104 protein-coding genes and 2 pseudogenes (2 of these 106 cut by a window edge) are annotated in these 114800 nt (G+C 71.9%); 64 read left to right on the top strand and 42 right to left on the bottom strand.

The features are described 5' to 3' along the window. A protein-coding gene (locus ACQP04_RS26090) for an ATP-binding protein (protein ID WP_433503207.1) crosses the window boundary here: on the bottom strand, positions 1 to 76 show its start. Its footprint begins 338 nt before the window's first position; only the first 76 of its 414 coding nucleotides appear in the window; it begins with the start codon at positions 74 to 76; its stop codon lies beyond the left edge, outside the window. Between the two features lie 299 nt (positions 77 to 375). Between ACQP04_RS26090 and ACQP04_RS26085 the strand changes: the two genes are divergently transcribed. The 3 genes and pseudogenes from ACQP04_RS26085 (at position 376) to ACQP04_RS26075 (ending at position 3970) form a co-directional block, all read left to right on the top strand. Continuing rightward, the gene (locus ACQP04_RS26085; protein ID WP_433503206.1) at positions 376 to 963 is read left to right on the top strand and encodes a bifunctional DNA primase/polymerase; all 588 of its coding nucleotides are present in this window, start codon (positions 376 to 378) and stop codon (positions 961 to 963) included. Next, entirely contained in the window at positions 960 to 2561 is a 1602-nt protein-coding gene (locus tag ACQP04_RS26080; RefSeq protein ID WP_433503205.1) for a YfjI family protein, read from the top strand. Before ACQP04_RS26085 ends, ACQP04_RS26080 begins: the two co-directional genes overlap by 4 nt. Before the next feature lie 108 nt (positions 2562 to 2669). Then, positions 2670 to 3970 (top strand): annotated as a pseudogene (locus ACQP04_RS26075) (DDE-type integrase/transposase/recombinase). A gap of 432 nt (positions 3971 to 4402) precedes the next feature. Here ACQP04_RS26075 and ACQP04_RS26070 read toward each other — a convergent pair. The 11 genes from ACQP04_RS26070 to ACQP04_RS26020 all read right to left on the bottom strand — a co-directional run bounded on the left by ACQP04_RS26070 (position 4403) and on the right by ACQP04_RS26020 (position 16274). Continuing rightward, complete coding sequence (locus ACQP04_RS26070) at positions 4403 to 5383, bottom strand: oxidoreductase family protein (RefSeq protein ID WP_433503204.1); 981 nt, start codon at positions 5381 to 5383, stop codon at positions 4403 to 4405. 101 nt (positions 5384 to 5484) lie between these two features. Then, on the bottom strand, positions 5485 to 6012 hold the full coding sequence (locus ACQP04_RS26065) for a hypothetical protein (RefSeq protein ID WP_433503203.1): 528 nt from the start codon (positions 6010 to 6012) through the stop codon (positions 5485 to 5487). Next, complete coding sequence (locus ACQP04_RS26060; protein ID WP_433503202.1) at positions 6009 to 7208, bottom strand: phosphotransferase family protein; 1200 nt, start codon at positions 7206 to 7208, stop codon at positions 6009 to 6011. The genes ACQP04_RS26065 and ACQP04_RS26060 overlap by 4 nt, the downstream gene beginning before the upstream one ends. Further along, positions 7205 to 8212, bottom strand: a complete 1008-nt coding sequence (locus ACQP04_RS26055; protein ID WP_433503201.1) for a DUF7065 domain-containing protein — start codon at positions 8210 to 8212, stop codon at positions 7205 to 7207. Before ACQP04_RS26055 ends, ACQP04_RS26060 begins: the two co-directional genes overlap by 4 nt. A 240-nt stretch (positions 8213 to 8452) precedes the next feature. Further along, positions 8453 to 9535 carry a LuxR C-terminal-related transcriptional regulator gene (locus ACQP04_RS26050; protein WP_433503200.1) on the bottom strand — a complete coding sequence of 361 codons (1083 nt, stop codon included), beginning with the start codon at positions 9533 to 9535 and terminating at the stop codon, positions 8453 to 8455. A 1156-nt stretch (positions 9536 to 10691) separates the two neighbouring features. Continuing rightward, positions 10692 to 11882 carry an NAD(P)/FAD-dependent oxidoreductase gene (locus ACQP04_RS26045; protein ID WP_433503199.1) on the bottom strand — a complete coding sequence of 397 codons (1191 nt, stop codon included), beginning with the start codon at positions 11880 to 11882 and terminating at the stop codon, positions 10692 to 10694. A 29-nt stretch (positions 11883 to 11911) separates the two neighbouring features. Next, positions 11912 to 12700: an SDR family oxidoreductase gene (locus tag ACQP04_RS26040; protein WP_433503198.1), complete on the bottom strand. Its 789-nt coding sequence runs from the start codon at positions 12698 to 12700 to the stop codon at positions 11912 to 11914. Further along, positions 12697 to 13041 carry a non-heme iron oxygenase ferredoxin subunit gene (locus ACQP04_RS26035; RefSeq protein ID WP_433503197.1) on the bottom strand — a complete coding sequence of 115 codons (345 nt, stop codon included), beginning with the start codon at positions 13039 to 13041 and terminating at the stop codon, positions 12697 to 12699. The genes ACQP04_RS26040 and ACQP04_RS26035 overlap by 4 nt, the downstream gene beginning before the upstream one ends. Positions 13042 to 13057: 16 nt before the next feature. Continuing rightward, on the bottom strand, positions 13058 to 13564 hold the full coding sequence (locus ACQP04_RS26030) for an aromatic-ring-hydroxylating dioxygenase subunit beta (RefSeq protein WP_433503196.1): 507 nt from the start codon (positions 13562 to 13564) through the stop codon (positions 13058 to 13060). Then, complete coding sequence (locus tag ACQP04_RS26025; protein WP_433503195.1) at positions 13561 to 14874, bottom strand: aromatic ring-hydroxylating oxygenase subunit alpha; 1314 nt, start codon at positions 14872 to 14874, stop codon at positions 13561 to 13563. Before ACQP04_RS26025 ends, ACQP04_RS26030 begins: the two co-directional genes overlap by 4 nt. 29 nt (positions 14875 to 14903) lie before the next feature. Beyond that, a complete protein-coding gene (locus ACQP04_RS26020) occupies positions 14904 to 16274 on the bottom strand; it encodes an MFS transporter (RefSeq protein ID WP_433503194.1) in 1371 nt (456 codons plus the stop codon). 257 nt (positions 16275 to 16531) lie between these two features. Between ACQP04_RS26020 and ACQP04_RS26015 the strand changes: the two genes are divergently transcribed. Together ACQP04_RS26015 and ACQP04_RS26010 are read left to right on the top strand one after the other, a co-directional pair. Continuing rightward, complete coding sequence (locus ACQP04_RS26015; RefSeq protein WP_433503193.1) at positions 16532 to 16813, top strand: hypothetical protein; 282 nt, start codon at positions 16532 to 16534, stop codon at positions 16811 to 16813. Next, positions 16810 to 17874 (top strand): extradiol ring-cleavage dioxygenase, encoded by a 1065-nt coding sequence (locus ACQP04_RS26010; protein ID WP_433503192.1) that lies wholly within the window; start codon positions 16810 to 16812, stop codon positions 17872 to 17874. Before ACQP04_RS26015 ends, ACQP04_RS26010 begins: the two co-directional genes overlap by 4 nt. Positions 17875 to 17886: 12 nt before the next feature. Here ACQP04_RS26010 and ACQP04_RS26005 read toward each other — a convergent pair whose 3' ends face one another. Next, complete coding sequence (locus ACQP04_RS26005; protein WP_433503191.1) at positions 17887 to 18696, bottom strand: IclR family transcriptional regulator; 810 nt, start codon at positions 18694 to 18696, stop codon at positions 17887 to 17889. A gap of 140 nt (positions 18697 to 18836) precedes the next feature. Between ACQP04_RS26005 and ACQP04_RS26000 the strand changes: the two genes are divergently transcribed. The 15 genes from ACQP04_RS26000 (at position 18837) to ACQP04_RS25930 (ending at position 36954) form a co-directional block, all read left to right on the top strand. Then, entirely contained in the window at positions 18837 to 19847 is a 1011-nt protein-coding gene (locus tag ACQP04_RS26000; RefSeq protein WP_433503190.1) for an amidohydrolase family protein, read from the top strand. A 19-nt stretch (positions 19848 to 19866) separates the two neighbouring features. After that, positions 19867 to 20838, top strand: a complete 972-nt coding sequence (locus tag ACQP04_RS25995; protein ID WP_433503189.1) for an alpha/beta fold hydrolase — start codon at positions 19867 to 19869, stop codon at positions 20836 to 20838. A 33-nt stretch (positions 20839 to 20871) separates the two neighbouring features. Then, positions 20872 to 21711 (top strand): 2-keto-4-pentenoate hydratase, encoded by an 840-nt coding sequence (locus ACQP04_RS25990; protein WP_433503188.1) that lies wholly within the window; start codon positions 20872 to 20874, stop codon positions 21709 to 21711. Between the two features lie 13 nt (positions 21712 to 21724). Next, entirely contained in the window at positions 21725 to 22669 is a 945-nt protein-coding gene (locus ACQP04_RS25985; RefSeq protein WP_433503187.1) for an acetaldehyde dehydrogenase (acetylating), read from the top strand. Continuing rightward, on the top strand, positions 22669 to 23691 hold the full coding sequence (dmpG, locus tag ACQP04_RS25980; protein WP_433503186.1) for a 4-hydroxy-2-oxovalerate aldolase: 1023 nt from the start codon (positions 22669 to 22671) through the stop codon (positions 23689 to 23691). Before ACQP04_RS25985 ends, dmpG begins: the two co-directional genes overlap by 1 nt. 220 nt (positions 23692 to 23911) lie before the next feature. Then, positions 23912 to 24679, top strand: a complete 768-nt coding sequence (locus ACQP04_RS25975) for an ABC transporter ATP-binding protein (RefSeq protein WP_433503185.1) — start codon at positions 23912 to 23914, stop codon at positions 24677 to 24679. 166 nt (positions 24680 to 24845) lie between these two features. Further along, entirely contained in the window at positions 24846 to 26054 is a 1209-nt protein-coding gene (locus ACQP04_RS25970) for an MlaD family protein (protein WP_433503184.1), read from the top strand. Further along, positions 26051 to 27433, top strand: a complete 1383-nt coding sequence (locus ACQP04_RS25965; RefSeq protein WP_433503183.1) for an MlaD family protein — start codon at positions 26051 to 26053, stop codon at positions 27431 to 27433. The genes ACQP04_RS25970 and ACQP04_RS25965 overlap by 4 nt, the downstream gene beginning before the upstream one ends. Next, positions 27430 to 28716 carry an MlaD family protein gene (locus ACQP04_RS25960; protein ID WP_433503182.1) on the top strand — a complete coding sequence of 429 codons (1287 nt, stop codon included), beginning with the start codon at positions 27430 to 27432 and terminating at the stop codon, positions 28714 to 28716. The genes ACQP04_RS25965 and ACQP04_RS25960 overlap by 4 nt, the downstream gene beginning before the upstream one ends. Then, entirely contained in the window at positions 28713 to 30092 is a 1380-nt protein-coding gene (locus ACQP04_RS25955) for an MlaD family protein (protein WP_433503181.1), read from the top strand. The genes ACQP04_RS25960 and ACQP04_RS25955 overlap by 4 nt, the downstream gene beginning before the upstream one ends. 1 nt (position 30093) lies before the next feature. Then, complete coding sequence (locus ACQP04_RS25950; protein WP_433503180.1) at positions 30094 to 31461, top strand: MlaD family protein; 1368 nt, start codon at positions 30094 to 30096, stop codon at positions 31459 to 31461. Between the two features lie 5 nt (positions 31462 to 31466). Continuing rightward, the gene (locus ACQP04_RS25945; RefSeq protein ID WP_433503179.1) at positions 31467 to 32777 is read left to right on the top strand and encodes an MlaD family protein; all 1311 of its coding nucleotides are present in this window, start codon (positions 31467 to 31469) and stop codon (positions 32775 to 32777) included. After that, positions 32774 to 35305 (top strand): RND transporter, encoded by a 2532-nt coding sequence (locus ACQP04_RS25940; protein WP_433503178.1) that lies wholly within the window; start codon positions 32774 to 32776, stop codon positions 35303 to 35305. Before ACQP04_RS25945 ends, ACQP04_RS25940 begins: the two co-directional genes overlap by 4 nt. Positions 35306 to 35308: 3 nt before the next feature. After that, entirely contained in the window at positions 35309 to 36742 is a 1434-nt protein-coding gene (locus ACQP04_RS25935; RefSeq protein ID WP_433503177.1) for a peptidyl-prolyl cis-trans isomerase, read from the top strand. Then, positions 36739 to 36954 carry a hypothetical protein gene (locus ACQP04_RS25930; protein ID WP_433503176.1) on the top strand — a complete coding sequence of 72 codons (216 nt, stop codon included), beginning with the start codon at positions 36739 to 36741 and terminating at the stop codon, positions 36952 to 36954. The genes ACQP04_RS25935 and ACQP04_RS25930 overlap by 4 nt, the downstream gene beginning before the upstream one ends. Before the next feature lie 10 nt (positions 36955 to 36964). Here ACQP04_RS25930 and ACQP04_RS25925 read toward each other — a convergent pair whose 3' ends face one another. Then, positions 36965 to 38155, bottom strand: coding sequence for a LuxR C-terminal-related transcriptional regulator (locus tag ACQP04_RS25925; protein ID WP_433503175.1), 1191 nt, complete (start codon positions 38153 to 38155; stop codon positions 36965 to 36967). 346 nt (positions 38156 to 38501) lie between these two features. Between ACQP04_RS25925 and ACQP04_RS25920 the strand changes: the two genes are divergently transcribed. From ACQP04_RS25920 to ACQP04_RS25900, 5 genes are all read left to right on the top strand, one after another. Then, entirely contained in the window at positions 38502 to 39833 is a 1332-nt protein-coding gene (locus tag ACQP04_RS25920; RefSeq protein WP_433503174.1) for a cytochrome P450, read from the top strand. Further along, positions 39830 to 41065, top strand: a complete 1236-nt coding sequence (locus ACQP04_RS25915) for an NAD(P)/FAD-dependent oxidoreductase (protein WP_433503173.1) — start codon at positions 39830 to 39832, stop codon at positions 41063 to 41065. Before ACQP04_RS25920 ends, ACQP04_RS25915 begins: the two co-directional genes overlap by 4 nt. 92 nt (positions 41066 to 41157) lie before the next feature. Then, complete coding sequence (locus ACQP04_RS25910; RefSeq protein ID WP_433503172.1) at positions 41158 to 41478, top strand: 2Fe-2S iron-sulfur cluster-binding protein; 321 nt, start codon at positions 41158 to 41160, stop codon at positions 41476 to 41478. 37 nt (positions 41479 to 41515) lie between these two features. Then, on the top strand, positions 41516 to 42973 hold the full coding sequence (locus ACQP04_RS25905; protein WP_433503171.1) for an aldehyde dehydrogenase: 1458 nt from the start codon (positions 41516 to 41518) through the stop codon (positions 42971 to 42973). A gap of 26 nt (positions 42974 to 42999) precedes the next feature. Continuing rightward, entirely contained in the window at positions 43000 to 44124 is a 1125-nt protein-coding gene (locus tag ACQP04_RS25900; RefSeq protein WP_433503170.1) for an NDMA-dependent alcohol dehydrogenase, read from the top strand. Between the two features lie 92 nt (positions 44125 to 44216). Here the strand turns inward: ACQP04_RS25900 and ACQP04_RS25895 are convergent, their stop codons facing one another. After that, on the bottom strand, positions 44217 to 45056 hold the full coding sequence (locus ACQP04_RS25895) for an alpha/beta fold hydrolase (RefSeq protein WP_433503169.1): 840 nt from the start codon (positions 45054 to 45056) through the stop codon (positions 44217 to 44219). Between the two features lie 123 nt (positions 45057 to 45179). Continuing rightward, entirely contained in the window at positions 45180 to 45908 is a 729-nt protein-coding gene (locus ACQP04_RS25890; protein WP_433508436.1) for a FadR/GntR family transcriptional regulator, read from the bottom strand. 293 nt (positions 45909 to 46201) lie between these two features. Here ACQP04_RS25890 and ACQP04_RS25885 point away from each other — a divergent pair, with 293 nt between their 5' ends. Genes ACQP04_RS25885 through ACQP04_RS25870 form a run of 4 tightly spaced genes read left to right on the top strand, consistent with a single transcriptional unit; the run spans position 46202 to position 50509 of the window. Next, positions 46202 to 47479 (top strand): aromatic ring-hydroxylating oxygenase subunit alpha, encoded by a 1278-nt coding sequence (locus tag ACQP04_RS25885; protein ID WP_433503168.1) that lies wholly within the window; start codon positions 46202 to 46204, stop codon positions 47477 to 47479. Then, on the top strand, positions 47476 to 48009 hold the full coding sequence (locus tag ACQP04_RS25880) for an aromatic-ring-hydroxylating dioxygenase subunit beta (protein ID WP_433503167.1): 534 nt from the start codon (positions 47476 to 47478) through the stop codon (positions 48007 to 48009). The genes ACQP04_RS25885 and ACQP04_RS25880 overlap by 4 nt, the downstream gene beginning before the upstream one ends. A gap of 5 nt (positions 48010 to 48014) precedes the next feature. Further along, complete coding sequence (locus tag ACQP04_RS25875; RefSeq protein WP_433503166.1) at positions 48015 to 48773, top strand: SDR family NAD(P)-dependent oxidoreductase; 759 nt, start codon at positions 48015 to 48017, stop codon at positions 48771 to 48773. Positions 48774 to 48802: 29 nt separating this feature from the next. Next, positions 48803 to 50509, top strand: coding sequence for an AMP-binding protein (locus ACQP04_RS25870; protein ID WP_433503165.1), 1707 nt, complete (start codon positions 48803 to 48805; stop codon positions 50507 to 50509). A gap of 352 nt (positions 50510 to 50861) precedes the next feature. Here ACQP04_RS25870 and ACQP04_RS25865 read toward each other — a convergent pair whose 3' ends face one another. Further along, positions 50862 to 52055, bottom strand: coding sequence for a TetR/AcrR family transcriptional regulator (locus ACQP04_RS25865; protein ID WP_433503164.1), 1194 nt, complete (start codon positions 52053 to 52055; stop codon positions 50862 to 50864). Positions 52056 to 52252: 197 nt separating this feature from the next. Here ACQP04_RS25865 and ACQP04_RS25860 point away from each other — a divergent pair, with 197 nt between their 5' ends. Genes ACQP04_RS25860 through ACQP04_RS25840 form a run of 5 tightly spaced genes read left to right on the top strand, consistent with a single transcriptional unit; the run spans position 52253 to position 58127 of the window. Beyond that, positions 52253 to 53005: an SDR family NAD(P)-dependent oxidoreductase gene (locus tag ACQP04_RS25860; RefSeq protein ID WP_433503163.1), complete on the top strand. Its 753-nt coding sequence runs from the start codon at positions 52253 to 52255 to the stop codon at positions 53003 to 53005. Between the two features lie 16 nt (positions 53006 to 53021). Next, positions 53022 to 53291 carry a hypothetical protein gene (locus ACQP04_RS25855; RefSeq protein WP_433503162.1) on the top strand — a complete coding sequence of 90 codons (270 nt, stop codon included), beginning with the start codon at positions 53022 to 53024 and terminating at the stop codon, positions 53289 to 53291. Between the two features lie 14 nt (positions 53292 to 53305). Next, positions 53306 to 55369: a hydantoinase/oxoprolinase family protein gene (locus ACQP04_RS25850; protein WP_433503161.1), complete on the top strand. Its 2064-nt coding sequence runs from the start codon at positions 53306 to 53308 to the stop codon at positions 55367 to 55369. Continuing rightward, entirely contained in the window at positions 55366 to 57291 is a 1926-nt protein-coding gene (locus ACQP04_RS25845; RefSeq protein ID WP_433503160.1) for a hydantoinase B/oxoprolinase family protein, read from the top strand. Before ACQP04_RS25850 ends, ACQP04_RS25845 begins: the two co-directional genes overlap by 4 nt. Next, entirely contained in the window at positions 57288 to 58127 is an 840-nt protein-coding gene (locus ACQP04_RS25840; RefSeq protein ID WP_433503159.1) for a mycofactocin-coupled SDR family oxidoreductase, read from the top strand. Before ACQP04_RS25845 ends, ACQP04_RS25840 begins: the two co-directional genes overlap by 4 nt. 48 nt (positions 58128 to 58175) lie before the next feature. Here the strand turns inward: ACQP04_RS25840 and ACQP04_RS25835 are convergent, their stop codons facing one another. The 13 genes from ACQP04_RS25835 to ACQP04_RS25775 form a co-directional block, all read right to left on the bottom strand. After that, a complete protein-coding gene (locus ACQP04_RS25835) occupies positions 58176 to 59333 on the bottom strand; it encodes an ABC transporter substrate-binding protein (protein WP_433503158.1) in 1158 nt (385 codons plus the stop codon). Positions 59334 to 59350: 17 nt separating this feature from the next. Beyond that, positions 59351 to 60109: an ABC transporter ATP-binding protein gene (locus ACQP04_RS25830; protein WP_433503157.1), complete on the bottom strand. Its 759-nt coding sequence runs from the start codon at positions 60107 to 60109 to the stop codon at positions 59351 to 59353. Beyond that, the gene (locus ACQP04_RS25825; RefSeq protein ID WP_433503156.1) at positions 60096 to 60887 is read right to left on the bottom strand and encodes an ABC transporter ATP-binding protein; all 792 of its coding nucleotides are present in this window, start codon (positions 60885 to 60887) and stop codon (positions 60096 to 60098) included. Before ACQP04_RS25825 ends, ACQP04_RS25830 begins: the two co-directional genes overlap by 14 nt. Next, complete coding sequence (locus tag ACQP04_RS25820) at positions 60884 to 61777, bottom strand: branched-chain amino acid ABC transporter permease (RefSeq protein WP_433503155.1); 894 nt, start codon at positions 61775 to 61777, stop codon at positions 60884 to 60886. Before ACQP04_RS25820 ends, ACQP04_RS25825 begins: the two co-directional genes overlap by 4 nt. Further along, positions 61774 to 62661 (bottom strand): branched-chain amino acid ABC transporter permease, encoded by an 888-nt coding sequence (locus ACQP04_RS25815; protein WP_433503154.1) that lies wholly within the window; start codon positions 62659 to 62661, stop codon positions 61774 to 61776. The genes ACQP04_RS25820 and ACQP04_RS25815 overlap by 4 nt, the downstream gene beginning before the upstream one ends. Before the next feature lie 24 nt (positions 62662 to 62685). Then, complete coding sequence (locus tag ACQP04_RS25810; protein ID WP_433503153.1) at positions 62686 to 63549, bottom strand: mycofactocin-coupled SDR family oxidoreductase; 864 nt, start codon at positions 63547 to 63549, stop codon at positions 62686 to 62688. Then, positions 63546 to 63920 carry a metal-sulfur cluster assembly factor gene (locus tag ACQP04_RS25805; RefSeq protein WP_433503152.1) on the bottom strand — a complete coding sequence of 125 codons (375 nt, stop codon included), beginning with the start codon at positions 63918 to 63920 and terminating at the stop codon, positions 63546 to 63548. Before ACQP04_RS25805 ends, ACQP04_RS25810 begins: the two co-directional genes overlap by 4 nt. Position 63921: 1 nt before the next feature. Next, complete coding sequence (locus ACQP04_RS25800) at positions 63922 to 65031, bottom strand: amidohydrolase family protein (RefSeq protein ID WP_433503151.1); 1110 nt, start codon at positions 65029 to 65031, stop codon at positions 63922 to 63924. Between the two features lie 24 nt (positions 65032 to 65055). Beyond that, entirely contained in the window at positions 65056 to 65835 is a 780-nt protein-coding gene (locus ACQP04_RS25795; RefSeq protein WP_433503150.1) for an enoyl-CoA hydratase/isomerase family protein, read from the bottom strand. Further along, entirely contained in the window at positions 65832 to 67520 is a 1689-nt protein-coding gene (locus tag ACQP04_RS25790; protein ID WP_433503149.1) for an AMP-binding protein, read from the bottom strand. Before ACQP04_RS25790 ends, ACQP04_RS25795 begins: the two co-directional genes overlap by 4 nt. Positions 67521 to 67552: 32 nt before the next feature. Further along, positions 67553 to 67807, bottom strand: a complete 255-nt coding sequence (locus ACQP04_RS25785; RefSeq protein ID WP_433503148.1) for a hypothetical protein — start codon at positions 67805 to 67807, stop codon at positions 67553 to 67555. Next, entirely contained in the window at positions 67804 to 69366 is a 1563-nt protein-coding gene (locus tag ACQP04_RS25780) for an AMP-binding protein (protein ID WP_433503147.1), read from the bottom strand. Before ACQP04_RS25780 ends, ACQP04_RS25785 begins: the two co-directional genes overlap by 4 nt. Positions 69367 to 69722: 356 nt before the next feature. Then, on the bottom strand, positions 69723 to 70361 hold the full coding sequence (locus ACQP04_RS25775; RefSeq protein ID WP_433503146.1) for a TetR/AcrR family transcriptional regulator: 639 nt from the start codon (positions 70359 to 70361) through the stop codon (positions 69723 to 69725). 305 nt (positions 70362 to 70666) lie between these two features. On the opposite strand from ACQP04_RS25775, the gene ACQP04_RS25770 reads away from it, so the two are divergent. The 13 genes and pseudogenes from ACQP04_RS25770 to ACQP04_RS25710 form a co-directional block, all read left to right on the top strand. Beyond that, a complete protein-coding gene (locus ACQP04_RS25770; protein ID WP_433503145.1) occupies positions 70667 to 71851 on the top strand; it encodes an LLM class flavin-dependent oxidoreductase in 1185 nt (394 codons plus the stop codon). A gap of 74 nt (positions 71852 to 71925) precedes the next feature. Continuing rightward, entirely contained in the window at positions 71926 to 72687 is a 762-nt protein-coding gene (locus ACQP04_RS25765; protein ID WP_433503144.1) for an SDR family NAD(P)-dependent oxidoreductase, read from the top strand. Positions 72688 to 72737: 50 nt separating this feature from the next. Next, on the top strand, positions 72738 to 74504 hold the full coding sequence (locus tag ACQP04_RS25760) for an acyclic terpene utilization AtuA family protein (protein WP_433503143.1): 1767 nt from the start codon (positions 72738 to 72740) through the stop codon (positions 74502 to 74504). Continuing rightward, positions 74501 to 75982, top strand: coding sequence for an acetyl-CoA carboxylase biotin carboxylase subunit (locus ACQP04_RS25755; protein WP_433503142.1), 1482 nt, complete (start codon positions 74501 to 74503; stop codon positions 75980 to 75982). Before ACQP04_RS25760 ends, ACQP04_RS25755 begins: the two co-directional genes overlap by 4 nt. Then, positions 75979 to 76470, top strand: a complete 492-nt coding sequence (locus ACQP04_RS25750; RefSeq protein WP_433503141.1) for an acetyl-CoA carboxylase biotin carboxyl carrier protein subunit — start codon at positions 75979 to 75981, stop codon at positions 76468 to 76470. The genes ACQP04_RS25755 and ACQP04_RS25750 overlap by 4 nt, the downstream gene beginning before the upstream one ends. After that, positions 76467 to 78065 (top strand): acyl-CoA carboxylase subunit beta, encoded by a 1599-nt coding sequence (locus ACQP04_RS25745; protein WP_433503140.1) that lies wholly within the window; start codon positions 76467 to 76469, stop codon positions 78063 to 78065. The genes ACQP04_RS25750 and ACQP04_RS25745 overlap by 4 nt, the downstream gene beginning before the upstream one ends. 14 nt (positions 78066 to 78079) lie before the next feature. Next, on the top strand, positions 78080 to 78844 hold the full coding sequence (locus ACQP04_RS25740; RefSeq protein ID WP_433503139.1) for an enoyl-CoA hydratase/isomerase family protein: 765 nt from the start codon (positions 78080 to 78082) through the stop codon (positions 78842 to 78844). A 42-nt stretch (positions 78845 to 78886) separates the two neighbouring features. Then, a complete protein-coding gene (locus ACQP04_RS25735; protein WP_433503138.1) occupies positions 78887 to 80464 on the top strand; it encodes a class I adenylate-forming enzyme family protein in 1578 nt (525 codons plus the stop codon). Next, the gene (locus ACQP04_RS25730; RefSeq protein ID WP_433503137.1) at positions 80461 to 81474 is read left to right on the top strand and encodes an NAD(P)H-dependent flavin oxidoreductase; all 1014 of its coding nucleotides are present in this window, start codon (positions 80461 to 80463) and stop codon (positions 81472 to 81474) included. Before ACQP04_RS25735 ends, ACQP04_RS25730 begins: the two co-directional genes overlap by 4 nt. A gap of 8 nt (positions 81475 to 81482) precedes the next feature. Continuing rightward, positions 81483 to 82649 carry an acyl-CoA dehydrogenase family protein gene (locus tag ACQP04_RS25725; protein WP_433503136.1) on the top strand — a complete coding sequence of 389 codons (1167 nt, stop codon included), beginning with the start codon at positions 81483 to 81485 and terminating at the stop codon, positions 82647 to 82649. A gap of 151 nt (positions 82650 to 82800) precedes the next feature. Next, positions 82801 to 83067 carry an SDR family oxidoreductase gene (locus ACQP04_RS25720; protein WP_433503135.1) on the top strand — a complete coding sequence of 89 codons (267 nt, stop codon included), beginning with the start codon at positions 82801 to 82803 and terminating at the stop codon, positions 83065 to 83067. Beyond that, complete coding sequence (locus ACQP04_RS25715) at positions 83048 to 84082, top strand: TIGR03617 family F420-dependent LLM class oxidoreductase (RefSeq protein WP_433503134.1); 1035 nt, start codon at positions 83048 to 83050, stop codon at positions 84080 to 84082. Before ACQP04_RS25720 ends, ACQP04_RS25715 begins: the two co-directional genes overlap by 20 nt. Further along, positions 84079 to 84207: pseudogene (locus tag ACQP04_RS25710) on the top strand (nuclear transport factor 2 family protein); the annotation flags it as partial. The gene ACQP04_RS25715 and the pseudogene ACQP04_RS25710, both read left to right, overlap by 4 nt. A gap of 120 nt (positions 84208 to 84327) precedes the next feature. On the opposite strand, the gene ACQP04_RS25705 reads toward ACQP04_RS25710, so the two are convergent. The 4 genes from ACQP04_RS25705 to ACQP04_RS25690 form a co-directional block, all read right to left on the bottom strand. Continuing rightward, positions 84328 to 84759: a MaoC/PaaZ C-terminal domain-containing protein gene (locus ACQP04_RS25705; RefSeq protein ID WP_433503133.1), complete on the bottom strand. Its 432-nt coding sequence runs from the start codon at positions 84757 to 84759 to the stop codon at positions 84328 to 84330. Then, on the bottom strand, positions 84756 to 85364 hold the full coding sequence (locus ACQP04_RS25700; RefSeq protein WP_433503132.1) for a TetR/AcrR family transcriptional regulator: 609 nt from the start codon (positions 85362 to 85364) through the stop codon (positions 84756 to 84758). Before ACQP04_RS25700 ends, ACQP04_RS25705 begins: the two co-directional genes overlap by 4 nt. A gap of 90 nt (positions 85365 to 85454) precedes the next feature. Beyond that, positions 85455 to 85919, bottom strand: coding sequence for a MaoC family dehydratase (locus ACQP04_RS25695; protein ID WP_433503131.1), 465 nt, complete (start codon positions 85917 to 85919; stop codon positions 85455 to 85457). Then, positions 85916 to 86809: an HpcH/HpaI aldolase/citrate lyase family protein gene (locus tag ACQP04_RS25690; RefSeq protein ID WP_433503130.1), complete on the bottom strand. Its 894-nt coding sequence runs from the start codon at positions 86807 to 86809 to the stop codon at positions 85916 to 85918. The genes ACQP04_RS25695 and ACQP04_RS25690 overlap by 4 nt, the downstream gene beginning before the upstream one ends. Before the next feature lie 267 nt (positions 86810 to 87076). Between ACQP04_RS25690 and ACQP04_RS25685 the strand changes: the two genes are divergently transcribed. The 17 genes from ACQP04_RS25685 (at position 87077) to ACQP04_RS25605 (ending at position 106720) form a co-directional block, all read left to right on the top strand. After that, positions 87077 to 88840, top strand: coding sequence for a biotin carboxylase N-terminal domain-containing protein (locus ACQP04_RS25685; RefSeq protein WP_433503129.1), 1764 nt, complete (start codon positions 87077 to 87079; stop codon positions 88838 to 88840). Between the two features lie 61 nt (positions 88841 to 88901). Then, entirely contained in the window at positions 88902 to 90491 is a 1590-nt protein-coding gene (locus ACQP04_RS25680; RefSeq protein WP_433503128.1) for an acyl-CoA carboxylase subunit beta, read from the top strand. 64 nt (positions 90492 to 90555) lie between these two features. Next, positions 90556 to 91461: a fumarylacetoacetate hydrolase family protein gene (locus ACQP04_RS25675; protein ID WP_433503127.1), complete on the top strand. Its 906-nt coding sequence runs from the start codon at positions 90556 to 90558 to the stop codon at positions 91459 to 91461. Beyond that, positions 91434 to 91859 (top strand): cupin domain-containing protein, encoded by a 426-nt coding sequence (locus tag ACQP04_RS25670; protein WP_433503126.1) that lies wholly within the window; start codon positions 91434 to 91436, stop codon positions 91857 to 91859. Before ACQP04_RS25675 ends, ACQP04_RS25670 begins: the two co-directional genes overlap by 28 nt. 41 nt (positions 91860 to 91900) lie before the next feature. Then, a complete protein-coding gene (locus ACQP04_RS25665) occupies positions 91901 to 93223 on the top strand; it encodes an MFS transporter (RefSeq protein WP_433503125.1) in 1323 nt (440 codons plus the stop codon). Between the two features lie 68 nt (positions 93224 to 93291). Continuing rightward, on the top strand, positions 93292 to 94917 hold the full coding sequence (locus ACQP04_RS25660) for a thiamine pyrophosphate-binding protein (protein ID WP_433503124.1): 1626 nt from the start codon (positions 93292 to 93294) through the stop codon (positions 94915 to 94917). Positions 94918 to 94946: 29 nt separating this feature from the next. Next, on the top strand, positions 94947 to 96080 hold the full coding sequence (locus ACQP04_RS25655; RefSeq protein WP_433503123.1) for an ABC transporter substrate-binding protein: 1134 nt from the start codon (positions 94947 to 94949) through the stop codon (positions 96078 to 96080). 14 nt (positions 96081 to 96094) lie between these two features. Further along, positions 96095 to 96949 carry an ABC transporter ATP-binding protein gene (locus ACQP04_RS25650; RefSeq protein WP_433503122.1) on the top strand — a complete coding sequence of 285 codons (855 nt, stop codon included), beginning with the start codon at positions 96095 to 96097 and terminating at the stop codon, positions 96947 to 96949. Between the two features lie 68 nt (positions 96950 to 97017). Then, positions 97018 to 97794, top strand: a complete 777-nt coding sequence (locus tag ACQP04_RS25645; protein ID WP_433503121.1) for an ABC transporter permease — start codon at positions 97018 to 97020, stop codon at positions 97792 to 97794. Positions 97795 to 97834: 40 nt separating this feature from the next. Then, a complete protein-coding gene (locus tag ACQP04_RS25640; protein WP_433503120.1) occupies positions 97835 to 99139 on the top strand; it encodes an MFS transporter in 1305 nt (434 codons plus the stop codon). Further along, positions 99136 to 100575, top strand: coding sequence for an aldehyde dehydrogenase family protein (locus tag ACQP04_RS25635; RefSeq protein WP_433503119.1), 1440 nt, complete (start codon positions 99136 to 99138; stop codon positions 100573 to 100575). Before ACQP04_RS25640 ends, ACQP04_RS25635 begins: the two co-directional genes overlap by 4 nt. Before the next feature lie 25 nt (positions 100576 to 100600). Further along, positions 100601 to 101434: a mycofactocin-coupled SDR family oxidoreductase gene (locus ACQP04_RS25630; protein WP_433503118.1), complete on the top strand. Its 834-nt coding sequence runs from the start codon at positions 100601 to 100603 to the stop codon at positions 101432 to 101434. Next, complete coding sequence (locus tag ACQP04_RS25625) at positions 101431 to 101847, top strand: thioesterase family protein (protein ID WP_433503117.1); 417 nt, start codon at positions 101431 to 101433, stop codon at positions 101845 to 101847. The genes ACQP04_RS25630 and ACQP04_RS25625 overlap by 4 nt, the downstream gene beginning before the upstream one ends. A gap of 96 nt (positions 101848 to 101943) precedes the next feature. Continuing rightward, positions 101944 to 103176 carry a CaiB/BaiF CoA transferase family protein gene (locus tag ACQP04_RS25620; RefSeq protein WP_433503116.1) on the top strand — a complete coding sequence of 411 codons (1233 nt, stop codon included), beginning with the start codon at positions 101944 to 101946 and terminating at the stop codon, positions 103174 to 103176. Continuing rightward, the gene (locus ACQP04_RS25615; RefSeq protein ID WP_433503115.1) at positions 103173 to 104396 is read left to right on the top strand and encodes an acyl-CoA dehydrogenase family protein; all 1224 of its coding nucleotides are present in this window, start codon (positions 103173 to 103175) and stop codon (positions 104394 to 104396) included. The genes ACQP04_RS25620 and ACQP04_RS25615 overlap by 4 nt, the downstream gene beginning before the upstream one ends. Before the next feature lie 26 nt (positions 104397 to 104422). Beyond that, positions 104423 to 105979 (top strand): class I adenylate-forming enzyme family protein, encoded by a 1557-nt coding sequence (locus ACQP04_RS25610; protein WP_433503114.1) that lies wholly within the window; start codon positions 104423 to 104425, stop codon positions 105977 to 105979. 258 nt (positions 105980 to 106237) lie between these two features. Then, on the top strand, positions 106238 to 106720 hold the full coding sequence (locus ACQP04_RS25605) for an SDR family oxidoreductase (protein WP_433508435.1): 483 nt from the start codon (positions 106238 to 106240) through the stop codon (positions 106718 to 106720). 45 nt (positions 106721 to 106765) lie between these two features. On the opposite strand, the gene ACQP04_RS25600 is transcribed toward ACQP04_RS25605, so the two are convergent. The 8 genes in view from ACQP04_RS25600 to ACQP04_RS25565 are tightly spaced (at most 32 nt apart) and all read right to left on the bottom strand, a layout consistent with a single transcriptional unit that may run on beyond the window. After that, positions 106766 to 107959 (bottom strand): CaiB/BaiF CoA transferase family protein, encoded by a 1194-nt coding sequence (locus tag ACQP04_RS25600; protein ID WP_433503113.1) that lies wholly within the window; start codon positions 107957 to 107959, stop codon positions 106766 to 106768. Positions 107960 to 107991: 32 nt separating this feature from the next. Next, the gene (locus ACQP04_RS25595; RefSeq protein WP_433503112.1) at positions 107992 to 109464 is read right to left on the bottom strand and encodes an aldehyde dehydrogenase family protein; all 1473 of its coding nucleotides are present in this window, start codon (positions 109462 to 109464) and stop codon (positions 107992 to 107994) included. Between the two features lie 15 nt (positions 109465 to 109479). Beyond that, positions 109480 to 110289 (bottom strand): enoyl-CoA hydratase/isomerase family protein, encoded by an 810-nt coding sequence (locus tag ACQP04_RS25590; RefSeq protein WP_433503111.1) that lies wholly within the window; start codon positions 110287 to 110289, stop codon positions 109480 to 109482. Further along, positions 110286 to 110690, bottom strand: a complete 405-nt coding sequence (locus tag ACQP04_RS25585; protein ID WP_433503110.1) for a Zn-ribbon domain-containing OB-fold protein — start codon at positions 110688 to 110690, stop codon at positions 110286 to 110288. The genes ACQP04_RS25590 and ACQP04_RS25585 overlap by 4 nt, the downstream gene beginning before the upstream one ends. Further along, the gene (locus ACQP04_RS25580; RefSeq protein WP_433503109.1) at positions 110687 to 111856 is read right to left on the bottom strand and encodes a thiolase family protein; all 1170 of its coding nucleotides are present in this window, start codon (positions 111854 to 111856) and stop codon (positions 110687 to 110689) included. The genes ACQP04_RS25585 and ACQP04_RS25580 overlap by 4 nt, the downstream gene beginning before the upstream one ends. Further along, complete coding sequence (locus tag ACQP04_RS25575; protein WP_433503108.1) at positions 111853 to 112689, bottom strand: enoyl-CoA hydratase-related protein; 837 nt, start codon at positions 112687 to 112689, stop codon at positions 111853 to 111855. Before ACQP04_RS25575 ends, ACQP04_RS25580 begins: the two co-directional genes overlap by 4 nt. Next, entirely contained in the window at positions 112682 to 113875 is a 1194-nt protein-coding gene (locus ACQP04_RS25570) for a CaiB/BaiF CoA transferase family protein (RefSeq protein WP_433503107.1), read from the bottom strand. The genes ACQP04_RS25575 and ACQP04_RS25570 overlap by 8 nt, the downstream gene beginning before the upstream one ends. Then, a protein-coding gene (locus ACQP04_RS25565) for a CaiB/BaiF CoA transferase family protein (RefSeq protein WP_433503106.1) crosses the window boundary here: on the bottom strand, positions 113872 to 114800 show its 3' portion. Its footprint extends 211 nt past the window's final position; the window shows 929 of its 1140 coding nt (coding positions 212–1140); its start codon lies beyond the right edge, outside the window; the stop codon is at positions 113872 to 113874. Before ACQP04_RS25565 ends, ACQP04_RS25570 begins: the two co-directional genes overlap by 4 nt.

The raw sequence follows: 114800 nt of genomic DNA, 5'->3' as shown, positions 1-114800 counted from the left end.
ACTGCAGCTCCCACAACCAGCGGCCCAGCTCCGCACGCACCCGCCCCGGTGTCTCCAACACCGGCGCGAACGACACCTGCCAACTCAGCTTGACTGCCCCCATCGCACAGCTCCGCCGCCGTTTCAGCCTCGACGCCACCGCTCAACGACGCCAGAGCCCCTCACCGCCGGCGTCGCGCCTTCACTACCCCGCCCTGAGCACTTCAAGCCGAACCAAGCCAAACCAAGCCAAACCAGACGCCGTTCCCACCACCTCCCACCCCACCACCGGAGCTGCCTCGAGCCCAGTCAGCGAGATGAAGGCTCGCCACCTCGATCGAGGTCTCGGCCGACGCGGATGCGATCACAGGCACGTCCGAGCAGCAGACACTCCGCATGAGCGGAAGCGACCCGTCGATAACCTCGGGCGGCGAGCATCTCTACTTCACCGCGCCCGATGGGGCCGAGCTGCGAAACTCTGCCGGTCGGCTGGGGTGGTTGATCGACGTTCGCGCTGCCGGCGGCTACGTCGTGGCGGCAGGCTCGATCGTTCGTGGCCGCCGCTACCGCAGCAAACACGCCGCCGCAATGGCGCCGCTGCCGGACTGGATCGTCGACCGTCTCCGCGAGGACAGCACACCCCGCGCGGTGCCGGTGCCCGCCCGACAAGACTTCACGCCGCTGCTCGACGTGGTCGGCCGCCGCTCCCGCTACGCAGCCGCAGCCCTGCGCGGCGAGCTGGACAACGTCCTGGCTGCTCGTCCGGGAAGCCATCAGCGCAACGACACCCTCAACCGCGCTGCCTTCGCCCTCGGCCAACTCGTCGGCGCCGACCTGCTCACCGAAGGACTCGCCACCGCTGCCCTCGCCGAGGCCTCCGCAGCGATCGGTCTACCGCCGGCTGAAGCACACGCCACGATCCGCTCCGGCCTGACTGCCGGAGCTCGCACTCCACGCCAGCTACCGACGGGAGGTCCACGGTGAGCTCGCGGTCCCGCCGGCACACCTCCGCCCACGACATCCTCACCGGCCTCGACGCTGACCGCCGCCTCGCCGTTCTGCACGGCGAGGACCAGCCTGAACCGCAGGGCTGGGACGCCGACCCCACCCCGCTCACCCCACGCCGGATCGTCCCGCCGTTCCCGGTCGACGCCCTGCCGCCGTGGGTGGCCGACATGGTCCTCGCCGTCGCCGAGTTCACCCAGACCCCGCTCGACCTACCCGGCTGCCTCGCCCTCGCCGCCCTCTCGGCCGCGGCAGGTGGCCGCGCCGAACTCGAGGTCCGACCCGGCTGGCGGGAGCCACTGAACCTCTACACCGTGGTCGCGATGCCACCGGGCTCTCGCAAGAGCGCCGTCTTCGCCGCCATGACGGCCCCGCTACTCGAGGCCGAGCAGACGCTGGTCGAGCAGGCGCGGCCACGCATCGTCGAAGCCGAGCTGGCCAAGAAGGTCGCGAACACCGAGGCCGAACGCCGCGCCAAGGACGCCACCCAAGCCCGCGACCGGCTCACCCGCGAAGAAGCGCTCGCGTCCGCCCAGGACGCCGCACTCGCCGCCGAGGAGATCGTGGTCCCGCCCCTGCCACGGCTGATCGCCGACGACGTCACTACCGAAGCCGCCGCCTCACTCCTGGCCGAGCAGGGCGGCCGCCTCGCGGTGCTCTCGGCCGAGGGCGGCATCTTCTCCACCCTGGCTGGCCGCTACTCCGGCGGCGTCCCCTCCCTCGAGGTCTTCCTGAAAGGCCACGCCGGCGATCTGCTCCGCGTGGACCGCAAGGGCCGCCCCGCCGAACACGTCGCCAAACCCGCACTCACGCTGGGGCTGGCGCTACAGCCCGAGGTGCTCAGAGACATTGCCCGCATGCCCGGCTTCCGCGGCCGCGGCCTCCTCGCCCGCATCCTCTACTCGCTGCCAGAGAACACCGTCGGCCGCCGCCGCATCGGCGCCGCCGCCGTCCCGGCCCCGGTCGACCGCACCTACACCAGCCGGCTCGCCCGGCTCGTCGTCACCCTCGCCGACCATCCCGAGCCGCTCCGTCTGCGCCTCGACGACGAAGCCAACCACCGCGTCCTCGACCTCGAACGTAGGCTCGAACCCAAGCTCGCCCCGCACGCCGAACTGGCCCACATCACCGACTGGGCCTCCAAGCTCACCGGCGCCACGGTCCGCATCGCCGGCCTGCTCCACCTCGCTGGCACCCTCCCGACCGCCTGGCCTCAGCCCGTCCAAGCCCGCCACGTCGATGCCGCCGACCGCCTCGGCCAGTACTTCCTCGCCCACGCCCTCGCCGTCTTCGACCGCATGGGAGCCGACCCCATCGTCGACGACGCTCGCACCGTGCTCGAGTGGATCTGCCGAATCCGGCCCGACATCTTCAGCCGCCGCGACGCCTTCACCGGCCTCTCCCGAGCCCGCTTCCGCAAGGTGGCCGATCTCGACCCGTCCCTGCAGCTGCTCGAGGACCACGGCTTCATCCGGCTCAAGGAGCAGGCCGCCAGGCCGGGCCCTGGCCGCCGCGCGTCGCCGCGGTGGAGAGTCCACCCTGCTGCCGCGGAAATCGCAGAAACCGCAGAAAGCTGACTGCTATTTCCTGCTATGTCTCAGGACAAAGGTGACAGTTCTGCATCAGGACATCGGTGACACTGGGGCCGCCCTTGGTGGTGACACTTCCGCCGCGAGGCTGCGGCGGTGGCCGCCCAGGAACCCATAGATCCCCGTGTCCGCCTTGCGATCTCGCAGTGGCCTGACGACGCGCCGCGCGGGGCGGTCTCGGCGTTCTGCTCCGAGCACGGCATCTCGCGCAAGTCGTTCTACGAGCTGCGCAAGCGCGCTCGCGCGGAAGGCCCCGCGGCGGTGCTCGAGCCCAAGTCCAGACGGCCGCGGTCGAGCCCGTCGAAGCTGACCGAGCAGGTCAAGGCCCAGGCCGTCGCGGTGCGGGCCGCGCTCGAGGCGTCCGGGCTCGACCACGGCCCGATCAGCGTTCACGACAAGATGCGCGCGATGGGCCTGAGCCCCTTCCCGTCGACAGCGTCGCTGGCACGGATCTTCCGCGAGACCGGTGTCGCCCGGCGCGAGCCGCGCAAGAAGCCCCGCTCGGCGTGGCGGCGGTTCGTCTACCCGGCACCGAACGCCTGCTGGCAACTCGACGCCACCGAGTACGTGCTCACCGGTGGCCGAAAATGCGTGATCTTCCAGCTCATCGACGACCACTCCCGCTATGCGGTCGCCTCCCACGCCGCGGCCGGCGAGACCGCCAAGGATGCGATCGCGGTCTTCGACAAGGCTGTGGCCACCCACGGCGTCCCACAACGGCTGCTGTCAGACAACGGGACCGCACTCAACCCGTCGCGACGGGGCCTGGTCGGCCGCCTCGTCGGGCATGTCGCCGCGCTGGGCGTCGAGGCGATCACCGGTAAGCCGCACAAGCCGACCACCCAGGGCAAGAACGAACGCTTCCACCAGACCCTGTTCCGCTACCTGGACAAGCAACCGCTGGCCGCCACACTCGCGCAGCTCCAGGCCCAGATCGACGCGTTCGACCACGCCTACAACACACCTCACCAAGGACTGCCCGGGCGGATCACGCCGCTGGCTGCATGGGAGGCGACTGCCAAGGTCGATCCACCCTGCCCGCCGATCCACCCCGCCCGAAGCCCGACCGGCCCGCCTACCGGCCGCCGGTCCCGGCCCTGCGGCCCCGGCCGACGCCGCCCGCAGACCTACCCGCCGGCACGCGCCCGAGAACGGTGAGCTCCGCCGGAGTCATCCACGTCGACAAGGTGTTCTACAAGATCGGCGTCGAGCACGCGCTCGGACAGGTCCTCGTCGTCAGCGACGGCAACCAGGCCGGCGACAAGATCATCATCACCGACCTCGAAGGCGAGATCCTCGCCGAGCGCACCCGACCCGCTCCCGGCATCCGCTATGTCGGGAACGGGCGCCCCCGCGGAAACCGCCCGAAGAGCCCACGAGCGTTACCGAAGTCCTGACACACCAACCGTCACCAATGTCCTGATGCAGAACTGTCACCCATGTCCTGAGACATCACAAAGCTGACCCGCACCCGATTCTGCGGATTCTGCGATTTCTGCGGCACGGGCTTCGGACTGTAGGAGTGTGCCTCGCCGCTTAGAGTCAGGATGTGGTCGAGCACCTCCGCGAGCCGGGTGGGGTGCGCCCTTGCCGGTGGCGTAGGGCTAGTGCGGCTGGAGGTCGACGAGGCGAGCCTCAAGCAAGGCGGGGGATACTGTCCCCGACACTCCACGCCGCAGGGCCTCGCGCCCGGACTATCGGTCAAGGCGGGCGTCGTCGACCGCCCGGACGTGCCTTCATGATTGGTCGCATTGGGCGCCGGTAGGCGGGCGAAAAGAAGCTGACCGGGCCTGGTCGAGGGCACCGAAGCCCTCGACCAGGCACAGGTATCAGCGTTTGGCCAGGACTGCGTAGCTGTCCAGGTCCCGAACCTGGGCGGCGGTCCGCTCGATCCAGTTCTTCCACATCTGGTCACCGCGAGGCGTCCGTTTCACGGCGCCGAGACCGAAGACCCCGACCTGCAGCCCGTGCACCGCGTGCACGCGATAGTCCGCCCAGGCCTCCTCGGCGCTATAGCCGGTGACCCCGTTCGCCACCAGTGCGCGGTGGTAGGCCGCCACCAGCTCGCGCTCATGGACACGTCGGTCCTCGACGGCGAGGCTGGTCCCGAGGCACAGCGCAACGTCGATCGTCCCCCGCCCGAACCCGACGCCCTGCCAGTCCAACAGCACCACCGGGCGTGCCCCGTCCTGAGCGTCAAACAACACGTTGTCCGCGCGAATGTCGCTGTGCCACAGACACTGCGGATCGTTCAGGAGCCGTTTCCAGGCGAGCGCGTGGGGGATCAGACCCGCCGCCTCGGCGAGGTCCGCCTCCGGAACGAGATCGCCGCAGAGTTCCGGGAACGTCCGGATGACGTCGGTGTAGCTGTCCGTGACCTCGTTGAAGATGGCGACCGGACCCCCGAGCCACGGTTCTGCTGCGAGGCAACTGTCGTACCAGGACTCGGCGTGCAGGATCGCCGTCTGCTCCATGACCAGGGCCATGTCGTCCGCGGTGCAGCCGTCGAGCTGGTCGACCGACCGCGCGGGCGCAAGATCCTCCATCAATAACACGAAGTCGGTCTCGTTCGGCGCGAGCTCGGCATGGAGGGGCCTGGGCAGGGACATCGAGGAGTGCGGCGCGATCCGGGTGTAGAAGTTGATTTCCGCACGGTAGTAGCCGGATCTCCTGCCGAACTCCCGACTCGCGGCGTCCTCGGAGGCGAACTTCGCCACGACGGTCGCCGGACCTGCGCCGGGCTCATCGTAGCCCAGCGTGAATCGGTAGGAGTCACCGAGCTGACCGGTCCCACAGGTCTCGCGCTCCACGGACGTCACCCGGCCCGCGGTGAGCAGACCGGCTCGGGTGAGCGCCCTGGTCATCCACGCCGGGTCGATGGTTCCGACGCCCAGCACTGCAGCAATGGTGCTCATGCCCGGGCCTCCTCGATCATCTGGCCAATGGTGGGCAGGACGGCTGCATCGGGATCCATGCCGCACCCCCTGAACCACGCACGATCACGCGCCGACTGGCGTACCCCGTGCTCCAGCACGAGCCTTTGGGAGCGACTCCGGAAGGCCCCGGAGCCGTCCTGTCCGCCAACACGCAGGAGATCGTCGAGCTGTCGCGCCACGGCGTTCCGACGGTCCCGAGGGGTCCCAGTGCTGGCGTCCTCGGCCGCCGCAGCGGTCCGCCGCAGATCTGCCACAGCCTGCTCGAGTGCCGCACCGCCTTCGGCCGCGTCGAGCAGCGCCCACGACAGACGCAGGATCTCGGCCAGGCAGATGGCCTCGTACTCGGTTGCGAACCGGTACTGTTCCGCGATCACGCTCAATTGGCCGATGCAGAGGTTGGCCTGCTCGCGAGCCAGGGGCTCGTCCGCCGGCAGAGCGGGCAGCACCACCTGGCGCAGAGCGGTGACCACCGTCTCCAGCCGGGTGTCGACGTCCGGTGTCACAGCGCAGCCTCCCGCTCGATGATGGTCGCGATCTCGCCGAGGAACACGTGCCCGACCGGGGAGAGGAACGACAGCAGCACGTCCTGGTGGTTGTGGCCGCGGGCCGCCGCCGAGTACCCGGTGCCGAGGTTCATCACCGCACATTTGAAGGCGGCCAGGACCTCGTAGAACGCCAGCGTCCGCGGGTTGACGGTCCGGCCGGTCGCCTCTTCGTAACGCTGGATGAGCTCCTCACGCTCGATCAGGTTGCAGGCGAGGACGCGCCCGTCCTCCGCGGGGCCCGCGAATAGGCGCTGCAGGATCCAACCCAGGTCCTCGTGGAAGTCGCCGATGTGCGCCAGCTCCCAGTCCAGAACCGCACTGAACCGTCCGGTGTCCGGGTCGAACATGAAGTTTCCGGTCCGGAAGTCACCGTGGAGCAGGACGAGGTCGGCGGAGTTCGCGGGCGTCTCCGGGAGACGCTCGCGCATCCAGCGCTCCGCCAGCGTGATCAGCGGGTAGGGGTCGACCTGGTCGTCTCGCCAGATGCGCGACCACCAGTTCACCTGCCACAGCGCGGCCTGGTGAGGATGTGCGGTGGGCGCGGTGAAGTGCGGCAGGGACGCCGACTGCCAGTCGGCGCCGTGGATCAGGGTGAGCGTGTCGATGAATTGCGGCGCGAGCAGCTTCCGCCACTCGGCCGTAAACGACGTCCCGACGCCGCTGATAAGGGTCGAGTCGACCGGCGGGGACGTGACACCGGAGACGAACGACGTGACGATGCCCGGCGCTCCGAGGTGCGTGCCGTCGCCGTCGAGGAACCGGGTGCTCGGTGTGGGGACTCCGTGCCGAGCCATGGCCGCGAAGACCTCCGCCTCACGGTACCGGCAGGTCTCGACGATGCTCTCGGGCGGGTCGAGCCGCAGCACCATCCGCTCGACGTCGTCTCCGCGGCGCAGCTTGAACGCGAACTGCTCCTTCGAGGCGCCCCCAGCCATCCGGTGCACCTCGTGCAGGCTGAAGTCCCGCTCCCCCCTCGCCTGCAGCAGGCCTTCGAGCAGGGCGGTGACGTCGTCGGCCGATTTGGCGTCATAGCGTCCCCGGCTCACCCGACGCTGCTTGGCGTCGAGAAGCTCGGCGACGCGCGGCTCCAGGTCGGCCACGTCCCAGACCAGCGGCAGCGCTGTGGCCTGGTCCGAGACCGCGGACCCGGTCACGACGCCACTCCGGGGGAGACCGGCGCCTCGGCCGCGCCCGCCCAGCCGGTGAGACGGTCGAGCGGGCAGTTCTCCTGGGCCACGCCCTGCCCGCTGCGATGTCGCTGACCGTCGAATGTCTGCCACCGCACCGAGCTGAAGGGCACGTAACTGTTGGAGTAGCAGGCCCAGTGGTGCTGGGCGAGCGGGCTGCCGGTGAGCACGTGCTCGCGGTCGTCCACGTCGACCACGTGCATCTCGTACTGGACGGGCATCTGGTTGCGGGCCCGCGTGGCGCGCAGCTTGCCCGACTTCAGACCGCGGACGCGGCCATCGATGAGTGCAAAGCCGTGGGCGAAGGTGAACCCGTCCCAGCCGGAGCGGTCCGTGTCGCGGGCCCAGATCGTGTGGACTACGTAGTCTTCGCCGAAGGCTGCGTTGATCCACCCCATCGGCCGCATCAGACTCTCGTTGCGCGGACCCCAGCTGTGGTCCATCACGCTGATACTGTCGGTGTCGAACGAGCGTCCCCGGATCTTCGTGGTGCCGGTGATACGGGCGGCCATGTCGAAGTGGTTCGCGTACGCCTGGCCGAAGCCGCTGTCCTCGGGATCTCCGGTCGCGAGCGGGTCCATCCGCGGATCCGAGATGTCGTAGGGCTCCATCAGCCCCTGGACGTCCCACACGAACTGGGTGTCGTCGTAGCCGACGTAGTGGACCCGGTAGTTGCGTGGTTCACCGGACGTCTCGAGCGACAGTCCGTTCGGCAGTGTGAAGCTCTGCCACTTGTCGGGCAGCGGCAGGTGCTGGCGGAAGTCGAAGTAGACGGCCTCGAGAGGGCTCGTCCCGACGTGGTCGATCACCTCGATGTCCGCGGCGATCGCACCGACACCAGGGCGCGCAATGGTGTACACCCAGGCCGTAACGTTGGCCTCGGGGACGAAGACGGAGAAGAAGCGCGTCTCGGCCCAGTCGTAGGGCGGGTCGTGCGGCGTGTGGAACTGCACGTCCTCGGCGGCGATCATCAACATCTCCTTTGCTGCGATGACGAGACCCGCGGCATGGAGGCGGGCCCTTCCGGTCAGGACCTATCGGGTGTCCGTGCACCTGCGCGGCCTTCGAGCACGAACGGGACCCCGACCCGGTTGGCTGACCGTTACAGCCTGCCTCGCGGTCAGAGGTGTCACATCACTCGTGGGGAGGAATTCGCCTCCCCCGCGGGGTATGTGCTCGACGGAGCGTGCGCCCGGTCCGGTGTCACGGGGTCACGGCCGGAGGTACCGGCTGACGGCCTCGGCCCGGTTGGCTACGCCCAGCTTGCCGAAGATGTGCTTAACGTGTGCCTTCACCGTCGCCTCCGTGATGAACAGGGCCTTCGCGATCCCGACGTTGGTCTTCCCGTCGGCCATGAGTTCCAGAACCTCGCGTTCCCGCGCTGTGAGGCTGTCCGCACCGCAGGGGCCCGATGCGCGGGCGGTGCGGCGGTCGTCGTTCGTGGGGGGCGTCGCCTGGGGCCGAGGGAGTGCGTCCAGGTTCGACTCGATCATGCCGTCGACCAGGTCGACGGTTGCTGCGACGGCGTCCACTAGCATGCTGCGGACCGCATAGAGCCGTTCCTGATAAAAGGCCCGCTCAGCGATGATCCCCAGCCCCTCGGTCATCAGGCCGAGCACCTCCACGTCGAACGCGTCCGCGCTCCCGGTGTAGTGGCTTTCGTCCGCGTGAACGAAGGCGATGACCTGCGGTCCCACCTTGATCGGAGCGGCGACATAGGCCTTGGTTCCTGTGACGTCGATGAGCTCGCGGTGGACCCGCGGATTGCGTTGGGCGTCGGTGACGAGCAGTGGGCGCCGCGTCCGCACAAGCTCGGACTCCAGAACAGAGTGGTCGATCCGCCGGGGCGACCGGCTCCCGGCGAGGGTGATCGCCGCGGCCAGCTCAGGGTCCCCGTCAACGTGCGTCGCCTGGGCGATCCACCGACCGCTCTCCACGCGTGAGACCAGGCAGCGGGCGTATCCCGCCCCGGCGATCTCCCGAGGCGCGCGGTCGAGGAGCCCGGCGACGGAGGATGCCGAGCGGAGCCGGTCCATGGTCCGCTCCACTGAGGGGAGGGCAGCCGACCGGCGAGCCAGCTCGACCTGGTGGACGGCGCTTCGGCTGGAGCCCAGCTGGAGGTGGACAGCGCAGAGCCTGGCGCGGTGCTCGCGGGGGAGATCGGGGGCGGCGAGCGTCTCGACGACGACCTGTTGCGCGGCACAGAGAGCGTGGTCGAGGTCGTCGGCCGAGGCGAAGTCGGCCTCATGGCACGTCCGAGGGCGACCGGTCAACGCGTCTGCGAGCTGCAACACCCCGCGGGCACGCCGCCACTCGTCGCTTCGACAGGTGACGGAGCGGAGGGCGGCCTCCCGGGACCCGACCTCTGACCGGTGTCCTTCAGGACCCGTCACTGCGTCTCCTCGTCGAGTACGCACGACTTGGCCGATCATCTCCCTGGTCCCAGGCCCTCCGATCCGTCACCAGGCAGCGTGACGACCGCTGCCGGACAGGCTCCGGGCCGGTGATGTCGACATCCGGGGTGAGCCAGAGGAGCATTCGCGGCCCTGAGCTGGGGACGGGCGATAGGTGAGCCATAAGTCCTCTTCGTCGAGGAGGCGGTGCCGCCAGGTGAGGCTAATTCGACTCTAGGCAAACATAGATGCATGATTCAAGCCTGCGGGCGACCGGACAGCCACCGACACCGTTGCCGAGCAACATCGGGCAAGAACCTGCATCGCTGTTGGCGGCGCTCGGAACGCGTCGATCGAAGGCGCGATGAAGTGTTGCCCGGGACGATGCAGTGCGCTCCGTACCTCGTCGTGACCGAGTGGGAAGGGCGCCGCGACGATCTGGTCGACTCCTACCGCCACTCTACCTTCATGGGGGCGGGACTCATGCCGCCACCTGGACCTTCACGCTGGCCGCCCGGACGCGGGGCCTCGGCACGGCGTGAACGAGATTGCACCCGCAGTTCGAGGACGAGGTCGCACAGGTCCTCGACATCCCGTACAACCAGGTCATCAGGCGCGTCTCACGCCGGTGGCCCACGTCCTCGGCACGCGCCCCACGCCGCTGGAGTCGTCTTGCACTGGGGCACCGGGTGAGCCCGGTCAGCGGCCTCGGAACCGACCTGTAGGACATCGCCACCGCCGAGGCGCGGTATCTCCTCTTCAGTGACCAGCAGTGGCCGGACATGCGCGTGCTGTTCGCCGACGTCGCCGTCTTCGACCGTCCGACCCTAGGCCAGTCCGACGACCCGTCTGCCGCCATGGACGCGGTGGCGGCCCTCCTTGACCCGTTCTGGGCCCGGGCACGAGGCGGCAGTCCGGACATCACGCTGACCTCGCCGCTTACCGCCACTGCAGTGTCGCGACGTCCTCGACGAGCAGGCTGCCGGAGCACCACGGCCTGGTGCGCACCTTCGGGCACACCTCGTTGTGTAGAGCACCTACCGAGAGCTCCGAGGTCTCAGCGGCCCGCCTTGCGCAGGTCGACAGTGGGGTCAGCCAGGTCGGCGGGGGAGACCGATACACCTCGGGCGATCAGCCGGCGGGCCACACGCAGAGCCTTACCGCCGTCGATCGCTGCGCACCCGACCAGCACCCCGGTGGCGCTCAGGCGGAAGGCGACCGTCTCTCCACGCAGCACAGTGGATCCGGGTGCCACCATGCTGCCGACCGCCTCGACGTGGACCCCGTAGCGATCGCTCCAGAACCACGACGGCGGGCGCTCCGGCGGCTCCTCGCCCAGGAGCCCGCACGCCGCCGCGGCACCGCTGAGCATCGCGGCCTCCCAGTGCTCGCTGCGCCTCTGCACGGTGCCGTCCGCGGCACGGACGCGGATCCCGTCGCCCGCGGCCCGGATCGCTGGGTTCGCCGTGCGACCCAGCTCGTCGACGACGGTGCCGCCGTCCCACTCGACGCCGACCGACTCCGCCAGGGAATCGTCCACCTCGAGCCCGATCGCGGCGAGCACCAGGTCCGCCGGGATCGACCGCCCGTCCAGCTCCACCCGCAAGGCGGAGCCGTCCGGTACGACCGCGCTCGGTGCGCCCTCGACGACCTCCACCCCGTGGGTGGCGTGCATGCCGTGCAGAACCTCGGCGAGCTCCGCGCCCACGGCCGGCACCAGCGGGACCGGTACCGGATCGACGAGGACGACCGAGGCCCCCGCCTTCGTGGCGGTCGAGGCGACCTCGGCGCCGATCAGCCCGGCCCCGACGATGACCAGCCGGACCCCCGGGCGCAGTGCCTCGCGGAGCGCGTCGGCGTCCGCCCGGTCTCGCAGCGCCACCACGCCGGGCAGGTCACTGCCGGGGATGGGGAGCCGGCGGGCGCGTCCGCCGGTCGCCAGCACGACGGCGTCGGCGTCGAGCGTCGTCCCGTCGCGGAGCACGACCGACCCGTCCGCGACCTTGGTCGCCACGTCCTCGACGATGTCCACGGAGTTCTCCGCGTACCACTCCGGCGGGGCGAGGTGCAGGTCGCCGATCTCGGTCTCGCCCGCCAGGTACCCCTTGGAGAGCGGAGGCCGGTCGTACGGCAGTCCCTGCGGATCGACGATCCGCAGGGCGCCGTCGAAGCCGCGAGAGCGCAGCTCACGGGCGACGGTGAAGCCCGCCAGCCCGCCCCCGACGACGGTCACCGAGCTGATGGACACTGAACCTCCTCGTGGTGGCCCTCGATGCTTCAGAGCATCGAGCTGCCGCCGTTGACGCTGATCGTCTGGCCGGTGATGTACGAGGCCTCCTCCGACGCGACGAACGCGACGGTGGCGGCGACCTCGGTGACGGTGCCCGGCCTGCCCATCGGGATGGTCGAGCGCATCTGATCCATGAACGCGGCCCAGTCGGCGCGTTCCACCTCGGGCGACGCCGCGATCCGCGCGTCCGCCTCCGGCGTGGTGATCCACGCGGGCGCCACCACGTTGACCGTGATGCCCTTCCCGGCGTACTCACGTGCGAGCCCGGTGGCCACTGCGTGTACGCCGCCCTTCGCGGCGTTGTAGATCGCGTGCCGGTACAGGCCGTTACGCACGGACTCCGCGCCGACGTTGACGATCCGCCCGTACCCCGCAGCCGACATCACCGGCAGCGCGGCGAGCGTGCAGTACAGCGTGGTCCAGAGGTTGCGGTCGACGGTCGCCCGCAGCGTCTCCTCGGTGTGCTCGGAAGTGGCCCGGATGACGCCGCCGCCCGCGCAGTTGACCAGCACGTCGAGCTTCCCGAAGCGCTCCCCGGCCGCGTCGATCAGGGCTTGCGCGTCGGTATGACGGCTCAGGTCGCCGAGCGCGGTGTGCACCCGGCCCGGGGCGTCGGCGGACAGTTTCGCGGCGATGGCGTCGAGCCGGTCGCGGTCGACGTCCCCGAGCACGACGGACGCGCCCTCGGCCACCAGCCGCTCGGCGATGCCCGAGCCGATCGGGCTGGCGCCGCCGGTGACGACGGCGACCCGCTCGGTGAAGCGCTCGGCGATCACGCCTCCTCCCCGGTCGGCTCGACGTAGACCTTCCCGTCCTCCACCGTGGTGGCGTAGCGGCGCAGGTTGATGGTGGCCGGGAAGCACAGCGCCTTCCCGTTCCGGACGTCGAACCGGGCGTTGTGCAGGGTGCAGGTGATCTCGAAGCCGTCGAGGTCACCCTCCTCGCCCAATGACCACTTCTCGTGGGTGCAGGTGTCCGAGGTCGCGTAGAACTCGTCCCCGACCCGGTAGACCGCGATCGGCTCCCGGTCCGTCTCGACGGCGAGACTGTCGCCGTCCTCGAGGTCGTCGACCTCGCAGGCGAGGATCCGCTCGGTCATGGTTCCGTGCTGGGTCATGCGTCTCCTCCCTCGTTCAGAGGACGAACGAGATCTTTCCCTGGGGGTCCAGCCGGTCGTGGGCCAGAACGCTCTTCTTCCGGCGGATCAGGAAGCCGTCGGCTGCCGGGAGCAGCTCGTAGTGGTGGCGTCCGACGTACTGGTCGAACTTGCCCGCCTTCATCCGGGAGACGATGAAGTTGGCCTCGACCAGCAGCGCGTCGGCGCGTCGCTCCGTGATCCTGACGTTGCCGATGATCCGGCTGGTCTGGGAGTGCGGGAACTCGGCGTGCGCCGCCGGCTTCTTGAGCCGGATGATCCGCTGCTCCAGCATGGTGCGGCGGTCGTGGATGAGCGACCAGGTCAGTCCGGGGTCGGCATCCGGGGCGTCGGTGGCGGGCACCTCGTAGGTGCAGTCGAGGGTGAACAGCTCGATCCACTCCTCGAGCCGCCAGTCGTCGAGCAGAGCGGCCTCGTGGAAGAGGAAGTCCTCGACCTCGGCCCGGGTGACGTCCGCGACGGGGCGGGCTTCGACGGTGGTCATCGGGCCTCCTGCGGAATGCGGGTCTCGAACGGCACGAACTCCTCGACCTCGCGCGGACGCTCGGTCCCGGTCATGACGTAGTCCCACTGGCGCCACCAGGCGCGCATCTGGAGCTCGTCGTTGGCGGCGGGCCGGGCCTTGCCCATGCCCTTGGAGATGTCCGAGAGCCGGACCTCGCGACGGGCGCTGAACCCGCGCTGGGCCTGCTCGAGGGCCTCGACGTCGTCCGGGGTGGCGAGTCCTGCCGGACCCCAGAAGGTGAGGGCGTTGTCGATCCGGTACTGGAGCGACTCCCGGTCGAGGCCCTTCGGGGCGACCTGCCAGCTGGTGACGTGGGTGCGGTCCGGGCCCAACGGCATGATCGTGCGGATGATCAGGCCGAAGTTCAGGTCGATGAGCACGAAGTTGGGGAAGTAGATCGAGTTGCGGGCGAGGTTGAAGACGGCCGTGGCGTACTCCTCGCCGTGCCGGGCGACGGCCTTGCCGCGCAGCTCGGCGAGCGAACGGGCGACCTGCTCGTTGGCCAGCGGCAGTCCGTTGCCCGGGTACATGAGCGTGGCGTTCCCGTTGCCGAACTCGGTGCCGATGCCGGCGGGCGGCACGCCGTTCACGGTGCCCTCGCCGAGCATGGGCGGGGTCTGGCCGAGCTCCATCATCATCTCGAAGTAGGTGTGGTGCACCGACTTCGCGTGGTAGCCGTCGACGCTGTTCTCGACGAGCAGCTTCCAGTTCGCGTTGAGGGTGTAGTTGTGCGAGCCCTCGAGGATCTCGATGCCGTCCTCCGCCTGGTCCGTGGCGAGGTCGAAGAGGTAGGCCGAGTTGCCGAGCCAGGAGCGCAGGTCGGGGGCGTCGGCGGAGAAGTTGACGAAGTAGAAGCCGCGGTAGTTCTCCAGCCGCGGCGAGTGCAGGCCGCCGTAGACGTCCGCGGGGGCGGCGGCGTAGTCCTCGCCGGCCGGGACGTTCACCAGCTCGCCGGAGTTGCGGTAGGCCCAACCGTGGTAGAAGCAGGTGAAGATCTTGGCGTTGCCCTTGCTGTGCCTGCATACCGAGGCGCCCCGGTGCAGACAGGTGTTGAGCAGGACGCGGACGTCCCCGTGCCGGTCGCGGTTGAAGATGACCGACCGGCCGCCGACGTCCCTCGTGCGGAAGTCGTTCTTCTTCGGCAGTTCGGACTCGTGGCCGACGTACAGCCACGCGTCGGCGAAGATCAGCTCGCGTTCGCGCTCGAAGATCTCCTGCGAGGTGAAGACCTCGCGGTCGACCTGGAACAGCGAGTCCTTGCGGTTGTCGATCACGTACGGTTCGGGCACGGGGACTCCGTTTCCTTCTCGAGGTGCGCTCAGGCCGGTTCGGCTGCCGGCCGCACCGCGATGTCGTCGGCCGCCGAGGCGGCGGCGAGGGTGTCGTCGAGCGACCGGCCGCGGGTCTCGCGGAGTGCGGCGACGCTCAGGGTGGCCACGAGGGCGAAGACGGACAGCAGGATCGCCACGCCGATGCCGCCGAAGGAGGCGAGCAGCGGGGCCGCGACGATCGAGGGGATGGACCCGCCGACGGCACTACCCAGGTTGAAGGCGGCACCGGTGCCGGTGGACCGGTAGTCGGTGCGGAAGATCTCGGGCATGTAGGCGGTCATCGTGCTGCTGGTGATGCCGACGGCGAACAGGGCCAGGGAGATCGCCAGCCCGAGCAGCACCGGGTTGCGGGTGTCCGCCAGCGGGAAGAGGGCGAACGCCCAGAAGACGCCGAAGCCGTTGGCCAGCAGCATCGTCCGTCGCCGGCCGAGCCGGTCCGCGAGCGATCCGCCCAGCACCGTACCCGCGATGCAGAACACGATGGCGACCAGCGTGACGGTCAGCGTGACGTTGCGGGACAGCTCCAGCGCGTTCGTGGCGTAGTTGATCAGGAAGACGGCGCAGACGGTGAAGAAGGGCTGCCAGAACAGGATGGCGCCCGCCGCCAGCAGCATCTGCTTGGGCTGGTTGCGCAGCAGCTCGGCGATCGGCAGCTTGGCCTTCGCCGCGGCGGCGGCCCGCTCCTGGGCGGCGCGGAAGATCGGGGTGTCGGCGACACCGAGGCGCACCCACAGGCCCACCGCCACCAGCACCACGCTGAGCAGGAACGGGATGCGCCAGCCCCAGGCGAGGAACGTCTCGTTGGACATGGTGAACCCGGTGATCAGGAACGTGACGGTCGCGACCAGCAGGCCGCCGGAGGTGCCCAGCGACGGGGCGAGCGCGTACAGTCCGCGCTTCTTCGGCGGTGCGTACTCCCCGACGAACAACGCGGCGCTCGACCACTCGCCGCCGACCGCGAGGCCCTGCAGGAAGCGCAGGACGATCAGGATGATCGGCGCGGCCACCCCGATGGTCGCCCCGGAGGGCAGGATCCCGATCAGGATGGTGGAGATCCCCATCATGAGCAGGGTGGCGACCAGGGTGGCCTTGCGTCCGATCCGGTCGCCGATGTGGCCGAAGACGACGCCGCCGAAGGGGCGCGCCACGAACGCCACGGCGAAGGTCGCGAACGAGGCCGCGGTCGCCGCGGCCGCGCCGAGCTCAGGGAAGAACACCTTCGGGAAGACCAGCGCCGCGGCCGTCCCGTAGATGAAGTAGTCGTAGTACTCGATCGTGGTGCCGAGGAAACCGGCTCCGACGACCCGGCGCAGGGTCTTCGGGTCGGTGGGGGGAACTGCCGTCGTTGGCGAGCTCATGGGTCCGTCCTCAGGTCGACGCTCTCGCGGGGACTGCTCGGGAGGGGCACGACGCTAGGGAGACGACAGCGGGACGTGACGGCCCGGTTCCGGCGGCTGGAACCGATCGGGTGTACCCGACGGCCCGGGTTCCGGGCGCTGGAACGGACCGTACGGAGCCGCGGAACTCCGGCTAGCGTCGCGAGTCCGTTCCCATCGACGCGAAGCGGGCCGGCGGTTGCCGGCCGCGGCGACGCGATCCCCGCCCCGGAGAAGTGATGCGCATCGTCGACCATCTCAGGCCCGACGGCCCCGACAAGATCCTGCACGTGCGATCGGTCGGGTGCGACGTCAACATCATCGTCGGGACGCACGACCCGAACGGGGTCCCCTTCACGACCGTCGAGGTCCTCCCGCACGAGCCGGACGACGAAGGCGTCCGCTGGATGCACCTCGGCACATCCAGCGTCGTGGTGATGCCGGTGTCGGACGCGTCCGCGTTCGTCGTCCCGGAGACCCCTGCCGACAGCACGGCCACACACGGAGAGGCACGACGGTGAGCCAGTTCCTCGGTATCGGCATGACGCACTACCCGCTGCTCGCGGGCACCGACGAGCACATGGCGGGCCTGCTGCGCTGGACCCTGACCGACCCCGACATCCCGGAGGCGGAGAAGGATCCCGCCAACTGGCCGGACGCGATGCGGGAGGAGTGGGGCGACGACCAGGGACGGTCGTCGGCGGCGGGCCATCGGGCGAAGCTGTTGGAAGGCCTGCGGAAGTGTCGGGCCGCCCTCGACGAGTTCCAGCCGGATGTGGTGGTCGTCTGGGGCGACGACCAGTACGAGAACTTCCGCGAGGAGGTCGTCCCGCCCTTCTGCGTGCTGGCCTACGACGACCTGCAGGTGCCGGCGTTCGAGGTGATGAACGAGCGGGGCAGCCCCAACGCCTGGGGGCTGCCGGACGACTTCGAGATCACCCTGCACGGGGACGCGCGGCAGGCCAAGGCGCTGGCCGACGGGCTAATCCACCAGGGCGTCGACATGGCGTACTCGTACCGGAAGCGGGCTGGTGCGCACTTCCCGCACGCGATCCTGAACACGCAGCTGTTCCTCGACTACGACCACGCGGGCGCCGAGCTCCCGTACAAGCTCCTGCCGATCACCGTGAACTGCTACGGGCAGCACGCGATCGCCCGGAAGGGTGGCCTCGCCCGCTTCGCCGACATCGAGACCGAGACGCTCGACCCCTCGGGACCGACGCCGGCGCGCTGCATGCAGGTCGGCGCGGCGATCGCGCGCTACTTCCGCGACACCGACCTGAAGGTCGCGTTCGTGGCCTCGTCGAGCTGGTCGCACGCCTTCCTCGCGGACGCGCTGTGGCACATCCGGCCGGACACCGCCGCCGACGAGCGGCTCTACGAGCTGCTGGTCGAGGAGAACTACGACGAGCTGGCGAAGACGACCAGCCGCCAGGTCGTGGAGGCGGGGCAGCACGAGATCCTGAACTGGTTCTGCCTGCTCGGCGCGGTGCGGGAGCTGAAGCTCCCGCGGCAGTGGTCCACGATCGTCACGACGGACGTGTTCAACTCCAACAAGCCGTTCGCGCTCTACGGGGAGTGAGGCGTGCCCGGGTCAGTCGGTGCCGGGGAACCAGATCTCGTTCCCCTGGGCCAGCTCGCGCTGGTTGTCCCGGCTGATCCGGTCGGCCGTGACCGCGACTGCGTCGACCAGAGCTCGGTCCACGGCCGCGTCCTCCGAGGTCGTGGACACCGAGATCGCGCCGACCGCCCGGTCCTTGATCACGATCGGGGAGGCGACGCAGGTGACGTCCGGATGCGACTCGCCGCGGGCGACCGCCACCCGGCGCCGTCGGATGGTGCGCAGCTGGACCAGCAGGTCGCCCGGGTTGGTGATGGTGTTCGGAGCAAGCTTCTCGAACGGCCCGTCGAGGACCGTCTCGAGTTCCTCCGGACTCACGAACGCCAGCATGGCCTTACCCAGGGCAGTCGCGTGCGCGGGGAGCTCCGTACCCGGGCTCGCCGATGGCAGGTCGTGCCCGGGCACCACGAACCGCTCGACGAAGATCACCCGCCCGGCTCGGAGGCCGCCGAGATGCACGTGCCGCCGCGACCAGCGGTGCAACGATCCGAGGTGGGGGAGCGCGCACTGGCGGAGGCTCTCGATCGGCATCGCGGACGCCAGTCTGCGCATCGGGAGGCCGACCTTGAACCCGGAGCCGTGCGGCTCGATGACGCCGAGGGGGATCAGCCGGTTCACCAGCCGGTGCACGGTCGACTTCGGGAGCCCGCTGGCGCGGGAGATCTCGGTGAGGGTCAGCACCCGTTGCTCCGGGCCGAAGGTCGCGAGCACGTCGAACGCCTTCGACAGGATCGAGGCAGGCTGCTCCGGGGTGCCGGGGGAGTACTCCTGCAGCGTCGTCACCACTACCTCCTGCTCGGCGGCGAACAGCGGACGTTCCAGCCACTAGAACGGGAACATTCGTAATTCTGCCACCATGACTAGCGTTCGCACCACGACGGAACGTGCGAGCAGCGTTCTCTAGGAACCTCGAAGGTGAGTACATGATCGACGCATCCGCCGTCGACGTCCACGCACATCATCTGGGCACCGACCTGACGGACTTCCCGGGGCTCGCGCCGAGGCTGGTCGTCGACGACGCCGCCTCGGGCCGGATCCTGTGCGGCGAGGCGACGTTCCGCAAGGTGACCTCCGTGCTCTGGTCCGTGCCGGACCGGCTCGCCGAGATGGACCGCGCCAAGGTCAGCCATCAGGTCGTCTCGCCGGTGCCGGTGACCATGGAGTTCGCGGCCGAGCCGGACGCCGACCCGGCCTACGCACGTGCCATCAACGACTCGATCGCCGCCGCCTGCGCGGGGTCGGAGGGTCGGTTGCTCGGGCTCGGGATCCTGCCCTTCGGCACCCCGGACGTCGTCGTCGGCGAGCTCGAGCGGTGTACGGGGCTGGGCCTGCGTGGTGTCGAGGTCGGCACCCGGATCGGCGAGCTGGACCTCGATGCTCCCGAGCTGGCGGACTTCTGGGCCGCCTCTGTCGCCGCGGACGTCTGCGTCTTCGTGCACCCGGTCCTGGGCGGCACGGGCGTCGTCCGCCGGCCGGGCCAGCCCTTCGACCTCGGCCTCGGGATGCTCGCCGACACCGCGATCGCTGCGTCGTCGCTCGTGTTCGGCGGGATTCTCGAGCGCCACCCCGATCTTCGCGTCGCGCTGGCCCACGGCTGCGGTGCCTTCCCGTGGGCCTACCCCCGGCTGCGGGTCGCCGCCGGCCTCGGCGGCGAGCCGCAGCCGGAGCTCTGGGACGCCCTGACCCGGCGGCTGTACGCCGACAGCCTCGTGTTCGACGACGAGCACCTGCGGCTGCTCGTCCACCGCTTCGGTGCCGATCGCCTGCTGCTGGGCAGCGACGCACCCTTCTTCCCCGACCAGCTGGCGAAGTCCATGGCCGCACTCGACTCGGCGCGGGCATCCGGCGCCCTGCCACCGGAGGCCGGCCCCGATCTCCTCGCCCGCAACGCGCTCGAGTACCTCGGGCTCGCGGGCGACCCCTCACACCGATAGCGAAGAGAGAAGGACGCTGATGGCCCTCACGGACGAGAACCTCGTCGAGGTCCCCGGTATGGCGAGTCGCTGGGTGCGGCTGGCCGACGGCTCCCGGGCCCACTACATGACGGCGGGCGAGCACGGCCCTGCGGTCGTGCTGCTGCACGGGGGCCTCCCCGGTTCGTCGGGCCTGGCGGGGTGGCGGTTCATGGCCCCGTACCTCGCGGACAAGGGCTTCCGGGTGTACTGCCCGGACATGCCCGCGTTCGGGCTCTCCGACGTGCGCGAGGAGTACTGGCCGAAGGGGATGGAGAGCTTCGTCGACTTCATCGGGCAGTTCGTCGACGCGCTCTGCCTGGACCGCTTCCACCTCGCCGGCAACTCCATGGGCTGCATGAACACCGTGAACTACATGGTGTCCCGGCCGGATCGGGTGATCAGCTTCGCGCTGATCGCCGGTGACGTCGGGGACGTCGTCCCCGAGGAGATCGCGCCGCCCAAGGGCCAGTTCCACATGACGGCCTACGACGGCACCCGCGAGGGCATGCGCACGATGATGACCGCCATCATCCACCGCGAGGAGGCCGTGAGCGACGATCTCGTGGAGATGCGCTACCTGTCGGCCAAGGACCGGCTGGCGGCCCACCAGCAGTTCTGGCCGACCCTGCTGCAGTACCGGCACATCATGCCGTGGACGGACCAGAACCGGGCGGCGCGGCTGGCCACGAAGGGCCGGCTGGACCGACTCGACATCCCCGGCATCTACCTCTACGGCCGTCAGGACATCCTGACCCCGGTCGAGTGGGGCCACGTGCAGGAGGACCATCTGCCGAACGTGCAGTTCTTCTACCCGGACGACTGCGGGCACCAGGGCCAGACGGACCGGCCCGACCTGTTCAACCCGATCTTCGCCGAGTTCTTCGCGACGGGCACGGTGCCCGGCGAGCTGGCCGACGCGGCGGGCGTCTCGGACCGGCGTCCCGAACTCCCGCTGGTCAAGCGCGGCTGACCGCCGCTCCCCGAACGACGGAAGGTGTCGATCATGCCCGTGCACCCGGGCGTCGAGCAGGCAGCCGATCGGCTGCTGAACGCCGCGCGCACCCGCACTCCGTGCGTCCCCGTCCGGGACGTGCTCCCCGACGGCAGCGCCGAGACCGCCTACGCGGTCCAGAACATCCTGACCGCGAACTCGCTCGCCGCGGGCCGACGGATCGTCGGCCGCAAGGTGGGGCTGACCTCGCCCGCGGTGCAGCAGCAGCTGGGCGTCGACCAGCCGGACTTCGGTGTCCTCTACGCGGACATGGAGGTCCCCGACGGCGGTGTGGCGGACTCGTCGCTGCTGCTCCAGCCCAAGGTCGAGGCCGAGATCGCGTTCGTGCTGTCCGCCGATCTCGACTCGCAGGACATCGACGATGCGGCCGTCCGGGCGGCGACCGAGTACGTCGTGCCCGCTCTGGAGATCGTCGACAGCCGCATCGCGGGCTGGGACATCACCTTCGCCGACACCGTCGCGGACAACGCGTCGAGCGCGATGTATGTGCTCGGTTCAGCGCACAGCTCGCTCGACGGACTGGACCTCACCGCCGTGCGGATGACCCTGCTCGACGGTGAGGGCGAGACGGTCAGCAGCGGGACCGGGGCGGCGTGCCTCGGCGACCCGGTGTCCGCGGTGCTGTGGCTGGCCAGGACCTGTCGTGACCTCGGATCCCCGCTGCGCGCGGGCGAGGTCGTGCTGTCCGGGGCACTCGGGCCGATGGTCCCCGCCGCCCCGGACGGCGTGTACTCGGCGACGTTGTCCGCGCTGGGCACCGTTTCCGTCGCGTTCTCCGGCCCGGGGACCACGGTGGAGACCGAGCGCCGTTCCGCGAGCGTTACGAGCTGAGAGAGGGACACCCATGAAGACGAAGGTCGCGATCGTCGGGTCCGGGAACATCGGCTCCGATCTGATGATGAAGGTCATCCGGCTCTCGGAGACGCTGGAGATGGGGGCGATGGTCGGCATCGACCCCGGGTCCGACGGTCTGGCCCGGGCGAAGCGGCTGGGCTTCGCCACCACCGCGGACGGGGTGAAGGGGCTGCTGGAGCTCCCCGTCTTCGCCGAGATCGGCGTCGTGTTCGACGCGACCTCGGCGAAGGCCCACGTCGCGAACGCTGCGCTGCTGGAGCCGCACGGCAAGATCCTCGTGGACCTCACACCTGCGGCGATCGGGCCCTTCGTGGTGCCCGCGGTGAACCTCGAGGACCACAAGGACGCGCGCAACGTCAACATGGTGACCTGCGGCGGCCAGGCGACCATCCCGATGGTCGCCGCCGTGTCCCGGGTGACGGACGTGCCGTACGCCGAGATCGTCGCGTCCATCGCCTCGAAGTCCGCGGGGCCGGGTACGCGGGCGAACATCGACGAGTTCACCGAGACCACCAGCAAGGCGATCGAGGTCGTCGGTGGGGCCACCCGGGGTAAGGCGATCATCGTCCTGAACCCCGCCGAGCCTCCCATGATCATGCGTGACACGGTGCTCTGCCTGGCCGGCGGCGGAGACCCGGAGGAGATCAAGGCGAGTGTGGCCGAGATGCACGCCGAGGTGTCCCGGTACGTGCCGGGCTACCGGCTCAAGCAGCAGGTGCAGGTCGACCCGATCCCGGACGACGAGCCGCTGACCATGTTGATCGGGGACGGTCCGCGCCCGCGGTGGCGGGTGTCGGTGTTTCTCGAGGTCGAGGGCGCGGCGCACTACCTGCCGTCGTACGCGGGCAACCTGGACATCATGACCTCGGCCGCGCTCCGCACCGCCGAGCAGCTCGTCGCGGCGGCCGGTGCGCAGAAGGCGGAGGTGGCGTGATGGCCGAGCAGCCGGTGCTCTACATCCAGGACGTGACCCTGCGGGACGGCATGCACGCCGTTCGGCACCGAATGAGCCCGGAGAGCGTCAAGGCCATCGCCGCGGCTGTCGACAAGGCCGGGGTGGACGCGATCGAGGTCGCCCACGGCGACGGCCTGGCCGGGGCCAGCCTGACCTACGGGCCCGGCAGCAACACCGACTGGGAGTGGATCAGGGCCGCGGCGGACGTCGTCGAGAACGCCAAGCTCACGACCCTGCTGCTGCCGGGCATCGGCACGATCGAGGAGCTGGAGAAGGCCCACGACCTGGGCGTCGTGTCCGTGCGGGTGGCCACCCACGCCACCGAGGCCGACATCGCGATCCAGCACATCGGCAAGGCCCGCGAGCTGGGCATGGACGTGTCCGGATTCCTGATGATGTCGCACATGGCGCCCGCCGCGGAGCTGGCGACGCAGGCGAAGATCATGGAGGACGCGGGCGCGCACTGCGTGTACGTGACCGACTCCGGCGGCCGACTGACGATGCGGGACGTCCGGGACCGGGTCCGTGCCTACCGAGACGTGCTGGAGCCGACCACCCAGATCGGTGTGCACGCCCACGAGAACCTCTCGCTGTCGGTGGCCAACTCGGTCGTGGCCGTCGAGGAGGGCGTGACCCGGGTCGACGCCTCGCTCGCGGGGCACGGCGCCGGGGCGGGGAACTGTCCGATCGAGGCGTTCATCGCGGTTGCGGACATCTACGGGTGGAAGCACGGCTGCGACCTGTTCGCCCTGCAGGACGCCGCGGACGACATCGTCCGCCCGCTGCAGGACCGCCCGGTCCGGGTGGACCGCGAGACCCTCACCCTCGGCTACGCGGGCGTGTACTCCAGCTTCCTGCGCCACGCCGAGCGGGCCGCGACACAGTACGGTCTCGACACCCGGGAGATCCTGGTCGAGGTCGGCCGGCGCGGCATGGTCGGGGGCCAGGAGGACATGATCACCGACATCGCCCTGGACCTGGCGGCGGCCCGCAGGGCCTGACGTCTCCGGTTCCGACGCGCCCGGGCCGCCCTCGCGGGGTGGCCCGGGCGTTCGTCGTTCCGGTAGTACACGCCCGCGATAACAGTGCTCCGAAGGGGTGTAAGTCACTATCCCCTGGGGGGACGTACCCCGGCGGCAACCGGCGCAGACTCGTCCTCGTTCCCGCTCCGCCGCCCACCGACGGGCAGGCGGACGCTCCCCGAACGAAGGCGCTGCAACGATGCACGCCGGCAAGCCGCACACCATGGAGGTGCGCGGGGTCCACAAGACCTTCGGCTCCTTCAAGGTCCTCCAGGGGCTGGACCTGCAGTTCGCCGACGACGCCATCACCACCGTCCTCGGCCCGTCCGGCACCGGCAAGTCGGTGCTGATCAAGCACCTCGTGGGGCTTCTCGAGCCGGACGCGGGCGAGGTCAAGGTGTTCGGACAGGACCTCTGGAAGGTCTCCGAGAACGAGCGGTACGCCATCCGAAAGCGCATGGGGGTGCTGTTCCAGGACGGCGCCCTGTTCGGTTCCCTGAATATTTACGACAACACCGCCTTCCCGCTCCGGAAGCACACCGACAAGAGCGAGGACGAGATCCGGGAGATTGTCATGGCGCGCTGTATCGAGGTCGGCCTCGAGCGCTCCCTGCACAAATTCCCGAACGAGGTCTCCGGTGGAATGCGAAAGCGTGCCGGATTCGCGCGGGCGATGGTCCTCAATCCGGACATCGTGTTCTTCGACGAGCCGGACTCGGGCCTCGACCCTGTCCGCACGAGCCTGCTGAACGACCTCATCCTGCAGATGCATGCCGAGCACGGCGGCACGTATCTGCTGGTCACGCATGACATTCGGACTGCGCGCAAGGTGAGCGACTACGTCGGCGTGCTCTGGCAGGGCAAGGTCGTGCACTACGGGGAGGCCGAGGAGGCCTTCAATTCCCCCGATCCGTTCGTCCGCCAGTTCCTGGCGGGTGATTCAGCGGGTCCGCTCGGTATGGACTGACGTCGCCACGATCCCATTTGAAGGTGGTGCCCCGATTCGGGGTGCCACCTTTCTCGTATGTCCACAAAGAGCGTCTCCGATCGGGTGAACGCGCGATTCTTTGCGAATCCTCATGGAACCCCTTCTCGTTGCCCGGGATGTGAGAAACATTCGTCGGGCGCTGCTCGTGGGCGTCGCCGCAACGCTGGTCTCCGGAGCCCTCGTCGGTGCCGGCGCGACGAGCTCCTACGAGGTGCACGCCGTGCTGCCGTCCGCGGTCAACATCGTGGAGGGGGGTGCGCTGCTGGTGAACGGCTTCGAGGCCGGTTCGGTGTCGAGGATCGAACCCCGGGACGGCAAGGCGTACCTGACCCTCGACGTCGACCGCGCCGCCGCACCGCTGCACGAAGGCGCGTCGCTCACCATCACGTGGAAGGCTGTGCTCAGCGAGCGCTCGGTGCAGATCGTCGACGGGCCGGCGGGCAACGCCGAGATCCCCGACGGGGGCACCCTCGTCGGCGCGATGCCGACGGCGACCGAGGTCGACGACGTCCTCGCCGCGCTCGACGAGCCCACTCGTGACCGCCTGAAGTCGCTGGTCGGGAACCTCGACGGGGCCCTCACAGGCAACGAGCAGAACCTCAACGCCACCTTGCGGACCTCCGGCCCCGCCGTCGAGGCGCTGGGCCGGGTCCTGCAGGCGGTGGGGACCGACGGCCCGGCGATCCGCAACCTCGTGACCCGGCTCGACACCATGATGGGCACCTTGAACGACCGGGACGCCCAGGTCCGCACGGTCATCGAGCAGCTCGGCGCGTTCACCGCGCAGAACGCCTCGCGGGACGGCCGGATCCGCGAGACGCTCGACGAGCTCCCGTCGACGCTGCGGACCGCGCGCGCCACGCTCGACAAGGTGCCGGGCACCGTCGACGAGGCCGTGCCGCTGCTGGACGACCTGCGTCCGGCCACCGAGAAGCTGGGTCCGGTCTCCCGCTCGCTGCGGCCCCTGCTGCAGGACCTGCGTCCGCTGACGGCGGACCTGCGGCCAACCCTCGCCGCCGCCCAGGACCTGCTCGACCGGACCCCCGGCCTGCTCGATGTCGGCCACGACACGATCCCCGGCCTCGGCACCGTGACCGCCGACCTCTCGGACCCGGCGCAGGTCCTGCGGCCGATGATGCCCGAGGCCATGGCCTGGTTCTCGCACTGGGGTTCCGCACACGCGAACTACGACAGCTTCGGCAACTACAGCCGGGTCTACTTCCAGGAGGGCTCGACCAGCGTGGACCGGATGCCCAGCGTGCTCCCGCCCGGCGTCACCTACGACCCGTACCCGGCGCCCGGTGCCTTCTCCGGCCAGCCGTGGTCCGACGCGTTCGGAGACGACCTGCGATGAACGGACCCACCATCCGAACCTCCGGACGCCGCCGCGGCCGGCTGGCCGCCGTCGCCCTGGCCCTCGTCGCCCTGTCCGGCACCGCCGCCGCCTCCGCGCCCGACGACTCCGTGGCGCGCTACACGGCGATCTTCACCGACGCGAGCCCGCTGCTCGTCGGCAACGACGTGCGGCTGGCCGGCATCAAGGTCGGCGAGATCGCCGACATGCAGGTCGCCGACGGCCACGCCCGGCTGACCCTGGACCTGGACAGGTCCGTGCTGCCCCTGCACACCGACACCCGGCTGACGGTGCGCCCGGTGTCGCTGCTCGGTGAGCGCTTCATCGACCTGGATCGCGGCACCGCGGCCGCGCCCGTGATGGCCGAGGGGACCGAGGTCCCCGTGACGCAGACGGGCCGCTCGACCGACCTCGACGAGGTGCTGGACGCGGTGGACGACCCCACCGGGCAGGCCCTGGCGGCGATGGTCGGCACGCTCGGCGACGGCCTCGAAGGCCAGGGCGCCGACGTGGATGCGGCGATCAAGGCCCTGCGCCCCGCGATGACGAACACCGCGGAGCTGGCCGACGTGCTGAACGAGCAGAACGACACGCTCAACAGCCTCGTCGACTCACTCGAGCCCGTGGCCTCCTCGCTGGCGGCCGACCAGGGCAGGTCCCTGGACCGGCTGGTGGACTCGGCGCACGGCCTGCTCGGCACGGCGGCGCAGCGCGAGCAGGGCCTGCGCGACTCCATCCAGGAGATGCCCGGAACCTTCGCGAGCGCCCGGAGCACCCTGGCCGAGCTGACCGGCGCGGCGCACGAGGCCACCCCCACGCTCCAGTCGCTGCGCCCGACCACGGACAACCTCGCCGAGGTCAGCCGGGAGCTGATCGCGTTCGCCGACTCGGCCGACCCCGCGCTGGCGTCGCTGGAGCCGGTGCTGCACCACGGTCGGGAGCTGCTCGACGCGGCACGACCGGTGGCCGCGGACCTGCGGGCGCAGGGACCGGACACGGTGAAGCTGGCCAACGGCGCCGAGCCGCTGGTCCGCGACCTCACCGACAACCGGATCAACGTCATGGAGTTCCTCAAGCGCTGGGCGCTGACCACGAACTCGAAGGACGGCCTGAGCCACTACTTCCGGGCGTACCTCTCGGTCACGCCGCAGAGCGTCACGGCCAGCATCCCGGGTGAGGGCGGCAACGCCGGCATCGGTGGCGTGGTCCCGCCGATCACCACCGAGCCGGGCGGTCAGCCCGTGCAGACGAACAACGGGAACCCGGACGGCCTGCTCACGCCACCGAGCGCCGACCCGGCCCCCGACGCCGGTGTCACCGGACTGACCCGGGAGCAGGAGGGCGGCGCCCTCGGCTTCCTCATCGGAGGGGACAAGTGACCTCGCAACGCACCCAGAACCGGCGACGGCGCCGGTCCACCCTGATCGGGGTGCTGGTCGTCGCCGTCCTCACCGCGGTCGTCCTGTTCGCCGTGACCGCCCAGCACGGGCTGCCGAGCTACCTCCCCGGGGTACAGCGCGGCGTCGTCAAGGCGGCGTTCAGCGACGCCGGCGCCCTACGGGTCGGCGACGACGTCCGGATCGCGGACGTCCGCGTCGGCTACGTGTCCGATCTCGACCTCGTGGACGGCACCCCGGTCGCGACGCTGCAGCTCGACGAGCAGCGCCCGGTCCACAGCGACGCGACCGCGGCCGTCGGCGCCCGGTCGGCGCTGGGCCAGAAGTACGTGGACCTCAACCCCGGCACCGAGGGCGCCGGGGACCTCGGCGACGCCGTGATCGGGCGGACCACGCCGTCGCAGGAGCTCGACACCCTGCTCAACGTGCTGGACGAGCCCACCCGCGAGGCGGCGGCCTCGACCCTGCGCGAGGTCGGCGGTGGCCTCGCGGGCCACAGCACCGACCTCAAGGACGGCATCGCGGCGCTGCCGACGATGCTCCCCGACCTCGGCACGGTGTCCGAGGCGCTGTCCGAGGACGGCGGCAGGAGCCTCTCCGACCTGCTGACCGACGCCGACCGGCTGGCCCGCTCCTTCGCCGACCGGCAGCAGAGCATCGCCGCGACCGTGCGGCACCTGGACCCGACGCTGGCCGCGGTGAACACCGGCGGCGGCGACCGGGCCCGCGAGGTGCTGGACCAGGCGCCGGAGACCATGCGCGAGGCGCGGGTCGCACTCGACGACCTGCGAGCCCCGCTGGCGTCCACCCGGGAGGCCGTCACGGTGGTTCGGCCGGGGGCCACCGCCCTCGGCGAGGCGACCCCCGACCTGCGCGGCGTGCTGCGCGAGGCGGTGACCCCGCTGGACAAGGTTCCGGGTGTCGCGGACAGCGCGGACCCGGCGGTCACCGATCTCACCCCGACCGTGAGCGACCTGCGGCCGCTGGCCCGCCAGCTCGGGACGACGATGGCCCAGGGCGCGCCCACGCTCGACTACCTCGGTGCCTACTCCGGCGACATCTCCAACTTCTTCACCTTCTTCGCCGACACCCTCTCGACCCGCGACCAACTGGGCCACGGCATCCGCATCTACCCGGTCGTGAAACCCGAGATGGTCCTGAACAACCTGCCCGTGGAGGACCCGACGGTGCACCGCGACGCGTACCCGGTGCCCGGCGGCACCTTCGACCACCACGCCACGACGGTGATCGGGGGCCGTCGGTGAGCCCCTCGACGACCCGCACGCGGCGCCGGCTCTCGCCGGTGGCCATCGGCACGATCTTCGTCGCCGTGGTGCTGGCCCTGTTCGTGATCCTGTTCTCGAAGGACAAGATCGCCACCCTGATCCGTGGCGGCGAGACGATCACCGTGCACTTCCCGGCGGACTACAAGCTCCGCGCGGACATCAGCGAGGTCAAGACGGCGTACGTGCCGGTCGGCGTCGTGAAGTCCGTGGACCGGGAGGACGACGGCACGGCGACGGTCCAGCTGAAGGTCGACGACGACGCCGTCGAGACCCTGGGGTCGGCCCCGAGCGCGACGGTGCGGGCGACGACCCTGCTGGGCGGCATCTACTTCGTCGACCTGCAGCCCGGGGGAGACCCCGGCCGCTTCGAGTCCGACGAGATCCCGATCGAGCGGGCGGAGGGCCCGACCGAGCTCGGCGACATCGTCCAGGCCCTGCAGCCGAACGCCCGGACGGGCCTGCAGCACACCATCGGCAACCTCGACGGCGCGCTCGACGAGAAGGGCACCGCCGCGCTGCGCAGGCTCACCGCCTCCGCCCCGGCCGCGATGGAGCCGGCCGCCCGGGTGCTCGACGCGGCGACCGGCACGTCGCCCGCCGACCTGACCCACGTGGTAGACGGCCTGGAGAACACCGCCCGCGTGCTCAACCAGAACGACGGCGAGCTGGCCGGGATCGTCACCGACCTCGCAAGCACCACCTCGGTACTGGGCAACCGGGCCGGCGACATCGCGACCACGCTCGACGGCCTGCCGGACACCCTCCGGACCGGCCGGGCCGGCCTCGAGCGGTTGGACGGGACCCTCGACACGCTCAAGGACACCGCCGGTGACCTGCGCCCGGTCGCGACGCAGCTCGACGACACCCTCGGCGAGCTCGACCCGGTGCTGAACAAGGCCCTGCCGCTCGTGCACGACAGCCGCGACCTGCTGGTGGACGCCCGGCCGCTCGTCGAGCAGCTGGTGCCGGACGCCTCGGGAGCCACGGACGTGCTCACCGACCTGCGCGGGCCGGTCCTCGACCGGGTGACCGGTCCGATCAACGACCTGCTGCAGAACCCGTACACCGGCTCCGGCCCGTACGACCAGACGAAGTCCGACCGCCCGCTGTACTGGGACGTCGTCTACACGATGGTGAACCTGGGCCGCTCGTCGGCGTACGAGGACTCCAACGGCGGGACGCTGGCCTTCCAGCCGGGCATCGGCGCCGGCTCGGTCTCCGGCCTGCCCGTCAGTCCCGACCAGATCGCCCAGACCTTGTTCGGCGGCACGTACCTCAACCCGCCCGTCGGCACGCTGCCCCCGGCCGACCGCGCCCCGGCGGGCACGGGCACCGGGCTGCTGGGAGGGAACTGACATGGCGACCGTGACAGAACCTCGCAAGCGCAACAGACTCTCGACGACGCTACAGCGAATCCGCCGCGAGCCGGGCCTGGGCCGCAACGTGGTCATCGTGATCGTGCTGCTGGTGCTGGCGCTGACGGCCGGCGGGATCATCCTCGGCAACCAGCGCTTCACCCCGCCCTGGGCGGACCGGTACACACTGTCCGCGGCTTTCGAGGGCGCCCCCGGCGTCTCGCCGGGCCACGGCCAGGAGGTCCGGATCGCCGGCGTGATCGTCGGCCAGATCACCGGCGCCGAGGTCGGCCCGGACGGCAAGGCCCGGATCACCATGGAGATGAACCCCGGCACCACCGTGTACGACAACGCCTCGCTGGTGCTGCGGCCGAAGAGCCCGCTCAACGAGATGTACGTCGAGATCGCCCCGGGCGGCCCGCCCGGCCGGATCCTGCCCTCGGGCTCGGACCTGCCCGCCGCGAACACCAAGCGGGCGGTCCAGGTCGACGAGGTGCTCGGCCACCTCGACGGGGACACCCGCTTCGCGCTCACCCAGCTGCTCGCCGAGTCGGACGTCGCGCTGGCGAGTGCCCCGGCCGAGCTGCCGGGCGGGCTCGACGCCACCGCGGACCTGACCGAGCGGCTCCAGCCGGTCGTCGCGCAGCTGGACCAGCGGCAGGAGATCCTGCGTCGGCTGGTCGGCGCGCTCGGGCAGATCTCCGCGGCCGTCGGGACCAACGACGTCCGGCTGACCGAGCTGACCGACTCGCTGCGCACCACGCTCGCCGCGGTCGCGCAGAACGACCAGCCGCTGGACCAGGCCCTGGCCCAGCTGCCGGACCTGTCCACTCAGCTCCGCAACGCGACCTCGGAGGTCCAGGGGCTGGCCGACCAGCTGGACCCGACCCTGCGCAACGTCCAGGCCGCCGCCGGCGACCTGCCGGACGCGTTGTCCCGGCTGGAGGGCACCGCCCACCAGCTCGACTCGTTCATCGACGCGGCGGAGCCCGCCGTTCAGGCGGCCAGGCCGGTGGTCGCCGACCTGCGGCCCTACGCGGCGGACCTCGGGGCGGCGCTGCCGCCGCTGCGCGGATCCACCCGGCGGCTGGAGCCCTTCACCGGCACCGTGCTGGACTACCTGCCGGACATCGGCGCCTTCTTCGTCCAGACCCGCGACTTCGTCTCCCTGCGGGACGCGAACGGCGGCATCCTCCGCGGCATCATCAGCCTCGACCCGGAGAACGCCCTCCCGCCGCCGGTCACGGTGGACGGTGACAGCAAGGCACCGATCACGGGCCCGAGCGGCCCCGGTGACCAGCCGGTCGCTGCCCCCGCGGTGCCCCAGGTCCTCGACCAGCTCCCCAACCCCGTGCTCGGAGGCAGGTGATCCGCATGTCCGCACGCCTCATGCGCCCCACGACGGTGCGCGCGATCGTGGTGGCCGTGTTCACGGCGCTCTGCGCGGTGATCTTCGGCTTCCTCTGGGTCAACTCCGGCGGTCGCGCCCCCGGTTACGACCCGAACCCGTACACGGTGTCGGTCGACGTTCCGCGGGTGGCCAATCTCGTGTACTTCGGCGACGTCATGATCGCCGGGGTCAAGGTCGGCAAGGTCGCCGACGTGACCGAGCAGGGGGACCACGCGAAGGTCCTGATGGCGCTCGACGAGTCCGTGGCGCCGCTGCACGAGGGCGCGGTCGTCCGGGTGCGGGCCAAGTCCCTGATCGAGGAGACCTTCCTCGAGATCGCCGACGGGACGGGCGCGGAGATCCCGCAGGGCGGCGCGCTGCCCGCCGGCTCCGCGCAGACCCCCACCCAGGTCAACGACGTCCTGACCAGCCTGGACGCGCCGACCCGCGAGCACCTCGGCAGCGCGATCCGCGCCGCGGGGCTCAGCACCGTCGACGGCCGGCAGGCTGTCTCCGACGCGGTGGCGGGCCTGGGCGACCTCGGCCGCAACGGCGAGGACGCCCTCGACGCCCTCGCCGCCCAGTCCGACGACCTCAAGAGCCTCACCGGCAAGACCGCGCAGGTCCTCGCCGCGCTCAACACCCAGCAGGGCCGGATCGGCGAGCTGGTGAGCAACGCGGACGCCATCACGGCCGCGACGGCGGACCGGGCCGGGCAGATCGAGGGACTGATGCGCGAGCTGCCCCCGGTGCTCACCACCGCCCGCGCCGCGTCGGACGACCTGTCCAGACTCTCGGGCTCGCTGGCTCCGGTGGCGGCGAACCTGCAGGCGGCGGCCCCGGACCTGTCCGCGGCCCTCGTCGAGCTGCCCGCGACCACGGCGGACCTGCGCGCCACCCTGCCGTCGCTGGACGGGACCCTGGACCGGGCGCCCGCCACGCTCGACCGGGTGCCGACCCTGACCGACGATCTCGACGGGCTGATCCCGCCGACGTCGGAGCTGCTTCGCGACGTCAACCCGGCGCTGGCCTACCTGCAGCCGTACGCGCCCGACGTGGCGGCGATGTTCCAGAACTTCGGTGCGGCGATGGACGGCGGAGACGCCCGCGGGCACCTGTTCCGCATCCTCCCGCTGATCAGCGAGCAGACGTTCAAGGGCTACCCGGTCCAGACGGACGCGCTGCCGCTGCGGACCCGGCAGAACCCGATCCCGGCGCCGGGTGCCGCGGCGCACCCGGGGGCGATCAACGACGCGCCCTACCCGCGGGTCGAGCGGGAGGAGCCTCCCCGATGACCCCGCAGCGTGTGTCGAGGACCGTGATCCGGTCAGCGCCGCGCCGCGCGGGGCGGGGCATGGTGGCCGGGTTCCGGGCGACCCCACGGCTCGTCGCCCGGACTCTCCTGGCCCTGGCTGGCCTGCCCCGTCTCCTGGCCCGGGCGGTTGGGGACGCCGCCCGGGCCGCCCGTCGGAATCCCCGACGGGCGTTGGCCCACACCGCCGCCGTCGCCGCGCTGACGGCGGTGGCGGGTGGGCTGGCCCAGCTGGGGGTCCAGACGGGCATGGACTCGTTCCTCCCCTCCGACGACCCCGCCGCGACCCAGTTCGACGCCTTCGCCCGCGACTTCGGTGGCGACCCCATCGTCGTGCTCCTGGAGACGGACACAGCGCGGGCGCTGCTCACGCCCGACGCACTGGGCAAGCTCGTCTCGACCGAGGGCGAGCTCTCCCGGCTGCCCGACGTGGCCGCGGTCTACGGGCCCGGCACCGTGCTCAACCAGATCGCCGGCCAGACCCAGGACCTGCTGGCGGAGCTGTCCGGCCGGCGGGACGCCGAACGGGTCCGAGCCGAGCAGAAGGCGAAGGACGCGGGCGCGGGCCCCGCGGAGGTGACCAGGCAGGGCGACGCCGCCGCGGGCACGTTCGACGAGCGCTACGCCTCGCTGCTCGCCCAGGGGCTGCCCGCCGGGCTGCCGACCCTGAAGAACCCGTCCTTCGCGGCGACCGTGGTGTTCGGCCCGGACGGCGCGGGTACCCCGGGCAGCGCCCCGCGGCCGCAGTGGCGGTTCGTGATCCCGTCCGAGAAGTCCGTCGCGATCCTGGTCCGGCCCCGGGAGGAGCTCGACGCCGCCGGGGCCGCGGCCCTGGCCGCGGGCGTGCGGGACGTCGCCGGAAAGCTCGACCTCGGCGCCGGCGTCCCGGTCCACCGGACCGTGTCCGGCGTGCCCGCCGTCGTCGCCGAGCTGTCGGACCGCACCCAGCGGAGCGCGCCGCTGCTCGGCGGGATCGCCGTGGCCGCGGTGGCCGGCTGCCTGCTGCTCGTCCGGTGGACGGAGCGGCGCAGGCGGCTCGTCCCGCTGCTCACGACCCTCACGGCGATCGCCGTGGTCCTCGCCGGCTACGGCTGGTTGGGCCAACCCGTCTCGCTCGGGGTGGTCGCGTTCCTCTCCGTGGTCCTCGGGGTGGGCTGCTACTACCCGACTTATCTCATGCTCGGCGCGGCCCGGCGAACGGTCCTCACCGTCGCCGCGGCCACCGCGCTGAGCTTCGCCACCCTCCTGCTCTCGCCGCTGCCGCTGGTCCGCGACCTCGGGGTCACGCTGGCGGCGGGGGTGCTGGTGGCCGCAGGCGTCGGTCTCCTCGCGCCTCGGCCGGCCGACGGCAGCTCCGGAATCGGTCCCGGTCCCGCCGGGCAGGGGGGAGTGCCGGCGGCCGCGGTCCACCGCCGCGGCCGCCGGTTCGCCGTCGCGGGCCTCATCGCCCTCACCGTCGCCGCGGGCGTCGGGTGGGCGGCGCTGCCCGCGATCGGCCTCCGCACGGACGTCACCCAGTTCGCCGCCGGGCTGCCCGGTGCGGACGAGGCCGAGCACGTCGAGGACGTGATCGGCTCCTCCGGCGAGGTGGCGCTCGTGCTGCGCGGCGCCGACTCCATCCGGCCCGAGGCCTACGCGTGGATGCAGCAGGCGCGCGACTCGGTGATCACCCGCTACGGCGACCAGCTCCGGGCGGCGCTCTCGCCGCCCGCGCTGCTGTCCTTCCTCGGCCCGTCGCCGACGGCCGAGCAGATCGCCTCGGGTCTGCGCCTGCTGCCGCGCTACCTGACCGGCGCGGTGCTCTCCCCGGACCACTCGACGGCGATTCTGAGCTTCGGGATGCGCCTGGACCGCCTCGACGACCTCGGCGCCGCGCAGACGGACCTCATGGCGGGCCTGCCGCCGGTGCCCCCGGGCTACGACGTCGAACTCGTCGGGTTGCCCGTCACCGCGCTGCGCGGCGCCGAGCTGGTCGACGCGGACAGGGTCTGGGCGAACGTGCTCGGTCTCGTCGCCGCCGGTCTGGTGCTGGCCGTCGGGCTGCCGCGGCGGCGGGACGCCGTCGTCGCGGTCGTCGCCGCCACGTTGGCGACGGGCTCCGGCCTGTTCCTGCTGTGGCTGACCGGCTCCGAGCTCAGCCCGCTGACCATCGCGCTCGGCTCGCTGACCGCGGCCGTCGGGTGCGAGTTCAGCGTGGTCCTCGCCGAGTCGGCGCGCCGCCGGGCGCGTGGCGGCCTCCGCCGCGCGGTCCCGCTGCTCGCGGCGGTATCCGCCGTCGGGTACGGCGCCCTGATGCTGTCCGACCTGCAGATCGTGCGGGAGTTCGGCGTGCAGCTCGCCGCTGCTGTCCTGCTCTCCGTGATCAGCGCCCAGCTGGTGCTGCGGGCACTCCCACCGCGGCTCCAGCCCACCCCGACCACCCCGACCGCCCCCACCCCGACCACCCCCACCCCGAACGACGACGGCGCCCCCGACCCCACCCGGGCCGTCCCGACCCTCGTACGGAGCTGAACCGTGAACACCAGCCTGAGCCGGAACCAGACCACCACCGCCGACATGTTCGACGGTGTCGTCGACGGGCCGGTCGACGGGATGGTGGACGAGACCACTCCCACCTCGTCCACGCCCGTCGCGCCCGTCGAGCCCGTCGAGCCCGTCGAGCCCGCTGAGCCCGCTGAGTCCGCCGCGGACACCGAGGCCGAGGCCGCCGTCGAGGCGGAGTCCACCGCTGAGACCGAGCCCGAGACGGACGGCGAGCCCGCCGCGGAGTCCGCCTGCGCCGCCGACGCCGAGCCCGCCGACGCCGAGCCCGCCGCCACTGGCAAGTCCGACGCCGGATCCGAGGCCGCACAGGCGACCGGGCTCGGCGGTCGGGCGGCGGCCCTGACCGCCCGGGTCCGCGCGCTGCGGCCCCCTGCGACGCGCCGGGGTCGGATCGTGCTGGCCGCCGTGCTGGCGGTCGTGCTGCTGGCGGGTGCCGGCGGCGGAGTCTGGTGGTGGACGACCCGACTGCCCGACGGTGTGGCGTTCCGGGTGGCCGGCCAGGACGTCACCGTCGCCGACCTGGACCAGGAGGTGCAGACCCTCAGCGCCCTCTACGGCATGCAGGTGCCGGACCGCACCGCCGACCCAGGGGGCTACGACCGGTTCCGCCGCGACATGGCGAAGGCCTCGGCCATCGGCCGGGTCGTGGACGCGGCGGCCGCCGAGCAGCACGTCGTCGTACCGGACAAGCAGGTCCAGGACTTCCTCGCCCGCTACATCTCGCAGTACTTCGGCGACGGCGCCGACTCCCGGTCGAAGTTCGTCGCGGCGCTGGGGGACGCGGGCACGTCCGAGCAGGCGGTGGACCGCGAGCTCGCCCGGCAGATGGCGGCGAGCCGGCTCTTCGACCAGGTCACGAAGGACGTCCCGGCCGTCACCGACGCGGACGTGGACGCGGCGTTCGTCGAGCGCAAGGACGCCCTCGCGACCCCGGAGCGCCGCACGCTGTCCAACATCGTGGTGCCGGACGAGGCGACCGCGACGCGGCTCAAGGCCCAGATCGACGGCGGCGCCCCGTTCGCGGACGTCGCCCGGGCGAGCAGCGCGGACCAGGCCACGAAGGCACAGGGCGGCGCGATCGGCACCCTGGCGGCCGCGCAGCTCGAACAGGGCTTCGCCGACGCCGCATTCGCCGCGCCACAGGGCGGGGTCTTCGGTCCGGTGCAGACCACCCATGGCTGGAACGTCGGCGTCGTCACGGCGATCCAGCCCGGTGCCCCGGCCGACCCGGCCGCGGTCCGCGAGCCGCTCAAGGCGCAGCTGCAGGCCGAGCGGCGCAACGACGCCTGGCGCTCCTTCCTCGGCGCGCGGCTGGCCGACGCCGCCGTGCGCTACGCCGACGACTACCTGCCCGCGGACCCGGACGGGCTGCCCGAGGCGCCGACCGCGACACCCGCGGGATGACCGTCGCGCTGGTCGCCCAGCTGGTCCTCGGCGTCGGTCTCGCCCTCCTCGGATGCTGGGGGCGGTCCGGCGCCGCGGGCGTCGTGCCGCAGACGCTCCCGGACGACGAACGCGCCCGCCGGGAGCGCGTGATCCGTCGGGGCGGGATCACGTGCGTCCTGGCGGGCGCGGTGGTGGTCGTCGCGGGGGTCACGGCCTTCCTGTGGCCGTGACCCCCGGGAATTAGGAGGCACGCAGATAGCGGCTGACCGCCTCCGCCCGGTTCGCGACGGCGAGCTTGCGGAAGATGTGCTTGACGTGCGCCTTCACGGTCGCCTCGGTGATGAACAGCGCCGAGGCGATCCGCGCGTTGGAGTCGCCGTCCGCCATCCGCTCGAGGACCTCCAGCTCGCGGGAGGTGAGACCCGACAGCGCCGCCCGGCGGGCGGACGGGACGGCGGGTGCCGTCCGGGGGATGTCGGGCGTCGGTGCCGTCGACACGGCTGGCCGCTGCTGCAGGTCGCTCTCCACCATCTCGTCGACCATGTCGATGATCCCGGCGGCGCTGTCCGACAAGGTCGTGCGGATCCGCTGCAGTCGCTCGTGGTAGGCAGCCCGCTCGGCCGCGAAGCCGATGCACTCGGTGACGACGCCCAGGACCTCACGGTCGAACTCGTCCACCGTCCCGCTGTAGCAGCTCTCGTCGGCGTGCACGAACGCGACCACCGTGCGTCCGACGACGATGGGCGCCGCCACGTACGCGGTCGTCCCCGTCACCGTGATCAGCTCCCGGTGGACCCGAGGATTGCGCTGCGGGTCGGTGACGAGCATCGGCTTGCGCTTGCGCACCAGCTCGGACTCCAGGAGCGACCGGTCGATCCTCTTCGGCGTGGCACTGCCGGCCGCGACCATCACCTGGGCGAACTCGGCGTCGTCCTTCACATAGGCCGAGCGGGCGATCCACTGGCCGTCGTCGACGCGGGAGACCAGGCAGCGGTCGTAGCCGACGCGGGCGACCTCGCTCGGCGCCCGCTCCAGCAACGCAGTGATGCTGGTGGCCGAGCGCAGCCGGTCCATGACGGCGCCGACCGAAGGCAGCGCCTGGGTCCGCCGTGCCGTCTCGGCCTCGCGGATCGCGGTCCGGCACTGGCAGATCTGGATCAGGACTGCGGACAGCCTGCTCCGGTCGGTCTGGGCGAGAGTCGGGTCGGCCAGCCGGTCGACGATCGCGAGCTGAGCCGCGTCCAACGCCGCCTCGGTGGCGCGGGGGCCCGCGCCGGTGGTCGGTCCGGGCGCGAGATGGCACCCTGCGAGGGCGTCCGCCAGCTCGAGTGCGGCGCGGGCGCGGCGGAGCTCGTCGCTCAGACAGCCGACCGGACGAAACGCCTGCGCCGTGTGTGGGGCGTCCGGGTGGTCGGGAGCGGTCACAACCATCGTGTCTCCTCGTTGAGCACGGTGCCCACGGCCACGTCGCCGGAACCGGGGGCAGGATCCGAGCGCCACGCCTGCGATCGGTCCGCGAGGCGCAGCTCTGCGTGCAACATCCCTCCAACGAACCGCAGGCCGAGCGGTAACGGTCAGACCACAATCATGGTACTCCGATTGCCGAAGTTTCAGCATCGTCCCGTCGGCCACGCGAGCGGACGAGTAGCCGTGTGGAGGATGGAACTTCTCCCTGGGAGCGATGTGCACCACACGGAGCGCCGACAGCATGTGCTCGACCAGCAACGACGCATGTGTTCGGGCCCAGCGCCCGGCCCGGACCTCCCCGGAGGACTTCGTGACCACCACCGAGCAGACCGCTGCGCCCGCGCAGACCGTCCCGGACGAGATCGCCCGTCAGATCGTGCTGCCCGAGGGGCACCGCGACGAGGTGAAGCTGTTCGAGGCCTACGCCTGGCTGCGGAACCACAACCCGCTGGCGAAGGTCGAGGTCGAGGGCTACGACCCGCTGTGGCTGGTCTCGAAGCACGCCCACATCATGGAGATCGAGCGGCAGCCGGCGATCTTCTCCAACGGCGGCGGCGACGAGCCGGGTAGCCACAACCCGATCCTCACCAACCAGGCCGGCGACGCGTTCACCAAGAGCCTGACCGGCGGCAGCCTCCGCGTGCTCGAGGCCCTGCCCTACATCGATCCGCCTGAGCACACCGAGATCAAGGACGTCGCGAACGACTGGTTCCGGCCGGCGAACCTCAAGAAGTGGGAGGACACGATCCGGCAGCTCGCCCGCGAGGCGATCGACAAGTACCTGAAGCCGGGTGTGAACGAGATCGACCTGGTCAAGGACTTCTCGCTGTTCTTCCCGCTGCACGTGATCATGAGTCTCTTCGGTGTCCCCGAGGAGGACGAGCCGCGCATGATGGTCCTGACCCAGGAGTTCTTCGGCACCGCGGACCCGGACACCGCCCGGGCGGACGTGGAGCCGCTCTCGCCCGAGGCCGCCGCTCAGCAGTGGGCCGCCGCGATCGCGGACTTCAACGCCTACTTCGACGCCCTGGTCGAGGCCCGCCGGGCCGAGCCGCGGGACGACCTCGCGACGATCATCGCGAACGGGCGCAAGCAGGACGGGACCCTGTTCGACAAGACCAAGGCCTACGGCTGGTTCATCACCATCGCCACTGCCGGCCACGACACCACCTCGTCGACCCTCGCGGGGACCCTCGAGGGCCTGGCGCACAACCCCGAGCAGCTGAAGGCGCTGCAGGCGGACCCCTCGCGGATCTCGGACCTGGTCAACGAGGGCCTGCGCTGGGCCTCTCCGGTGAAGCACTTCATGCGCCGCGCGGAGCAGGACTACGTGCTCGACGGCCGCCAGATCCGTAAGGGCGACCGGTTCATGCTGCTCTACCAGTCCGGCAACCGCGACGAGGACGTCTTCGTCGACCCGAACTCGTTCGACTTCGCCCGCAAGCCGAACAAGCAGATCTCCTTCGGCTACGGCGCACACATGTGCCTCGGCCAGCACCTCGCGAAGCAGGAGCTGCGGATCATGTTCGAGGAGTTGCTCCCGCGGCTGCGCTCCATCGAGGTCGTGGGCGAGCGCAAGGTCGTGCAGACCAACTTCGTCGGTGGGCTGAAGAACCTGCCGGTTCGGCTGGACCTGGCGTGAGCACCGAGCCCGCCGGACTGGCCGCACGAGTGGTGGTGGTCGGCGCCGGTCACGCCGCCGCCACCCTCGTCGGTCTGCTCCGGCAGGCCGGTCACACCGGCGAGATCGTGCTCGTCGGGGACGAGCTGGACCACCCGTACCAGCGACCTCCGCTGTCGAAGAAGTTCGCCGAGGGCGAGCTCGAGCAGTGGATCCGCCCCGTCGAGTTCTATGCCGAGCAGGGCGTGACGGTTCGGCTCGGGGAGCGGGCGACAGCGATCGACGTCGCGGCCCGCGTGCTCACGCTGCAGGGCGGCGACACGGTCGACTACGACGTCCTGGTCCTCGCCACCGGTGCCCGGCCCCGCCCGCTGCCGGTTCCCGGCGCGGACCTGTCCGGGGTCGGCGCGCTGCGCACCCTCGGTGACGCCCGCGTGCTGCGGAAGTGGCTGGACGAGGAGCGCAGGCTGGTCGTGGTCGGCGGCGGCTACATCGGGCTCGAGGTCGCCGCGGTCGTCCGCTCGCGCGGTTCGGCCGCGACGGTGCTCGAGCGGGAGGATCGGTTGCTCGCTCGGGTCGCCAGCCCCGAACTGTCGGCGATCATGGCGGAGCGGCACGGCGCCGCGGGAACCGAGATCCGGACCGGCGCTCAGGTCGTCGGGATCGAGGGGGACGCGGGCCAGGTGCGGCAGGTCGTCCTGGCCGACGGCTCGACGCTCGACGCCGACGCGGTCCTGGTCGGGGTCGGCGCGATCCCCAACGCCTCGCTCGCCGAGGAGGCCGGGATCGGGTGCGAGGGCGGCGGCATCGTCGTCGACGAGACGGCACGGACCGACGTCGACGGGATCCTCGCGATCGGCGACGTGACCGTCCGCCCGATCGCCGGACTGCCCGGCCGCCGGCGGCTGGAGAGCATCCCGAGCGCGACCGAGCAGGCGAAGCAGGCCGTAGCCACCATCCACGGCACCGCGCAGCCCGCCCCCGAGGTGCCATGGTTCTGGTCGGACCAGTTCGACCTCAAGCTCAAGATCGCCGGCATCGTGGCGCCAGGGCAGCAGACGGTGCTCCGCGGCGATTCCTCGACCGGTCGGTTCGCCCTGTTCCACCTCGTCGACGGCGTGCCCGTGGCCGTCGAGTCGGCCAACGCCGCGCCCGAGTTCATGGCGGGCAAGAAGTGGATCTCGGCAGGCACGCGGGTCGACCCGGAGCGGCTCGCCGACCCGGGCTCCCAGCCCCGCGACGCCGTCGTCTGACCGAGGCCCGACACGGGCCCGAGCACGGCCCGACGCACCACCCCCCACCCCGAGGCGACGACACCCGTCGTCCGAAACACACCGGAGCACCCATGCCCAAGATCACCTACGTCGTCCCGGACGGTAGTAACCACGTCGTCGACGTCCCCGTCGGCCAGAGCGTGATGGACGGGTCCGTCCGCAACAACCTGCCGGGGATCGTCGCCGAGTGCGGCGGCAGCTGCTCCTGCGCGACCTGCCACGTGCACGTCGACGAGGAGTTCGCGGCGCTGTTCGGCGAGGTCACGGACGAGGAGAAGGAGCTCCTGGAGTACGCGGAGGACGTCTGCGACCGGTCCCGGCTGTCGTGCCAGCTGATCGTGACGGCCGACTGCGAGGGGGCGCGGGTCAGCGTCCCCGACTCCAACGGCTGAACCCACCCCTGGCCCATCGAGAGAGGAACCGGTCGACGTGACGATCGACTACACCCAGCTGTACATCGACGGCGGCTGGGCGGACCCGTCCAGCTCCGCCACCATCGCCGTCCATTCGGCGACCACCGAGGAGCTCATCGGCAGCGTTCCCGAAGCCGCGGAGCGCGACGTCGACGACGCCGTGGCCGCCGCCCGGCGCGCCTTCGACGCCCCGGACGGCTGGGGGACCTGGGAGCCGGCCCGCCGGCAGCAGGCGCTGGAGCGCTTCGCCCAGGCGCTGGAGAAGCGGGGCGAGGAGACCGCCCGCCGTGTGACCCTGCAGAACGGCATGCCGATCTGGCTCGCCCAGCAGTTCGAGGCCGGGATCCCGGCCCTGCTGCTCCGCTTCTACGCGGGCATGATGGCCGAGGCCCCGCAGGAGGAGACCCGCCCCGGCGTCGTTGCCGGCGGGTCGCGGGTCATCAAGGAACCACTCGGGGTCGTGGCGGCGATCGTGCCGTGGAACGTCCCGCAGGCGATCACCTTCCTTAAGCTGGCCCCGGCGCTCGCCGCCGGCAACACGGTCGTGCTGAAGCCGGCCCCCGAGACCGTGCTCGACGCCCAGCTCATGGCCGAGGCCGCCATCGAGGCCGAGCTGCCCCCGGGCGTGCTCAACGTGGTGCCCGCGGGCCGCGAGGTCGGCGCCTACCTGGTGGAGCACCCGGGCGTGGACAAGGTGTCGTTCACCGGTTCCACCGCCGCGGGCCGCAGCATCGCCGAGACCTGCGGCCGGCTGCTGCGCCCGGTCACGCTCGAGCTGGGCGGCAAGTCCGCGGCGATCGTGCTCGACGACGCGAACCTGGCCTCGACGATCGAGAGCTTCTTCGCCACGACCCTGCTCAACAACGGCCAGATCTGCTGGCTGTCCACCCGGGTGCTGGCCCCGCGTTCGCGCTACCAGGAGGTCGTCGACACCATCAGTGGGCTGGCGGGCGCGCTGACCATCGGCGACCCGCTCGAGTCGACCACGCAGATCGGCCCGCTCGTCTCCTCCCGCCAGCGCGACCGCGTCGAGTCCTACATTGCGAAGGGCTCGGCCGAGGGCGCCCGGCTGACCGTCGGCGGCGGCCGTCCGGACCGCGACAAGGGCTGGTTCGTGCAGCCGACCGTGTTCGCGGACGTCGACAACAACCACACCATCGCCCAGGAGGAGATCTTCGGGCCGGTGCTGTCGGTGATCCCCTACGGCGACGAGGACGAGGCCGTCGCGCTGGCCAACGCCAGCGACTTCGGTCTGGGCGGTTCGGTCTGGACCGCCGACCCGGAGCGGGGTGAGAAGGTCGCCCGCCGCGTGCGGACGGGCACGATCGGGATCAACAGCTACGTCAACGAGCCGAACGCACCGTTCGGCGGGGTCAAGGCCAGCGGCATCGGCCGCGAGATGGGGCCGGAGGCACTCGCCTCCTACCAGCAGGTCAAGACCGTCTACCTCCAGCCGCCGGCCCCCTCGGCCTGACGGACCCCCGACAAGGAGATCAATCCATGCCCATCACGAGTCGCGCCGCGGTGATCCGCGAGGCCCCCGGCAAGTTCGAGATCACCGAGGTGCAGGTCGACGACCCGCGCCAGAACGAGATCCGGATCAAGATGGTGGCGTCGGGCCTGTGCCACTCCGACGACCACGTGGTCACCGGCGATCTCCCGGTCGCCGTCTACCCCGTGTGCGGCGGCCACGAGGGCGCCGGCATCGTCGAGTCCGTCGGCCCCAACACCCCGGGGTTCGCCCCGGGCGACAAGGTCGTCTTCTCGTTCCTGCCGGCTTGCGGCAAGTGCCGCTGGTGCTCGAGCGGTCACCAGAACCTGTGCGACCTCGGTGCCACGGTCCTGGTCGGGTCGCGCTGGGAGGATCCGACGAGCTTCCGATTGAAGCTGGAGGACGGGTCGCCGGTCGCGCAGTTCCTCGGCATCTCGACCTTCTCCGAGTACACCACCGTCTCGGTGGACTCGGCGATCAAGGTCGCGGACGACACCCCGCTCGAGAAGGCGTGCCTGCTCGGCTGCGCCGCGGGCACCGGCTGGGGCTCGGCGGTGAACAGCGGCGACGTGAAGCCGGGTGACACCGTCCTCATCCTCGGCGTGGGTGGCATCGGCACCATGGCGGTCCAGGGTGCGGCGCACGCCGGTGCGGCCAACGTCATCGTCGTGGACCCGGTCGCGTTCAAGCGCGAGCACGCGCAGGAGCTGGGGGCCACGCACGCCGTCGCCACCGCCGAGGAGGCGGCGGAGCTCGCCCAGAGCTTCACCAACGGCCAGGGTGCGGACGTCTCGATCGTGACCACCGGCGTGATCAGCGGCGAGCACGTCGCCCAGGCGTTCGCCGCGACCCGCAAGGCGGGCACCGTCGTCGTCACCGCGCTCGGCAAGGCCACGGACGTGGGCGTGCCGATCTCGCTGCTCGAGCTGACCATGTACGAGAAGACGGTCAAGGGTTCGCTCTTCGGCTCCTCGAACCCTCGGGCGGACATCCCGCGGTTGCTGGAGCTGTACCGGAACGGCTACCTCAAGCTCGACGAGGTGATCACGACCGAGTACTCGCTCGACGAGATCAACCAGGGCTACGAGGACATGCACGCCGGCAAGAACATCCGCGGCGTCATCCGGTTCTGACTCCGAACCGGGCCGCGGGGTGGGGAAGGGCGGGTGCGCCGGAGCTGGGAGCCCGGGGCACCCGCCCGTCCCGTCAGTACAGGGAGCGGACGTCAGTAGTGCCGCAGGAAGCCCGCGACCAGCTCGGTGAACTCGGCGGCCCGCTCGATCTGGGTCCAGTGGCCGCAGCGGGCGAAGACGTGGAGGTCGGCGTCCGGCAGCAGGTTCACCATCGTCCACGAGACCTCGGGCGGCACGACCTTGTCCTCGCGACCGTGAACCAGCAGGGAGGGCGTCCGGATCGAACGGACCTGCTCCTCGGTGATGCCCAACTCGTTGCCCTTGTGTCGCGGGTCGAAGAACATCGCCCGGTACGCGTCCCAGGACTCGACGCTCGCCTCGTAGCGGATCCGGACGAGCTCGTCGGTGATGATCGACGGGTCCACCGCGAAGTAGTCGAGCAGCAGGGCCCGCATGTTCTCCGGCGACGGGTCGTAGGACCGCAGGGCCTTCAACCCCTCGGTCACGGTCATCCCGACGCCGGGGGAGCCCATGAGCACCATGCGCCGGATCCGGTCGGGGTGGCGTTCGGCGAGATCGAGCGACATCCGGCCGCCGAGGGAGTTCCCCACCAGCGACACCTGCTCGAGGCCGAGTGCGTCGAGGAAGCCGAGGATGTGGTCGGACCACGTCCGCAGCGAGTAGACGACGTCGTCCGGGCGCGACGTCGCGCCGTAGCCGACGGTGTCCGGGGCGAGCACGCGGAACTCGCGGGACAGCCCCGGGATGGTGTGCTGCCAGTTCGCCCACGCCGAGACGCCCGGACCGGAACCGTGCAGCAGGACGACGGGATCGCCCTGGCCCGCATCGAGATAGTGGGTGTCGATCGGCTCGGCCGTGAGGCCGCGCACGGCGACCCGGTGCCCGCGGGCGAGTTCGGTGGTGACGGTCATGGGTTCTCCTGCCTGACGACGGCGTGGCGTGGTACCGCGCCGACGTCTCCGGAGCCACCGTCGGGCTTCCGGCGTGCGGCGCCGGCGCCGCGCACCGATGCTAGGGAAACATGTATGCAGGTTTCAAGACAATACGACCGCGTCGTCGTTCTGGACCGGGGAGCGGGAGGGGTCCGTGGCCCGCACCAGATCCTGGCGGTGCAGGACCATGGCCTTCTCGAGCGCCTCCCTGTTGCCGTCCCGGATCGCGGCCACGATCTCGGCGTGCACGGCGACGTTGTGCTCGTACATCTCCTCGTGGCCGGGCAGCAGCTCGGCGCGGGTGAGGCTGCCGCTGATGATCGCGGCCAGGGCCTCGTACATGCCGGCGAGCACCGGCACTCGAGCCGCGCGCGCGATGGCGAGATGCAGCCGGAGGTTCGCGTCGAGGTAGGCGCGCGGCTCGTTCGCGGCGCGCATCTCCTCCAGGGCCCACTCCATGTCCCGCACGTCCCGGGGTCCTGCGCGGTCGACGGCCACGGACGTCAAGGTGTCCTCGAGGTGCGTCCGGGCCTCGAACAGGTCGAGCGGGTCCGTCCCGGTGCCGGAGAACCAGAGGTCCAGCGCGCCGAGCCGGACCTGCGGCGGCACACTGGCGACGAAGATGCCGCCGCCGGGCCCGGGGCGTACGGTGACGAGCCCGCGGTCCCGCAGGATCCGGAGCGTCTCGTTGCAGACCGTCGGGCTGATGCCGAAGCGTTCCATCAGGTCGGTCCGGCGGCCGAGGGACGTGCCGACCGGCGTGCGGGCGGCCAGGAGCTCGTTCTCCAGCTCCGAGGCCACCTGTTGGGCGCGCGAGAGGTTCTCGGGCATCTTCACGTCCGTCCTGCGCCCGATCCGGGTACTGCAATTCCCCGCCGGCGAACCGGTGACCAGGCGCGATGTCGTCGGCATCGTCGGGTCGGCGGTGACCTGGCCGATAATAGCTGCAGATTGGACGGATCCGGAGGCTCGCGCAGGCCTCGTCCGGCGAGGTTCCGGTGGATGGGACGGAGCGGTCGAAGACCCCCGCTCGTCGTCTTGAATCATGTGTGCAGGATTGCTACGTTGCGTGCGTCGTCGGCCACCGACGCACCTGGACATCGCTGTCGAGGAGTCAGACTCTCATGACGATCACGAATGACCCTGTGCTCGGGGCGCCGCCGTCCGGCCCACTCGTGGAGGAGGACCGCGCCGGCCACCGTTTCCGGGTGCACCGCTCCACGATGACGAGCCCGGAGATCTACGCGATGGAGCTCGAGAAGGTCTTCGGGCACAGCTGGCTCTACGTCGGCCACGAGTCGGAGATCCGCAACAAGGGCGACTTCGTACGGCGTCCGGTGGGCAATCGCCAGGTGTTCATGGTGCGCGGCCGCTCCGGCCAGGTGAACGTGTTCCACAACAGCTGCACCCACCGCGGGGCGATGGTGTGTCGCCAGGAGCGGGGGACCGCCAAGGTCTTCTCGTGCTTCTACCACGCCTGGTCGTTCAACACGGACGGTGACCTCGTCGGCGTCCCGGACCGGGACGCCTACGGCAACGGGCTGGACTTCTCCCAGCTCGGCCTCAGGTCCGTCGCCCGGGTGGAGAGCTACCGCGGCTTCGTCTTCCTCAGCTACGACCCGGACATCATCGGTCTCGAGGAGTACCTCGCGGACGCGAAGGAGTACCTCGACCTCGTCATCGACGCGACCGAGGACGCCGAGATCATCTCCGGCACCAACGAGTACGCGATCAACGCGAACTGGAAGCTGCTGGCCGAGAACAGCATCGACGGCTACCACGCCGTCTCCACGCACGACACCTACTTCAAGTACCTGGTGGCGCTGGGCACGGACCTGCAGGGCGGGGTGAAGGGCACGGCCAAGGCACTCGGCAACGGGCACGCGGTGCTGGAGTACGCCGCGCCATGGGGACGCCCGGTGGCGAAGTGGGAGCCGCTGTTCGGCGAGGACTCGCGCGAGGAGATCGGCAGGCTACGGGCCGACCTCGTGGAGAAGCACGGCGAGGAGCGCGCGTCGCGGATGGCGGACACCAACCGCAATCTGCTGATCTACCCGAACCTCGTGATCAACGACATCATGGCGATCACCGTCCGCACGTTCATGCCCCAGTCGCCGGACCGCATGGAGGTCACCGCCTGGGAGCTGGCACCGAGCCAGGAGCTGCCGCAGCTGCGGCAGCGCCGCCTGGACAGCTTCCTGACGTTCCTCGGCCCGGGAGGGTTCGCGACGCCGGACGACATCGAGGCCCTCGAGTCCTGCCAGACCGGCTTCCACAGCCACGGGCCCGAGTACAACGACATCTCCCGCGGCATGGCGCGCGAGCCCGAGGCCAACGACGAGGAGCAGATGCGCGCGTTCTGGCGCCGGTGGAACGAGCAGATGATGGGAGACGCGCGATGAGCACCCCCACGGTGGACCGCCCCGCTGTGGGCCCGCAGGTCGCCGACCTTGCTTCCGTCACGAGAGGGGACGTCGAGGAGTTCCTCTACACCGAGGCCGAGCTCCTCGACGACTGGGACCTCGACTCCTGGATCACGATGTATACCGAGGACTGCCGGTACGTGATCCCGTGCAACGACACCCCCGAGGGCGACCCCAGCCGCGACCTCGTCCTGATCGACGACAACCGCCTGCGGCTGTCGTGCCGGGTAGACCGGCTGAACTCGCGCCGGGCGCACCGCGAGTACCCGCACTCCGCGACGAGCCACCAGGTGACCAACGTCCGGGTCCGGCCGGTCGACGGGGACGAGCTGCCCGTCGTCGCGGAGTTCGTCGTCTGGCGCTTCCGCGGGGAACGGCACACCGTCTACTCGGGCCGCTACCACTACCGGCTCCGCGTGGTGGACGGCCACCTGAAGATCGCGTCGAAGCGGTGCACGCTGCGGATGGGCAGTCTGCGTCAGGTGTCCGACGTCGCCATCATCCTGTGAGCGGGGTGCTCGGGGGTAGGGCCGTCGTCGTCACCGGCGGGGCCACCGGGATCGGTCTGGCGATCACCCGGCGAATGCTCGCCGACGGCGCCTCCGTCCTGGTGGGGGCGCTCAGCGAGGACGAGGCGAAGCGTGCCGCCGGCGCGCTCGACGCGGACGTCGTCACGTTCGTCGGGAACCTCGCCGAGCCCGGTGTGGCCGACGACCTGCTGGCCGCCGCGGTCGACACGTTCGGCGGTGTCTACGCGCTGGTGAACAACGCCGGAGGCGGCGTCATCCGGCCGACCCTCGAGCACACGGAGGAGACCCTCCGCGCCACGATCGACAACAACCTCTGGACGACCCTGCGCGCCAGCCTCGCCTTCCTGCCCCACCTCGTGGCGCAGGGGGGCGGGCGGATCGTGAACATCGGCGCCGAGTCCGTGCGCAACGGGCTGACCGCGCACGCCGTCTACAACGCCGCCAAGGGCGGGGTGCACGCCCTCGCCGTGGGGCTGGCCCGCGAGTTCGCGCACGCCGGCGTCTCGGTCAACACCGTCGCCCCGTCCTACACCCTCACCCCGGAGCTCGCCGCCGCCATCGAGGCCGGCGAGCTGCCCACCGTGCTGGAACCTGTCGTCAGCGATGCTGTGGACCTCATCCCGATGGGGCGACCCGCGGATCCGGACGAGGTCGCCGGCGCGGTCGCCTACCTCCTCCGACCCGAGGCGGGCTTCGTGACCGGCCAGACGATCAGCGTCAACGGCGGCAGCAGCATGGCGTGACCCGCCCTCCCCGAAAGGAACACGTCTCCGTGACCACCACGACCGAGCGGTACCGCGCCGCTCGCGACCTGCTCCAGACCCTGTCCGCCGACTACGCGAAGGCCGTGGCCGAGTTCGAGTGGCCGGACCTCGGGGACCGGTTCAACTGGGCGATCGACTGGTTCGACGCCGTCGGGCGCGGGGTGGACCGCACGGCCCTCTGGATCGTGGAGGAGGACGGGTCGGAGGCGAAGTACTCCTTCGACGAGATGGCGCGGCGGTCGGACCAGGCCGCGGCGCACCTCGCCGCGCACGGTGTGGGCCGTGGGGATCGTGTGTTGATCATGTTGAACAACCAGGTCGAGCTGTGGGAGGCGATGCTCGCGGTCATGAAGCTGGGGGCAGTCATCCTGCCCACGACGACCGCGTTGGGCCCGACCGAGCTGGTGGACCGGATCGAGCGGGGTGGGGCGAAGCACGTCCTGGTCAACACCGTCGACGCCGGGAAGTTCGACGAGGTACCGGGGGAGTACGGGCGGTTCGTCGTCGGCGACGCGCCCGGCGGGTGGGTGTCCTACCGGAAGGCCTACGACCTCGATGTTCCGCCTGCCGAGCATCCGGGAACCGCGCCGTCAGACCCGCAGTTGCTGTACTTCACCTCCGGCACCACCTCGCGGCCGAAGCTGGTGGAGCACACTCAGGTGTCGTATCCGGTGGGGCACCTGGCCACCTCGTTCTGGGTCGCGGCGAGGCCCGGTGACGTGCACTTGAACATCTCCTCGCCCGGCTGGGCCAAGCACGCCTGGTCGTGTTTCTTCGCGCCGTGGATCGCCGAGGCGACGATCTTCGTCTACAACTACTCGCGGTTCGACGCCGCGGCGCTGCTGGGGCAGATCCGGCGGGCGGGGGTGAACACGTTCTGCGCGCCGCCGACGGTGTGGCGGATGCTGATCAAGGCCGATCTGTCCGGTGGGCCGGGCGAGCTTCGGCAGTTGATGTCGGCGGGCGAGCCGCTCAACCCCGAGGTCATGGAGCAGGTCGAGAAGGCCTGGGGCCTCACGATTCGAGACGGCTTCGGACAGACCGAGCTCCCGCTGGCGATCGGGAACGTGCCCGGTATGCCGGTCAAGCCGGGCTCGATGGGGCTGCCGTTGCCGGGCGTGCCGATCGTGCTCGTCGACCCGCTGACCGGGCAGCCAGCGGACGAGGGCGAGATCTGCGTGGACCTGTCCAGGCGGCCGATGTCGCTTATGACCGGCTACCAGAGCGACCCCGAACGCAACGCCGAGGCCATGGCGGGGGGTTACTACCACACTGGCGACGTCGCCTCGCGAGACTCCGACGGCTACATCTTCTACATCGGGCGCACGGACGACGTGTTCAAGGCGTCGGACTACAAGATCTCCCCGTTCGAGCTCGAGTCGGTCCTGATCGAGCATCCCGCCGTCGCCGAGGCCGCCGTCGTGCCGGCGCCAGACGAGGTGCGGTTGGCGGTGCCGAAGGCCTACATCGCCCTCGCCGCCGGGTACGAACCGAATGAGCGGACGGCGTTCGAGATCCTCAAGCACGCGCGTGAGGGGTTGGCGCCGTACCAGCGGGTGCGGCGGATCGAGTTCTTCGAGCTGCCCAAGACGATCTCGGGGAAGATCCGCCGGGTGGACCTGCGCGGGCGCGAGGAGCAGGCGGCCAGGGGGGAGACCACGGTGACCGAGTACCGCGACGACCAGTTCCCCGAACTCCGGGGCGGGACGGCCTGACATCCCGTCTCCTCTCCATCCCCGATCGCGACCGAGGGAACGGACGTTCGGGGTCGGCGACGGCCGGCGGACGTTCGTGCAGGCTTCCCACGGCTCGCCCGCCCTACATCGCTCTCGGCGTGGCCAAGGTCGACTCACTGCGGTTCGGCCAACCCCGCAGGGCCGCGGCGGCGTGGGAACGATGCGAGTGCGCGCGGAACTGGGAGGTGGAGCCCGGCGAAACGTCGTGAGGGCACCCGTCGCCGTGCGACGCGCTCGGGTGCCGCCCACAGGGAGGGCCGGCGAGGGTGAACCGAACGTTACCGGCGGATGGCCGGCGCCGTTTCCTCCTCCGGTGGTCACGGCAGGGCGGTCAGGTGCGGTGCAGGAGTCCGCTGGTCAGCTGGGCGTAGGCGGCGGCGACATGGGCCGCGGGCCACGGGCCGTCGGGTCGGTACCAGGTCGACACCGCATTGGCGGCGCCGAGGGCGAACCGCACGGTGGCGCCCGTTCCCGCGCCCGCGGTGATCTCGCCTGCCGCACAGGCCTGCTCGAACAGCCTCGCCGCGAAGCGTTCGAGCCCCCGCCGGCGCTCCGCGACCAGCGCGCGGTTCGCCCCGGTGAGGAAAGGCCACTCGCGGAAGAGGACCACGGCCTGGTCGAGGTTGTCGAGGAACCAGCCGACCTGGAGCCGCACCAGGGCGCACAGTTGCTCCGCCGGCAAGGCGTCGAGCTGGGCGACGGTGCCGACGATCGTCGTCAGCTCGAGGTGGGCGGCCTCGAAGATCCGCATGAGCAGTTCGTCCTTGGACTGCACGTAGTGGTAGATGCTGCCCTTGAGGACCCCCGCCTCGCCGGCGACGTCCTGGATGGTCGTCGCGGCGAAGCCCTTGCGGCGGACGGTGCGCAGGGCGGCGTCGTCGATGGCGTCGCGTCGGGACAGCGGCGCGCGGACGCCGGCAGACCGGTCCGAGCGCGGTCCGGCGACGGGGACGGGCCCGGTCGAGCTCGGTGCGCCGGCGACGAGCGCACAGCCCAGGTCGGCGAGCCGCTTCCCGAATGCTGGCAGTGGATCCGGCCCGGCCTCCCGGTACCAGTCCAGCGTGGAGTGCAGGGCGCCCTTCAGATAGGTCGCCACCATCGTCGCGTCGACGCCCTCGCGCGCGGCCTCGCGGACCAACTCCGTCGGGACGTGCCTGCGGATCCGCCTGCGCTCCAGGTCGGCGGTGCGGTGTGGCTCGCTGAGGTGCACCCACTCCCGGGCGAAGACGGCTGAGAGCTCCCGGTGACCGAGCATCGTGACGACGTAGCGGCGCACGTACTCACGGAGCCGGTCCTCGGGGCCGGATGCGAGCGCCGCGACGTGGTCCAGGACCTCCTCCCGCAGGGCGTGGCCCTGGGTGAGGCAGCCGACGAGCAGCTCCTCCTTTGATCGGAAGTGCTTGTACACACTGGACTTCTGGATCCCGACCGCCTCCGCGACGTCCTGCACCGCTGTCGCGTTGTAGCCACGGGCGGCGAAGACCGAGGCAGCCGCCGCCAGCAGCCGTTCCCGCGTGTCCGCCATCGCCCGCTCTCTCCGTCGGTGGGGTCGGAGGCTACCAAGCAGGCTGGCGGGCTACCGCGAATGCCGACGAGGGCGAGTTCCTCGAACAACCGGTAGCCAGGAAATAGCAGTTCAGTGGCTCTTAAGGAGAGATTGCTGTACCAGAACTTGGACAGTTGGTAGCTTGAGTCGGCCTTTCATCGTCGAGAGGAACGATCATGATCGAGGACGTGGTGACCTCCGCCGCCCTCCACCCCGACGCGCTCGCGGGCACCCACGCCGTCGTCACCGGGGCTGCGCGCGGCATCGGGGCCTCCGTGTGTCTCGCCCTCGCCGCCGCAGGTGCGCAGGTCACAGCCTTCGACCTGGAACCGCCCGACGACACGGTCACCGCGGTCCTCGCAGCCGGCGGCAAGGCGCACGGTGAGGTCCTGGACGTCACCGACCGCGTGGCGACGGAGCAGGCGTTCGGCGCCCTGTCGGTGGTGGACGTGCTCGTCACCGCCGCGGGGGTGTACGGGGAGCCCCGGCCGCTCGAGGAGATGGACGACGCCGAGATGGACCGGGTGCTCGGGGTGAACGTCAAGGGCACCCTCTGGTCCGTGCGGGCTGCGCTGCCCGCGCTGCGGCGCTCGCGCGGCGCCGTGGTGTGCCTGGGCTCCCTCGCGGGCCGGATCGGCGGCGTGTCGGCCGGGCCGCAGTACGTGGCCAGCAAGGGCGCCGTGCACGCGTTGGTGAAGTGGTTGGCGCGCACCGAGGTGGTGCACGGCGTGCGCGCGAACGGGGTGGCTCCGGGACCGGTGGACACCGAGATGATCGCGGGCCGCGGCTACGCGCCCGCGGACTTCCCGATGGGGCGCTTCGCGCGCCCGGACGAGATCGCGGCCGTCGTCGCGTTCCTCGGCTCACCGGCCGCGTCGTACGTCAACGGCGCGGTCGTGGACGTCAACGGTGGCATGACGAGTGCCTGACCGGGAGGGAGTGGCAATGAGCACAGCCGAGGACGACAGGGTCCGGACGGGCCTGTCGGTGATCCGGGAGGAGGTCACGGACGCCGAACTCGCCGAGCTCGGCGTCGATCTCGTAGGGGACTTCCCGGGATCGACCGCGGCGGACTTCCGCCGTTACCCGGTGTTGTCGGAGGGGGGCTGGTTCGTGGTGGTGAAGCACCAGCCCAGCCTGCGGTCGGTCAGCCGGGAGGCGTGGGGCCTGCTGGGCCCGATCGCCCTGGCGTCCACGGGCCTGGACATCGCGTGAGGAACGGAGCGGCGATGAGCATGATCGGGGTCGACGTCGGTGGCACGTTCACCGACCTCGTGGCGATCCGGGACGGTCGGATCCACACGGTCAAGGTGGCAACGGAGTCGGGGAACACCGAGACCGGGGTCCTGCGCGGGGCCGCGGAGATCGGGGTGGCCGACGCGGCGGTCTTCAACCACGCCAGCACGCACGGTCTCAACGCCGTGATCACCCGCAACCTGCCCAAGATCGGGTTCCTGACCACGGCCGGACACCGCGACATTCTCGACGCGGGTCGCGGCTGGCGGCCGATGGAGGGGCTGACCGATCCGTCGTGGCGGCGCCCGTTCGGTGACGCGGCCCGGCCCCTGGTGCCGCGGTACCTGCGCCGCGGCGTTCGGGAACGGCGCACCGCGGACGGCGGCGTGCTGTTCCCGCTCGACGAGACCCAGGCCAGGGAGGAACTCGAGGTCCTGCGCCGGTGTGGGGTGCGCGGGGTGGCGATCTGCCTGCTGCACGCCTACGTAGACGGTGCCCACGAGGTCCGGCTGCGCGAGCTCGCTCGGGAGGTCCTGGGTGGGGATGTCCCGGTGTCGATCTCCAGCGAGGTCTCTCCGCTGGCCAAGGAGTACGCCCGCGCCTCGACGACGGTCGTCGACGTCTTCATGCAGCTCACCTACGGCGACTACACCCGCAGGCTGTCGGCGGGGCTGGGCCAGCTCGGCTTCGGTGGCGACCTGCACTTCGCGGACTGCACGGCCGCCCTCCTGCCCGCGGAGGCGGCGATGGCGGCGCCGTACCGGATCATCTTCGCCGGACCCGCGGCGGGTACCGTCGCGGGCGCGCACCTCGGCCGGATGCTGGGGGTGCAGGACCTGCTCTGTGCCGACGTCGGCGGCACCTCCTGCGACATCAGTCTGGTCACCGGCGGCGAACCGTACGTGGACACGACCTTCGAACTGGAGTACGACCTCGTCGTCAACGCGCTGTCGAACGAGATCAGCAGCATCGGCGCCGGCGGCGGCAGCCTGGTGACCGTCGGCCCCACCGGGGAGCTGCAGGTCGGGCCGGGAAGCGCGGGCGCGGACCCGGGTCCCGCGTGCTACGACGCGGGCGGAGCCCAACCGACCACGACCGACACCTGCCTGTTGATGGGGATCCTCGACCCCGAGGGCTTCGCGGGTGGGCGGATGAAGCTGGACATCGACAGCGCCCGGCGAGCGTTCGAGGAGCTCGACTCGCCGCTCCCGCTCGAGCAGCGGATCGGCTACGCGTTCCACATCGGCGTCACGAACATCGCCGAGGGGCTCACGAACGTGGCCGTCCAGCACGGCATCGACCCGCGGGACTACAGCCTCGTCGCCTTCGGCGCCGCCGGTCCGATGCTGCTGCCCGCCGCCCTCGAGCAGGTCCGTGCGGCGGAGGTCGTCGTGCCCCCACACCCCGGGCTGTTCTCGGCCCTGGGCCTGGTCAGCTCGGACCTGGTGTTCTCCGAGAGCCGCAGCGCGTACACGATGCTCGGGCCCGACGCCGCGCCGGAGATCGACGCGCTCTACCGGTCGATGGAGCAGCAGCTGCGAGAGCGGCTCCCCGAGCGGTACCGGGACAGGGCCGTCCTCGCCCGCAGCTTCGACGGCAGGCTGTACGGGCAGAGCTGGGAGACCCCGTTCGTCCCGGTCCCCGAGGGCGAGATCACCGCCGACGCGATGCGCGAGATGATCGCGGGATTCCACGACACCTACGTGGAGCGTTCCGGCAACCGGTTCGAGTTCGTGCCGGTCCAGGGCGTGACGTTCCGCGTCCGCGCGGTCGTCGACGCACCGAAGGTCGAGTACCGCGAGCTGCCCCGCCGCGAGTCCGGCGAGCCCACGGTCCGTCGCACCCTGACCATCCAGCACCTCGGCACCGGGGCGGGCACCGAGAGCGTCCCCGCGCCGGAGTACCAGCGCTCCGACCTGCTCGCAGGGGACCGCGTCGCGGGTCCCGCAGTGATCCGGGAGCCCCTGTCGACGACGTTCCTTGTGCCGGGCCAGACCGCGACCGTCGGCCGCTACGGCGAGCTGCGGATCCGCCAGGACGAGAGGAACCAGACATGACCAGCGCTTCGCTCCGCGACCTCGGCGACGCGGAGTTCCACGCCCGCTACGCTGCCGACCGGTTCACCGCGTCGGTGCTCGGCAACCGGATGCGCTACATCGTCGAGCACATGAGCACCGGCATCCTGCGCAACGCCTTCTCGCTCATCCTGCGGGACTGGTACGACTTCAACGCGACGATCTCCGGGCCCGCCGAGCAGAACTATCCGATGCCCGCCGTCGGGAAGAGCCTGGCGGCCTTCTTCGGCACGATGTCCGAGGCCGTGCGCAACACCGTGGAGGAGTTCGGGCCCGGCGAGCTGCGCGAGGGCGACGTGCTCGTCTCCAACGACCCCTACCGGGTCGGCAACCACGTCAACGACGTGTGTTTCATCCGCCCGGTCTTCCACGACGGCCGAGTCGTGTCCTACGTGTCCATCCGCGCGCACCAGCTCGACATGGGCGGGATCGTGCCCGCCGGGTTCAGCGCGACCAAGCGGAACGTCTACGAGACCGGCCTGGTCATCGCGCCCACCCTGCTCTACCGCGAGGGGCGCCCGGTGCGCTCCACCTTCAACCTGATCCTGGACAACGCCCGGTTCGGGCCGATCATCCTGCCGGACATCAAGACGATCAACCAGAGCCTCGCGCTGGGTGAGCGGCTGATCCGAGAGAGCGTGGACCGTTACGGCGTCGAGGCCTTCCTCGGAGCGATCCGGTACGCGGTGGACCGCTCGGCCGAGTCCATGGCGTCGGCGTTGGCGAGCCTGCCGGACGGGCGGTACTCCTCCCGCGAGTCGATCGACGCCGACGGCGTCGACGACTCCGTGGCGTACGAGGTCGCGGTGGACGTGACGAAGGTCGGCGACCGGCTGGAGATCGATTTCTCCGGCACCTCGCCGCAGGCCAGGACGTGCATCAACGCCGCGGCGCTCGACGCGAAGTGCGCCGTGGTGATGGCGCTCAAGTTCCTCGTCGACCCCACGGAGCCCTACACATCGGGCGCCTTCCGGTCGATCGACCTGGTCATCCCGCCGGGGACGGTGGTGAGCGCGGTCCCGCCCGACGGCGCCGTGTTCATGTACTGGGAGAGCACCCAGGCGATCATCCGCGGGATCTTCCGGGCGCTCGAGCAGGCCCTGGGGGAGCGGGCGGTCGGCGGGGACTACGGCTCGCTCAGCATCCACAATGCCAACGGCGTGCTGCCGGGCGGGATCCCCTGGGTCGGCACCGCCCAGTGCGGTGGCGAGCACGGCCCGTGGGGCGCCACCCGGCACGGCGACGCGGACAGCTACCAGAGCTTCTACCAGGTCAACGCTCTGGATCCGGCCACCGAGGCGATCGAGTCGGACATCCCCGCTGTGCTGCTGCGTAAGGAGTACGTGACGGACTCCGCGGGGGCGGGAACCCACCGGGGCGGGGCGGCGGTCCGCAAGGACACCCTCTACCTGACCGACGCGGAGCACTGGTCGAATCCGCTATCCACGCGCACTGCGACCGGCATCGGCGTGCACGGCGGGCGGGCGGGCTCGCAGGGCGCGGTCTGGCTGTTCCCGCCGGAGGCCGCGGACGTGGCGGGTCGTGGAGTCCTCCTCTCCGTCGACGACGCCGTCTACGCGGACGCGGTGCCGGTCGCCGGCGTGCTTGACCCCGAGTCGAAGACGACCGATCCCGCGGGCCGGTACTTCTACTTCTGCAGCACCCCGGTGTGGCACACCGAGCCGCAGTCGGTCTTCCGCTACGAGACGAACGGCGGCGGCGGTTGGGGGGACCCGTTCGCGCGGGACCCGCAGGCCGTGTGCGACGACGTCCGGGACGAGTACGTGAGCATCGCGGGCGCGCTCGCGGACTACGGCGTGGTCGTCGTCGGGGACCCGGAGCGGGATCCCGAGGGGGTCCGGGTGGACGTCGAGGCGACCGCCCGGGCCCGGGCGGCGGCGTGACGCGGACCGGCCCCCGGCGGGTCGCGCTGGTCACCGGCGCGGCCCGCGGGCTCGGCCGCTCGCACGCCGTGCGGCTCGCCGCGGACGGGCTCGACGTCGTCGCGCTCGACCTGTGTGGGCCGGTCGAGACCGTCCCGTACCCCGCCGCCACCGCGGCGGACCTCGCCGAGACGGTGTCCGCGGTGGAGGGGCACGGGGCGCGTTGCCTCGCTCTGCAGTCCGACGTCCGAGACGCCGCGGCGATGGAGAAGGCGACCGAGGCCGCGTTGGCCGAGTTCGGTCGGGTCGACGTGGTGGTGGCGAACGCCGGGGTCTCGTCCTTCGGCCGGGTGTGGGAGCTGACCCCGCAGCAGTGGCGGGAGGTGCTCGACGTCAACCTGACCGGCGTCTTCCACACGGTCCGGCCCGTGGTGCCCGCGATGATCGAGGCCGGCCGGGGCGGGGCGATCGTGCTGGTCAGCTCGATCGCCGGCCTGGCGGCGCTGCCCAACGTCGCGCACTACACGGCGGCCAAGCACGGCGTCACGGGGCTGATGCGGTCACTCGCCGTCGAGCTGGCGCCGTACGGGATCCGCGCGAACTCCGTGCATCCGACCACCGTGGACACCCCCATGGTGCAGAACCCGGCGTTCTACGCGCTGGCGGGGGCGACGACCCGCGAGCACGCCGCGCGGGCCTACCGGCGCAGCAACGCGCTGCCGGTGCCGTGGATCGGGGCCGGGGACGTCAGCGACGCGGTGGCGTGGCTTGCGTCCGACGCCGCGGCCTTCGTGACGGGCACGGCGTTGCCGGTCGACGCCGGGGCATTGCTGCCGTTCCGCGTGCCGCACGGCTGACCTCGCGGGACGACGGGCGGGCGCACCAGCGGTGCGCCCGCCCGCTCGTCATGCCGGGGGAGCGACCAGGGTCTCGCGACCGTTCTCCCAGCGCACCATCATCCCGTCGACCCGGGCGTCCCGGCCGTCGAAGCGGACGGTGCCCGATGCGCCGTCGAGTCCCTTCGCGGTGATGTCGGAGATGCTCTGCAACAACGCTTCCCGAGTGAACTCGGGGGCGGCGGCCAGCGCGGCCACCGCCATGCTCGCGCCGTCGTACCCGGAGGCGGCGAAGGTGTCCGGTGCGGAGCCGTACCTCGCCTGGTAGGCGTTGACGAAGTCCTTGCCCGCCGCCGAGGTCGTGGCCGCGCTGAAGTCGATCGGGTAGACGATGCCGTCCGCGGCAGGCCCGAGGGCGAGCAGGGCCTGGTTGCCGACGCCGGGTTGGGCCGCGATCACGCCGGGGAAGCTCGCCCGGCGAAGCTGAGTGACGATCGAGGTGTTCTGCTGGCCGAGCACGAGCATCAGCACGGCATCGGGGTTCGAGCCCAGGACCCCGGTCATCTCCGAGGACAGGTCGGGCGCCTTGGCCGACACCCCGGAACTCTGGACGATCTCGTAGCCGTCCTGCGCGGCGGCCTTCGGGTAGTAGTTCTCGGCGAGGTCCTTCAAGGTCCCGATGTCGTTGTTGTAGACGATCGCGACCCGCTTCACCCCGTTGGCCTTGAAGTACTCGCTCTGCAGGTGATGGTAGGTGTACTGGGGTGCGGTGACCCGGAAGACGTGGTCGCCTGCGTCGACCACGCCGGGGCTGCCGGAGTAAATCGTGACCAGCGGGAGACCGGCCTGCTGCGCGACCGGTGCGACCGCCGGGGCGACCGAGCTGCTGGTCCCGAACACGGCCAGTGGGGCTTCGCCCGCACCCACCTCGGCCATCAGGCCCGCTCCGGTGCGTGGGTCGCTGCGGGTGTCGTGGACGTTCGTGGACAGGGTCGTCCCTCGGAGCTCCTTCGCCGCGTTCGCCTGCTCGATGCGCAGGTCCCACCCCTGACGGACGGCGGGGCTGAAGGTCTGCGACACCCCTGTCACGTCGAGGACGAAGTCGATGGCGAACTCGCTGGGCTTGCCCGCCGAACCGGTGGACGCACCGCCTCCGGATCCGCACGCGGCGGTCACCGACAGCAGGGCCACCGCCGCGGCGGCGAACAGGGATCGAGTGGGTCTCATGGGTCGCGCTCTCCTCGTCATCGGGGATGGGCCAGTGCGGGCGGGGTGTCCGGGGGTGTGTCGGGCTCGATGCCGAGGAAGGCCCGAAGGACGAGCGGGTCGTCGTGGACCTCGGCCGCGGGCCCCGTGAGCGTGATCTCGCCCTGTTCGAGCACCGCGGCCCGGTCCGCGATGCTCAGCGCGGCGGTGGCGTTCTGCTCCACCATGAGCACCGCCAGCCCCCGGTCGGCCACCGCCCGGACGGCGGCGAGCACCCGGTCGACGACGACGGGCGCGAGGCCCATCGACGGCTCGTCGAGCATCAGCACCGACGGATCGGCCATCAGCGCGCGGCCGATCGCGAGCATCTGCTGTTCGCCACCGCTGAGCAGTCCGCCCGGGCGGCGCAGCAGCGGCCCGAGCTCGGGGAACAGCTCTGCGACCTGAGCGGCGAGCTCGGCCCGCCGCCGTGCGGAGCGCACGGGGTGTCCGCCGAGATCGAGGTTCTCGGCGACGGTGAGCGGGCCGATGATCCGCCTGCCCTCCGGCACCTGCACCAGACCGCGGCGCGCGATCCGGTACGAGGGCGAGCCGTCGATCCGCTCACCCCGCAGCCGGACCTCCCCCGCGGCGACCGGCACGACGCCGCTCACCGCGTCCAGTGTGGAGCTCTTGCCCGCGCCGTTGGCGCCGAGCAGGGCCACGACCTCGCCCGCGTCCACCGCGAGGTCGATGCCGTGCACCGCGGTCAGGCTGCCGTGGCGGACCACGAGCCCGTGCAGCTCAAGCCGTGCCATCGTCCGACCTCCCGAGGTAGACGTCCCGGACGTCCCGGCGGGCCGCGGTCTCGCGGGGGGCCCCGAAGGCGATCAGCCTGCCGTGGTGGAGCACAGCGAGGTGGTCGCACACCGCGAGCAGGGTGCGCAGGTCGTGCTCGATCAGCAGCTGGGTCAGGCCGTCGGCGCGCAGGCCCGTGATCAGCTCCGCGATCTCGACGCGCTCGGCCCGGTTCATCCCGGCGAGCGGCTCGTCGAGCAGCAGCAGGGAGGGGCCGCTCGCGATCGCCCGCGCGATCTCGACGCGGCGTCGGGTGCCGTAGGACAGCTCCTCCGGCGAGCGGTCGGCCACCGCGGTGATGCCCAGTCGCTCCAGCGCCCGGTCGGTGGCCGCCGTCGCCTCGCGGCGGCGGGCCGCGCCGGCCCCGGTGCCGTGCATGTCCACGCCCAGGGCGACGTTCTGCCGCACCGAGAGCGTGGGCAGGAGCTTGATGGTCTGGAAGGTCCGGGCCACCCCGGTCCTGGCCACCGCGTGCGCCGACAGCCCGGTGGTGTCCCGGCGGCCGAGCACGATGGTGCCCTCGGTCAGCCGCTGGACCCCGGACACCGCGTTGAGCAGGGTGGTCTTGCCGGACCCGTTGGGGCCGACGATCCCGCAGAGCGACCCGGCGGGCACAGTCAGGTCGATCCCGTCGACCGCGCGGACGCCGCCGAAGGCGACGACCCCGCCCGCGACCTCCACGGCGGGGCCCGCCACCGGCTCGGCCGGTCGGACGGACTCGACGGACACCTCGGTCACGAGGTCACCTCCTCGGGTCGGGCCGCGACGTCCCGCCGGCGCATCCGCCGTCCAACGGCCTGGACGAGGCCGACGGCGCCCTCGGGCGCCAGCACGATCACCAGCACCACCAGCGCACCCTGGACGAGCGGGCGGGCGGTGCCGAGGAAGCCGAGCACCTCGGGCAGCCAGGCCACCACGAAGGCGCCGATCACGGGCCCGTACCAGGCCGCGGTGCCGCCCAGGACGACGACCGTGAGCACGTCGACGATCACCGAGAACGAGACCTCGTCCGGGGTCAGCACGCTGAAGCTGAGCGCCGAGAGCGACCCGGCCAGGCCGCCGAGCGCCGAGCTGAGCACGAACGCGACGCGTCTGCGCCGCACGACGTCCACTCCGAGGGCCTCGGCGAGCTGGTCGTCGAGCCGCAGGGCCTCGAGGATCCGCCCGCTGCGGCCGCGCTCGGCGACGGCGACCGCGGCGGCCACCAGCGCCGCGACCGCGGCGAGGACCGGGATCCCGACCACGGCCGGCACCCCGAACAGGCCCAACGGCCCGCCGGTGACCGGCTCCCACTCGATCGCCAGGACCTGCACGAGGAGCACGAACGCGAAGGTGGCCATGGCCAGGTAGAGCGCCCGGAGCCGACCGAGCACGAGACCCAGGATGCCGCCGAGGACACCGCTGAGCACGACGGCCGCGACGATGGCGACCACCGCGGGGAGGCCGTCCTTGGCGAGCACCGCGGCGGTGTAGGCCCCGATCCCCGCGAACCCGACGCCGGCGAGGGAGAACATGCCGCTGCGCACGGCGACGTGCACGCTGAACCCGAGCAGGACCAGCACGAGTCCGCTCCGGATCGCGGCCTCGCTGCTGCCGGGCAGACCGAGGGCGAGCGCGGTGGTGGTCATGCGCGCTGCCAGGCGGTACGGGCGAACAGGCCCTGCGGGCGGGCCAGCAGCAGGATCAGGATGATCGCGAAGACCACGGCCTCGCGAGCGCCCGAGCCCACCAGAGCGACCGTGGCGACCTCCGCCGCCGCGATCAGGTAGGCCCCCAGGACTGCGCCGCCGATGCTCCCGACCCCGCCGATCACGATCACGGCGAACGCCTTCAGCAGCAGCGACTCGGTCATGCTCGCCTCGACCGACCCGATCTGCAGCGCGAGCAGCAGGCCCGCCGCGCCCGCCAGCCCGCCGGCGACCGCCATGGTGGCGATGCCGAGCCGGTTCACCGAGACCCCGAGCAGGCCGCAGGTGGTCGGGTCGTGGGCGATCGCCCGCAGCGCGCGGCCGGTCCGGCTGCGGCGCACGAACCAGGCGAGCCCGAGGCCCAGGACGAGCGAGAGCCCGACGATCAGCAGCTGCAGCGTGGTCACGGTGGTGCCGAACAACGGCAGGGTCGTGACCTCGAAGGTCCCGGTGCCGATGGTCCGGACTCTGCCGTCGGTGACCTCCTCGGCCGCCGCGAACAGGACGGACCCGGCCGCGATGCTGCCGATCAGGATGGCCAGCCCGGCGGCCTCCGCGGAGCGCGCCCGGGCGCGGATGGGTCGGAAGACCACGACCTCGAGGAGCGCGCCGAGGAGGGCGCCCGCGAGAATGCACAGCGGCAGCAGCGCAGGGATCGGCAGCCCCGCCTCACCGAGCAGGTAGCCGGTGAGGGCGGCGGCCACCAGCACGTTGCCGTGTGCCAGGTTGAGCACATTGAGGACTCCCCAGGACAGCGTGAGTCCGAGGGCGAAGACGGTGTAGACCCCGCCGAGGACGATCGCGTCCCGGAGATAGTCGACCACGGTGTCGCTCCGATCGGGAGAGGGTCAGCCCCAGCGGCCGTTGACGTAGCCGGCGTCCACGGGGAGCGAGACGCCGGTGATGAACCGGCCCTCGTCGGAGGCGAGGAACAGCACGGCGTTCGAGATGTCCGAGGGCTGCACCCACGGGACCTTGATCAGGTTCGGCGCGGTGAAGGGAGAGCCGGGCTTCGCCGCGTCCGCCTTCGTGGCGTCGGTCGGGCCGCCGTAGAACAGCGAGTAGATGAACTCGTTCTGGATCATCGGGGTGTCGACGCTGCCGGGGTTGACCGTGTTGACCCGGATGTTCTCCGGGCCGAGCTCGATCGACAGCGTCTTCATCAGCCCGACGACACCGTGCTTGGCCGCGTTGTAGGCCGCCAGACCGGGCACCCCGATCAGTCCGCAGACCGAGCTGGTGAGCACGATCGCGCCGCCCTCCCCGTGGGCGCGCATGTGCGGCACCGCGAGCCGGCAGGTGTTCCACACGCCGGTGAGGTCGACGTCGACCGTGTCCTTCCACTCCTGCTCGGTGAAGTCGACGGCGTTGTTCATCACGAACATGCCGGCGTTGGCGCACACGACGTCCAGCCGACCCAGCTCGGTGACGCCCTCGTCGAGCGCGGCCGCGAGCGCGGCGCTGTCGCGGACGTCCGCCTTGCGGGCGACGATCCGCCGGTCGAGCTTCTCGACCTCGGCGACGGTCTCGGCCAGATCCTCCTCGGTCGACATCGCGAAGCTCTGGGTCTCGACCTGGTCGCAGATGTCGACGGCGATGATGTCCGCACCCTCGGCGGCGAGCGCCAGGGCGTGGCTGCGGCCCTGCCCGCGGGCGGCGCCGGTCACGAACGCGACCTTGCCCTCGAAACGGTTGCGCAGTGCTGTGGTCATGCTCTTCCTCTCGTCGGAGTGGGGAGAAGGGGGATGCCGAGCTCGGTCAGGTGGGCGCGCCGGGTGGCCCGCGCGCGGTCGCTCATCATGTCCGGGGTCCAGTCGAGGCCCGCGTCCACGGAGACGTCCACAGCGGACGTCCCGGGCAGCTCGCCGACCCGCCGGGAGACCTCGTCGACGAAGTAGCCGACCATGCCGCAGCACGGCGAGGTCAGGCGCAGGCGGACTTCGACGGCGCCGTCGTCGCCGACCGCGACGGTCTCGACCAGGCCCATGTCCGTGAGCCCCAGCGGCATCCCGTGGGCGGCGCTGCAGGGGTCGCCGACCGTGTTGATCCGGTCCCGGACCTCGGCCTCGCTCGGGGCCGGCATCTCAGACCTCCGCGGGGAGGTCGAGCCGCGCGTGGGCGAACGCCGTGGTGGAGTATGGCGCGGCGAGACCCTCCCGGGTGGCCAGGTCGAACTCGTCTCCCCGGGTGGCGGCGACGAGCGCGTCGAGGTCGAGCCCGTAGAGCCGTGCGGCGTTGCCGCCGAGGATGGCCCGCTTGTGGTCGTGGGTGAGCTGCGGGACGGGGCCGAACAGCCCGTGGCGGTCGAGCTGCTCCGGGGTGAAGGAGAAGTCGTAGAACGCCTCGAGGCTCGGCCGGGGGTGACAGTTGATCGCGCCGGAGCCCCAGATGATCCTGCTGAGCGCGGCCTCGCCACCGACGTGCAGGAGTCCGGAGAGCATCTCGGCGAACACCGTGGGCCGGGCGGTGAGGACGATGTTGAGGGTCTCGAGGTTCACCCAGACGTTCTCGAACCGGCCGAGCAGCCAGGCGGTCTCCTCGTTGAATGCCATGCCGCCGTGCACGATCTCGAACGTCAGGTCCGGGAAGGCCGTGACGGCGCCCTCCACGTCGTCCGGCCGGAACGCCGCACCGCCGGGGGTCGGCCCCAATGGGACGGACTTGTGCACGGCAATGTGTCGGATGCCGAGCTCGCGCGCACGCTCGTACAGCGGGAACGCGACCTCCGGGTCATCCATCCGCCAAGGGTTGACTCGGCTCTCGGTGTAGCTGATGGGGTAGAGCTTGAGCCCGAACGGGGTCAAGGTCTCGACCTGGCGCTCGAGTTCCTCCAGTGCATCCGGTCGCAGCGGGTCGACCGCACAGTAGGCGCCGACGAACCGGTTCGGGTAGCGGCGGACCGCCTCGACCGACTTCTCCCAGCTCGACCAGCCGTCCTTGAAGAAGAAGATCGGGGTGGTGTGGAAGATCGCCACGTCGTTCCGGCTCTCCCGGAACATCACGTTCGCGGTGTCGTTCACGGTCCAGTTGCCCTGTGACCTGGCTGGATCGAGCCGGTACCCCTCCGGTGCCGCCGCCAGCAGGCCGGCGACCAGCATGTTCGAGGGCTCGGCGTAGCGCCGGTCAGCCCAGTTGTCGGGGCGCATGTCGAACGCGTGCGCGACGCAGTCGACCACGACGATGTCGTCGATCACGGTGTACCTCCGGTGGTGGTCGAGTCAGTCGGACTCCGAACGGAACTTGGGTGCTCGCCGTTCGAGGAACGCCGTGGTGCCCTCGTGGAACTCCGTGGTGCCGTAGTTGTGGGTGAGGGTCTCGAAGCCGTGGCGGACCGACGGGAGGGTGAGGTCGCCGTCGAAGTCCAGCGAGATCTTGGTGAGCCGCAGGGCCTGGGGGCTGCGGGCCAGCAGACGCTCGCACCACTCCGCGACCACGGCGTCGAGCTCGGCGTCCGGGACCGCCCGGTTGATCCAGCCGATGCGGGCGGCTTCGGGGGCCTCGACGGTGTCGCCGAGCATCAGGATCTCCTTGGCGCGGCGGGTGCCTACGAGCTTGGGCAGCAGCTGGGTGCCGTACCAGATCGGGGAGTTGCCCAGCATCGAGTCGGTGTGGGCGAAGCGGGCGGACTCCGCGGCGAGGGCGAAATCGCACAGCAGGACCAACTCGTTGCCGCCGCCGACGCACCATCCGCGGACCTTTGCGATCACCGGCTTCCCGGTGCCGCGGATCGCTTCGGCGAGCCGGATCAGGATGCGGGCGGTGTGCCTGCCCGACGCGGGGTCGAAGGCGTCCTCCCAGGCGACGTCCCCACCCGTGGAGAAGGCGCGATCCCCCTCGCCGGTCAGCACCACGACGCCGACCTGCGGATCGGCGTCCGCCCGGTCGAAGGCCTCGATCAGCTCGTGCATCGTCTGCTCGCGGAAGGCGTTCATGACCTCCGGGCGCACGATGGTGATCGTTGCGACGCCGGCCGCCACCGTGTAGGAGAGATCGATCATGCCTGCTCCGCCAGGAGCGTCCGCAGCCGGTACTTGAGGATCTTGCCCCCGACGGTCGCGGGCAGTTCGTCGGTGACGACGACCCGCTTGGGGGTCTCGTACCCGGCCAACTTGGCGCGGCAGAACGCGATCAGCTCCTCTTCGTCGATGTTCTGTCCGTCCGCGGGTACGACCACGGCGGTGACCGCCTCGCCCCAGCGCTCGTCCGGGATCCCGACGACGGCGGCGCGGCCGACCGAGGGGTGCTGGTAGAGGACGGACTCCACCCGGATCGAGGAGACGTTCTCGCCCCCGGACTTCACCACGTCCTTGTAGCGGTCGACCATCACCCGCAGCCCGTCCTCGCCGTAGGTGCACATGTCCCCGGAGTGGAACCAGCCGCCGCGGAACGCCTCCCGGGTCGCGGCCTCGTCCCGGTAGTAGCCGGAGAACATGGCGGGCGAGCGATAGACGGCCTCGCCCGGCACCCCGGGTCGCTCGCGCAGGGACTCGCCCTTGTCGTCGACCACCGTCGACCCGAGGATCGGTGCGGGGATGCCGACGTAGTTCGTCTCCGGTGCCGTGCGCCGGTGCAGCTCCGGCCAGCGCCCCGGCCAGAACCGGTGGCACGCGATCGCCTCGGTCTGCCCGAAGATCCCGACGAGCTCGACCCGCCCACCGCACAACGCCGTGAGCCGGTCCGCCAACCCGGGCTCGATCGCCGTCCACCCGAAGACGATCACCTCGACCGAGGTCAGGTCGTAGTCCCCGGGCCTGCTCTCCACCTCTCGGACCAGCTCGCCGAGGAACTGCGGCGAGCCTCCCCACAGCGCCGTGACGCGGTCCTCGGTGACCGAGCGAGCGATGGCGGCCGCCACCGGCTTGCGCCCGAGCACGACGCTGCCGCCGGAGAGGAACGCCGCGAGCACGTAGGCGTGGTCGCCGATGTGGTACACGACCGGCAGGAACGTGCACAGCCGGACGTCGCCCTCGCGCGGCAGGTTGCGGGTGTAGGCGAGAGCGTGGGTCATCGCCGCCGCGTAGGAGTACGTGTGCGAGACCATGACGGCCTTGGGCATCGACGTGGTGCCCGACGTCGGGAGGATCTCCCAGATGTCGTCCCCGTGGATGCGCACGTCCGGCTGCTCGGCCGAGGCGGCGGTGACGGCCTCGTGGAAGTCCGGGACCCCGACCGGGCCGGGCGCCGTCCCGCGCAGGAACGCGACGGGTGTGACGCCCGCCGCCGCGAGCACGCCGCCGCGGGCGGCCCACAGGTCCGCGTCGACGATCGCGATCCGCGCCTCGGTGAGCCGCAGCACGTGCGCGAGCATGTCGTCGGCCATCATCGGGTTGAGCGGCACCACGACGAGTCCGGCCTTGGCCACGGCGAGCTTGCTCAGGTAGGCCTCGACGCTGTTCTCGACCAGCAGCACCACCCGGTCGGCCCGCTGCATGCCCTGGGTGAGCAGGTGGTTGGCCATCCGGGTGGTCAGCTCGTCCGCCTGGGCGTAGGTGACCGTGGCGTAGCGGGGGTCGGCGACCGCGTCGGGCGCCGCGATCACGGCGGTGCGGTCCGGCTCGCTCCAGGCGAGTCGCTCGAGGACGTCGCCGACCGCGACCCGGTTCCAGCGCTCGTCGTTGCGCCTCTCGTGCAGACGTTCCACGTCGAGCGACGGCAGGTCGTTCAGGTCGGTGGTGCGCGGCATCGTTGCGTTCGCCCTCCTTCAAGGGTGGGGGATCAGAGGGTTTCGACTGCGTGGACCGCGAACGTCATGGTCCCCGACCGGGCGAAGGGCAGCGTGGCCAGCGCTTCGTCCACCGCGGCCGCGCTCTCGGCCTCGACGACGAGGTAGGCGCCGGTATCGTCGGTGCGTCGGAGCACCAGCTCGATGAACCCGTCGGCGCGGAGCTCGGAGACCCGGGCGACCTCCGCCGCCAGCTCGGGCGCGGGATCCCGACCGGGAACGAACCGGGCGTCGACGTGGAACCTCACTGCGTCACGACCGTCTCCGCGAACGCACCCGCCTCCCAGAGATCGCGCAGCGCGAACTTCTGGATCTTGCCCGACAGGGTCTGCGGATACTCGTCGACGAAGTACCACCGGGCGGGGATCTTGTAGCCGGACAGCCGCGGGCGGAGGAAGGCGTCGAGCTCCGCGGGCGTGGCGGAGTGGCCCTCGCGCAGCTTGACGAACGCGGCCACGATCTCGCCGTAGTAGTCGTCCGGGATGCCGAGCACCGCCGCTCCCGCCAGCGCGGGGTGCCGGAACAGCTCGTCCTCGATCTCTCGCGGGTACAGGTTCTCGCCGCCGCGGATGATCATGTCCTTGATCCGGCCGTTGACGGCGATGTAGCCGCGCTCGTCCATGACGGCGAGGTCGCCGGTGTGCAGCCACCCGTCGGCCTCGAGCGTGGTCGCGCTGGCCTCGGCGAGGTGGTGGTAGCCCAGCATCGTGTGGTAGCCGCGGGTGAGCAGCTCGCCGCGGGTGCCGCGGGGCACCGTCTCGCCGGTGTCCGGGTCCACGACCTTGATCTCGATCCCGGGCAGCGGGAGGCCGCAGGTGGTCGCCTTGTCCTCGGTCGTGTCGTCCACCGTGGTCATGGTGATGACGCCACTGGTCTCGGTCTGGCCGAAGACGATGGTGAAGTCGACGCCGAGCGCCTTCTCGAACTCGCGGACCATCTCGGCCGGGACCGGTGCCCCGCCGGACACGAGCGACCGCAGCGAGGACAGGTCGCGGGTGGTGAACGTGGGGTGCTGCATCATCGCGGCGACCATGGTCGGCACCGGGTTGGTGATGGTGACGCGCTCCTCCTCGATCAGCTGCAGCGCGACACCGGCGTCGAAGTTCTTCAGCGGCACCAGCGTCCCGGCCAGCGACATCACGCCCATGCCCGCGAGGACGCAGCCGCCGACGTGGAACATCGGCAGGACGGCCAGCCAGACTGCGCCCTCCTCCCCGCCCGCACGGACGGCGGCCTGCCGAGGGTCGTTCACCACGCCGCGGTGCGGGATCATCGCGCCCTTGGGGGCGCCCGTGGTGCCCGAGGTGTACTGGATCTGGCAGGCGCTGCCGGGTTCGACCTCAGGCAGCGCGAGCTCGGCGGGCGCCGAGGCGAGGAAGGCCGCCCAGTCGTCGAAGGACAGGACGTCCCGGAGCGCGGGCAGCTCGTCCCGCAGCCGGTGCGCGATCCCCAGCATCGGGCTGCCGCGGAACTCGGGGTAGGCGAAGCAGGCCACGGCGCCGGACTGCTCGAGGCTGAACCGCACCTCCGGCTCGCGGAACGTGGGGTTGATCGTCACGATCACCATGCCCGCCAGCGCCGCGCCGCACTGCAGCACGGTCCACTCGGGGATGTTCGGCGCCCAGATGCCGATGTGGCTGCCCGGTGCATAACGGCTCAGCAGCGCGCGGGCGCACGCCTCCGCGTCCCGCAGGAGCTCGCGGTAGGTCCAGCGGCGCCGGGCGGCCGGGTCCTCGTGCCCCTCGACGATCGCGGCACGGTCGGGTGCCATCGCGACGGCGCGCCGCAACAGGTCGCCGACGGTCATCTCGAGGACCGGGGGATCGGCCGGACCATACACATGGGAGAGGGAATCGCTGACCACGTCGCTCCTCGCGGCTGGAACCGGGGATCGGGGAGGCGGCCGGCGAGGGCGGGCGGAGTGCCGCGGGGTGCGTCATCGCCACCTCGTCGCCGAACGGAGCGTCGGACCGCGACGCGCGTTTGTGAGCCGCCATTGACTCAGATCGGTTGCGTCACGCTAGCAGGGGCGTGGCGTGGGTCTCAATAGCTGGCGCGGTCCGGTTTCAGGGGCGGGGCTCGGATCGGATAGGCGCAGGTGAGATGGCGGAGACAGGAATCAGGAGGACCGTGCCGCCGTGGTCACCAGGTGTTCACATGGCCTCAGCCGACGGCGCGGTCGTCCCCGTCGCCGTTCAGCCGATTCTCGGTGCGGGGGAGGGGCGCGACGCCGAGCATCCCGCAGGCGACCTCCTCGAGGAAGGCCGCCATCTCCTCGGTCGAGAGGTGGTTGCGGTAGCGCAGCGAGGAGTGGATCGAGGAGATCGCCGCGTGCACCAGGACCTGGACCTTCGCGGGCGGGAGCTCCTCGCGCACCGACATCAGCGCCTCCTGCCAGAGGTCGATGTAGTGCCGCTGCTTCCAGCGCAGCCTGCGGGCGTCCTGCTCCGGGAGGTTGCGGGACTCTTGCAGGTAGACCTGGCAGAGCGCGCGCTCGTCGATGGTGAACCGGACCTGCCCGCGCACCAGGGCGGCCAGGGTGCGCTCCGCCCCGTCGGAGGTGCGCAGCGCCTGCTCGGCGCCGACGATCAGGCGGTCCACCACCCGGTCGAACAGGGCGACCAGGATGGCCACCTTGTTCTCGAAGTGCCGGTAGATCCCGGAGCCGACGATCCCGGCGTCCGCCCCGATGTCGCCGAGGTTCACGCCCAGGTAGCCGTGGCGGGCGATCAACGTCGCCGCTGCCGCCAGGATGCGTTCCTTCCGCTCCGGGTCGCGGACCCGGCGGTCGGTGCTGCTCACGTGGGCCCCCGTGCGAGAAGGTCGGACTCGGACACGGGGCATCGTATCCCCAGTGAACGGCCGCTCCGCGACCCGCGGAGCCGAAGTCGCTCTCGCCCGCGCGGTCCGCGGAGGCGTGAGCTGCGCCGATGACACCGGGCGCGGCGGTCGGCACCCGATCGGGAGGGGATCTTGCGCTTTACAGCACTCCCCGGGCCCGCTAGCCTCCGCCACATAGTCAACGGGCTTTCACTAGCGCCCGAACACGTCACCTGGTCACCAAGTCGGCAGGCGCGCCCGCGCCGGCCGCACCCGAGGAGAATCCAATGGCGGACAAGCTCCGGTTCGGCGTCTTCCACGCGCCCTACCACCTGCCCATGGGCCAGAACCCCAACCTCGCGCTGCACCGCGACCTGGAGTTCATCCAGCACCTGGACCGGCTCGGCTTCGACGAGGCGTGGGTCGGCGAGCACCACTCCTGTGGGTGCGAGCTGATTCCGGACCCGATCGTGTTCCTCAGCAACGTCGCCCCACGCACCTCGACCATCAAGCTCGGCACCGGCGTCCTGTCGCTGCCGTACCACAACCCGCTCTGGGTCGCGGACCGCTTCATCCTGCTCGACCACCTGACGCGGGGCCGCGCGATGCTGGGCCTGGGCCCGGGCGCGCTGACCACCGATGCGTACATGATCGGGATCGACCCGCTCGAGCAGCGCAACGCGCTCGAGGAGGACGTGGACGTCCTCAAGCGTCTGTTCGCCGGTGAGGTCGTCACCCATAAGACCGACCGGTACACCCTGGTGGAGGCCCGGACGCAGGTCCGGCCCTACTCCGACTTCGAGGTCGCCGTGGCCGCGGTCGCGTCGCCGACCGGACCGCGCATCGCGGGCAAGTACGGCGACGGCATCCTCTCCATCGGCGCCACCATGTCGGCGATGGCGCCGGACGGCGTCGACACGCTCGCGCTGCACTGGGACGTCATGGAGCAGAAGGCGGCGGAGTACGGCCAGGTCGCGGACCGCTCCAAGTGGCGCCTGGTCGGCCCCATGCACATCGCGGAGACCCGCGAGCAGGCCCGCGAGGACGTCCGCCACGGGATCGACGCGTGGTTCGAGTACTTCCAGGACGTCCAGTCCGCGGTGCACTTCGAGGTCGCGGGCAAGACGACCGACGAGCGCATCGACTTCGTGATCAACTCGGGTCTCGGCGTCATCGGCACCCCGGACGACGCCATCGAGCAGATCTCCAAGCTGCAGGCCCAGTCGAACGGCGGCTTCGGTGCCTACCTGGTCATGACCCACGAGTGGGCGAACTGGTCGACCACGCTGCGGTCCTACGAGTTGATGGCCGAGCGGGTGTTCCCGGCGTTCCAGGGCAGCGCGGACTCGCTCAGGGCGAGCGCGAAGTGGGCCTCCGAGGAGCGCGGAACCCTCGGCGGCGCGCAGATGAAGAGCGTGCAGAACGCCATGGCCAAGCATGCCGCGGAGAACGACGCGCGTTCCCAGTCCTGACGATGGTGGGGCCGGACGACCAGGCCGGCCCCACCCCGACCCGAGAGCCGGGCATGACCCATACCCTTCCCGCGGTGAGCCTGCCACCGAGCTTCGACCTCACCGACCGCGTCGCTGTGGTCAGCGGTGCCTCCGCCGGCTTGGGCGTGACGATCGCCCAGGGGCTGGCCGCGGCCGGAGCGGACATCGTGCTCTGCGCTCGGCGCACCGAGCGGTTGAAGTCGACTGCCCGGCTGGTCGAGGAGACCGGCAGGCGGGCCCTCGTCGTGCCCGCCGACGTCGCCGATCCGCAGGCGTGCCGCGCGGTCGTCGAGGCCGCCGCGGACCGGTTCGGCCGGCTGGACGTTCTGGTCAACAACGCCGGGACCGGTGAGGTCGGCCCCGCGCACCGGCAGCCGCCCGAGGAGTTCGGCCAGACCCTCGCGGTGAACCTCACCGCCGCCTACCACCTGTCGGTCGCCGCGGCGGAGGCGATGACCGGGGGTGGTTCGATCATCAACATCGCCAGTGTGCTGGCCTTCACCAGCGGCGGCATCCCCCAGTCCGCCTACACCGCGAGCAAGGCCGGGCTGCTCGGGCTCACCCGGGACCTGGCCCACCAGTGGACCGGGCGGCGCGGAATCCGGGTCAACGCCGTTGCCCCCGGATTCTTCGCCACCGACATGACCGAGGGCCACGACGCCCACCTCGAACGGACGGTCGCCGAGCGCATCCCGGCCGGGCGGCTCGGTCGTCCGGAGGACCTGCTCGGGGCGATCGTCTACCTGGCGTCAGACGCCTCCGCCTACGTCACCGGCTCGACGCTCACCGTCGACGGCGGCTTCCTGGTCAGCTGAGCTTCCTCGCCGGCCGGCGCACGCCGATCACGACCGCAGGAGAACCACACATGAAGGACACCGTCCGGATCGGCTGCTTCGCGGCGTTCTGGGGCGACACCAAGGCGGCGATCACCGACATCCTCGACGGCGCCGAGGTGGACTACCTCGTCGCCGACTACCTGTCGGAGATCACCATGGCCCTACTCGCCCGAGCCCGGGCGAAGGACCCGGAGGGAGGCTTCATCGCCGACTTCGTCGCCACGATCGCCCCCGAGCTGCCACGGATCGCCGAGCGCGGGATCAAGATCGTCGTCAACGCCGGCGCGCTGAACCCGCACGCGGCGGCGAAGGCCGTCCGGGCGGCGTGCGCCGAGGCCGGGGTCGCGCTGACCGTCGCCGCCGTCGAGGGCGACGACCTGCTGCCCCGGCTGCCCGAGCTCGCCGGCGCGCGCGACATGTTCACGGGCGCCGAGCTGCCGGCGAGGCCCGGGTCGCTCAACGCCTACCTCGGCGCGCGCCCGGTCGCCGCGGCGCTCGCCGCCGGGGCGGACGTCGTCGTGACCGGGCGGTGCGTCGACGCCGCGGTGGTGATCGGCCCGCTGATGCACGAGTTCGGCTGGAAGGACGACGAGTACGACCTGCTCTCCGCAGGCGCCCTCGTGGGCCACCTCGTCGAGTGCGGCCCGCAGGTGACGGGCGGCAACAGCACCGACTGGGAGTCCGTGCCGGGCTGGGAGAACCTCGGGTACCCCGTCGCCGAGGTGAAGGCGGACGGCACCGCCGTGATCACCAAGCCGCGCGGCACCGGCGGCCGGGTCATCCCGCTGACCGTCGGCGAGCAGATGGTCTACGAGATCGGCGACCCCGGCGCCTACCTGCTGCCCGACGTCGTGTGCGACTGGCGCGGCGTCACCCTCACCCAGGCGGGCGAGGACCGGGTCGCCGTGGCGGGCGCCCGCGGCGGGGTGCCGACCACGACCTACAAGGTCACCGCCACCAGCGTGGAGGGCTACCGGGCCCTCACCACCGCGATGTTCGCGGGCGTCGGGGCCACCGGCAAGGCGCGGCGGATGGCCGAGGCGCTGCTCGTGCGCACCGAGAAGCTGTTGGCCGCCAAGGGGTTCGCTCCCCTCACGGAGTCGTCGATCGAGATCGTCGGCGCCGGGGACGTCGCCGGGACGCCGGGCGCCGGCACCGAGGCCGTCGTGAAGATCGGGGTCAAGCACACCGACAAGGCGGCCCTCGAGGTCTTCTCGACCGAGTTCGCGCCGTTCGCCCTGGTGGCGCAGGGGATGACCGGGGTGTTCGCGGGCCGCCCGCGCGTCGCCCCCTCGATCGCGGTGCACCACCTGCTGGTGGAGAAGGTCGACACGCCGGTCCGGGTGCTGATCGGGGACACGGACGCCGACGAGCGCACGCTCGAGGTCGAGATCACCCCCGGCTCGCCGGACGCCGTCACGGCCACCGACCCGCTGCCCGAGGCCCCCGCGCCGACCGGCGGACGCACCGTGCCGTTGGCCGAGATCGCGGTGGCGCGCAGCGGGGACAAGGGGAACAAGGCCAACATCGGGCTGCTCGCGCGGCGCCCCGAGCACGCCGAGGTCCTGCGCACCCAGGTGACCGCCGAGCGGGTCGCCGCGCATCTCGCCCAGGTGCACCCCGGCGAGATCCAGCGCTGGGAGCTGCCCGGCGTGCACGGGGTGAACATCCTGGTCGACGACGTGCTCGGCGGCACCGGCGGCACGTCGACCCTGCGGTACGACCCGCAGGGCAAGTCGTTCGGGGCGATGCTGCTGAGCCTGCCCGTCGCGGTCCCGGAGGGGGAGTCGGCGTGAGTAGTCTGCCGGAGAAGGTCCTCGTCGCCAACCGCGGCGAGATCGCCGTCCGCATCATGCGCACGCTGCGCGAGATGGGCATCCGGTCCGTCGCGGTGTACCACGCCGTCGACGCCCGGTCCCGGCACGTCCGGGACGCGGACGAGGCCGTGGAGCTCACCGGCTCCACGCCCGTCGCCGCCTACCTCGACGCGGAGCAGATCGTCGCGGCGTGCACGGCGACCGGCGCGCAGGCGGTGCACCCGGGCTTCGGGTTCCTGTCCGAGCGCGCCGCGTTCGCCGAGGCCGTCGCCGCGGCGGGGGTGACGTTCATCGGCCCGCCGCCGGAGGCGATCCGGGCGATGGGCGACAAGATCGAGTCGAAGCGGCTGGCCATCGTGGCAGGCGTACCGACGCTGCCCGGCTCCGAGGACGCGCTGAGCGACACCGCGGAGGCGCTGCGCGAGGCCGAGCGGATCGGGTACCCGGTGCTGCTCAAGGCCTCCGCCGGCGGCGGCGGCAAGGGGATGCGCATCGCGCGCAGCCCCGAGGAGTGCCGGGAGGCGTTCGAGCGCTCCAGCGCGGAGGCGCTGGCGAGCTTCGGCGACGGCCGGGTCTTCCTGGAGCGCTACGTCGACCGCCCGCGCCACATCGAGATCCAGGTGCTCGCGGACGGCCACGGCACCGTGATCCACCTCGGCGAGCGGGAGTGCTCCATCCAGCGCCGCTACCAGAAGGTCGTGGAGGAGGCGCCCTCGCCGTTCGTCACGCCGGAGCTGCGTGCGGAGCTGGGCGCGGCGGCGGTCGCGTTGGCGCGCAAGGTCGGCTACACCTCGGCGGGCACCGTCGAGATGGTCATGGACCAGGAGGGGAACGGCTACTTCCTGGAGATGAACACCCGGCTGCAGGTGGAGCACCCGGTGACCGAGCTGGTCACCGGCGTGGACATCGTGGCCGAGCAGATCCGGGTCGCGGCGGGCGAGAAGCTGTCGCTGACCCAGGAGGACGTCACCCTGACCGGCAGCGCGATCGAGGCCCGGGTGTACGCCGAGGACGCTTACCAGGGCTTCGTCCCCGCCATCGGGCCGCTGCGCCTGGTGCGCTTCCCGTCCGGCCCCGGGGTCCGCGTGGACCACGGCGTGCTGCAGGGGGACGAGGTCACCGCGGCGTTCGACCCGATGATCGCCAAGGTCGTCGGGTACGGCGCCGACCGCACCGAAGCCATCGCGGCGCTGTCCGGGGCGCTGCGGGAGACGGTGCTGCTGGGGACGACCACGAACACGGCGTTCCTCGCCGACGTCGTGGAGCACCCGGACTTCGCGGCCGGGGACACCCACACCGGGTTCCTCGACGAGCACCCGGCGCTGACCGAGCCCGTGGTCGCCGACGCCGACACCGAGCGGCTGCTCATCGCCGCGGCGGCGCTGGCGAGCCCGCGGTTCGACACCCGGTTCGACGTTCCCGCGGCGCATGCGCGGGTGGGGGAGTGGCGACCGTGACGCTGCAGATCAGCCTGAGCGAGCCGCGCGAGGTGCGGCTCGCCCGCAGCGGCGACGCCGCGACGGTGTGGATCGACGGGCTGCCGTTCCCGGTCCGCACGCGGCCGGACGGCGGAGCCACCGAGATCACCATCGACGGGCGTCGCGAGAAGGTCTGGGTCGTCACCGACCGGGACACGGTGTTCGTGCACGCCTTCGGCCGGGCCTGGGCACTCGACGTGATCAACCCGCTGGAGGCGAAGCTCCGCGAGGGACAGGGCGCCGACTCGGCCACCGCCCCGATGCCCGGCGTGCTGGTGGCGCTGTCGACCGAGCCCGGCGCCGAGGTCGTCGAGGGCCAGGTGGTCGCGGTGATCGAGAGCATGAAGATGCAGACGGAGATCAAGGCCCCCCGGGCGGGCGTGGTCGAGCGCGTGCCGCTGGCCGTGGGGGAGAGCTTCGGTCAGGGCGCACCGCTGGTGGTCCTGGCGAGCGAGGAGGCGGAATGAGACGCATCGTCTCGCAGATCGACACGAGCTCGGACTCCTACCGCACGAACCGGGAGCACAACCTCGGGCTGCGCAAGCGGCTGCAGGACGCCCTGTACGTGGCCCGCGAGCAGCGCCCCCAGCGCGCGCTGGACCGGCTCGCCGAGCAGGGCAAGCTCACCGTCCGGGCGCGGCTGCGGCTGCTGCTCGACCCCGGGACCCCGTTCCTGGAGCTGTCCGCGCTCGCCGCGTCCCAGGCCTACGACGGCGACGCCCCGCAGGGGCTGGTCGTCACCGGGATCGGCGTGGTCAACGGCCGCGAGGTCATGGTCATCGCCGGGGACAGCTCGCTCAAGGGCGGCTCCTGGTACCCGCTGTCGGTGAAGAAGACGGTGCGCGCCCTGGACATCGCCCGGGAGAACCGGCTGCCGGTGGTGCACCTGATCGACTCGGGCGGCGCGTTCCTGCCCCTGCAGGACGAGATCTACGCCCTCGGCGGGCACACCTTCCACAACCAGTGCCTGCTCTCCGGTGCGGGGATCCCGCAGGTCGCCGTCGTGCTCGGGCACTGCACCGCGGGCGGGGCGTACCTGCCGACGCTGTGCGACCAGTCGATCATGGTGCGCGGCACCGGGCACGTGTTCCTCGCGGGCCCGCCGCTGGTCAAGTCCGCGACCGGGGAGGACGTCACGGCGGACGAGCTCGGCGGCGCGGACATGCACACCTCGGTGTCCGGGACGGCGGACTACGCCGTGGACACCGAGGAGGAGGGCATCGCGCTGGCCCGGGACGTCGTCGGGACGTGGGCGCGGCCGGAGAAGGCCCGGGTGGACATCCGGACGCCGGAGGAGCCCTACTACGACCCGGACGAGCTGTACGGGATCATCCCGGACGACATCAAGAAGCAGTTCGACATGCGCGAGGTCATCGCCCGCGTGGTCGACGGCAGCATGTTCCACGAGTTCAAGCCGGACTTCGGGGACACCCTCGTCACCGGCTGGGCCTACATCTGGGGCATCAAGGTCGGCATCCTCGGCAACAACGGCGTGCTGTTCAGCGAGGCCGCGAACAAGGCCTCGCAGTTCATGCAGCTCTGCGACCGGGACAACGTGCCGCTGCTGTTCCTGCACAACGTCACCGGCTTCATGGTCGGCAAGGAGTACGAGCGCCGCGGCATCACCAAGGACGGCGCCAAGATGCTCATGGTGCAGGCGAACGTGACGGTCCCGAAGATCTCGCTGCTGGTCCACGCCTCGCAGGGCGCGGGCAACTACGCGATGGCGGGCCGGGCCTGGGGCCCGCGGTTCCTGTTCTCCTGGCCCAACTCGCGCTCGGCGACCATGGGCGCCGAGCAGGCCGTGAAGACGCTGACCCAGGTGCGGGTGGCGAGCCTGAAGCGGCAGGGCCTCGAGCCCGGGCCCGGCGAGCTGGAGAAGATCCAGGCCGAGGTGGGCGAGTACTTCGAGCGCACCGCGAGCCCCTTCTACCTCACGTCCGAGCTCCGCGACGACGGGCTCATCGACCCCGCCGACACCCGCAACACGCTCGGCATGGCCTTCTCGGCGTCGCTTAACGCCCCCATCGTCCGGACGCCCGGCGGCGTGCTCCGCATCTAGGAAGAGAGATCGACATGGCAGACGAGGTTCTGTACGAGGTCCGCGACCAGGTCGCCTGGATCACCCTCAACCGCCCGGAGGCGCGCAACGCGCTGAACAAGGCGACGCGCGACGGCGTCCGGGACGCCTTCGTCCGTTTCAACGGGGACGACAACGCCGCCGTCGCCGTGCTGACCGGCGCCGGGGACAAGGCCTTCTGCGCGGGCGGTGACCTCAAGGAGATGGCCGACACCTCGCTGCGGATCCCGCCGCGGGACTTCATGGTCTACCTCGGCCGCACGCTGAAGGTGGACAAGCCGGTGATCGCCGCGGTCAACGGCGTCGCGTACGCGGGCGGGTTCCTGCTGGCCCAGCAGGTCGACCTCGTCGTGGCCGCGGACCACGCGCGGTTCGCGATCACCGAGGCGAAGGTGGGGCGCGGGTCCCCCTGGGCCGCTCCGCTCCCGTGGCTGATGCCGCCGCGGGTCGCGATGGAGATGCTGATGACGGGCGACCCGATCTCCGCCCAGCGCGCCTACGAGCTCGGGCTGGTGAACAAGGTCGTCCCGGCGGAGGACCTGGTCGCCGAGGCGCAGAAGCTCGCCTCCACCATCGCGGGCAACGCGCCGCTGTCGGTGCAGGCCGCGAAGTCCTTGGTCTACGCCTCGGCGGAGATGGGGTGGACCGCGGCGCTGGACACCGGCGACCGGATCTACGAGAAGGTCTACCTCTCCGAGGACGGCCAGGAGGGCCCGCGCGCGTTCAAGGAGAAGCGCAAGCCGGTCTGGCAGGGTCGCTAGTCCCGTCCGTCCCGTGCAGTGCCGCACAGAGAGCCGACGATCATGAACCTCAGCTGGTGGCTCGAACGCAGCTACTGGGAGCACCCCGACAAGGCCGCCGTGGTGGACGCGGACGGCACCACCGTGACCTACCGCGAGCTGCGGGCGCTGGCGAACCGGATCGGCAACGTCCTGTCCGACCTCGGGGTCGGCGAGGACGACGTGGTGGTGACGGCCATGCCGGACCACCACCTCCACGTCGCCACCCTGTACGGCACGTGGTCGATCGGCGCGGCGTTCAGCGGGCTGAACTACAAGCTCCAGCCTGCGAAGCCCGTGGGGGACGCCCGCCACTGCGGGGCCACGGTGGCGATCGTCGCGCCCGAGCACGCCGAACTGGGCCGACGGCTGGCGGCCGAGGCCGGGGTGCGGGTCGTCGGCACGACCGAGCTCGCGGAACTGGTGGCCGCGGCGTCGGACGAGCTGCGGATCGTGCCGCGCAACGCCGACGACGTCGCGGCCGTCAACTTCACCTCCGGCACCTCGGGGGTGTCGAAGGGCGTCACGTTCACCCACGGCACCCTGCAGAACTCGGCCTGGGGCGCGGTGTTCCTCGGCGGGGTCACCTCCGCCGCGCGCAACCTCTCGCTGGTCGGGATGTACCACTCGGGCGGCATCCACGACTCCGTCCGGATGGTCATGGCGGGCGGGACGATCCTGTGGAGCGACGGCTGGGACGTCGACCGCGTGGTGGACATCTTCCTGCGGCGCAGGCCGAACTGGATGTACTGGATCATCCCGACGATGGCACGGGATCTGATGCGCCACCCGCGCTGGCCAGAGATCGACCTGACCGGGCTGCGCACCTACGTGGCGGGCGAGCCCGTGCCTGCCGACGTGCGGGACGCGTTGGTGGGCAAGGGCGCGCAGGTCGGGAACATGTACGGGCTCACCGAGGCGATGCCGGTGTGCGTGCTCGGGCCGTCGCTGTACTACGGCGAGGAGACCGCCGTGCCGCTCGGTTCGTCCGGGCGGCCGAGCAAGGGCTTCTGCACGGCCGTCCTCAAGGACCCGGCGACCGGGGAGACGTTGCAGGACGACGACGTCGAGGGCGAGGTGTGCATCTCCGGGGACGTGGTGACGCCCGGCTACTTCCACGATCCGGCGCGCACCGCCGAGGCCTTCGACGCCGAGGGCTTCCTGCACACGCGCGACCGCGCCTACCGCGATCCGGACGGCTGGTGGTACATCCGCGGCCGCACGGACGACATCATCAAGCCGGGCGGCGAGAAGCTGTCCCTGCTGGAGGTCGACGCCGCCCTGCAAGCCCACCCGGACGTGCGGGACGCGGGCTGCGTCGGCGTGGCCCACGAGCGGTTCGGCGAGGTGCCGGCGGCGTTCGTGCAGGTGGAGCGGCCGATGACCGAGCCGGAGCTGCGGGACCTCCTCGACGCGCACTGCGTCGAGGTGCTGGAGCGCTGGAAGCGGCCGCGGCTGTACGTGCTGGTGGACGAGGTGCCGCGGACCCCGGCCAAGCGCAGCAAGATGGCCGCGGTGATGAAGGCCCGTCTCGACGGGGTCCTCGTGCGGGACGCGGACGGCGTGACGACACTCGGGGCGCTGCGGGTGGGCAGCCCGTGACGGCCCGTCTGAGCAGCCGGTTCGCCGATCTCCTCGGTATCGAGCACCCGGTCGTGCAGGAGGGGCTCGGCCCGTACAAGACCGTCCGGCTGGCGGCTGCGGTCTCGAACGCGGGCGGGCTCGGCACGGTGAGCATGCCGGGGATGACCGACCCGGACGGCCCGAGGGTGCTGCGCGGCTACATCGAGGAGGCGTGCGGCCTCACCGACCGGCCGTTCGCGGTGAACGTGCCGGTCGGCCGAGACTCCACCGGGAAGGTCCTGCCCTTCAGCGCGGCCTACGTCGGCGCCGTCGTGGAGGCGGTGCGGGACCCCGAGATCGCCCGCAGGCTCCGCATGATCACGACCTCGGCCGGCGCGCCCGGCGTGGTGCGGGACCTGGTCCGGGACTCGGGCCTGGTCCACGCGCACAAGGTCGGCGGCACCCGGCAGGCGGTCCGGGCCGCGGCCGACGGGGTCGACGTGATCGTGGCGTCCGGGTACGAGGCGGGCGGGCACACGCACGCCCGGCCGGTGCACACGATGGTGTTGGGGCCCACCGTGTGTCAGGCCGTCGACGTCCCGGTCGTGCTCGCGGGCGGGATCCGGGACGGCGCCGGGATGGCCGCGGCCCTGGCCCTCGGGGCGGACGCCGTCGCGCTCGGCACCCGGTTCGTGGCCAGTCACGACAACACCGACTGGCACCCCGCGTACGCGCAGCGGATCGTCGACACGGCCGAGGGGGCGGACGTCGTGTTCGCCGCGGTGTACGGGCCCTCGCGGGCGCTGGACACCCCGGCGCTCGCCGAGCTGGCCGCGCTCGAGGAGACCCTCGACGTCGACGCGCTGACGGCGTGGAAGGACGACCGGCTCATCCGCGGCCAGCGGGACGGCGAGATGGACGCCGGGATCCTCCCCGCGGGCAACGTCGCGGGTGCCATCGCGGACCTGGTCCACGTCGCCGAGTTCGTCCCCGCCCTGGTGGCGGACGCCGTGGCCGTCCTGGGCGCACTGAGCGCCCGCATCCGCTGAGGAGATCGATGCTGCTCGACCTGGACGACGACCGCCGCGCGTTCCGGGACTCCGTCCGGACGTGGGTCGACAAGCACTACCCGCCGGAGAAGGCCCTCGAGATCGAGCGGCGCGAGTACGAGTACCCCTTCGCGCTCTGGGACGACCTGACCGAGGCCGGCTTCCACGGCGTCGGCATCGCCGAGGAGTTCGGCGGCCAGGGCGGCGACGCGGTCGACACCGCGGTCCTCGCCCGCGAGCTCGCTCGCAGCCTCGGCGGCATGGCCTGGACCTGGGCCATCTCGTCCTTCGCCGGCTCGAAGGCGGTGGCGCACGGCGGCAGCGTCGAGCAACAGCGGGAGTACCTGCCGCGGATCGCGGGCGGCGAGATCCGGTTCTCGATCGCCGTGACCGAGCCCGGCGGCGGGACGGACCTGTTGGGCGCCATGACGACCCGGGCGCGCAAGGTCCCCGGCGGCTGGCGGGTCAGCGGCCAGAAGATGTGGTCGACGGGCGCCAAGCAGGCCACCTACCTGCTGTTGCTCGCCCGCAGCGCCGAGCCGGACCCGGCGACGCGCCGGTCCCCGACCGTCCTGCTGATGGTGCCCACCGACTCCCCGGGCATCGAGATGCGCTACATCCCGAAGCTCGGCATGCGGGCGATCGGGTCCTGCGAGGTCTTCCTCGACGACGTCTTCGTCCCCGACGCGCAGCTGCTGGGGGAGGAAGGTCGAGGCTTCCGCGTGCTGCTCGCCTCACTGAACAACGAGCGGATCCTCAGCGGCGCCCTGGCGCTGGGCATGATCGACGGCATCCTGGAGGAGTCCGTCTCGTACGCCCGGACCCGCACGACGTTCGGCCGCGTGATCGGCGGGCACCAGATCATCCAGCACTACATCGCGGACACCGCGCTGGCGCAGAAGCAGTGCGAGCTGCTGGTGTTGGACGCCGCCCACCGGGAGGCCGCCGGCCGCGACTGCCACCGGGAGGCCAACGTGGTGAAGGTCGTGACCTCGGAGCACGCCGTCGCCGCGGCCGACCGCGGGATTCAGGTGCTCGGCGGCATGGGGATCTCCGCCGAGACGCACGCCCAGCGCTTCTGGCGGGACCTGCGCCAGTTCCGCATCGCACCGATCAGCAACGAGATGGTGCGCAACAACCTGGCCGAGTCCTTCGGGCTGCCCCGTTCCTACTGACGCAGAAGGCCACCATGTCGACCGCCAGCAGCAGTACCGCGCCGCCCGCGACCTGCTGCAGGACCTGTCCGCCGACTGCGCGAAGGCTGTCGCGGAGTTCGCGTGGCCGGACTTCGGCGACCGCTTCGACTGGGCGATCGACTGGTTCGACATGACCTTCCTCGCTGTGGAGCTGGCCCCGCTCGGCGTGCGCGCCAACACCGTGTCGGCCTCCACTTCAAACACTGAGGCGCTCCGCTCGGTGCTGACCCATGAGGAGGCCGAGGAACGTCTCGCCCGCGCCGCCGCGCTCAACTCGAGCGGCCGCCGCGTCGAGATCGACGAGGTCGTCGACGCCGTCGAGTTCGTCTGCTCGGACCGGGCGACGATGATGCAGGGCCAACGCCTCACCATGGACGGTGGTTTCCATCTGCGCTGAGCTCGCCGTCGACGTGCTGGTCGACGCCACGATGCAACCGCGCGCCGTGCGCATGCTGGAGGACGCGGGCTGCGCCGGCGTGTGGACGACCGAGACTGTGCGCGACCCGTTCCTCACCCTTGCCTCGTACGCCGCGGCCACCGAGCGGGCCCGGCTCGCCACCGGTGTGGCCATCGCGTTCGCGCGCAGCCCCATGACGCTGGCTCTCTCCGCACACGACCTGCAGCGGATCACCGCGGGACGGTTCGTCCTCGGACTGGGGTCGCAAGTCAGACCGCACATCGAGCGCCGCTTCTCGATGCCGTGGAGCGAGCCCACCGCCCGCATGCGCGAGTACGTCCTGGCCCTACGCGCGATCTGGGCGTGCTGGAACGCCGGCGAGCGGCTCGACTTCACCGGCCGCTTCTATCGCCACACCCTAATGACCCCTTTCTTCGACCCCGGCCCGACGGGGTTCGACGCCCCGCCCATCGTGCTGGGCGGGGTCGGGGTGCGCATGACCGCGGTCGCGGGGGAGGTGGCCGACGGGTTCCTCTGCGCCCCGTTGACCAGCCCAAGGAGCCTGACCGAGTACACGGTTCCCGCCCTGGGCCGGACCACCGCATGGTTCACGGTGACCGCCACCCCCTTCGTCGTCACCGGGGAGGACGCCGCCGCGAGGGCTCGGGTCGAGCTGGCGACGCGACGGCGCATCGCCTTCTACGCCTCGACGCCCGCCTACCGCACGATCCTGGACCTCCACGGCTGGGGCGCTCGCGGCGCTGAGCTGACTCGACTCTCCCGCGAGGGAGAGTGGGAGGCGATGGCCGGGCTCGTCGACGACGAGATGCTGCACGCCTTCGCCGTGGTCGCGGAGCCGGACGCGCTCGGCGCCGCGGTCCGCGCACGCTGGGCGGGGGCCGTCGACCGGGTGGCGCTGTTCCTGGCGGCCGACCCGGGCCCCGAGGCCACCGCCGAGATCGTCCGGGCCGTGCGTCGGAACCCCTCGACACCGACCGGAGAGGACCGACCATGACCGCGGTGCCCGACGCAGCGCGCGACGCCGGCACCGACCTGGCCGTCGCCGCCGTCAAGGCCCGCTACTTCCGCTTCATGGACCTCAAGCGGTGGGCGGACATGCGTGCCCTGTTCACCGACGACGCGTTGACCTGGCGAGCTGAATCTCGGCCTGGTGCCCGCTCGACACTGTCGACGCCGAGGTGGTCGACTCCGCCGCTCCGGCGAGGAGGTCACGCCACCTCCGACGGTCGGACTTCGGCGCTACTGCCTGGCAGAATCGACGAGTACGACGTTCAGGAAAGTCATCACGGTTTCTGCTCTCTGGTTGCGCACCGTATAGGAGAGCTCGACCACGGACTGCTCGGGATCCTTGGCTGGCCGCTCGCCTGCGATGGAGACGACAGCATGGATGGTGTCCCCGATGAAGACAGGGGCGACGGCCCGGAGATCCCGCAGGCCCAGCCAGGCCCGGGTTAGCACCGGGTCGATCACCGGGGTGCGCGTGCTCAGCCCGATGGCCAGGGCCATCGTCAGGGGACCGTGCACGAGCCGTTCGCCGAAGGACGACTCGCGGGCATGCTCAGCGCTCATGTGGATCGGGAGCCAGTCACCCGTCAGGTTCGCCCACGAGACGACGTGCGTCTCGGTGACCGTGAGCTCCGCCGTCCTGACCTCCACCGCCGCTGCGCTCACGCGGTCGGCGTCTGGCGGGTCGGGACGTAGAGGTCCAAAAGCCCCTCGGTGATGTCGTCGAGCGAGAGCTCGCCGCCCGGCCGGTACCAGGAGGCGACGTGGCTCGAGAGCGCGACGGCGGCGTAGGTCGCGAGCTTCACGTCCCGGTCGCGCGCGCCCGGATGGGCGTCGAGGGCCGCGCGCACGTGCCGCTCGAGGTCGCCCTGGTAGGTGTCGCGCAGCTCCACGATAGCCCGCCTGTGCAGCGGGTCGAGCGCCCGGAGCTCGGTGTTGCCCACGAAGGCCGCGCGCTGGTGGTGCGCGTGGAACCGGATCCCTGTGGCCAGATAGGCGCGCAGCCGCTCGCGCGGATCGCCGACGCCCTCCGCCGCGCTGGCGCTCTGCTCGATCAGCGTGGACATCACTGACCGCATGATGTTGAAGAGCAGCTCCTCCTTACTGCGGATGTGGTTGTAGAGGCTGCCGACCTTGATGCCGACGACGTCGGCGATCTGGCGGAGGGAGGTCGCCTCGAAACCCTTCTCGTAGAACAGGTCCACCGCCGCGTCGTAGATCGCCTCGGCCGTGGGAGAGGTCAGCCGGCTGTTGCCGGCCGTGAAGGCCATCGCGGACACGGTGCACTCCCTCCTGACGAGGTGGTCAGTCTCTCACGAGCGCCGCGGGGGCCGCCGCCGGCGGACACCGGCGGCGGCCCGTCAGGCCGCCGTCGCGTCACGCCGCGCGAAGAGCGCAGCCCGGCGGCACCGGCAGACGAGCACGTCGTCCTGGTTGTAGGCCTCGTGCTGGACGCGGACGATGCCCGCGTCCGGCCTGCTCCGCGACACGCGCTTCTCCACGGCGCAGGTCTCGACCCGCAGCGTGTCGCCGACGAACACGGGCGCGGGGAAGGTGGTCTCCTCGAACGCCAGGTTGCCCAGCGTCGTGCCGAGCGTGGTCTCGGTGACGGGGATCCCGACCACGAGCCCCAGGGTGAAGATGCTGTTGACGATCGGCCGCCCGTAGAAGGACGCCTTGCCGAACTCGGCGTCGAGGTGCAGCGGCTGGGTGTTCATCGTCAATGTGGTGACGAGGAGGTTGTCGGCCTCGGTCACCGTCCGGCGCAGCGCGTGCCGGATGACCTCGCCCGGCTCCCAGTCCTCGAAGTACAGGCCCGTCATCATGATGCTCCGTTCTGTCGTGCGGCCAGGTGCAGGTGCTCGCGGGCGGTGCGCGCGTGCGCGATGTCGATGTGTTCGCCCTCGAAGTTCAGCGCGGCGTCGCCGCGGGCCTCGGCGGCCTCGAAGGCGGTGACGAGCCGCTCGAGGCGGGCGACCTCGTCGGGCCGGAACCCGTAGACCTCGTTGACCGTTGCGACGTGCGACGGGTGCAGGACGAGCTGCCCCGCGAACCCCAGGCCGCGGTTCTGGCGGGCGTACGCGGCGAGGCCCGCCGTGTCGCGCAGGTCCTGCCAGACCCCGACGAGGGGGTGCCGGAGCCCGTGGGCCCGGCACGCCAGGACCGCCCTGCTCCGCAGGTAGAGGGTCTCGAGCCCGTCCGGGGTCCAGGTGAAGCCCAGGTCGCGTTCGATGTCCGCGCCCTCCGCGGCCGCCGCCTGCAGGGCCGCGACCCGGGGCGAGGCGATGGCGAGCTCGTCGCAGTGGAGGACGGAGGCCGCGGTCTCCAGCGACGGGATCAGCTCGACTGTGCCGCGGGGGAGGCCGGCGTCGATCTCCGCGGCCGTCACCAGCGCGTCGAAGGCGACGACGTCCCGCGCGGTGCGGACCATCGGCAGGAGCAGCGCGTGCGCGCCGCCCGCGACCGCGGCCCGCACGTCCCGCGCGTGGTGGTCACTCTCCAGCCCGTTGGGGCGCACCAGCACCCCGAGGTCCGGATGGAGAGCGCGGAGCCGATCCACCGCCTCCGCTGTGTGGTCCCGCGCCTCCGCCTTGCGGTCCTCGGGAACGGCGTCCTCCAGGTCCAGGAGCACGGCGTCCGTGCCGGAGGCCGCAGCCTTCTCGGGCCAGCCCACCTTGTGTCCGGGAACGAACAGAATGGATCTGTAGGGCTTCATCCCGTGAGGCACTGCGGCACTTTGCTCCGCAATTCTTTCATGATTGATTTCCTTTCATGGAAGCGCGGCATCCGATCATGCAGGGAGATCGCCTGCTCGGGCGGGATAACTGCCGCTCGCTCAGCATACGAACGTGCGCTCGTACGTCAAGCTCGGAACACGGACTTGACCGAACGGTGACCCGTTTTCTAGCATACGAACGCACGCTAGTTAGCCCGCGACCGGGCAGGCTGCGACAGCGTCGTTCGAGGGTCAGGAGTGAGGCGAGTGTTCGAGAAGGTGCTGGTCGCGAACCGGGGTGAGATCGCAGTGCGGGTGCTGCGCGCCTGCCAGGACCTCGGGATCGCGACTGTGGTGGTGCACTCCCTCGCCGACGCCGACTCCCTCGCGGTGCGGATCGCCGACGAGGCGGTGCTCCTCGACGGGAACAGCGCGGCCGAGACCTACCTCGACGTCGCAAAGATCCTCGACGCCGTCCGCCGGACCGGTGCCCAGGCGGTGCATCCCGGGTACGGCTTCCTGTCCGAGAACGCCGCGCTCGCCGACGCGCTCGCCGAGGCCGGCTGCGCCTTCGTCGGGCCCGGCGCCGCGGCGATCGAGGGGATGGGCAGCAAGATCGGCGCACGGAAGATCGCGGCGGCGGCCGGGGTGCCGACCGTCCCGGGCGACACCGACGCCGTCGGCGAGCCCGACGAGGTCCGGCGGTTCGCTGAGGAGTACGGCTACCCGGTGGCCATCAAGGCGTCCTACGGCGGCGGCGGCCGCGGCATGCGGGTGGTGCGCGGGCCGGACGAGGTCGCGCCCGGGCTCGAGGCCGCGCAACGCGAGGCGCAGGCGTACTTCGGCCGCCCGGAGGTCTACCTCGAGCGCTACCTGGAACACCCCCGGCACGTGGAGGTCCAGATCCTCGCGGACCGCTTCGGGTCCGTCGTCTGGGTCGGCGACCGCGACTGCTCGGTCCAGCGCCGGCACCAGAAGGTCATCGAAGAGGCGCCCGCCTCCGTGCTGGACGCCGACCTGCGGCGCCGGATGGGCGAGGCGGCCGTCGCCATCGCCCGCGAGGTCGACTACGTCAACGCGGGCACGATCGAGTTCCTGGTCGAAGACGGCGCCTTCTACTTCCTCGAGATGAACACGCGCCTGCAGGTGGAGCACCCGGTCACCGAGCTCGTGTCCGGCGTCGACCTGGTGCGCGAGCAGCTGCGCATCGCCGCGGGGCACCCCCTGTCGTTCGGCCAGGCCGACCTGGTCGGGTGCGGGCACGCCATCGAGATTCGGGTCAACGCCGAGGACCCCACCGGCGGGGCGTGGACCCCGTCGCCCGGCTCGCTCGCGCTCGTCCGGCCGCCGGGCGGGTTCGGGGTGCGCTGGGACTCGGGCTACGAGAGCGGCGACGCGGTCTCGGGGCACTACGACGGGCTGATCGCCAAGCTCGTGGTCTGGGGCCCGGACCGGGACGCCGCCCTCGCCCGGGCCCGCCGCGCGGTGCGCGAGACACAAGTGGTGGGCGTCGCCACGTCCCTGCCCGCCCAGGCGCTGATCCTCGAGCACCCGGACTTCGTCGCGAACCGGCACGACACGCGCTGGCTCGAGGACCGGCTCGACCTGCCCGGCCTGCTCCCGGCGCCGTCCGCGGAGACCGTGCCGGAGGAGCCGGAGCCGGACCGGTCCGTGGTCACCGTGTCGAGGCGGAGGTTCTGGATCCCCCGCCCGGTCGAAGCCCTCACACAGGTCGGGACCCCCGCCGGTCCGCCTGCCGCACTCACCGGGCGGCAGGCCCGGTCCGCCGCGACCGCGGCCGGCGACGGCGTGGTGCGCTCGCCCATGCAGGGCACCGTGGTCCAGCTCCTCGTCGCGGTCGGGCAGGAGGTCGTGCCGAGCGACGTGGTCGCGGTCGTCGAGGCGATGAAGATGGAGAACTCCGTCGCGGCCGGGGTCCACGGGGTCGTGCGCGAGATCGGTGCCGCGGTGGGGGCGTCCGTCCCCGCGGGCGAGGCGCTGGCCGTCATCGAACCGGCGGACCGGGCGTGAGGGGCACGGCGAGCGTGCGCCGCCCGGCCGCCGACACCACACACCAGGACGGAGCGAGAGCATGACCGGGACCATCACCGGCGACCAGGACCTGACCGGCGAGGTCGCCGCGCCGCGCGTGCGGCCGGACGTCCATGAGGAGCTGCGCGCCCGGCTCGACGCCGCGCGGCGCGGGGGTCCGCAGCGCAACCGGGACAAGCACGTCGCCGCGGGCAAGCTGCTCGTCCGCGACCGCCTCCGGCTGCTGCTCGACGACGAGGAGGTCATCGAGGACGGCCTGCTGGCCCGCCACCTCGAGGACCTGCCGGGCGACGGCGTGGTCACGTGCGTCGGGCGGGTCGACGGCCGCCGGGTGTGCGTGATCGCCAACGACTACACCGTCAAGGCGGGCGCCTGGGGCAAGCGGACCTTCGAGAAGATGACGGCGATGCAGACGCTCGCCGACGAGCTCGGGCTGCCGCTGGTCTACCTCGTCGACGCAGCGGGCGCCCGGATCGACGAGCAGTTCGAGAGCTACGCGGGCCGCCGGGCGTGGGGCAACATCTTCTACAACCAGGTGCAGATCTCCGGGCGCGTCCCGCAGATCTGCGCCCTCTTCGGGCCCTCGCCCGCCGGCGCGGCGTACGTGCCCGCCCTGTGCGACGTCACGATCATGGTCCGGGGCACCGCCACCGCCTACATCGGCTCGCCCCGGGTGGCCGAGATGGTTACGGGCGAGAAGGTCACGCTGGAGGAGATGGGCGGCGCCGACCTGCACAGCCGGATGTCGGGGCTGAGCGACCTGCTCGCCGAGGACGAGGCCGAGGCCATCGCCGCGGTCCGGCTGTACCTGTCCTACCTCCCGTCGTCCTGGCAAGAGCAACCGCCCGAGACCGAGGGCTGGGACGCGCTGCCCGTCGAGGACCCGCGCGCGATCGTGCCGGACGAGGAGGCGAAGCCCTACGACGTGCACGAGCTGATCGACGCCGTCGTCGACGCCAACACCTTCTTCGAGCACAAGGAGCTCTTTGCGCCCGAGTTGGTCACGGGCTTCGCGCGGCTCGGCGGTGCGCCGGTCGGGATCGTGGCCAACCAGTCCAGCATCAAGGCGGGCGTGCTGTTCAGCGACTCGTCGGACAAGGCCGCGCGCTTCGTGTGGATGTGCAACGCCTTCAACGTCCCGCTGTTGTTCCTGGTCGACGTGCCCGGCTACATGCTGGGCACGGTCGCGGAGAAGGAGGGGATCATCCGACACGGAGCCAAGATGCTCTTCGCCGTGGCCGAGTCCCGCGTCCCCCGCATCGCGGTGCTGGTGCGGAAGGCCTACGGCGGCGGCTACCTCGGCATGTCCGGCAGTCCGATGAACCCTGACGCCGTGCTGGCCCTCCCCACGGCGCGACCCGCCCTGCTCGGGCCCGAGGCGGCCATCAACGGGGTGCACTTCAACCGGGTGATGGCGATCGAGGACCCCGCGGAACGGGAGCGGTACGTCGCCCGGCTGCGCGCGGAGTACGAGGAGAAGATCGACGTCTTCCAGATCGCGAACGAGAACGCCGTCGAGGCCGTCGTCCCGGTGGAGGACCTCCGCCGGGAGCTGATCGCCCGCTTCGCGCTGTACCGCGGGCGCCGCAAGCGCCCGCTCGAGCGCCGCAACGGCGTCTACCCCGTCTGACCCGCACCGGAGGAGTGATCGTGCACCTCAGGACGTTCCCGGCACGAGCCGGGAGGCGCGCGCGATGAGGCTGGCGACCCTGTCCACGCCGGCGGGTACGACCGCGGCCCGCCTCGGGTCGGACGGCCCGGTCGGGCTGGGCGCCCCCGACGTCGGCGCACTGCTGACCGACCCGGCCTGGCGCGACCGGGCCGCGGCCGGCGGGCCCCTGCTGCCCGCCGACGCCCGCCCGGTCCCGGTCGTCCCGCGGCCCGGAAAGATCGTGTGCGTCGGGCTGAACTACCGGGCGCACCTGCTCGAGATGGGACGCGAGCTTCCCGCGCACCCCACCCTCTTCGCGAAGTTTCCCGAGGCGCTGCTCGGACCGTGCGACCCGCTCGTGCTCGACGGTGCGTCGGCCGCGGTCGACTGGGAGGCGGAGCTGGCCGTGGTGGTCGGGAGCAGGCTGCGGCACGCCTCGGCCGCCGACGCCGAGGCGGCGATCGCGGGGTTCTCGCTGATCAACGACGTCACGATGCGCGACTGGCAGTACCGCACGTCGCAGTGGCTGCAGGGCAAGACCTTCGAGGCGTCCGCCCCCTTCGGCCCCTGCCTGGTGACGCCGGACGAGCTCCCCGGGGGCTGCCGGCCGTCGCTCACCCTGCGATGCGCGGTGAACGACCGGGTGGTGCAGGAGGCCGACACCGCCGACCTGCTCTTCGGCCCGGTCGACCTGCTCGTCTACCTGAGCGGCGTCCTCACGCTGAACCCCGGCGACGTCGTCTGCACGGGCACACCCGACGGCGTCGGGCACGCCCGGCGCCCACCGGAACACCTCCGGCCGGGCGATGTCCTGGTCACCGAGTCGCCGGAGCTCGGCCGACTCGTCACACCGGTCGTCCGGGCCGCCGCGGCGGGACCGCGGACGGCCCCCCACATCGAGAGCGATCGAGGAGAGCACACATGGCAGAGCACGACGTCCCGGTCGTGACCCGACAGGGGAACGAGCACACCGGCACCGGGCAGTCCGGCGGGGCCGTGCGGGTCTCGGGCGTCGGGCCCCAGCACACCCCGGCGACCCGCCTCTGGTTCGGCAGGGTCAGCAACGAGCCGGGCTACCGCTCGCTGCCGCACCACCACGGCGAGGCGGAGACCGGCGGCTACGTGCTGCAGGGCCGCGGCCGCATCTACTTCGGGACCGACTATGCGCAGTACGAGGACCTGGAGGAAGGCGACTTCGTGTTCGTCCCGCCGCACATGCCGCACGTCGAGGCCAACATGAGCGTCACCGAGGACCTCGTCTGGCTGACCACCCGGACCCCCGACAACATCGTCGTGAACCTCGACGACGTCGACGACACCGTCCTCGAGGGCTACCGGCGGGCCTGAACGCCCGCATTCCATCCCCTTCTCCGACGAGGGAGACATCGATGTCCGAGACCGTCGTGCCGCCGGGCGTCCGGCGGCGACACGCTCACGACCGACAAGACGGTCGCGTGCGGGCGCTCCTGACCGCTTGTGTGGGCAACACCCTGGAGTGGTTCGACTGGCTGGTTTACGCCCAGTTCGCCGCCCTCCTGGCGACCCGCTTCTTCCCCGCGGACAGCGGCTCCGCCGCGCTGCTGGGCACGCTCGCGATCTTCGGGGTCGGCTTCTTCTTCCGCCCGCTCGGCGGCATCGTCCTGGCCGCGCTCGCCGACCGGCGGGGACGGCGCACGGGCCTGGTCGTGTCGATGTCGATGATGGCGGCGGGGGCACTGATCATCGGCCTCGCGCCGAGCTACGGCACGGTCGGGCTGCTCGCCCCGCTGCTGCTCGTGCTGGCCCGGGCCCTGCAGGGCATGTCGACCGGCGGGGAGTACGCAGGCGCGGCCACCTACCTGGCGGAGTACGCGCCGCCGGGTCGGCGCGGGCGGTACGGCAGCCTGTTCTACGTCTCGTCCAGTCTCGGCGCACTCGCGGCGATCGGGGTGTCGCTCCTGCTGGCCGCGGTGCTGACCACGGAGCAGCTGAACGCGTGGGGGTGGCGCCTGCCGTTCCTGCTGGGCGGTCTGCTCGGGGTCGTCGCGCTGGTCATGCGGCGGCGGATGGGGGAGACGCAGGCGTTCACCGAGGCACGCGAGCGGCGGGTTGCCGCGGCCGCCCCGCCTTCGGGGGCGCGGGTCCTGGTCCGCGAGCACAAGGCGGACCTGCTCCGGATCGTCGTGATCGCCGGCGCCACCGGGGTCTGGTACTACACGTTCGCCTCCTACCTGCCGGTCTACCTACAGGGACGCGGGCTCCCCGCCGGGCAGGCCCTTGCCGCCGGGGCCGTCGCGCTCGTGCTGATGACGGTGGCGCTGCCGGCCGTCGGGATCCTGTCGGACCGGATCGGGCGACGGCCCCTGCTGCTCGCCTTCTCCGTGGTCGCGACGCTGGGCGCGGTGCCGCTCTTCGCCTGGCTGGAGCCTACCTTCGGCTCCCAGATCCTGGTCCAGACCGTCGCGCTGCTCGGCTTCGGGCTCTATGCGGCGATCGGCCCGGTCGTGATGGCCGAGCAGTTCCCCACCGAGGTCCGGGCGCTGGGCGCCGGCCTGCCCTACGGGCTCGGGCTGGCGCTGTTCGGCGGCACGGCGCCCCTGCTCATCGAGTGGCTCGCCGACATCGGGGCCGGCCCGGTCTTCCCGTGGTACCTGGCGGGGCTGGCCGCACTCATGCTCGTCGCCACGCTGACCCTGCGGGATCGTCCCACCGAGGACCTCCGCCGGGTCTGACGAGAACGGCCCACCATCCCTCCCGGTCCTCGCCGGGAGCCCACCTGACGAGAAGGACGGTCGACGACGTGTTCGGTTACGAGATCCTGGCGCGCGAACTGAAGGAGTGGGGGACCGACACCCTGTTCTTCCTCATGGGCGGTCCGATGATCGACGCGGAGAACGCGTGCGAGGACATCGGGATCCGCATGGTCGACGTGCGGCACGAACAGGCCGCGGTGATGATGGCCAACGCCCACACGAGGATCACCGGACGGCCGTCCGTCGCCATGGCCTGTTCGGGGCCCGGCATGATGAACATGGTCACCGGCATCGCCCACGCCTGGTCGGACGGGGCTCCCATCGTCGTGATCGGCGGCGCCTCCGAGCTGTCCCGCGAGGGCACGATGCCCTTCCAGGAGACCGACCAGCTCGCGGTCGTCCGGCCGATCACCAAGCTGGCAATCCGCTGCACCGAACCCACGCTCATCCCCGACGTGATCGCCCGTGCGTTCCGGACCGCGGTGAGCGACAGCCCGGGGCCGGTCTACGTCGACCTCCCCGGGGACGTGCTCTACGCGGAGGTCGCCGAGGCGGGCGTACCATCCCGCGCCACCGCGGTGGGCCCGATGCGGACCTCGGCGGACCCCGACGCCGTCCGCCGGGCGGTGGACCTGCTCGCCGAGGCCGAGCGACCGATCGTCGTGAGCGGTTCGGGGGTGGTCTGGTCGGGTGCCTCCGACGCGCTCACCGAGTTCGTCGACACCTATCGGACCCCCTTCTACACCACCCCGATGGGACGCGGTGTGGTGTCGGAGAAGCACCCGCTGTCCCTCCCGGGCAGCCGCTCGGCGGCGCTGCGGGACTGCGACCTCGTCCTGCAGGTGGCCACCCGCCAGAACTACATCTTCAACTTCATGCAGCCGCCCAAGGTCAACGGGTCGGCGACGCTTCTGCAGATCGACGTCTCCGCCGCGCAGATCGGGGCGAACCGAGCGGCCGACGTAGGGCTGGTGGGCGACGCCCGCGCGGTGCTCCGGCAGCTGCTCGGCCACGCCGACGTGCTGCGGGCCGCGGCGGGCAGACACGACGACTGGATCCGGGCTCTGAGCGACCGGGACCGGCAGCGGCAGGAGGAGGTCCGGCGGTCCACGCAGGAGCTCCCCGAGACGCCCATCCACCCGCGCGTACTGTCCCAGGAGCTCGCGGACTGGCTGCCGGACGGCGCGATCCTCTCACTCGACGGCCACGAGATCCTGACCATGGGCCGCCAGTTCATCCCGCTGACCCGGCCGTACTCACTCAACAGCGGCGCGTACGGGACGATGGGCGTCGGCCTGCCGTTCGGCATCGGCGCCAAGGTCGCGCGCCCCGACAGCACCGTCGTCGTGCTCAGCGGGGACGGCTCGTTCGGCTTCAACGCCCTCGAGCTCGACACCGCCGTGCGCCACCGGATCCCCGTCATCTGCGTCATCTCGAACAACGGCGGCTGGACCGCGACCGACCGGCGCAAGGCGGGCAGCGATCTGGGGCACATGCCCTACGAGCGGATGTTCGAGTCGCTCGGCTGCCTCACCACGCGCGTCGAGACGATCGACCAGCTCCGCCCGGCCCTGGACAAGGCCCAGGCCTTCGACGGGCCCTCGCTCATCAACGTGATCACCGATCGCGGCGCGCGGGCGACCACGAGCACCTTCACCAAGTACGTCACCTGAGAACCGCCCACCCGAGCACGAGGAGTCGGATGTCAGCGCTGAAATCCGTCCCGTCCCGCGGTCCCGGTGCCGCCCGGCGGCGACCCGCCCGACGGCGCGGAAGGGCGACCGCGGTCGCCTTCCTCGCGGTCGGCCTCGCGACGGTCACGGCCTGTGCGGGCCCGTCCGGCGCGAGCCGCACCACGGCCGCCGAGTCGACACCGCCGGCCTGCGCCCCGCTGGCCCAACGCGAGCACGTCCGGATCGGGGTGGCCGAGGCCCTCTCCCTGGGCACACCGTTCCAGGCGGCGGGCGGCGGCTGGAACGACGAGCAGAACCTCGACGTCGAGATGGTGGTCTTCCCCTCGACCCAGGAGGCCGTCGCCCTCGTCGGCGTCGGACAGCTCGACGCCGCGATCGGCGGGATGTCGGCGAACCTGTTCTCCGCCATCGACAGCGGGGTCGACGTCCGGGTCGTGGGCGGGATGGGCGCGCTCGACGCCGCGAACCTGCCGTCCGGCCTGTTCGTCCGGTCCGACCTGGTCGAGGACGGCTCGGTCCGCAGCGTCGCGGACCTGAAGGGCCGCTCCGTGGCCTACTCGGGGACCACCGGGAGCCCGGCGTCCTGGTACGTCAGCCTGCTGCTGCAGCAGGGCGGGCTGGCCCTCGACGACGTCCGCGGCACCCGGCTGAGCTACCCCGACATGCCGACCGCCCTGCAGAACGGGCAGGTCGACGCCGCGTTCGTCTCCTCGCCGTTCGCCGCGCAGGTCGAGGAGCAGGGGCTCGGGCGGCGCGTCGGTGACCACTCCGTCATCGCCGGGCACACGAACGTCGGCATCGTGCTGGGGCCGAACCTGCTCGAGCAGCGGAGCGACGTCGGGTGCGCGCTGGTCCGCGCGAACATGCGGGCCGCCGCGCAGGAGCTGACCCCGGGCTACTCGACCCGCCAGGAGGTCGTCGACGCGTTCGTCACCTACGCGCACATGCCCGCGGACCTCGTCCGGTCGACCCCCGAGTACCTGTACAGCCCGACCCTCGACGTGCGGCCGGAGACCCTGCAGAGCATGCAGGAGATCTTCATCGCCGGGGGCAGCCTGGACCTCGCCGCGCCGCTGCCCTACGAGCGGGTCGTCGACGTCCCCTTCCACGACGCGGTCGTCGCGTCGATCCCGTCGACGTGAGCGAGCGAGGCGCCGTGACGAACGAGGGATTCGGAGCGGCCGCGCCCCTGACCGATCGCGCTCCGGTGGGCGCCGCGGACCGGCCCGCGGTCACCGTGTCGGGCGTGGGCAAGCACTACCCGACCGGTCGGGGCGCGGCCACGGTGGCGCTCGAGCAGGTCGACCTCACCATCGGCTCCGGGGAGTTCCTCAGCCTGCTGGGCCCCTCGGGCTGCGGCAAGTCGACGCTGCTGCGGCTGCTCGCGGGCCTGGAGGAGGCCACGAGCGGGCGGATCGGGTTCGACCTGGAGGCGGGCCGGTCCCCGGTGTCGGTCGTGTTCCAGGACTACAGCATCTTCCCGTGGAAGACCGTGGAGCAGAACGTCGCGTTCGGGCTGCGCATGACCGGCACCGACCGGCGGACCGCCTACGACACGGCCAGGAGCTGGCTGCGGAGGATGGACCTCGGCGGCTTCGAGAGGTCCTATCCCGGCCAGCTGTCCGGCGGGATGAAGAAGCGGGTGTCGCTGGCCCGGGCGCTCGCGGTCGACCCGGCGCTGCTGCTGCTCGACGAGCCGTTCGCGGCTCTCGACGCGCAGATGCGCCAGGTCCTGCAGGAGGACATGCTGCGGCTGTGGGAGGAGGACCGGCGGCGCACGGCGGTCATCGTCACCCACGACCTGGACGAGGCGCTGCTGCTGGGTGACCGGGTCGTCCTGATGAGCGCCCGGCCGGGCCGGGTCCGGCGCGTGTTCGACGTGCCGTTCGCGCGGCCGCGCTCGGCGGAGATCCGCTACCTCCCCGAGTTCGCGGCGCTGCGCCGCGAGATCTGGGCGGAGCTGCGGGCGGTCATGAGCGAGGGGCGCGCGGGGCAGGGGGGTGCGCGATGAGCCGGACCGGTACGGACACCGTGCCCCGGCCGGTGCCGGCCTCGCGCGCGCCGAGGAGCGGGGGGCCCGTGCCGCGGCTCGGGTGGGCCCTGGGGCTGGTCCCCGTGGTCGTGGTGCTCGGCGTGTGGGAGGCCCTCGGGGGGGCCGGCGTCGTCGACGTGCGCTTCTTCCCGACGCCGTCGTCGATCGCCGCCGCCGCGTGGGAGACGCTGGTCAGCGGGGAGTTCTGGACCCACCTCTCGGCCACCCTGGTCCGCGTGGCCTACGGCTACGTGCCGGGCGCGCTCGCGGGTGTCGTCGTCGGGCTGCTGCTCGGCACGGTGCCGGTGCTCGGCCGGTTGTTCCGGCCGTCGCTCACCGCCGCCTACACCGTGCCCAAGCTGGGAATCTTCCCCCTGCTGCTGCTCGTGTTCGGGCTCGGGGACCCCGCCAAGGTGGCGCTCGTGGCGCTGGCGGTGTTCCTGCTGGTCGTCATCGCGACCGTGGACGCCAGCCGCAACGTGAGCCGGGCCTACCTGGACGTCGGGGCGGTCTTCTCGGCCTCCTTCGCGCACCGGTTCGGCGAGATCGTGCTCCCCGCCTCGGCACCGGTGATCTTCACGAGCCTGCGGCTGGCGATGGGGCAGTCGATCCTGGTGGTGATCGCCACGGAGATGGTCAACGGGACCGACGGGATCGGGTACCTGATCTGGCACTCCTGGAGCGTGTTCCAGCCCGCGTCGATGTTCGTCGGCATCGTGGCGTCGGCGCTGCTGGGGGCGGTCCTCATCGCGTTCATCGGCGGCCTGGAGCGGTGGTGCCTGCCCTGGGCGAGCCGGCGGAGGGGAGGCCGGGTGGTGCTCTGAGCCCCGTTCGACACCCGTCCCCACGCACCTGGAGGTTCCCATGACCGTTTCGGACGCGCCCTCGCGCGCGACACCGAAGCGGGTCTCACCCGCCCGGCTGGCCGTCGCCACGATGGTCGGCACGATGATCGAGGCCTACGACCTCGTCCTGTACTCCGTGGTCGCGGCCCTCGCGTTCAACCACGTCTGCTTCCCCGGCGTCGCGCCGTGGGTCGGCACCCTCGCGGCGCTCGCGTCGCATGCCGTCGCGTTCTTCATGCGCCCGCTGGGCGCGATCCTCTTCGGCTACCTCGGGGACCGCTCCGGCCGGGTCAAGGCGCTTCGCATCTCCCTGCTCACAATGGGGATCGCGACCCTGCTGATCGGCGTGCTGCCCACCGCGGCGCAGATCGGCGTCCTCGCCCCGATCCTGCTGGTCGTCCTGCGGCTGGCGCAGGGCGTCGCCATGGGCGGCGAGTACGGGGGAGCGGTCGCGATGTCGACGGAGAGCGCCCCGCCCGCCAAGCGCGCGCTCTTCGGCACCTTCCCGAACACGGGCTCGATCTTCGGAGCCGCCTTCGCGATCCTCGTCTCGGTCGTCCTCGTGTCCGCCTTCGACGACGCGGCGCTGGTCGGCTGGGCCTGGCGGCTGCCGTTCTTCCTCAGCGCCGTCCTCATCGGGATCGGGTTCCTCGTCCGCCGGATCGGCGAGTCGGAGGAGTTCGAGAAGGCGACCGCTGACTCGACGTCGACCCCCAAGCCGGTGCCCTCGCTCGGCCGGAAGCTCCGCCTGATCGGGATCGCGACGCTGCTGCTGACCCCGAACACACTGATCTTCTATGTCATCGTCACGTCGTTCCTCGCCTATGTCCGCGGCGGTGGGGTGCCGGGCCTGACGGTCGCGCACTACCAGGTCGTCACCTTCGTCGCGATGAGCCTCTCCTGCGTGCTCAACCTGGGGGGCGGCTTCCTGAGCCTGCGGGTGCCCCGGCACCGCATCGTCGTCGGCGCGTGCCTGTGGGGCGCGGCCGCGGCCTTCCCCGCCATCCTGCTGCTGCAGACGGGCCGCACCTGGCTCGTCCTGCTCGGGATCGTGCTGCTGATCCCGGCACACGCCCTGCTCAGCGGCGTCACCACCGCGTACGTCTCCGACGCGCTGCCCGTCCGCTTCCGCTACACCGGTGTCGGTCTCGGCTACGCGATCGGCGCGGGCGTGGGGTCCGGGCTCCTCCCGCTGCTGCTGCTGTGGCTGATCGGGCCCACCGGGGCCCTGTGGCCCTTCGCCCTGCTGGTGTGCCTGGTGTGCCTCGGGGCCGTGGTCGGGGTGCTGTTCGTGCAGCGCGCCGGATCGGGGCGTCCGGCGTGAGCACCGACGGGGCGGTCCGCGCGGCGGTGCCCCTGCTGAGCGCGTGGATCGACGGCACACCCGTCGCGCCGTCGTCGCGGCCCACCCTGCTGCGGACGAGCCCGCGCACGGGCGAGCCCGTGCACGAGCTGACGCTGTGCGGGACTGCGGACGTGGACGCCGCGGTCGAGGCGGCCGACCGGGCCGGGCCGGCGTGGGCCGCCCGGCACCCCGTCGAGCGCGGCCGCGTCCTACACGAGCTCCGCAGGCTGCTGCTCGCCGAGCTCGACGAGCTCTGCGAGGCGGAGGCCCGGGACACCGGACGCACGGCGACCGACGTCCGGGCCAGCGTGCGCGGAGCGGCCGACTTCTTCGAGCTGTACGCGGGGCTGGTCACGGTCGAGAAGGGGGAGCGGCTCGACCTCGGTCCGGGCCTGCACGCCTACACCCGGCGCGAGCCGTGGGGCGTGGTCGCCGTCGTCACGCCGTGGAACGCGCCGCTCAACCAGGCCGCACGGGCGGTCGCCCCCGCCCTGGCAGTCGGCAACACCGTCGTGGTCAAGCCGTCGGAGTTCACCTCGACGACCACCCTGCGGCTCGCCGCCCTGGCGGCCCGCGCCGGGCTGCCGGACGGGGTGCTGAACGTGGTGACGGGCACCGGCGCCGAGGTGGGTGCCCCGCTGGTCGCCCACCAGCACGTCCGCAAGATCGCGTTCACCGGGTCCATGGCCACCGGTCGCGCGGTCGCGAGGGCGGCGGCGGACCGCGTCGTCCCTTGCACCCTGGAACTGGGCGGAAAGTCGGCGAACATCGTCTTCGCCGACGCCGACCTCGAGGCCGCCGTGGCGGCAGCGGTGCCGGCGTTCACCTTCAACGCGGGCCAGGCGTGCCTGGCGGGCAGCAGGCTGCTCGTCGAGCGGTCCGTCGCCGACCGGGTCACCGAGGCCGTCGTCCGCGCGGTCGAGCGGATCCGGCCGGGCGTGGAGATGGGCCCGATCATCACCGAGGGCCAGTACGGCCGGGTGCAGGAGTACTTCGCGATCGCCGAGGCCGAGGGCGCCCGGCCGCTCGTCGGGGGCGCGGCGGACCACTCGCTGCCGGGGCAGTTCGTGCGGCCCACCGTGTACGGCGGCGTCGACCCCGGCATGCGGATCGCGCGGGAGGAGGTGTTCGGGCCGGTTGCCTGTGTCCTCCCCTTCGACGACGAGGACCACGCGGTCCGGCTCGCCAACGACTCCGACTTCGGCCTCGTCGCCGGCGTGTGGACCCGCGACCTCGCACGCGCCCACCGGGTGGCCGGGGCGCTGGAGGCCGGGCAGGTCCTCGTCAACCAGTACCTCGGCGAGCACGTCGAGGCGCCCTTCGGCGGATACAAGATGTCCGGCCTGGGGCGGGAGAAGGGCGTCGAGGCGCTCCACCACTACAGCCAGCTCAAGACCGTCCTCATCAGACTCTGAGGACCGGGGAGGGAGATCACGGGACATGGGACTTCTCGACGGTAGGATCGCGCTCGTCACCGGCGCGGCCCGGGGGCAGGGTCGCTCGCACGCGGTCCGGCTCGCGGAGGAGGGCGCGGACGTCATCGCCATCGACGTCTGCAAGGACATCGAGACGATGCAGTACTCGGGCCCGCGCCCGGAGGACCTGAAGGAGACCGCCCGGCTCGTCGAGGCCCTCGACCGGCGGGCGGTGACGGTCCAGGCCGACGTCCGCGACGCGGAGGCGATGCGGCGGGCCGTCCGGACCGGTGTCGCGGAGCTGGGGGGCCTGGACATCGTCTGCGCCAACGCGGGCGTGCTGAACACGTCCCCGGCGGCCGATATCTCCGACGCGGAGTGGGCGGCGACCGTCGACATCAACCTGACGGGCGTGTGGAACACCGTCCAGCCCGCGATCCCCGTGCTGGTGGAGCAGGGGCGCGGCGGCTCGATCGTCATCACCAGCTCGTCGGTCGGCCTGCGCGGCGCCCTGAACACCGCGCACTACGCGGCCACGAAGCACGGCGTCGTCGGGCTGGCGCGGACGCTCGCCCTCGAGCTCGGCCCGCACTCCATCCGGGTCAACACGATCCATCCGACCGCCATCCTGACCGACATGATCGACAACAAGGCCATGTTCCGCCGGTTCCGGCCCGATCTGGCCGACCCGGGCCCGGAGGACGTCCGCGACCGCTACCAGGGGCTGAACATCCTCCCGGTGCCGTTCATCGAGCCGGTGGACATCAGCAACGCCATCGTGTGGCTCAGCTCGGACCAGGCTCGCTACGTCACGGCGGCGGCGATCCCGGTCGACGCCGGCGCAACCCAGAAGGCGTGACCGTGGACCCGAGCCCGTCCCCGTCGGGCCGCCCGCCCGCGGAGTTCCTCGGCCGCAGTGCGGCGGTGACGCACGCGGTGAGACCCGACGACACCGCGACCGCGCTTGGCAGCGGGACGGTGCCGGTACTCGGCACGCCGCGGCTGCTCGCCTGGCTGGAGGAGGCGACGGTCCGCGCCGTCGCGGACCTCCTCGACCCCGACCACACGACGGTCGGCGTCGAGGTGCGGCTCCGGCACCTGCGGAGCAGTGCCCCCGGGACCGCGGTCACCGGCGACGCCCGCGTCGAGTCGGCGGAGGGCCGCACGCTGACCTTCGCCGTGACGGCGTCCGCCGGGGGCGGCCCACTGCTCGCCGAGGGCGTCGTGCGGCGGGCGGTGGTCGACGTCGCCCGCTTCCTCGCCCCCGCGTGAGCGGCGAACGCCCGACACCGACCCACCACCAGACAACCCGCCGCGGGGACCGGACGCCGGTCGCCGCGGCAACGTGAGAGAGAGGGGTCTCCTCCCGTGGATGCACCGTCGGCGGGTCCGGCCGGACCCGCCCTGAGCGGGGTGCGCGTCATCGACCTCACCCAGTGGGAGGCCGGGACGTCCTGCACCCAGGCCCTGGCCTTCCTGGGCGCAGATGTGATCAAGATCGAGCGGCCGGGGGTCGGCGAGGCCGGGCGGACCGCCTCGGCCGACGTGCCGGGCCTCGACTCCTACTACTTCCTGATGCTGAACAACACGAAGCGGTCGGTGACCCTGGACCTCAAGAGCGAGGACGGGCTCGCGGTGGCCAAGGAGCTGATCGCGGGCGCGGACGTCGTCGTCGAGAACTTCGCGCCGGGTGCCGTCGAGCGGCTCGGGCTGGGCTGGGACGACCTGCGGGGCCTCAACGAGCGCCTCGTGTACGCGTCGATCAAGGGCTACGGTCCCGGCCCGTACCAGGACTACCTCGCCTTCGACCCGACCGGACAGGCGACCGGGGGCGCGCTGGCCATCACCGGCGAGTCCGGCGGCGGGCCGCTGCGGCCGGGGCCGACGCTCGCCGACAGCGGCGCGGGGATGCACCTGGTCGTCGGCGTTCTGGCGGCCCTGCTGCAGCGCCGGTCCACCGGCCGCGGCCAGCGCGTCGACGTCGCGATGCAGGACGCGGTCCTCAACTTCACCCGGATGGCCTTCGCCCGGCACAACGTGCTCGGCCGCCCGGCGGGCCGGGTGGGGAACAGCAACCCGGCCTCCGCGTCCGCCCCGTCGGGCGCCTACCAGTGCTCGGGGGACGGCCCGAACGACTACTGCTTCATCTACACCTCCCGCAAGGGGAACGACCACTGGCACCGGCTGCTTGAGGTGATCGAGCGCCCCGACCTGCGCGACGACGCCCGGTTCGCCTCGCCGGAGCAGCGCCTGGCGCACGAGGGCGAGGTGGACGCGATTGTGTCCGCCTGGACGCGGCGGTTCGACAAGCACGAGGTGATGCGGCGGGTCGCGGCGGCGGGAGTGCCCGCGGGCGCGGTCCTCGACACGGACGACCTGTTCGCCGAGCCCACGCTCCAGGACACCGGGGCCGTGGTCGAGTTCGCGCACCCGGAACGGGGGTCCTACCGGACCGCGGGCTGGCCGGTCCGGATGAGCGACTCCCCGGCGGTGTTCCGTCCGGCCCCCCTCCTCGGGGAGCATACGGACGAAGTGCTCGCCGGGGTCCTGGGCATGGACGAGGTCGGCATCGAGACCCTGCGGAAGGGCGGTGTGGTGTGAGGAACGACGACGACGGGGGCTCGGTGCTCCCCGACCCCACCGACGTGCTGGGCGGGTCGCTCGATCCGCTCGGCGAGCCCGCGGACCTCGCCGACTTCCGGCTCGCGGTCCGCGCGGTGGTCGCCGAGGCCGCCCCCGCGGGTCGGATCGCGGAGCTGGACGAGCGGGCCGAGTTCGACGCGGAGCTCCATGCGCGGCTCGCAGGCGCCGGCGTCCTGGCTGCGGGCGCCGGGGACCGGCACGGCGGGATCGGCGACGTGCGGCACCAGATGGCCGCGGTCGAGGAGGTCGCGGCCGGACCGACGTCGATGGCCGTCGCCCTCGTCGTGCACTACCTGGTGCTGGACCTGCTGACCTCGCACGGCACCCCGGCCCAGCAGGAGCGCTGGCTCGGCCCGCTGATGTCCGGCCGGGCCACCGCCGCCTTCGCGCTGACCGAGCCCGGGGCGGGCACCGACGTCGCGGGCGGGATGGTGACCACCGCGAAGCGGACCGACGGCGGCTGGACCTTGGACGGCCACAAGACCTGGATCGCGGGCGCGGCGCGGGCGGACGTTCACGTCGTGCTGGCCCGGTCGGCGCCGGTCGGCGGAGCAGGGGTGGACGGCATCACCACCTTCCTTGTCCCCGCGGACACCCCGGGGGTGCGGACGTCGCCCTTCGGGGCGGTCGGCCTGCGCGCGGCCCACCCCTGCGACCTCGAGCTCGACGCCGTGGCCGTGCCGGACGACGCCGTCGTCGGCACGGTGGACGCGGGGTTCCGCGAGCTGATGCGGTCGCTGAACCGGGAGCGCCTCAACGCGGCCTCGGGGGCGGCAGGCGCGGCCCGGGGCGCCCTGGCCCACACGCTGGCCTACGCGCGGGACCGAGAGGCCTTCTCCCGGTCGCTCGGCTCGTTCCAAGCCGTGCAGCACCGGCTCGTCGACGGGGTGGTCGCGCTCGAGGCGGCCCGCGGGCTGCTCCGGCGGGCGGGCGAGGTGGCGGCGGGCGGCGGTCGGGCAGACCTGCTCTCGTCGATGGCGAAGCTCGCCTGCTCCGAGGCCGCGGTCCGGATCACGAGCGACGGACTGGAGACGCTCGGCGCCGCGGGCCTGAGCACGGGGCGCCCGCTGCAGCGCTGGTTCCGCGACGTCCGCCTATGGGTGATCGCACCGTTGGCGAACGACATGGTCCGCAACTACCTGGGCGAGCGGCACCTCGGGCTGCCGCGGTCGTTCTGATGAGCCCGACGAGGAAGGGGAACACCGTGGATCCCGCACAGCTGCTGCGCCGTGCCGCCCACGCGCACCGGGACCGGATCGCCGTCGCGGCGGGTGCAGAACAGCAGACCTACGGCGAGATGTTCGAGCGGGCCTGCCGGTTGGCCACCGCGCTGCGCGGGCTCGGGGTGCGGCCGGGTGACCCGGTCGCCGTGCTCGGCAAGGACTCGGTCCACTCGATCGAGCAGGTCGCGGCGTGCGCGCTCGGCAACTTCCCGCGGGCGTCGCTGTACACCTACCACTCCGCCGAGGTGAACGCCTACTTGCTCCGCCTGGTCGGCGCGCGGGCGCTCGTCGTCGAGGCGGAACGCTGGGCCGACCTGCGTCCTCACCTGGTGGGGGAGCTCGCGAGCCTGCCGGTCCTCGTGACGGGGACGGACGACCCGGGTGGCCCCGCGCTATCCTATGAGGCGGCGGTCCGGTCCGCGCCCCCCGACGACGTCGTGGTGCCGGTCGCGGACGACGACGTGCACATCATCCGGTTCTCCAGCGGCACGACGGGGCGGCCCAAGGGGATCTTCCACACGGTCGGCCGGTGGGCGGAGTTCACCCACGAGTACCGGTGGGTGACCCCGCTGACCGACGAGAACTCGGCCTACCTGGTGCTCGGCTCGCTGGCGCACTTCGGGGTCGCGCTGCTCTGGAGCGTGCTGCCGGTCGGCGGCCGGATCGTGCTGCAGCCCGCCTTCGACCCCCACGAGGCGCTCGACCTGATCGAGGCGCACCGGATCACCCACGTCTCGACCATTCCCGTGATGATCAAGGCGATGGTGGAGGCGGCGCCGCGCGAGCGGGACCTCTCGAGCCTGCGATGCGTGCTCTACGCGGGCTCACCAATCGCCGAGCGGACCCTGCGCAGCGCGCTGGAGCTGTTCGGGGACGTTCTCTACCAGGTCTACGCGCAGAGCGAGGTCCTGCTGATCACCACGCTGCCCCCGCACCTGCACGGCGGGGAGGACGGTCGGCGGCTGCGGTCCGCGGGCCGGGCCACGCCGCACACCGTCGTGACCATCCGCGACGCCGACGGCTCCTGCCTGCCCCCGGGGGAGGTCGGCGAGGTCGCCGCCCTGTCGCCGGGGGCGATGTCGGGCATCTGGCGCGACGAGGCGGAGACCTCGGCCCGCACCCTGCCCGACGGCAGCATCCTCACCCGCGACATGGGCTACCTCGACGCGGAGGGGCTCCTGCACCTCGTGGACCGCAAAGGCGACATGATCGTGTCGGGCGGCTACAACATCTGGCCGTCGGAGCTCGAGGTCGTGCTGCAGGAGCACCCGGACGTGGCGGAGGTGTGCGTCGTCGGGGTGCCCGACCAGCGGTGGGGCGAGACGCCCAAAGCGCTGGTCGTCGCCCGGGGGACGACCCCGCCGCCTGCCGCGGACCTCATCGCGCTGACCCGCGACCGCGTTGGCCCGGTCAAGAAGATCACCTCGGTCGAGTTCGTCGCGGAGCTGCCGAAGTCCGGGGCGGGCAAGGTGCTCCGCAAGCAGCTGCGGGACCGCTTCTGGGCCTCGGCCGACGCGGTGCGGGTCGCCGGGGTCTGAGTCACCCGTCCGGGCTCCACCACCCAACCGCTCATGCGGTCGCCGACGCTCCGCTCATGAGGTCGTGACGTGGTGGTGTCCGGCAACGCGTCCCGCAGGAGGCCCGGGACCGCAGCCCGCCCAAGGAAAGGGCCGATGTACGAGGCCTGAACCGGACGACCCGCTCCTCCAGCTTGGTCACGTACGCGCCGCAACGCAGGGTTCGCGACCCAGGGCCTCGGAGTCAGACGCGTTGGAGATCCACGGCAGCCCGCCGGAATCACCCGCCGGATCCCGATCGACCAGGTGACTTCGACACCTACCGCTCGGTCGTGGGACACCAACCTGACGGGCACGTGGCCGGGCTGCAAGCACGCCGTCACCGCCATGCGCGCGAGTGGCAGGGGCGGCGCGATCGTGAACGTCGCGTCGATCAGTGGCGTGGTCGGGATGCGCTACAGCTCCCCCTGCGACGCCAGCCAGGGCGGGATCCGCAGCCTCACGAAGGTCGTGGCGCTAAAGACCGCACGAGACGGCATCCGCTGCAACACGATCTGCCCCGGCCTGATCCAGTCGGACATCCACACGCCGGTGCAGGCCGCGAACCCGGAGGCGTACAAGGTCCTCCTCGACGGCGTTCCGATGGGCCGCCTCGGCGAGCCGGACGACATCGCCCACGCTGCGCTGTACCTGGTCTCGCCCGAGGCCCGCTACGTCACGGGGGCGGAGATCGTGGTCGACGGCGGCTACTGCGCCGAGTGAACCGCCGCGGCGGGTGGGGTCGCCCCCCCACCCGCCGTCGGCCGGTCAGAGCACCCCGCGTTCCCGCAACCGGGCCAGGCGCTCGGGGTCGAGGTCGAGGACCTCCTCGGTGTGCGCACCGAGCTCGGGTCCGAGCCAGCGCACGCCTGCGGGGGTGCGGGAGAGCCGGAACAACGCGTCCGGCATCCGGACCGTGCCCAGCTGGGAGTGCTCGTAGCTCCCGATCGCCCCGATGGCGGCGTACTGCGGGTCGGCGAGGATGTCCTCGGCGGTGTGCACGGGTGCGACGGGCACCCCGGCGGCCCGGCATTCGGCCACCGCCGTCCCGGCGGTCCGCGCGGCGAACCAGGGCACGATCACGGCGTCGAGATCCGCCGCGTGGGCCCGGCGCTGGTTCGCGTGGGCGAACCACGGCTCGTCGGCGAGGCCGGGGGCCCCCATCAGCCGCACCACGTTGCCCGCGGTCGAGGCGGTGCTCGCGGACAGGGCGACCCAGGCTTCGTCCTTCGTCCGGTACATCCCGCGCGGTGCGTTCATCTCGGCCTGGTTGCCGGTCCGCCCCAGGGTCACCCCGAGCTGGTCGCGGGTCACCAGCTGCGGTTCGAGGATCGTGAGCAGCGGCTCGATGATCGACAGGTCGACCTGCTGGCCCCGCCCGCTGTCCCGGCGCTCGTACAGCGCACTCAGCACCCCCAGTGCCGTCGCGATCCCGGTGACGCCGTCCGCCAGCCCGAACGGCGGCAGGTAGGGCTCGCCCGCGGGGTCCCCGTTGCGGAAGGCGAAGCCGGACATCGTCTCGCCCATCGTGCCGAAGCCCGGTTCCCGGAACAGCGGACCGGTCCGCCCGAAGCCGCTGACGCGGGCGAACACCAGCCCCGGATTATCCGCGGCGAGCACCTCGTAGCCGAGCCCCCAGGCCTCCATCGTGCCCGGACGGAAGTTCTCCACGATCACGTCCGCGGTGGCGGCGAGCCCTCGGAACAGCTCCTGGCCCTCCGGGTCCCCGAGGTAGAGGGTGACGCTCTTCTTGTTGCGGCCCAGCATGAGCCACCACAGTGGCACGCCGTCCTTGGCATAGCCGTGGTGGCGGGCGGGGTCCCCGTCGCGGGGATGCTCGATCTTGACGACCTCGGCGCCGAGGTCGCCGAGGATCATCGCCGCGAGCGGTGCGGCGATGACCGTCGAGACGTCCAGGACGCGGATCCCGTCCAGCGGCCGCCGAGCGGTGGTCGGCTCCATCAGTGCTCCCTTGCGCTGTCGTTCCCGGCCGGTCAGAGATGCAGGTAGACCGACTTCTTCTCGAGGAACGCGTCGAGGCCCTCGGGCCCGTTCTCCCGGCCCCAGCCGGACTGCTTGAACCCGCCGAAGGGCAGCGAGCGATCCCGCCTGCCGTAGCAGTTGACCCACACGTTGCCCGCGTCCAGGAGCCGGACCGCGCGGTGCGCGGTGCCGAGGTCCCGGGTGTAGACGCCGGCGCCCAGGCCGTACTCGGTGGCGTTGCCGATCGTCGGCAGGTCGTCGAGCCCGGTGAAGGGCATCACGGTCAGCACCGGCCCGAAGATCTCCTCGCGCACGATCCGCATGTCGGGACGGGTGCCCGCGAAGATCGTCGGTTCGACGAAGTACCCCGCGTCCCCGACCGTCCGCCCGCCGGTCACGACCTCGCCGCCCTCCGCGACACCGGCGCCGATGTAGTCGAGCACCCGGTCGCGCTGCCGGGCGGAGATGAGCGGACCGAGCTGGGTCTGCGGGTCGAGCCCGTTGCCCACCTTCAGGCTGCGTGCGTACTCGCCGAGCCCGGCCAGGAGCCCGTCCGTGATGCCGGGCTGGGCGTAGACCCGGGAGCCCGCGAAACAGATCTGCCCGCTGTTGGCGAAGATGCCGGCCCCGACCTGCGGGATCGCGGTCTCGAGGTCGGCGTCGTCGAACACGAACACCGGCGACTTGCCGCCGAGCTCGAGCGTGACGCGCTTGAGGTTGCTCGCGGCCGCGGCGGCCACGACGGTGCGGCCCACGGCGAGCGACCCGGTGAAGGAGATCTTGTCGACGTCCGGGTGGTCGACGAGCGCGGCGCCCGCCGACGTCCCGGTGCCGGTGACGACGTTGACCACCCCGGCCGGGACGCCGGCCTCCCGTACCAGCTCGGCGAGGCGCAGCGTGCTCAGTGACGTCTGCTCCGCGGGCTTGACGACCACGCTGCACCCGGCCGCCAGGGCTGGGGCGAGTTTGTTGCTCAGGCTGGCCAGCGGTCCGTTCCACGGCACGATCAGCCCGGCGACGCCGACCGGTTCGCTCACCGAGAATGCGTGGAACTCCAGGTCGGCGCCCATGTCGGCGGTCCGTCCGTGCAACCGGGCGCAGGCTCCGGCGTAGTAGCGGAACCCCTCCACCACTCCGTCGAGCAGGCCACGGGCCATCGCGGTGGGCATGCCGTTGTCGAGGACCTCGATCCGGACGAGCTCGTCCGCGTGCGTCGCGACGAGGTCCCCGATCGCCCAGAGGACCTCGCCGCGACGGCGGGCCGGGGTGCCGCGCCAGACCCTGGACGCGAAGCTCGCCCGCGCCGCGGCCACGGCCCGGTCGACGTCGGCGGCCCCGCCCGCGGGGACCGCGCCGATCTCTCGGCCGGTGGCGGGGTCCTCCACGGGGATCGTCTCGCCGGAGACGGCCACGACCCACTCGTCACCGATCATCATCCGGTGCTCGCGGTCGACGTAGGTGTCGACGGATGTACTGAGGGACATGGTCTGCCTCCTTCGTCAGGTGCCGGTGTAGCGGGGGTCGCGGCGCTCGGCGAAGGCGCGCGCGCCCTCGCGGGCGTCCGCGGAGCGCATGATCCGGCGCACCGCCTCGTCCTCGCGGCGGAACGCCTCCTCGAGCCCGACGCCCGGGGCCTCGGCCACCGCCTCCCGCACGGCCGCGACGGCGAGCGGGGCGTTGCGGGCGATCCGGTCCGCCATCGCGCGGGCCCGCGGGAGGACCTCCGGGCCCTGCACGACGGCGTTGACCAGCCCGACGTCGTACGCCCGGGCCGCGGTGACCGGCTCGCCGAGCAGCAGCAGCTCGCGCGCGATCGGCGCGGGCACCATGCGGGGCAGCCGGGCGACCGAGCCGCCGCCGGGGATCAGCCCGCGCTGGACCTCGCTGAGTGCGAGCCGAGCGTGGTCGGCGACCACCCGCAGGTCCGCGGCGAGCGCCAGCTCGAGCCCGCCCGCGAAGCACAGTCCGTTCACCGCCGCGACGATCGGCTTCGGGAAGGAGGGGACGCGCAGCATCGCGCTGTTCATCACCCCGCGCTGATCGGCCAGCAGCCGCTCGTCCCACTCGTCCTCGGCCGGGCGCGCCCGGGTCAGCAGGGTGATCAGCCTGCGCAGGTCGCCGCCCGCGGAGAAGGTCTCCGGGCCGGCGCCGGTCAGGATCGCCACCCGGACGCCGTCGTCCTCGCGGACCCGGTGCCACGCGTCGGCCAGGCGCACCACCATCTCGGGGTCCATGGCGTTGCGCTTGTCCGGGCGGTTGAGCGTGATGGTGGCGACGCCGTCCGCCACGTCCACGTCGAGCACACTCACGGCGCCTCCCGGAAGACCGGCACGGTGAAACCCTCGTGGTCCTCGAAGTCCACGACCAGCGGCATCCCGATGCGGACGGCGTCCGGGTCGGTGCCGACGACGGTCGAGGTCAGCCGGGGGCCCTCGGCCAGCTCCACGATCGCGATCACGTACGGCACCCGGTCGGCGAGCCTCCGGTGCGTGGCCCGCCGCGCGACGGTGTAGCTGTAGAGCGTGCCGCGTCCCCCGGACGGGACGTGGTCCAGCCGGGCGGACCCGCAGCTCGGGCAGGTGCTGCGTGGGTAGAACACCGCCGCGGTGCAGTCCGCGCACCGCTGCAGCAGCAGCTCGTGGCGCGCGCAGCCCGCCCAGAAGGGCGCGGACACCGCCGTCGGGTGGGGCGCCGGACGGGTGCCGCTCACGTGGCCCCCAGCACGACGCTCGACTGCTCGCTCATGATCCCTCCGTTGCCGTGCACGAACGCGTGGCGCAGGTCGCGCACCTGCCTGCCCTCGGCGCGGCCCTGCAGCTGCAGGACGGCCTCGGTCACGTGGCTCATCCCGCCCGCGACGTCCGCCTGGCCGAAGGACAGCTGCCCGCCGTGGGTGTTCAGCGGGAAGTCCCCGCGCCAGGTGAGGTCGTGGGCGTCGACGAACGCGCCCGCCTTCCCCTTGGCACAGAAGCCCGCGTCCTCGAGGCTGAGCAGGACCGTGCTGGTGTAGCAGTCGTAGATCGACGCGAGGCCCACCGCGGCGCGGTCGACGCCTGCCGCGGTGAACGCCCGATCCGCCGAGCGCCGGATCGCCGTGTCCGTCAGGGACGGCGCGTACGTGATCGTCTTGTGGGTGATGGCCTCTCCCGCACCCAGCACCGGGACGGGCCGGTGCCTGCCGCGGCCCGCGAGGGCGCCGTCGACCACCACGACGGCCGCGGCGCCGCCGGTCGGCAGCACGCAGTCCAGCTTGCGCAGCGGGTCGGCGATGAGCTCGGACCCCAGCACCTCGTCCTCGGTGAGCGGGGTGTCGGCGAAGAAGGCCTTGGGGTGGCGGGCGGCGTTCTGCCGCTGGGCCACCGCGAGCCGGGCGCGCTGTCGTGCGGTGTCGCCGAACTCGTGCTCGTACCGCATCGCGATCAGCGCGTAGCCCTCGGTGGCGCCGATGTTGCCGTAGGGCACCTCGAACTCGCGCCAGGGGGAGGTGTCGACCGTGCGCCGGGTCGGCCCGGCGTGCACCAAGCCCGCCGGCACCCGCGGCGCGGCGGTGACACACAGGCAGACCGAGCACATCCCCGCCCGGATCGCGGCGGCGGCCCGCCACAGCATCCCGACGGCGGTGGCGCCGCCGAGGTCCACACTGTCCCCGTAGCCCAGACGCAGCCCGAGGTACTCGCCCACCGTGGAGGGGACGAGCCTGCTGGCCGCGTCGATCGGGTGGACGAGCAGACCGTCGACGTCCTCGGGGCCCAGCCCGGCGTCCGCCAGCGCGGCGACGCCGACCGCGGCCGAGAGCGAGAGCTCGGTCTCCGCGCCGGTGTCGCGGGCGGGTGCGAGCTCGGCAGTACCGACGACCGAGGGAGGCGGCGGGCTCACCGCCCGAACCTCGGCGCGCGCTTCTCGACCAGCGCCCGGACGCCCTCCGCGTAGTCCGGGTGGGCCATCAGCTCGCCGATCAGCTCCTTGCTGCGGTTCACCGAGCGGGCCGGGTCCGCATCGAGCAGGTCGTCGTAGAGCTGGCGCTTGGTGGCGGTCGTCGCGGCGGGGGAGAGGCCCGCGAGCAGCCGCGCGTAGTCGGTGACCGCCGGGCCGAACTCCTCGGGGCCGAGCACCTTGTTGAAGAAGCCCATCGCGCCGATCTCCTGCGCGCGCAGGATGCGACCGCTGAGCAGCACGTCCGCGGCGTGGGTCGCGCCGAGCAGCCGCGGCAGGATCCAGGACAGTCCGTACTCGGCGGGCATCGCCAGCTTCGGCGTGGCGGTGGTGATCTTCGCGTCCCACATCCCGAACCGGATGTCCGCGTAGGCCGCCAGGGCCAACGCGACCCCGGCGCACGCGCCGTTCACCGCCGCGATCAGCGGGAAGCGCAGGCCGAGCTGCCAGCTCACGTCCGCGTCGAACTCCGGGCGCACGCCGTAGCCGGGGTTGGCCGCCTCGCGCGGCAGCCCGGGGTCGAACCCGTTGTCGGACTTCACGTACCCCGAGAGCGCCTTCGAGTCCGCGCCCACGCAGAAGGCGCGCCCGGCCCCGGTCAGCACCGCCACCCGGACCCGCGGGTCCGCCTCCAGCTCCGCCATGATCCAGCGGTACTCGGCGTGCATCCTGGCGGTCCAGGAGTTGCCCCGCTCCGGGCGGTTCAGGGTGACGGTGGCGACGCCGTGCTCGTCCACCTCGACCCGGGTCACCTTCAGCTCCATCGGCTCACCCACGGCGGATCACCCCCGCCTCGGCGAAGCGCTCGACGTCCGCGGCGTCGTACCCGAGCTCGGCGAGCACGTCCGCGGTGTCCGCGCCGAGCACCGGCGACACGTCGGTGCCGCCTGCCCGCTCGCCGTCGAGCAGGAGCGGGGAGGCCAGGGTGCGGATCCGGCCGGTGGTCGGGTGGACGGCCTCCACGATCAGGCCGCCGCCCTGGAGCAGGGGGGACTCGAGCGCGTCCTTCAAGGAGTTGACCGGTGCCGCGGGCACGCCTGCGGCCGTCAGCTCCCGGACCCAGGACGCGAGGTCCCGGGTCGCCAGCCTGGCCTCCAGGGCTGCGTCGAGCTCCGCCTCGTGGCGTTTGCGGCTCGCCGCGTCGGCGAACCGGGGATCCGCTCCGAGCTCGGGGGCGTCGAGAACGTCGAGCAGGCCCCGCCAGTGTTCGGGCCGGACCGCAGACAGCACGAGCCACCCGTCGAGCGCCCGGAACCGTCCGCGGGGGGCCTCGTCCCGGTCCCGGCTGCCGGTGCGGGTGGTGTCCCCGCCGGTCAGGAAGTGGCGCTGGGCCACGTCGGACAGCAGGGTGATGAGCACGTCGTGCAGCGCGAGGTCGACCCAGCACCCCTGGCCGGTCCGCTCCCGCTGGGCTAGCCCGGCCAGCACCGCGAGGGACAGGTAGAGCCCGCCCGCCATGTCCCCGATCGGCACGCCGATCCGGGCGGGCCGCTCCCCGGGCTCCCCGGTGAGCTCGATCATGCCGGACATCGCCTGGTTGACCAGGTCGAACGAGATCGTCTCGCGCAGCGGACCCGTCGCCCCGAAACCCGACAACGAGCAGCAGACGAGCTGCGGGCGCCGCGCCGCCAGCTCCTCGGGGCCCAGCCCCAGCCGGGCCAGCACCCCGGGCCGGAAGTTCTCGACCAGGACGTCGCTGCGGTCGACCAGGCGGAGCAGCGCCTCGTGGCCCTCCGGTGTGCGCAGGTCGAGCGTGACGCTGCGCTTGCCGCGGTTGAGCGACAGGAAGTACGCGCTCTCGTCCCCCCACATCGGGAGGTTGCGCCGGGTCGGGTCGCCGATCCGCGGCTCCTCGACCTTGACCACCTCGGCCCCGAGGTCGGCCAGCACCTGCGCCGCGCAGGGCCCGGCGAACATCCGGGTGAGGTCCAGGACCCGCACCCCCTCCAGCGGCAGGCTCATCGGACCCCCTCCGCGGCGAGCTCGGCCCGGACCCGGGCGGTGTCGGCACCCGGCTGCGGCGCGACCCTCGGGACGGGCCGGAAGGCGGTCCCGTTCGGCGCGCGGAACCGGAAGGGCGACGCGACCGTGCGGACCGGCGGCGCCGACCCGTCGACGGTCGGGCTCATGCCCCGGACGACCGTGTGCTCGAGGTCCAGTGCGTCGGCGAGCGACAGGACCGGCCCCGCGGGCACGTCCGCCTCGGCGAACGCCGCCACCCACTCGGCGACGGTCTTCTCCCGCAGCGGCGGCGCGAACAGGCCCAGGAGCTCCTCCTTCGCCACCAGCCTGCGGGCGAAGTCGCGGTACTCCTCGCGCCCCGGCAGGTCCTCGCGCCCGATCGCGGTGGCGAAGTTCCGCCAGAAGCGCTGGGTGAACGGGGCCGCGACCACCTCGCCGTCCGCGGCCTCGAAGGAGTTGTAGGGGAAGATCGTCGAGTGGCCGGTGCCCACGCGGGTCGGCACCTCGCCGTCGGCGAACCAGCCCACGGCCATGTAGCTCAGCAGCGCGACCGCGACGTCCGTCTTGGACACCTCGACCCGGTGCCCCCCGCCCGCGAGCACCCCGCCGAGCGCGCCGATCGCGGCGTAGACGCCCGCGCACAGGTCGGCGACGGGCACCCCGGCCTCCCCGGGCGGACCGCCCTCGTGCCCGGTCAGGTCCATGTTCCCGGACAACGCCTGCACCAGCAGGTCCTCCGAGTCCGGGTCGGGCGCCGGGCGGCAGGCCGCGGCCGCGGACCCGTAGGCCGAGATCGAACAGTGCACGAGTGCGTCGAGCGGAGCGGAACGGTCCGCGCGCCAGGCCGGGTCCTCCTCGAGGAGCACGTCCGCCCAGCCGAGCAGCCGCTCCAGCAGGTCGTCCGCCCCCGGGGCGGCAGGCTCCG

Origin of the sequence: Pseudonocardia halophobica, assembly GCF_050948485.1 — a bacterium.
Taxonomy (GTDB): Bacteria; Actinomycetota; Actinomycetes; order Mycobacteriales; family Pseudonocardiaceae; genus Pseudonocardia; species Pseudonocardia halophobica.
This window is presented reverse-complemented; position numbering and strand designations above follow the sequence as displayed.

What these genes read in the sequence shown, in the direction of transcription:
- ACQP04_RS26085 (WP_433503206.1), top strand. Translation starts at nt 376, where the DNA reads ATGAGCGGAAGCGACCCGTCGATAACCTCGGGCGGCGAGCATCTCTAC.
- ACQP04_RS26055 (WP_433503201.1), bottom strand. Translation starts at nt 8,212, where the DNA reads ATGATCGCCGCCGAGGACGTGCAGTTCCACACGCCGCACGACCCGCCC.
- ACQP04_RS26035 (WP_433503197.1), bottom strand. Translation starts at nt 13,041, where the DNA reads ATGACCCAGCACGGAACCATGACCGAGCGGATCCTCGCCTGCGAGGTC.
- ACQP04_RS26030 (WP_433503196.1), bottom strand. Translation starts at nt 13,564, where the DNA reads ATGACCACCGTCGAAGCCCGCCCCGTCGCGGACGTCACCCGGGCCGAG.
- ACQP04_RS26020 (WP_433503194.1), bottom strand. Translation starts at nt 16,274, where the DNA reads ATGAGCTCGCCAACGACGGCAGTTCCCCCCACCGACCCGAAGACCCTG.
- ACQP04_RS26015 (WP_433503193.1), top strand. Translation starts at nt 16,532, where the DNA reads ATGCGCATCGTCGACCATCTCAGGCCCGACGGCCCCGACAAGATCCTG.
- ACQP04_RS26000 (WP_433503190.1), top strand. Translation starts at nt 18,837, where the DNA reads ATGATCGACGCATCCGCCGTCGACGTCCACGCACATCATCTGGGCACC.
- ACQP04_RS25995 (WP_433503189.1), top strand. Translation starts at nt 19,867, where the DNA reads ATGGCCCTCACGGACGAGAACCTCGTCGAGGTCCCCGGTATGGCGAGT.
- ACQP04_RS25990 (WP_433503188.1), top strand. Translation starts at nt 20,872, where the DNA reads ATGCCCGTGCACCCGGGCGTCGAGCAGGCAGCCGATCGGCTGCTGAAC.
- ACQP04_RS25985 (WP_433503187.1), top strand. Translation starts at nt 21,725, where the DNA reads ATGAAGACGAAGGTCGCGATCGTCGGGTCCGGGAACATCGGCTCCGAT.
- dmpG (WP_433503186.1), top strand. Translation starts at nt 22,669, where the DNA reads ATGGCCGAGCAGCCGGTGCTCTACATCCAGGACGTGACCCTGCGGGAC.
- ACQP04_RS25975 (WP_433503185.1), top strand. Translation starts at nt 23,912, where the DNA reads ATGCACGCCGGCAAGCCGCACACCATGGAGGTGCGCGGGGTCCACAAG.
- ACQP04_RS25965 (WP_433503183.1), top strand. Translation starts at nt 26,051, where the DNA reads ATGAACGGACCCACCATCCGAACCTCCGGACGCCGCCGCGGCCGGCTG.
- ACQP04_RS25950 (WP_433503180.1), top strand. Translation starts at nt 30,094, where the DNA reads ATGGCGACCGTGACAGAACCTCGCAAGCGCAACAGACTCTCGACGACG.
- ACQP04_RS25945 (WP_433503179.1), top strand. Translation starts at nt 31,467, where the DNA reads ATGTCCGCACGCCTCATGCGCCCCACGACGGTGCGCGCGATCGTGGTG.
- ACQP04_RS25940 (WP_433503178.1), top strand. Translation starts at nt 32,774, where the DNA reads ATGACCCCGCAGCGTGTGTCGAGGACCGTGATCCGGTCAGCGCCGCGC.
- ACQP04_RS25930 (WP_433503176.1), top strand. Translation starts at nt 36,739, where the DNA reads ATGACCGTCGCGCTGGTCGCCCAGCTGGTCCTCGGCGTCGGTCTCGCC.
- ACQP04_RS25925 (WP_433503175.1), bottom strand. Translation starts at nt 38,155, where the DNA reads ATGGTTGTGACCGCTCCCGACCACCCGGACGCCCCACACACGGCGCAG.
- ACQP04_RS25910 (WP_433503172.1), top strand. Translation starts at nt 41,158, where the DNA reads ATGCCCAAGATCACCTACGTCGTCCCGGACGGTAGTAACCACGTCGTC.
- ACQP04_RS25900 (WP_433503170.1), top strand. Translation starts at nt 43,000, where the DNA reads ATGCCCATCACGAGTCGCGCCGCGGTGATCCGCGAGGCCCCCGGCAAG.
- ACQP04_RS25895 (WP_433503169.1), bottom strand. Translation starts at nt 45,056, where the DNA reads ATGACCGTCACCACCGAACTCGCCCGCGGGCACCGGGTCGCCGTGCGC.
- ACQP04_RS25890 (WP_433508436.1), bottom strand. Translation starts at nt 45,908, where the DNA reads ATGCCCGAGAACCTCTCGCGCGCCCAACAGGTGGCCTCGGAGCTGGAG.
- ACQP04_RS25885 (WP_433503168.1), top strand. Translation starts at nt 46,202, where the DNA reads ATGACGATCACGAATGACCCTGTGCTCGGGGCGCCGCCGTCCGGCCCA.
- ACQP04_RS25880 (WP_433503167.1), top strand. Translation starts at nt 47,476, where the DNA reads ATGAGCACCCCCACGGTGGACCGCCCCGCTGTGGGCCCGCAGGTCGCC.
- ACQP04_RS25865 (WP_433503164.1), bottom strand. Translation starts at nt 52,055, where the DNA reads ATGGCGGACACGCGGGAACGGCTGCTGGCGGCGGCTGCCTCGGTCTTC.
- ACQP04_RS25860 (WP_433503163.1), top strand. Translation starts at nt 52,253, where the DNA reads ATGATCGAGGACGTGGTGACCTCCGCCGCCCTCCACCCCGACGCGCTC.
- ACQP04_RS25855 (WP_433503162.1), top strand. Translation starts at nt 53,022, where the DNA reads ATGAGCACAGCCGAGGACGACAGGGTCCGGACGGGCCTGTCGGTGATC.
- ACQP04_RS25850 (WP_433503161.1), top strand. Translation starts at nt 53,306, where the DNA reads ATGAGCATGATCGGGGTCGACGTCGGTGGCACGTTCACCGACCTCGTG.
- ACQP04_RS25845 (WP_433503160.1), top strand. Translation starts at nt 55,366, where the DNA reads ATGACCAGCGCTTCGCTCCGCGACCTCGGCGACGCGGAGTTCCACGCC.
- ACQP04_RS25835 (WP_433503158.1), bottom strand. Translation starts at nt 59,333, where the DNA reads ATGAGACCCACTCGATCCCTGTTCGCCGCCGCGGCGGTGGCCCTGCTG.
- ACQP04_RS25830 (WP_433503157.1), bottom strand. Translation starts at nt 60,109, where the DNA reads ATGGCACGGCTTGAGCTGCACGGGCTCGTGGTCCGCCACGGCAGCCTG.
- ACQP04_RS25820 (WP_433503155.1), bottom strand. Translation starts at nt 61,777, where the DNA reads ATGACCACCACCGCGCTCGCCCTCGGTCTGCCCGGCAGCAGCGAGGCC.
- ACQP04_RS25810 (WP_433503153.1), bottom strand. Translation starts at nt 63,549, where the DNA reads ATGACCACAGCACTGCGCAACCGTTTCGAGGGCAAGGTCGCGTTCGTG.
- ACQP04_RS25805 (WP_433503152.1), bottom strand. Translation starts at nt 63,920, where the DNA reads ATGCCGGCCCCGAGCGAGGCCGAGGTCCGGGACCGGATCAACACGGTC.
- ACQP04_RS25795 (WP_433503150.1), bottom strand. Translation starts at nt 65,835, where the DNA reads ATGATCGATCTCTCCTACACGGTGGCGGCCGGCGTCGCAACGATCACC.
- ACQP04_RS25790 (WP_433503149.1), bottom strand. Translation starts at nt 67,520, where the DNA reads ATGCCGCGCACCACCGACCTGAACGACCTGCCGTCGCTCGACGTGGAA.
- ACQP04_RS25780 (WP_433503147.1), bottom strand. Translation starts at nt 69,366, where the DNA reads ATGACCGTCGGCGACCTGTTGCGGCGCGCCGTCGCGATGGCACCCGAC.
- ACQP04_RS25770 (WP_433503145.1), top strand. Translation starts at nt 70,667, where the DNA reads ATGGCGGACAAGCTCCGGTTCGGCGTCTTCCACGCGCCCTACCACCTG.
- ACQP04_RS25760 (WP_433503143.1), top strand. Translation starts at nt 72,738, where the DNA reads ATGAAGGACACCGTCCGGATCGGCTGCTTCGCGGCGTTCTGGGGCGAC.
- ACQP04_RS25745 (WP_433503140.1), top strand. Translation starts at nt 76,467, where the DNA reads ATGAGACGCATCGTCTCGCAGATCGACACGAGCTCGGACTCCTACCGC.
- ACQP04_RS25740 (WP_433503139.1), top strand. Translation starts at nt 78,080, where the DNA reads ATGGCAGACGAGGTTCTGTACGAGGTCCGCGACCAGGTCGCCTGGATC.
- ACQP04_RS25735 (WP_433503138.1), top strand. Translation starts at nt 78,887, where the DNA reads ATGAACCTCAGCTGGTGGCTCGAACGCAGCTACTGGGAGCACCCCGAC.
- ACQP04_RS25725 (WP_433503136.1), top strand. Translation starts at nt 81,483, where the DNA reads ATGCTGCTCGACCTGGACGACGACCGCCGCGCGTTCCGGGACTCCGTC.
- ACQP04_RS25720 (WP_433503135.1), top strand. Translation starts at nt 82,801, where the DNA reads ATGACCTTCCTCGCTGTGGAGCTGGCCCCGCTCGGCGTGCGCGCCAAC.
- ACQP04_RS25700 (WP_433503132.1), bottom strand. Translation starts at nt 85,364, where the DNA reads ATGGCCTTCACGGCCGGCAACAGCCGGCTGACCTCTCCCACGGCCGAG.
- ACQP04_RS25695 (WP_433503131.1), bottom strand. Translation starts at nt 85,919, where the DNA reads ATGATGACGGGCCTGTACTTCGAGGACTGGGAGCCGGGCGAGGTCATC.
- ACQP04_RS25690 (WP_433503130.1), bottom strand. Translation starts at nt 86,809, where the DNA reads ATGAAGCCCTACAGATCCATTCTGTTCGTTCCCGGACACAAGGTGGGC.
- ACQP04_RS25680 (WP_433503128.1), top strand. Translation starts at nt 88,902, where the DNA reads ATGACCGGGACCATCACCGGCGACCAGGACCTGACCGGCGAGGTCGCC.
- ACQP04_RS25675 (WP_433503127.1), top strand. Translation starts at nt 90,556, where the DNA reads ATGAGGCTGGCGACCCTGTCCACGCCGGCGGGTACGACCGCGGCCCGC.
- ACQP04_RS25670 (WP_433503126.1), top strand. Translation starts at nt 91,434, where the DNA reads ATGGCAGAGCACGACGTCCCGGTCGTGACCCGACAGGGGAACGAGCAC.
- ACQP04_RS25665 (WP_433503125.1), top strand. Translation starts at nt 91,901, where the DNA reads ATGTCCGAGACCGTCGTGCCGCCGGGCGTCCGGCGGCGACACGCTCAC.
- ACQP04_RS25655 (WP_433503123.1), top strand. Translation starts at nt 94,947, where the DNA reads ATGTCAGCGCTGAAATCCGTCCCGTCCCGCGGTCCCGGTGCCGCCCGG.
- ACQP04_RS25640 (WP_433503120.1), top strand. Translation starts at nt 97,835, where the DNA reads ATGACCGTTTCGGACGCGCCCTCGCGCGCGACACCGAAGCGGGTCTCA.
- ACQP04_RS25630 (WP_433503118.1), top strand. Translation starts at nt 100,601, where the DNA reads ATGGGACTTCTCGACGGTAGGATCGCGCTCGTCACCGGCGCGGCCCGG.
- ACQP04_RS25600 (WP_433503113.1), bottom strand. Translation starts at nt 107,959, where the DNA reads ATGGAGCCGACCACCGCTCGGCGGCCGCTGGACGGGATCCGCGTCCTG.
- ACQP04_RS25595 (WP_433503112.1), bottom strand. Translation starts at nt 109,464, where the DNA reads ATGTCCCTCAGTACATCCGTCGACACCTACGTCGACCGCGAGCACCGG.
- ACQP04_RS25570 (WP_433503107.1), bottom strand. Translation starts at nt 113,875, where the DNA reads ATGAGCCTGCCGCTGGAGGGGGTGCGGGTCCTGGACCTCACCCGGATG.